The organism is Acidovorax sp. GW821-FHT10E03 (genome assembly GCF_059415205.1).
This window is the reverse complement of the sequence record NZ_JBWKMU010000003.1, coordinates 57,672-170,152: the sequence shown is the minus strand read 5'-3', so window position 1 is coordinate 170,152 and position 112,481 is coordinate 57,672. Positions and strand designations below refer to the sequence as shown.

Genomic DNA, 112,481 nt, shown 5'->3' with positions numbered 1-112,481 from the left:
CAGCACTCCGCGCAGGATCTCCTTGCCCAGCGAGGTGCCCATGGTGCGCACGGCCGACTTGGCCATGGTCTGGGCCAGGCCATCGCGTTTGCCGCCGCGCGGGCCGGTGGTGCCAAACAGCACGTCGTTGAGCCCGCCCATCAGGCCGCCGCCGCTGTCTTCCGTGTTGGCGGGCGTGCCTTTGCTGCCATTGGCTGGCGCCTGGGCACTGGCTTCGGCCGCGCGGCCCTTGAGTTTTTCGTAGGCCGACTCGCGGTCCACCACCTTTTCATACACGCCCGCGACCAGCGAGTTGGCCACCAGCATCTGGCGCTGCTGCGGCGTGATGGGACCGAGCTGGCTGCCGGGCGGCAGCACGAACACCCGTTCGGTGATGCTCGGGCGGCCCTTGGCATCGAGAAAGCTCACCAGCGCCTCGCCCACGGCCAGTTCGGTGATGGCGGTCTCGATGTCGAGGCCCGGCTTTTGCCGCATGGTGGTGGCCGTGGCCTTCACGGCCTTCTGGTCGCGGGGCGTGAAGGCGCGCAGCGCATGCTGCACGCGGTTGCCCAGCTGGGCGAGCACGCTGTCGGGGATGTCCAGCGGGTTTTGCGTCACGAAGTACACGCCCACGCCCTTGGAGCGCACCAGGCGCACCACGAGTTCGATGCGCTCGATGAGCACCTTGGGCGCCTCGTTGAACAGGAGGTGGGCCTCGTCGAAGAAGAACACCAGCTTGGGCTGCTCGGGGTCGCCGATCTCGGGCAGTTGCTCGAACAGTTCCGACAGCATCCACAAGAGGAAGGTGGCATACAGCCGCGGCGAATTCATGAGCTTGTCGGCCGCCAGGATATTGACGACACCGTGGCCATCGACGGTTTGCATGAAGTCCTGGATATTGAGCATGGGCTCGCCGAAGAACTCGCTGCCGCCCTGCTGCTCGATCTGCAGCAGCCCGCGCTGGATGGCGCCCACGCTGGCGGCGCTCACGTTGCCATATTCGGTGGTGAACTCCTTGGCGTTGTCGCCCACGTACTGCAGCATGGCGCGCAGGTCCTTGAGGTCCAGCAGCAGCATGCCGTTGTCGTCGGCGATCTTGAACACCAGGTTGAGCACGCCCAGCTGGGTTTCATTGAGGTTGAGCATGCGGCCCAGCAGCAGCGGGCCCATGTCGGACACGGTGGCGCGCACCGGGTGGCCCTGTTCGCCGAACACGTCCCACAGCGTGGTGGGGCAGGCCAGGGGGGCGGGCAGGGGAAGGCCGCGCTCCTTGAGCACGGCGGCCAGCTTGTCGCCGATCTTGCCGGGCTGGCTGGCGCCCGTGAGGTCGCCCTTCACATCGGCCATGAACACCGGCACGCCGATGCGCGAGAAGTTCTCGGCCAGGGTCTGCAAGGTCACTGTCTTGCCCGTGCCGGTGGCGCCGGTGATGAGCCCGTGGCGGTTGGCCAGCCCTGGAAGCAGGTGGCATTCGATGGTGTCGTGCTTGGCAATCAGCAGGGGTTCGGCCATTTGGGGTTTCCTCGGGGGTACAGGTTCGGCAAAAAGTAAAATCGCGCTCAGTAGATTAAATCAATACAAAAGGATCTCTCGTGGCAGGACACAGCAAATGGGCGAATATCCAGCACCGCAAGGGGCGGCAGGATGAAAAACGCGGCAAGATCTGGACCCGCATCATTCGCGAAATCACCGTGGCTGCCCGCTCGGGCGGCGGCGACCTGTCTGCCAACCCCCGCTTGCGTCTGGCGGTGGACAAGGCCAAGGCGGCCAACATGCCCGCCGACCGCATCAAATACAACATCGACAAGGCCACGGGCAACGCCGAAGGCCTGACCTACGAGGAAATCCGCTACGAAGGCTATGGCATTGGCGGCGCGGCCATCATGATCGACACCATGACCGACAACCGGGTGCGCACCGTGGCCGAAGTGCGACACGCGTTCAGCAAACACGGTGGCAACATGGGGACCGAAGGCTCGGTGGTGTTCCAGTTCAAGCACTGCGGCCAGCTGATCTTTGCCCCTGGCACCAGCGAGGACAAGGTGATGGAAGTGGCGCTGGAGGCGGGCGCCGAAGACGTGGTGACCGACGATGATGGCGCCGTGGAGGTGCTGACCGCTCCGGCCGACTTCGAGGCCGTGAAGAACGCGCTGGAGGCGGCGGGCCTCACTGCCGAGGTGGCGGGCGTGACCATGCGGCCCGAGAACACCATTGAACTGACCGGCGACGACGCCGCCAGGATGCAAAAGCTGCTGGACGTGCTGGAAGACCTGGACGATACGCAAGAGGTCTACCACAACGCCGCGCTCTGACCTCTGCGCCCCTGGATCGCCGATTTTTTCTTGCGCTGACCTGTTTTCCGACTGATATTTCCCCGAACCCCGCCACGCAGCCCGGTGCTGCGGGCCGGGTTCACCAAAGGCTCCTATGAAAGTACTTGTGATTGGTGGCGGCGGCCGTGAACACGCGATGGCGTGGAAACTGAGCCAGTCCCCCAAGGTGACCAAGGTGTATGTGGCGCCCGGCAACGGCGGCACCGCGCTGAACCCCAAGCTCGACAACGTGGCCATCTCCGACGTGCGCGAGCTGCGCGTGTGGGCGCAGGCCGAGAAGATCGCGCTGACGGTGGTAGGCCCCGAGGCGCCGCTGGCCGCCGGCGTGGTCGATGAGTTCCGTGCCAACGGCCTGCGCATCTTCGGCCCCACCAAGGCCGCTGCGCAGCTCGAAAGCTCCAAGGCCTTCTCCAAGGCCTTCATGCGCCGCCATGGCATTCCCACGGCCGACTACGACACCTTCACCGACCCGGCCGCCGCCCACGCCTTCGTGGACCGCCTGGGTGCCCCCATCGTCATCAAGGCCGACGGCCTGGCCGCTGGCAAGGGCGTGGTCGTGGCCATGACGCTGCAGGAGGCCCACGATGCCGTGGACTTCATGCTCGTGGACAACAAATACGGCGTGACGCACAACGAAGGTGGCGCGCGCGTGGTGATCGAGGAATTCCTCGAAGGCGAAGAAGCCAGTTTCATCGTGCTGTGCGATGGCAAGAACGTGCTGGCGCTGGCCACCAGCCAGGACCACAAGCGCCTCAAAGACGGCGACGAAGGCCCCAACACCGGCGGCATGGGGGCTTACTCGCCCGCGCCCGTGGTCACGGCCGACGTGCACGCCCGCGCCATGCGCGAGATCATCCTGCCCACCATCCGGGGCATGGAAAAGGACGGCATTCCCTACACCGGTTTTCTGTATGCCGGGCTGATGATCGACGCCAAGGGCCACCCCAAGACGCTCGAATTCAACTGCCGCATGGGCGATCCCGAGACCCAGCCCATCCTGATGCGCCTCAAGAGCGATTTCAGCGATGTGATGGCCGCCGCGGCCGATGGCAAGCTCGACCAGATGGAGCTGCAATGGGACCGCCGCACCGCGCTGGGCGTGGTCATGGCAGCCCACGGCTACCCGGAGAACCCTCGCAAGGGCGACCCCATCACCGGCCTGCCCGCCGAGGCCGACGATGCCATGGTGTTCCATGCGGGCACGCAGCTGAAAGACGGCGTGGTCAGCGTGACCGGTGGCCGGGTGCTGTGCGTGACGGTGCTGGCCGACAGCGTCAAGCAGGCGCAGCAGCGTGCCTACGACGTGGCGCGTGGCATCCAGTTCGATGGCGCGCAGTACCGCCGCGACATTGGTTTCCGCGCGGTGAAATAGCCCCCTCCTGAGTCGCCTGCGGCGCCTTCCCCGCAGGGGACGACGCCCACGCGGAGGCGGCCCTTGCTGGGCGTCCCTGGCCTGGGCCGCGCCAGTTTTACCGGCAGCGCATGGCGCCGATGGCAATGGACAACTGAAATGCAACAACCTGGATTGAATCCGGCCACGACCGTGGCGACTGTACGCAGCTACTTGCAGGGCCTGCAGGCGCGCATCACCGATGCGCTCGAGGCCGTGGAAGGAGAGGGTGGTGCACGCTTTCTGGCCGATGCCTGGAGCAAGCCGCCCGGCGAGCCGCTGCAGGGTGACGGCATCACCAAGATCCTGGAGGGCGGCCGGGTGTTCGAACGCGCGGGCTGTGGCTTCAGCCATGTGCGCGGCCCGCAGCTGCCACCCTCGGCCACGCAGCACCGGCCCGAGCTGGCCGGTGCGCCGTTCGAGGCCATGGGCGTGTCGCTGGTCTTCCACCCGCGCAACCCCTATGTGCCTACCGTGCACATGAATGTGCGCATGATCGCGGCGGGCCATCCGGGGCAGGCGCCGACCTGCTGGTTTGGCGGTGGCATGGACCTCACGCCGTACTACGGCTTCGAGGAAGACGCGGTGCACTTTCACCGCACTTGCCGCGATGCGCTCAGCGCCTTTGGCGACGACAAGTACCCACGCTTCAAGCAGTGGTGCGACGAATACTTCTACCTCAAGCACCGCGGCGAGCAGCGTGGCGTGGGCGGGGTGTTCTATGACGACTTCTCGGAGCTGGGCTTTGACCAGAGCCTGGCCATGACGCAGTCGGTGGGCGACGCCTTCCTCAAGGCCTACCTGCCCATCGTGGAGAAGCGCCAGAACCTGCCGTTTGGCGAGCGCGAGCGCGACTTCCAGCTCTACCGCCGGGGCCGCTATGTGGAGTTCAACCTGGTGTGGGACCGGGGCACCCACTTTGGCCTGCAGTCGGGGGGGCGCACCGAGTCCATTTTGTTGTCCATGCCGCCGCTGGTGTCGTGGTCGTACCAGCGCTCCGATGCCGCCGATTCGGCCGAGGCGGCGCTGTTGCAGAGGTTCCTGGTGCGCCGCGACTGGCTTGCCGAAGGTGCCGCCCCCACCGCCTGAAAGCCGGTCCCAAGGGTGTGAACACCGCAAAAGCTATAATTTCAATAGCTGCCCGCGCTTTTCACACCAGCGCAAGAGGCCAAAAACACCTCAAACTGCTGCAGCGCCAAAGCACAACACCAGCGCAACACCCAAGGCTCAGCCCGCTGGCTGTGCGCTGCGTTGCACGCTATATTGATTCCATTCCCTCTCTATTCACCGCCTGATGACCACCTCCACCAAATCGGAAACCGCCGCCAAGAAAGACGTCACCAAACTCCAGCGCGCCATCGTCGATGGCCTGGAGGACGTCAAGGCGCAAGACATCCAGGTCTTCAACACCGAGCATCTCTCGCCGCTGTTTGAACGGGTGATCGTGGCATCGGGCACCTCCAACCGCCAGACCAAGGCCCTGGCCGCGAGCGTGCGCGACGCGGTGAAGGAAGCCGGTTTCACCAAGCCGCGCATCGAGGGCGAAGACAACGGCGAATGGATCATCGTGGACTGCGGTGCCGCCGTGGCGCACATCATGCAGCCCGCCATCCGCCAGTATTACCGCCTGGAAGAGCTGTGGGGCGACACGCCCGTGCGCCTGAAGCTCGGCGCGGCCAAGCCGGTCTCCAGCGCGGCCACCGAGCTGGCCGAGAAGAAGTCGGCCCAGAAGGCGGCGAAATCCGACGCCAAGGCCGCTGGCAAGGCGCCTGCAAAAAAGACGGCGGCGCCCACCGTGGCGGCCCGTTCCGGCAAGGCCACGGTGAAGGCCGTGGCCAGGACCGCCGCCAAGACTGCCGCGGCTGCGCCGGCCAAGTCTGCTGCCGCCAAGCCGGCTGCGAAGACCCACGTTGGCAAGCCCGCCGCCAAACCCGCCAGCAAGACCGCGGGCAAGGTTGCCGGCACGGCAGCCGCCAGGAAGCCTGCAGCGCCCAAGGCACCCGTCAAGACCGTGGTCGTGAAGCCAGGCGGCGCGAAAAAGCCCGCAGCCAAGAAATCATCGGCCCCCGTGGGCAAGGCGCCTGCGCGCGCCGCCGCCAAGCCGGCGTCCAGGACCGCTGGCGCCGCCGCAGCGGCCAAGCCCGCGGCCAAGAAGGCTCCAGCCCGCAAGGGCTGATGCGTGGGCGGGGCTGTGTGCTGGCCGCTACGCCTGCGCACGGCGCCCCCTCTGAACCCCAGGTGCACATCACATGAAGCTGCTTATCGTGGCGGTCGGGCAGCGGGTGCCTGACTGGGCGCAAACGGCTTACGACGACTACGCCAAACGCTTTCCGCCCGAACTCAAGGTCGAACTCAAGGCCGTCAAGACCGAACCGCGCGGCTCCAAGACCCTGGAGACGCTGTACGCCGCCGAGCGCGAGCGCATCGAGGCGGCCATCCCGCGCGGCACGCGCGTGGTGGCGCTGGACGAGCGCGGCACCAGCCTCACCACCAAGGCCCTGGCCGAACGGCTCAAGGGCTGGCAGCTGGGTGGCGACGACGTGGCACTGGTCATCGGCGGCCCGGACGGGCTCGATCCGGCGTTTCGCCAGGGCGCGCACGAGCGCATCCGCCTCTCGGACCTGACTTTGCCCCACGCCATGGTGCGCGTGCTGCTCATCGAGCAGCTGTACCGCGCCTGGTCGGTGAACGCCGGGCACCCCTACCACCGCGAGTGAGGGCTGGATCGGCGTGCGGGCGAAATACTATATTTTTTATAGCTGCTAGCGCTTGATGGATAAGCGCTAGAGCCGGTTTTCTTCTCAAAATCCGTTCATGCCCGACTTCATCTACCTTGCCTCCCAGAGCCCCCGCCGGCGCCAGTTGCTCGAACAGCTGGGCGTGCGCCACGAACTGCTGCTGCCCAACGTGGACGGCGACGAGCCCGAAGACGCCGAGGCCATCGAGGCGGTGCTGCCCGGCGAGGCGCCCACGGCCTATGTGGAGCGCGTGACCGGCCTCAAGCTGGATGCCGCCGTGGCCCGGCGCGCGCGCCGGGGTTTGCCGGATGCGCCCATCCTGTGCTCCGACACCACCGTGGCCCTGGGCCGCACGATTTACGGAAAACCCGACGACGCACAACACGCTGCGCGCATGCTGGCCGAACTGGCAGGGCACGAGCACCGCGTGCTCACCGCCGTGGCGCTGCAGGTGGGCCCCAGGCGCCTTTCTGCGCTGTCGGTGTCGCGCGTGACCTTCGCCGCCATGACGCCCGCGCAGATTGATGCCTACGTGGCCACGGGTGAGCCACTGGGCAAGGCCGGGGCTTACGGTATTCAGGGCCGGGCTGCTGCCTATGTGGAGCACCTGGCTGGCAGCTATTCGGGCATCATGGGGTTGCCGATGTACGAGACAGCGCAACTCCTGCGCGCCGCCGGGTTTCAGATATGACCCTCCTGAGTCGCTTGCGGCGCCTTCCCCCCAGGGGGATGCTGCCAGGGGCCTGGCAAAGCCAGTTCCCCGGCGGCCCTGGCGTAGCGCCCCGGTGATTCCAACAGCAGCAAGAACGCGACCGATTTCAGAAAAGAAGAAGCCATGCAACAAGACATCCTGATCAACTGGTCGCCCCAGGAAACCCGCGTGGCCGTGGTGGAGCATGGCGCCGTGCAGGAGCTGCACATCGAGCGCACGCTGGAGCGCGGCCTGGTGGGCAACGTCTACCTGGGCAAGGTCTCGCGCGTGCTGCCGGGCATGCAGTCGGCCTTCATCGACATCGGGCTGGAGCGCGCGGCCTTTTTGCACGTGGCCGATGTGTGGCAACGCCAGCCCGATGGCGAGCCGCCGGCATTCGCCCGCAAGAACGAGCCGCAGGTACCCATTGAAAAGCAGGTGTTCGAAGGCCAGTCGCTGATGGTGCAGGTCATCAAGGACCCGATCGGCACCAAGGGCGCACGCCTGTCCACGCAGATCAGCGTGGCCGGGCGCCTGCTGGTGTTTCTGCCGCAGGACGACCATGTGGGCGTGTCGCAAAAAATCCCCGGCGCGGAGCGCGATGCGCTGCGCGCGCGGCTGCAGGCGCTGGTGGGCGACAAGGCCACGGGCGGTGGCGGCGGCTTCATCCTGCGCACCAACGGAGAGGATTCGACCGACGCCGAGCTGGCGGAGGACATCGCCTACCTGCGCAAGACCTGGGCGCGCATCAAGGAGGCATCGCTCAAGCTGCCCGCGATGTCGCTGCTGCACCAGGACCTGGACCTGCTGCAGCGCGTGCTGCGCGACCTGGTGGGCGACCACACGCAGACCATCCGGCTCGACTCGATGGAGCAGTTCCAGCGGCTGCGGGCGTTTGGTGTGGAGTTCATGCCCGCCGCCGCCGGCAAGCTGCAGCACTACAAGGGCGAGCGCCCGATCTTCGACCTGTACTCCATCGACGAGGAAGTGGCGAAGGCGCTGGGCCGGCGCGTCGATCTGAAATCCGGCGGCTACCTCATCGTGGACCAGACCGAGGCGCTGACCACCATCGACGTGAACACCGGTGGCTACGTGGGCGCGCGCAATTTCGACGACACCATCTTCAAGACCAACCTGGAGGCCGCGCAGGCCATTGCGCGCCAGCTGCGTCTGCGCAATCTGGGCGGCATCATCATCGTGGACTTCATCGACATGGTGCGCGAGGACCACCAGCAGGCCGTGCTGGCGGAGTTCCGAAAGCAGCTTGGCCGCGATCGCGTGAAGACCATGGCGGGCGGCTTCTCGCAGCTGGGCCTGGTGGAGATGACGCGCAAGCGCACCCGCGAATCGCTGGCCCACATGCTGTGCGAACCCTGCGAGGCCTGCCAGGGCAAGGGCAGCGTGAAGACCGCGCGCAGCGTGTGCTACGACATCTTGCGCGAGATCCTGCGCGAAGCCCGCCAGTTCAACCCGCGCGAGTTCCGCGTGGTGGCCTCGCCGCGGGTGGTGGAGCTGTTCCTGGACGAGGAAAGTCAGCACCTGGCCGGTCTCTCGGACTTCATCAAGAAGCCGATCTCGCTGCAGTCCGAAAGCGCGATGGGGCAGGAGCAGTACGACATCGTGCTGCTCTAGCCCTGGCCGCCTTTTTCGCCGCCAGCTCAGCTTTCGATCTGCATCGCCGGACGCGCCTGCACGCGCGCCAGCCAGGCCTGCACGTGGGGGTGTGCGTTGACGGGCGCACCCAGGTACACGCTGTAGCCCAGGACCGAGCCCACCACCAGGTCCACCAGCGAGTAGTCCGCGCCCAGCATCCAGGGCTGCGCGGCCAGCCGTGCATCCAGCAGCGCCAGCAGTTCGTTCAGCCCCCGGGTGGCGGCCTCGGCGTGCGCGGGGCTGCGCAGGGCCTCGTCGCCTTGCGTGGCCACCTGCAGGCGCACCAGGACCGTGCCGTAGGTGACATACGCCCAGACGCACCACGACAGGGCCTGCAGCGCCTCTGGCGTGCCCGCGGCGGGCCACAGCCCCCGCTCGATGCCGTAGCGGTGGCCCAGCCACAGGTGGATGGCCAGCGCCTCGAACATGGGGGCGCCGTCCACGGTCAGGGTGGGCACCTTGCCGTTGGGGTTGAGGGCCAGGTACTCCGGGCGGCGCTGCTCGCCAGTGCGGATGTCGATCTTCACGCGCTCGTGGGGCACGCCCAGTTCGGCAAGGGCGCAGGCAATGGGGCTGGCGCTGGACATGGGGTGCCAGTAGAGGACGATGGACATGGAAAACTCCTTGGTGGTGGTGGAAGAAAAGGTGGTGCCACTGTAGATTCCATTGCGGACAGTTTCGGTCCTCAATAAAAAGTACAGTCGCACCATGCTCACGTCATCGACCCGCCTTTTGCGCCTGCTGTCGCTGCTGCAGACGCGCAACCACTGGATGGGGCCAGAACTGGCCGAGCGCCTGGAGGTGCACCCGCGCACCCTGCGGCGCGACATCGACCGCCTGCGCCAGCTGGGCTACCCTGTGCATGCCAGCAGCGGGGTGGCCGGCGGCTATGCCTTTCGCGCCGGACAGGCGCTGCCGCCCCTGCTGCTGGACGACGACGAGGCCCTGGCCGTGTCGATCGCGCTGCGCACCGCCACGGCCGGCGCGGTGGGCGGCATCGAGGAGCCCGCGCTCCGGGCGCTGGTCAAGCTGGAGCAGGCCATGCCCGCGCGCCTGCGCAAACGCGTGGACGCGCTGCGTTCGGCCATCCTGCCGCTGGACCGCACCGGACCGGTGGTGGAAGCATCGCTGCTGGCCACGCTGGCGTCCGCCTGCCGCGACCAGCTGCGCATCGAGTTCAGCTACGAGGACGGCAAGGGCCGCAGCGCACAGCGCCAGGTGGAGCCGCAAGGCGTGGTGCACACCGGCGAGCGCTGGTACCTGGTCGCCTGGGACCGGGTGCGCACCGACTGGCGCACCTTCCGCATCGACCGCATCGTGGGCGACCCCCAGGTGGGCGCGCATTTCGCGCCCCGGGCCTCGCCTGACGGCGGCGATCTGAAGGGCTACGTTGCGCGCTCCATCTCGGCGCCGCACCACGCCGAGCAGGCGCGCGTCGTGCTGCATGCGCCGTATGCGGTGATGTCGCGCCGCATTCCCAAGTCCGCGGGCGTGGTCTCCACCCTGGGCAAGGGGCTGCGGTGCCAGCTGGAGTGCGCGGCCAATGACTCCCTGGTCTACTGGCTGATGGCGCTCGATGTCGAATTCGAGGTGCTCGCGCCGGCATCGCTGAAGGAGCGGCTGCGGGTGGCGGGCGAGCGGGCGTTGCGCTGCACGGCATGAGCCTTTGGGGGCTGTGGCAGGCATCGATGGCCGATCCCGCTCCGGCCACCAGAGCCGGGCCCTTCCTGGCAACTGCTGCACCCGTTGCAGGAGTCAACTGCATGCCCCCCGATTGCTGGATACGGCACCACAATTTACGCTCTGTGCATGGAATCAACCGACAAGGAAAAACCCATGCACCACCGCGTGCGGATCGATGCAGCCGGAGGGCCCGATGTCCTGCGGCTGGAAGGGGTGGAGCCCCAGGCGCCCGGCCCAGGCCAGGTGTGGCTCGCGCAGGCGGCCATCGGCGTGAACCCGCTGGACGTGAGCCAGCGCAAGGGCGCGGTGCCCATCCCGTTCCCGTCGGGCCTGGGGCTGGAAGGCGCGGGGCAGGTGGCGGCCGTGGGGCCGGGGGTGCTGAATGTGGCGGTGGGAGATCGCGTGGGCTACGCCACCGGGCCGCTGGGGGCCTATGCCAGCGCGCGCCTGTTCCCGGCCGAGCGGCTGGTCAGGCTGCCCGATGCGCTGGGGTTGGACGAGGCGGCGGCGGTGCTCTTCAAGGGCATCACGGCGCAGTACCTGCTCAAGACGACATATTCCGTGGCCCCGGGCTCGAAGGTGCTCATCTATGGCGCGGGCGGCGCGCTGGGCCAGCTGATGTGCGCCTGGGCCCGTCACCTGGGCGCCTTTGTGATGGGCGTGGTCTCCCGGCCCGGGAGCGTGGAGCGCGCCCGGGCGGCGGGCTGCGACGCGGTGTTCGTGTTCGACCCCGCCACGCTGGCGGGCCAGGTGCGCGAGGCCACGCATGGCAGCGGGGCCGACGTGGTGTACGACCCCATCGGGCGGGCCACGCTGGAGGCCTCGCTCGACAGTCTGCGCCCGCGCGGCCTGCTGGTGTCCTTCGGTGCCACCTCGGGCGTGCCGGCGCCCATCGCGGTGGGCACGCTCAATGCCAAGGGCTCGCTGTTCCTCACGCGCCCCTCGCTGGCCGCGCACACGGCCACGGCGGCGGAGTACCAGGAGCGCGCCCAGGACGTGCTGCGGGCCGTGGCGGACGGCGTCATCACGCCGCGCATCTGGCGCCGCTACGCGCTGGCCGATGCGGGCACCGCGCATGCCGACCTGGAGCAGGGGCGCTCGCAAGGTGCGATCATCCTGGCTCCGTAGCCTCTGCGCTCCCATGGCGCTTTTGATACCCGATGGACCTGCTCGACAGCCAGCACGCCGATGAACTGGCCACCCTTATTGCCCTGAGCGACGCGGGTTCGTTCGCGGCGGCGGGCCGCGCGCTGCAGCGCCACCCCTCGGTGCTGTCCAAGCGCCTGAACGCGCTGGAGCGCCGCCTGGGCGTGAGGCTGGTCGAGCGCACCACGCGCCAGCTGCACCTGACGCACGAAGGCCAGCGCCTGGTCGAGAAGGTGCGCGAGGCGACGGACTTGATCGCACAGGCCCAGAAGGAAGCGGCCGATGGCGCGGCGCAGGTGCGCGGGCGGCTGCGCGTGTCGGTGCCCGCCGCCATGGGGCGGCGCCTGCTCAGCCCGATGGTGGCCGAATTTGCGCTGGCCCATCCGCAGGTCACGCTGGAGCTGGAGTACGCCGACCGGCTGGTGGACATCGTGGGCGAGCGCTTCGACGCCGCGATCCGCATCGGCCAGCTGGCCGACAGCCGGCTGGTGGCCACGCGGCTGTGCAGCCACCGCCGCATCATGGCGGCGGCGCCGGGCTACTTGGCGAAGAACGGCACCCCGCAGGTGCCCGCGGACCTGGCGCAGCACAACTGCCTGGGCTTCACCGGCCTGCAGTCCTACCCTGAATGGCAGCTCACGCAGGCGGGGGCGAGCCACAGCGTGGTGGTGCGCGGATCGCTGGTCAGCAACGACAATGAGGCACTGCTCGCGGCCGCCATCCTGGGCGTGGGCATCCTGGCGGGCGGCGACTGGCTGATCGACCCCGGCATCGCATCGGGCCAGCTGGTGCAGGTGCTGCCGCAGTGGCAGCTCAACACCGACGCGGGGATCTATCTGGTGCGGCCCTCGGCACGCTTCAGCACGGCGGCGATGGCGGCCTTTCGCGCCTGGGTGGTGGACTGGTTTGCCGCGCGGGCGGACAACGGTCGTGACCAGGCCACCGTGGATGTGCCCCCGTGAGCTTGGCGTCCTTGTGTTGTCAACTTCGTCTTGTTTCGGCTGCGATGCCGGTCCGCGCTTTTTCCTCTATTGACATTCCATGACCCAGGCAACGCCCCAGCCCCAGCAGCACCCCACCGCCACGCCGGGCACGCTCGACGCGCTCATTCCCCTGCTCTTCGTCGCGCTGTGGAGCACCGGCTTCATCGGCGCCAAGCTGGGGCTGCCGTATGTGGAGCCGCTCACCTTTTTGGCCATTCGTTTCGCGATCGTCGCCGTGCTGATGCTGGCGGTGGTGACGCTGGTGCGTGCTCCGTGGCCGCCATCGGGCAGGGCCTGGCTGCACATCGGCGTGTCAGGCCTGCTGGTGCACGGGGTGTACCTGGGCGGGGTGTTCATCGCCATCGGCCACGGGCTGCCGTCGGGCATCACGGCGCTGGTGGTGGGGCTGCAGCCGCTCTTGACCGCGCTGGTGGCGGGCGCCCTGCTGGGCGAGAAGGTGCGGCCCGCGCAGTGGGCGGGCCTGGCGCTGGGGTTTACCGGCGTGGCGCTGGTGGTGGCCGGCAAGGTGGCCACCGTGCCGGGCGGCGCGCTGGTGGGCATGCTGCTGCCGGCCGTGGTGGCGCTGCTGGGCATCACGGCCGGCACGCTGTACCAAAAGCGCTTTTGCCCCGCGTTCGACCTGCGCACCGGCTCGGTCATCCAGTACCTGCCGTGCGTGGTGGCCATGGCCGTGCTGGCGTACGCGACGGAAACCATGGCCGTGCAGTGGAGCGGCGAGTTCCTGTTCGCGCTGGGCTGGCTGGTGCTGGTGCTGTCCCTGGGCGCCGTCAGTTTGCTGAACCTGCTGATCCGCCGTGGTGGCGCGGTGAACGTGGCCAGCCTGTTCTACCTGACCCCGCCCACCACCGCGCTGATCGCCTGGGCCGTGTTTGGCGAGACGCTCGGCGGCTGGGCGCTGGCGGGCATGGCGCTGGCGGTTCTGGGTGTCTGGCTGGCCCGGCAGACCCGGTAGGGCCGGGGGCCGTGGCCTGGTCAGAGCTTGCGCAGCCGCTCCAGCGCGGCGCGCAGCGTGTCGTCCTTCTTGGCAAAACAGAAACGCACCACGCGCTGGTCAAACCCGTCTCCGTAGAACGCCGACAGCGGAATCGCCGCCACGCCCACCTCGCGGGTGAGCCACTGGCAGAAGTCCGATTCGTTCAGGTCGCTCACGGCCGAGATGTCCACGCACTGGAAGTAGCTGCCGGTGCTGGGCAGCAGCTTCAGGCGCGAGCCCTCCAGGCCCTGGCGGAACAGGTCGCGCTTGGCCTGATAGAACGCGGGCAGCTGCAGGTAGGGCGCCGGGTCCTGCAGGTAGGCGGCCAGGCCGTGCTGCATGGGCGTGTTCACGGTGAACACGTTGAACTGGTGCACCTTGCGGAACTCGGCCGTCAGCGCTGCGGGGGCGGCCACGGTGCCGACCTTCCAGCCGGTGACGTGAAAGGTCTTGCCAAAGCTCGACACGATGAAGGCGCGTGCCGCCAGGCCGGGAAAGCGTGCAGCGCTTTCATGCTCGGCGCCGTCGAACACCATGTGCTCGTACACCTCGTCGCTGATGAGCAGGATGTCGGTGGGCGCGAGCAGGTCTTCCAGCTGGCGCATCTCCTGGGCCGTCCAGATGGTGGCGCTGGGGTTGTGCGGGCTGTTGATGAGGATGGCGCGCGTGCGCGGCGTGATGGCCGCACCGATCTTGCCGAAGTCGGGGCGGAAGGTGCCCGGCGTGAGCGGCACGCGCACCGCCTTGCCGCCCGCCAGTTCGATGTTGGGCACGTAGCTGTCGTAGCAGGGGTCGAGCACGATGACTTCATCGCCCGGGTGCACGATGGCCAGGATGGCGGTGATGATGGCCTGCGTGGCGCCGGCCGTGATGGTGATCTCGGTGCCCGGGCTGTACCGGCGGCCGTGCAGCGCTGCGATCTTGCTGGCGACCGCCTCGCGCAGGGCCGGGATGCCGGGCATGGGCGGGTACTGGTTGTGGCCGGCCTGCATGGCCCGCGTCACGGCATTCACCAGCTCCGGGGCGCATTCGAAGTCGGGAAACCCCTGGCCCAGGTTGACCGCGCCGTGCTCGGCCGCCAGGGCCGACATCACGGTGAAGATGGTGGTACCCACCTGGGGCAGCTTGCTGGGGAAGGCGGGTGTGCGGGCGGTGTCGGTGGTCTCAGTCATGGCGCTGTGGCGGAAGGTCAGGCTGGGAAGCAATGGGGTGGTGCAATGGGCAATCGGGTGGGTGCCGGTGTCAGAGTTCGTAGTCGTTGACGTGGCCGGTCATCGCGCGGGCGATGAGCTCGCGGCTCAGACGGTCGCTGAGCAGTTCGGCGAACTTGTAGACGAAGTTGCGCAGGTACGCACCCCGCTTGAAGGCCACCCGCGCCACGCTCTGGCCGAACAGGTGCCCCACGGGACGCACGGCAAGGTCACCCACGGGGTCGTCGCGCATGGCCATTTCGGCCACGATGCCGATGCCCAGGCCCAGGCGCACGTAGGTCTTGATCACGTCGGAATCGATGGCCTCGAGCACGATGCGGGGCTGAAGCTTGCGTGCGGCAAAGGCATGGTCGATCTTGCCGCGGCCGGTGAAGGAGGGGTGGTAGGTGATCAGCGCCTCGTGGGCCAGGTCGTCCAGCCCGATGCGCTCCTTCTGCGCCAGCGGGTGGTCGTTGGGCACCACCAGCACGTGCTGCCATTCATAGCAGGGCAGGGTGACGAGTTCGGGGTAGTCGGCCAGGGATTCGGTGGCCATGCCGATCTCGGCCACTTCATCGATCACCATGCGCGCCACTTCGTGCGGTGTGGCCTGGTGCAGGCTGATGTTGACCTTGGGATAGGCCTCGCGCAGGCGCGCCACGGGCACGGGCAGCACGTAGCGGGCCTGGGTGTGGGTGGTGGCGATGCTGAGGGTGCCGCTGTCCTGGGCGCTGAACTGCTCGCCGATGCGCTTGAGGTTGCCCACCTCCCGCATGATGACCTCGATGCTCTTGAGCACGTGCTGGCCGGGTTCGGTGATGCGCTTGAGGCGCTTGCCATGGCGCGCGAAGATGTCCACTCCCAGTTCTTCTTCGAGCTCGATGATGGCCTTGGACACGCCCGGCTGGGAGGTGTGCAGGGCCTTGGCCGCTTCGGTCAGGTTGAGATTGCGGCGCGCAGCCTCTTGAACGAAGCGGAATTGGTGCAGATTCATATCTGATATCGCCTAAAGAGTTGCATCATTATGCTGCAGCTATCTAAGGGATTTCAGCGGAAGGCACCTCACAGGCAATTTCTGCCATCAAAGCCGTCATGCGCGGGTCTTCGCCAATGGCGGGCTGCACATGGAACCGCACGGCGGGATGGGCCGCTCGCAACTCCTCCACCAGCAGCGGCAGGTCGTTCCGCGCATGCTTGCCCGTGCCAAGGAACATGGGCACGACAGTGACATGGGCCGCTCCCTGCGCGACGAGCTGGTCCGTGGCCTGTGCCAGCGTGGGGGTGCACAGCTCCAGGTACGCGCAGGCCACAGGGCGGTCCGGGTGCTGCCCGCCGATGCGGGCGGCCACGGCTTCCATGGGGGCGCGCCACAGGGGGTCGCGCGAGCCGTGGGAGAACAGGACGATGGCGCGGTGGTTCATGGGTTGCAGATCGGGGCAGGGTGACAGCCGGGGCTAGCGCCGGAGCACCAGCCATCCAAAGGCCGCGAGCGAAAGCACGGAGTAGATCAGCCCGGGCGCGGCCGCCGTGAGCCACGGCGACCAGTTCTGCAGGTTGCCCGCATAGCCAAACACGTTGTTCAGCAGGAAGAAGCTGATGCCGGCCATGACGCCGCCAAACACATAGCCCGCGATGCCGCCCGAGCGGAAGTGCAGGTAGGCAAAAGGCAGGGCCAGCACCACCATCACCAGGCAGCTGAGGGGATAGAACACCTTGCGCCAGAACTCGATCTCGTAGCGCTGGGCGGACTGGCCGTTGGCGTCGAGGTGGCGGATGTACTGGAACAGGTCGATGGTGGCCATGCGGTCGGGTTTGAGCAGCGAGGCGGCCACCATGTCGGCGCTGATGCGGGTGGGCCATTGCAGGGTGGGGGCATCGAAGTGCTCCACGCGCGCTTCGTCGCCGCCGCGCTGCTCGAAGCGGCTGCGCTGCACCTTCTCCAGATTCCACGCGCCGTCCGGCCCAAACTGGCCCGCCGCCGCTCGTGTCTGCGATGCCAGCCGGCCCTTGGCATCGAACTCGAAGATGCGCACGTCCAGCATGCCGCCGTTGGTCGTGAGCGCGCGGACGTTCACCGCATAGGAGTGGTCGTCCTGGCGCTCCTTGAGCCAGGCGCCGGTGGCGCCCGTGGTCAGGCGCCCGAGGTACCGCACCTTGACCAGCTGGGCGGCGCGGTCGGTCAGCGGCGCGATGTAGTCGCCCACGGCGAAGGTCAGAAGCACGAAGAAGCCGCCCAGCGCCACCAGCGTGCGCAAGGCACGCCAGGGGCCCATGCCGCTCGTGCGCATGATGGTGAACTCGGAGCTTTGGGCGAGCCGCGCCATCACGAAGATGGTGCCGATGAGCACCGTGATGGGCAGCAGCTCGTACAGGTGGCTGGGAATGCTCAGCACCACGAACAGGAACGCGTGCGAGAGCTGGTAACCCTCGGCGCCGGTGCGGCCCACCCAGCGCAGTTCGTCCACCAGGTCAAAGAAGAAGAACAGCGCCAGAAACCCGGCGGTGACGAAAGCGACCGCGAACAGGGCTTCGCGGTGGATCAGGCGGCGGATGGTTTTCATGCGGGGCTCCCTGGCGGCGTGGGCTGCCAAAGCCGCCGCAGCGTCCAGTGGTTGTGGCGCGCGGCCAGTACCAGCAGCGACATGAGCAGCATGCCGCCGTGCAGCAGCACCATGAAGCTCACCAGGCCGAGCCGGCCTGCGCCCACCCAGCTTTGCCCCAGCGTCATGAGGTTGTAGTACACGATGAAGGCAAAGAGCGCGAACACCAGGCTGGTGCTGCGCGCGGCGCGCGGGTTGACGCTGGCCACGGCCAGCCCCAGCACCACGAAGTTGAGCGCCGCCAGCGCCAGCCCCAGGCGCCAGCCCAGCTCGGCCCTGTAGGCGGGCAGGGGCTGCATGAGCAGCTCGTGCGTGGCGCGGGTCTTGACGGAGAGCTCTTCGGCCGAGCCCGCGGGCGCGGAGCCAATGCGGGTGCCGTATTCGACGAACTCGCTGATTTTCACGCCGGGTTTGTCGCGTGAGGTCTCCAGCCGCTGGCCCTCGCTCAGCACGGCCATGCGCTCGCCGCCCCGTGTCTCCAGCCGGGCGCTGCGCGCAGAGGTGACGGATTCGCGGGCACCGTCGGTGGCGGCGATGAAGATGTTGTTGCCGGCCTGGGTGTCCGGGCTGTCCTTGTCGATGAAGAACACCCGGCTGCCATTGGAGGATTCCTGGAACTCGCCGGGTGCGATGCGGTCGATGTCGCTGCGCTGTTCATAGCGCGTCTTGAGTTCCTGGATCTGGGAATTGGCCCAGGGCCAGACCAGCAGCGACAGCACGGCGATGATGACCATCACCGGCCAGGCAAAACGCAGCAAGGGCCGCAGCAGGCTGACCAGCCCGCGGCCGCTGGCGAACCAGATGACCATTTCACTGTCTCGGTACATGCGCGACAGCGTCCCGACCACGGCGATGAAGAGGCTCAGGCTCAGGATGGTGGGCAACTGGCCCAGCACCGTGAACCCCATGACCAGCATGACATCGGAAGGGCTCACGCTGCCCCGCGATGCCTGGCCCAGGGTGCGGATGAGCATCATGGTCATGACCACGGTCACCAGCACCACGAGGGTCGCACCGAAGCTGCGCGCCAGCTCCTTGCGGATGGATGAATCGAATAACATTGGCTAGGAGCGCGCTATGCACTTTTGCGTGCATGTCAAAGTGCATAGCACGCTCAAAAGGAAAACACCGATTATGAACTTTGATCTCAAGACCCTTGACCTTGCTGCGGCAGCTTCGGAAAAATGCGACCTGCTGGTCGTCCTGCTTCCCGAGGGCTTCAAGCCCGGCAAGGATGCGCTGTCTGCCCTGGCGGCGCTGGCGCTCAAGAACGGAGATCTGTCCACCAAGGCAGGCAAGCACCTGCAGCTGTACCAGGTGCCTGCCGTTGCGGCCCGCCGGGTGGTGCTGGTCGGGCAGGGCGACGGCGCGGCCCGCGCCACGCGCCAGGCCCTGCAGGCGGTGGGATCGGCCATCAAGGCGCCGCAGACCAAGCGGGTGGCGCTCTGTTTTGCGGGTGCTGCGCAGCCAGCGGCCGTCAGTGCCGCCGTGCAGGCCGTGGCCGAAGCGAGCTACGTCTATACGACCACCAAGACAAAGGTGGAGGCGCGCAGCCTGAACCGCTGCGTGGTGGGCGTGCACAGCGTCCCCGAGGTGCGCGAGGATTTCGATGCCGGCGTGGCACTGGTCGCCGGGGTCGAGTTCGCGCGGGAATGGGGCAACCGCCCCGCCAACCACGCCACGCCCAGCCTGCTCGCCGATGCGGCCAAGACACTGGCCAAGCTGCCCCGCATTCAGTGCAAGGTCCATGGCCCGGCCGAGGTGGCCCGCCTGGGAATGGGCGCCTTCCTCGCCGTGGCGAGGGGGTCCGAGGAGCCTTTGCGGTTCATCGAGCTGCGCTACAGCGGCGCGGCCAAGGACCAGGCGCCTGTCGTGCTGGTGGGCAAGGGCATCACGTTCGACACGGGGGGCATCTCGATCAAGCCCGCGCCGGAGATGGACGAGATGAAGTTCGACATGTGCGGCGCCGCCAGCGTGCTGGGAACGTTCCGCGCGCTGGGCGAGCTGCAACCCGCCATCAACGTGGTGGGGCTGATCCCCGCCTGCGAGAACATGCCCGACGGCCGTGCTGTCAAGCCCGGCGACGTGGTCACGAGCATGAGCGGCCAGACCATCGAGATCCTCAACACCGACGCCGAAGGCCGGCTGGTGCTCTGTGATGCGCTCACCTATGCGTCCCGCTTCAAGCCCGCCGCCGTGGTGGACATCGCCACGTTGACCGGCGCGTGCGTGATTGCGCTGGGTGGCGTGCGCAGCGGGCTGTTTGCCAACAACGATCCCCTCGCAGCCGCGCTGCAGGAGGCCGGGGAGTCCGCGCAGGACCCCTGCTGGCGCATGCCGCTGGACGACGATTACGCGGATGGCCTCAAAAGCAATTTCGCGGACATGGGGAACGTGGCGGGCCGCGCGGGCGGTTCCATCACCGCGGCCAAGTTCCTGCAGAAATATGTGGGTGACCTGCCCTGGGCCCATCTGGATATCGCGGGGACGGCCTGGAAGGGTGGGGCCGCCAAGGGGGCCACGGGGCGGCCGGTCGGGCTGCTGGTGCATTACCTTCTGAGGCAGGCGGCCAACACCAAGCCCGCCTCCAAGGCATCTTCGGCGGCGCGTGCGGCCTCCCCCAGGCCGGCGACGGTGAAGGCGCCGCGCGCCAAGCTCGGCTGATCTCGCCATGACCGAGGTCGCGTTTCACTTCAATGCGCCGGACAAGCTGGCCTATGCATGCCGCTTTGCGCGCAAGGTGCAGCGCAGCGGTGCACGGCTGGTGATTGCAGCACCGGCCGAGACGCTGGCGGTGCTGGACCGCATGCTCTGGGTGCTGGCGCCGCAGGATTTTGTGGCCCATTGCCTGGGCGGTGCCGACGAAGAACTGGTCCATGCATCGCCCGTGCTGCTGACGGCCGACGCGCGTTCCGCCGCGCACCACGAGGTGCTGTTGAACCTGCACGCCGAAGTGCCGGAAGGGTTTGGCCGGTTTGATCGCCTGGTCGAGGTGGTGAGCGCGCAGGATGAGGCCGATCGCGGCGAGGCGAGGTCGCGCTGGCGCCACTATGCCTCACGCGGGTATGAGATCACCCGCCACGACCTGGTGCTGAAAGCCGGCTGATGGCGCTGCCCCCCAAGACGCCTCCGCGCTTTGTCCCCACCCTCACCGAAGTGGTGCGGGCGCCGGATTCCGCCCCATCGCAGGCCGCGGCCGCTGCACCATCGCGCACCACGGTCATGCATCCCTCCATGCTGCCCGAGGCGCGGCCGGTGGCGAACGCCGTGCACCAGGCGGCGCAGCCGCCGGGTTCCTTCGTGTCCGGTGCCCATCGGCCCGCCGTGGTCCCGCCAAGGCCCGCCGCCCCGCCGGGCATCGTTCCCGCGCCGGCCCGCAATGCTCCGGCAGCGGGCACCGTGGCGCCGCCCGTGTCCGTGGGGGCCGTGAGTCCGGTTGCGCTGACCCGACCATTGCCGGAGGGCATGGAGGAATATATGGTGCACAGGGTCATGCAGCGCGTGGACGTTGTGCTGGATCAACGTTTGCGCGAAGCGATCGCCACGGTGGTGCAGGAGCAGACACGATCGGTGCTGCCACGGCTGCGCGAAGAGATTGAATCGGTGGTCCGGCACGCTGTGTACGAGGCGGTGGCGGATGAGCTGGCCAGCGGGACGCCCTCGGTGCCAAAGGGATGACAGGGTATTCCCCTGTGGTTTCTCTCGCTTTTAATCGTGTTCCCTAATGATCTGGCCCGTAAATTGCGATATGTTCGCCTGCGTTGAGACACAAGAATATTCTCAGCGTTTATCTTTACTGGAGATTGATATGCAATTGAAGTTGAAACTGACCGTGGTTGCTGCTATCGCGGCTGCTGCTGGTGTGGCCTCTGCACAAGAGCAGGTGGTCAAGATCGGCCACGTGGCTCCGGTTTCCGGTGCCCAAGCCCACTACGGCAAGGACAACGAAAATGGCGCCCGCATGGCCATTGAAGAGCTGAACGCTCAAGGCGTCACCATCGGCGGCAAGAAGATCAAGTTCGAGCTGCAGGCCGAAGACGATGCAGCCGATCCAAAGCAGGGCACGGCCGCTGCACAGAAGCTGTGCGACTCCAAGGTCGCAGGCGTTGTCGGTCACCTCAACTCCGGTACCACCATCCCCGCATCCAAGGTCTACAACGACTGCGGCATTCCGATGGTGACGGGCGCTGCGACCAACCCCAACCTGACCAAGCCAGGCTACAAGACCACCTTCCGCATCATCGCCAACGACAACGCCCTGGGCGCTGGCCTGGCTTTCTACGCGGTCGACACGCTCAAGCTCAAGACCGTTGCCATCATCGACGACCGTACCGCTTACGGCCAAGGCGTGGCAGACGTGTTCAAGAAGACGGCCACGGCCAAGGGCATGAAGGTGGTGGACGAGCAGTTCACGACCGACAAGGCCACCGACTTCATGGCCATCCTGACCGCCATCAAGTCCAAGAACCCTGATGCCGTGTTCTACGGCGGCATGGACCCACAAGCCGGCCCCATGCTGCGCCAGATGGAACAGCTGGGCATGGGCAACGTGAAGTACTTTGGTGGTGATGGCGTCTGCACGTCGGAAATCGCCAAGCTGGCCGCCGGTGCCAAGACCCTGGGCAACGTGATCTGCGCCGAAGGCGGTTCTTCGCTGGCCAAGATGCCTGGCGGCACGGCCTGGAAGGCCAAGTACGACGCCAAGTACCCCAACCAGTTCCAGGTGTACAGCCCCTACACCTATGACGCCACGTTCCTGCTGGTGGACGCCATGAAGCGTGCCAACTCCGTGGACCCCAAGGTGTACGTGAACGAACTGGCCAAGGCCAGCTTCAAGGGCGTGACCTCCACCATCGCCTTCGAACCCAACGGCGAAATGAAGAACCCCGCCATCACCCTGTACGTCTACAAGGACGGCAAGAAGACCCCGCTGTAATTAGTCAGCGCGGTACCGCGCTGCAGGGCCCCTGTGCCCTGCAGGGCTCAAAAAAGGCTTCCCTCGGGAAGCCTTTTTTATTGGGCGCCCGCCCCGCCGATGGCGCAAGCGGCCCGGTTGTTGGCCTGCTGGCTAGCGCCTTACCTGAAGCGAGCCTGGATTCACGATATTGGTGGGCGTGCCCTTGATGAAATTCACCACGTTGTCGAATGCCGCGCCAAAGTACAGCTCATAGCTGTCCTGCTCGACATAGCCAATGTGGGGCGTGCAGATGCAATTCTCCAGCCGCAGCAAGGCGTGGCCCTGAAGGATGGGTTCGCTCTCGAACACATCGACCGCCGCCATGCCGGGACGGCCCCGGTTCAACGCTGCGATCAGCGCGTCGGGCTCGATCAATTCGGCCCGCGACGTGTTGACGAGAAGGGAGGTGGGCTTCATGCAAGACAGGTCTTCCAGCGAGACGATGCCGCGCGTTTCATCGTTGAGGCGCAGGTGCAGCGAGATCACGTCACACTGCGAGAAGAACTCCTCGCGCGTGGTCGCGGCCTGGTAGCCGTCCGTCAAGGCCTGGGCGCGGGACGCCTCGCGGCCCCAGATACGCACGTTCATGCCGAAAGCGCGTCCGTAGCCAGCCACGAGCTGTCCGATGCGGCCATATCCCCAAATGCCCAGCGTTTTGCCGCGCAGCACGTTGCCAAGGCCGAAGTTGGCGGGCATGGATGCGGTCTTCAGCCCGGACTGCTGCCAGGCGCCGTGCTTGAGGTTGGCGATGTACTGCGGCAGCCTGCGCATGGCTGCCATCACGAGGGCCCAGGTCAGTTCGGCCGGGGCCACCGGGGACCCTATGCCCTCGGCCACGGCAATGCCCCGCTCCGTGCACGCCGTCACGTCGATGTGACTGCCGATCTTGCCGGTTTGCGCGATCAGTTTGAGGCGGGGAAGCTTTTCCACCAGTTGGCGCGTGATCTGTGTGCGCTCCCGCACCAGAACGATGATGTCGGCATCCTTCAGGCGGACAGAAAGCTGCCCAAGTCCTTTGACGGTGTTGGTGTAGACCTTGGCGGTGTACGCGTCGAGCCGGGATGCGCAGTGCAGCTTGCGGACTGCGTCCTGGTAGTCGTCGAGAATCACAATGTTCATCCCGATATTGTGCCTTGGTGGCGCCACCGGCATTCACCGGGCCGCCGTCCTGGGGCATCAAAGTACGGGGCTTTTGGTGACGGAGTGTTGGCGCATCCCGCAAAACGCTGCTGACCATGGCAGGACGGGGCGGGGCCGTGCCATCGCTCCCCGGCCGTTTTTCTCACGCCCGCAGATCCATCTCTTTCGAGAAGGAACGCCACACGCCAACGAGGACCGTGCCGTTGGCGCCGTTGGCCCGTGATGAAGGAAGTATCTTGGTCTCAAGAGGCCTGCAGGGCTCCCTCGCAGGCCACCATGCGGTCCAGTTCCGCGCACACGTCGGCCATCCTGCCGGCGATCACCAGCCGGCCCGTGCCGGGGGCTGAGATCCTGCGCAAGACCTTGGCGGTCCGGCGGCCCGATCCATCGGTGGGCCGCGGCGCGGCGCAGGCGCTGCGGCTTCCTGCGGGCGGTACCGGCATCGCGGGCGGTGCTCTGCGGGTGCCGGCCTGCCGCCCGGGGCCTTCGGCGGGGGGCGTCTGGGGCGTGTTGACCGTGAAGGGCCAGTTGCCGCGCAGCGGACGTGGGCCAGGGAGACCCTGCGGGCGGTGGATGCTCCTGGAGCCGGCCGTGCCCCGGCCGTCGCTGCGGTCCGTGTCATCATGGTGGGAACGGGGTGGGGGCGAACCTGCCGCAGACGGCACCGCGAGCGCGGCGGTCGAGTGAAACCAGCGCGTCAGCGAGCGCAGCGGCATGGGCAAGGTGGAAAAGGTGATCAAGGCAATTCCCATGTGAAAACTCCGAAGGTCGGGGGTTGGACATAGGCAGGATTGCAAATTGAACCCGCACCGCAGGGCTGGCGTGCCGGTTTGCCCGGCACACCAAACGCCCGCCACCTGCAATGCGGTAGTGAATGGACCAGCAGCCGGAGCCGGCTACATCAGCATGGTGTTGCGAATGAGGCCTACCGCGAGACCTTCGATTTCGAAAGGTTCGCCAGGCTGTACCACGATGACCGGGTAGTCCGGGTTTTCAGGCAGCAACTCGATGGCCGTGGCGGTGCGCCGCAGGCGCTTGACCGTCACGTCGTCTCCCAGGCGGGCCACGATGATCTGGCCGTTGCGCGCCTCGCGGGTGGACTGCACGGCCAGCAGGTCGCCGTCCATGATGCCGGCATCGCGCATGGACATGCCACGCACCTTGAGCAGGTAGTCGGGCTTGTGCTGGAACAGGCTGTTTTCCACGCTGTAGGTCTGGTCGACGTGTTCCTGCGCGAGAATGGGCGAACCCGCCGCCACACGCCCCACCAGGGGCAAGACCAGCTGGGAGAGCCCGGGAATGGGCAGGTGGAACTGGCTGCCGCGCGCTGCATTGATGGAGCGCAGCGTGTCGCTGCGCAACCGGATGCCCCGCGATGTGCCGCTCACCAGTTCGATCACGCCCTTGCGTGCGAGGGCCTGCAGATGCTCTTCTGCCGCATTGGCCGACTTGAAGCCCAGTTCAGCCGCGATTTCGGCGCGGGTGGGAGGCGCCCCTGTGCGTGCAATGGCGGTCTGGATGAGGTCCAGGATCTGTTGCTGGCGGGCCGTGAGTTTGGGGTTGTCGAGCATGGTGGTTTCCGGTGGAGGCGGCTACAGTGAAGGACAACTGTTTTTTAATCCAGTAACTGTATTTTTCACCAGTTTTTCGGAGTATGCAAGTGAGTGGGCAAAAAATTGTGGTTTTGGGCACTGGAGGAACCATTGCCGGCACGTCGGCACAGGCGGGCGACAACATCGGGTACACCGCCGCGCAGGTCGGGGTGGAGCAGCTGCTGGCAGCGGTCCCCGGATTGCAGGAGGCGGCCGGTGGCATGCTCGTGGCGGAGCAGGTGGCTCAGATCGACAGCAAGGACATGGATGGCGGGGTGTGGCAGGCCCTGGCGCTGCGCTGCGCCCACCACCTCCAGGATGCTTCCGTGCGCGGGGTGGTCATCACCCACGGCACCGATACGCTGGAGGAGACGGCCTGGTTCCTGAACCAGGTGCTGGATACCCGGCTGAAACCCGTGGTGCTGACCTGTGCCATGCGCCCGGCCACGGCGCTCACGCCCGACGGGCCGCAAAATCTCCTGGATGCCGTGGCGGTCGCGGTGGCTGCGGGTGCCCGCGGCGTGCTCGCAGTGGCCGCTGGCGAGGTCCACGGCGCACAGCAGGTCCAGAAGGTGCATCCGTACCGTGTCCATGCGCTCAGTTCGGGCGAGGCCGGGCCTTTGGGGTGGGTGGAGGAGGGCGCCATTCGCCTTGCGCAGGATTGGCCGATACCGCCCGCCAAGCATGCGTGTGGTGCTCTGCAAAATATAGCAAATGCAGCGGCCTGGCCCCGCGTGGAGGTGATCATGAGCCACGCGGGCGCCACGGGCGCCATGGTGGATGCGCTGGTGCGTGACGGCGTCCAGGGGCTGGTGGTGGCATGCACCGGCAACGGCACCATCCACCACCTTCTGGAAGCCGCATTGCTGCGCGCGCAGGAGGTGGGCGTGCGGGTGGTCCGGTCCACGCGCTGCACCGAGGGGCGGGTGCTGCCCAAGCCTGGTGACGTGCTGCCTGATTCCGGCGGGCTGCCGCCCCTGAAGGCCCGGATCTCGCTGATGCTGGACCTGATGCGCTGAGCGCGAAGGCTGTCCGGTGTTGTTTGCAGCCCTCAAGACACACGCCTGGGCCTACCCGGCGCTGGAAGTGGTGCACATCGTTGGCATTGCCCTGCTGCTGGGCAACCTGGTGCTGCTGGAGTTGCGCGTGTTTGGCCGGGGGGCGGCGCTGCCCGTCAAGGACATTGCGCGGCTCAGCCTGTCGCTGGCATTGTGCGGCTTTGGCCTGGCGGCGGCATCGGGCCTGCTGATGTTCGCCACCCAGCCTTCCGAGCTGCTCGCCAGCCGCGCATTCACCTTGAAGATGCTGCTGTTAATGCTTGCGGGCTGCAACGCCGCGTGGTTCCATGGGCGTGGATCGCTGGCGCGCCTGGACGCCCTGGCCCGGGTGCAGATGCTGGCGTCCACGCTGATCTGGCTGGCCGTGGTGGTCTGTGGCCGCTGGATCGCCTATCTGTGACCTGACAAGGAGAGAACCGATGAGTCTGCAACGCCGCCGCCTGCTCCTGGCCACTGCGATGGTTCCGCTCTGGGCGCGCGCCCACCATGGCTGGAGCAGTTTTGATGCCGAGCGCCCCATCTATCTGGAAGGCACGGTGCGCAAGGTGCGCTGGCAAAACCCCCATGCCGAGCTGGAGCTGGAGCTTCCCGCGCAGCTACGGCTTCCCGCGGACCTGGCGCAGCGCGCGGTGCCCGCCCAGGCCTCGCCCGTGGACGGCAAGGCCTTGCTGGCCAAGGCGGTGCTGCCCACCCGCAAGGACCGCCGCTGGGAGATCGAGCTGGCGCCCCTGACACGCATGCAGGCCTGGCAGGTGCAGGAGATCAAGCCCGGCACGGACCTGTCGGTGGTGGGCTTCACCCTGCGCGATGAGAAGGGCGATGCGGTGCTGCGCGCGGAATACCTTTTCGTGGACGGCAAGGCCTACGGCCTGCGCTCCAGTCCGGCCTGAACAAAACCAGGATGGGTGGCAAGGCCGGGGCCATGAGGGTCTGGCCCGCTGGTGCCACGGCGCGCCTGACGGGGCCACCGGCACCTCCCAAAAGAAAAGCGACGCCCTGGTGCCCCATGGCGTCGCTGGTCCTGGGGCGTGACCCTCGCGCTCAGCTGGCCAGCGCCTGGAGCGCGCGCGCGGTGATTTCTTCCACGCTGCCCGTGCCGCTGATGGCGCGGTACTTGGGGGCGGCGTCGGGCTCGGCCTGGGCCCAGCTGCTGTAGTAGTCCACCAGGGGGCGCGTCTGGTCGCTGTAGACCTGCAGGCGCTTCTTGACGGTTTCTTCCTTGTCGTCTTCGCGCTGGATCAGTTCCTCGCCCGTCAGGTCATCCTTGCCTTCCACCTTGGGGGGGTTGAACTTGACGTGGTAGGTGCGGCCGCTGGCAGGGTGCGAGCGGCGGCCGCTCATGCGTTCGATGATGGCGTCAAAAGGCACATCGATTTCGAGCACGTAGTCGAGCTTGACGCCCGCCGCCTTCATGGCGTCGGCCTGGGGAATGGTGCGGGGAAAGCCGTCGAACAGGAAGCCGTTGGCGCAGTCCGCCTGCGTGATGCGTTCCTTCACGAGACCGATGATGATGTCGTCGCTGACCAGGGCACCCGAATCCATCACGGCCTTGGCCTGCAGGCCCAAGGGCGTGCCCGCCTTCACCGCCGCCCGCAGCATGTCGCCGGTGGAGATTTGCGGGATGCCGTATTTCTGGCAGATGAACGTGGCTTGCGTGCCCTTTCCGGCGCCAGGCGCGCCCAACAGAATCAGTCTCATGGAAGTCCTCGAAGGTTAGAAATCGGTTGGCGCCGCTGGCGGGGACGTTCGAAGGGCGCCTGAAGCCGTTCTGTGCGCCCGGGATGCGGTGCTCTCGTTGCGGGCGAGGATAGCATGCGACCACCTTGCGCTGACTTACACGCCGTACCGCGCGGCGGCCAGGGTGTCGCGGTGCGGATAGTGCCCTGCACGGTGGCGCGGGCAGGTCCCCGCGCCACGGGGCTGCCGGGGCGTCCGTCAGCGGAAAAGGCTGCGGACCCGCTCCAGATCCTCGGGGGTGTCCACGCCAGGCCCCGGGGCGGTGCTGGCCAGGTGCACCGCGATGCGGTGGCCGTGCCACAGCGCGCGCAACTGCTCCAGCGCTTCCACGGCTTCGGTGGGGGCTGGCGCCAGCGCCGGAAATTCCCGCAGGAAGCCGGCACGATAGCTGTAGATGCCCACATGCCGCAAAGGCGCGAACCCCGCCAGGGCGGCGACGCCGGGTGTGGCCGCCTGGGCGGCGCCTTGCCACCAGGGCGTTGCGGCATGGTCGCGGGCGAAGGGGATGGGCGCCCGGCTGAAGTAGTGCGCCAGGCCCCGCGCGTCCAGCACCACCTTCACCACGTTGGGGTTGGCGTAGTCGGCTTGCGACGCAATGGCGTGAGCGGCCGTGCCCATGCTGGCCTCGGGGCGGGCCGGCAGCAGTTGCGCCACGGCATGGATGAGGCCGGGGTCCATCAGGGGTTCATCCCCCTGCACGTTGACGACGATGTCGGCGCCATCCAGCCCCAGCTGGACGCAGGCCTCTGCCAGCCGGTCGCTGCCGCTGGCATGGTCGGCGCGGGTCAGGATCGCCTCCACGCCGTGGGCCGCGCAGGCCTGCAGGATGCGGTTGTCGTCGGCGGCCACCACGACCCGGGTGGCGGCGCTCTGGGCCGCGCGGCGGGCAACCCGCACCACCATGGGCAGGCCGGCGATATCGGCCAGGGGTTTGTCGGGCAGCCGGCTCGATGCCATGCGGGCCGGGATCAGCACCGTGAAGCGGCAGTCCGGTGCCACGGCGCCGGGGGCGGGCACAGCGCTCACTGCTCCAGTTCCTCGTCGGTGAGCGTGCGGGCTTCGTTTTCGAGCAGCACCGGGATGCCGTCGCGCACCGGGTAGGCCAGCCGCGCGCTGCGGGAGACAAGTTCCTGCGCCTCGCGGTCGTAGGTCAGCGGGCCTTTGGTGACAGGGCAGACCAGCAGTTCAAGCAGTTTGGGATCCATGGTGGCGGTGCTTCCGGGAGGTTCGTTCGGGCAGGCAGCGATGATAGCGGCGGCCAGCCCCGCGGGACCTCCGGTGCGCGCTAAAGATCACCCGGTGCCGGCAGGCGCGCATCCAGGGCCGCGAAAAAGGCTGGATCCATGTGCAGTTGCAGGGGCACGGCCAGTGCGTCCGGGTGGCGGGGCCACAGCTTGACGGCATCTTTTTCAGTGCAGATCAGCGTGTAACGGTTATCTGGTGAGCGGTTCCAGCTATCAAAATCATAGTGATCCGGCAGGGCCTGCGCGTGCGCCAGTTGCAACGCCTGGGCCTGCAGCATCGCAAAGAAGTCCCCGGGGCGTGCGACGGCCGCCACCGCGTGCAAAGGCTGCCCCCGCAGGCTGGACAAGGGCACGCGGGTGCCGTCCGAGCGCACGGCCCAGGGGGCCAGGCGCCGTTGCAGCGCATAGGCCTCGAAGTCTCCGCGGGGCGGTACGCCACCCGCATGGAGCACCAGGTCCACCGGCCGCGGCCAGGGCTCGCGCAGCGGGCCCGCAGGCAGCAGGAAGCCGTTGCCGACGCCCTGGTCGTTGAAGATGCAAACCTCCACATCGCGCGCCAGGGCCAGGTGCTGCAGCCCGTCGTCGCAGACGATCACGTCGGTGTGCGGGTGCGCCGCCAGCAGGGCGCGGGCCGCGGCGATGCGGCGCGGCGCGACGAAAACCGGCACCCCGCAGCTGCGCGCGATCAGCGCGGGCTCATCGCCCACCTCGCGGGCGGGGCTGTCGGGCGCCACCGCCCGGCAATCGGTGGTGCTGCGGCCATAGCCGCGCGAGATCACCCCGGGGCGCAGGCCGCGAGTCTGCAGGTGTTTCACCACGGCGATGACCACGGGCGTCTTTCCGGCGCCTCCGGCGATCACATTGCCCACCACGACGACGGGACGGCCCGGGTGTTCGGCCTTGAGCACGCCAGCGCGGTAAAGCCCCCGGCGCAGGGCCACCAGCGCCTGGTACAGCAGGGAGACGGGCCACAGCGCCCAGGCGGCCGGGCCGCGTGCCTGCCAGATCTTCTGCAGCCCGGAGGCCGGGGAAGGGGCGCCGCCGTGCGCCGCGGACCGGGGGGGCGGGGGCGGCTGCGGCCCGGGGCCAGCCATGCCGTGTCAGCGGCCGGTGCTGCGCGCCGCGGCCGACGACTGCGTGGCAAACGTGATCTGCGTGAGGCCCACGCGGCGCGCCGCCTCCATCACCGAGACCACGGACTGGTGCGGGGACATGGCGTCGGCGCTGATGATCACGACACTGTCGCGCCCGGCGGTGGCGGCGCCGCGCAGGGCCTGCGCGATGGCGTCCACGCTCTTGCCGTCCACGCCGTTCTTGTTGACGGCATAGCGGCCGTCGGCGGCTACCGAGACGATCACTTCCTTGGGATGGTCGCGCTGCTGCTCGGCGTCGGCCACCGGCAGGGTGAGCTGCAGCTCCGTGAACTTGCTGTAGGTGGTGGTCAGCATCAGGAAGATGAGGATCACCAGCAGCACATCGATGAACGGGATCAGGTTGATCTCCGGCTCTTCCTTGGCGCGGGGGCGAAAATTCATGTCGACGATCCAATGGGCGGTACGCGTTGCCCGCGAAGTTTGGAAACCGGCGGCCTCAACGCGGGCGGGCGTGGCGCAAGGGCCGCCCCACCGCACGGGCGGCGTTCCCCTGCCCGCGGTGCATGGCGCTGCGAGAAGCAGGGAAGGGCGCGGCCGCGCCTCAGGGGGGAGTTCACTTCTTCCTCAGGCGCAGGATGTGGCGGACGAACTGCTCGGAAGCCAGCTCCAGCGTGAGCAGATAGGCATCGACGCGGGCGCGGAAGTAGCGCCAGAAGATCAGCGCCGGGATCGCCACGATCAGGCCGAAGGCCGTGTTGTACAGCGCCACCGAGATGCCATGCGCCAGCTGCGCGGGGTTGCCGCCGCCCATGGCCTGGCCCACGCCGCCGCTGCCGGCCTGCGAGCCGAAGATCTCGATCATGCCGATCACGGTCCCCAGCAGGCCCAGCAGGGGCGCGGCCGATGCGATGGTGGCCAGCGCCGCGAGGTACTTCTCCAGCCGGTGGGCCACGGCCCGGCCGGCGCCTTCCATGGCCGAGCGCAGGTCGGTCTCGCTGCACTGGGGGTTGCTGTTGAGGGTGCGCAGGCCGCTGGCGAGCACCTCGCCCAGGGCGGAGTTCTGCGCGAGCTGGTTCACCACGTCGGGGGTGGGCACGGCCTTGGAGGACACCGTGATGGCTTCATCGAGCAATTTCGGAGGAGCGACGCGGGCCGTCTTGAGGGCCACGAACCGTTCGAAAATCAGCGCCATTCCCAGGATGGAACACGCAATCAGGGGCCAGATCGGCCAGCCTGCGGCTTGTATGATGGACAGCAAATCTCTCTCCGCGCAGATGAAAGCAATCGGCGATTATGGCCCAGCTTCCTGCCGCCTCCGCGTCACAAACAGTTACCTTGCCGGGTGGCCACCGCATCGGCGGTGTCACCCACAAAAACTGTGGATAACTTTGTGGGAAACCCGGTTCGCGCGCCGCGCAAAGTGGCGTCCCGCCGTGCTTGCAACAGATTGATGAAAAATTGCGCAGTGAAAAAATCATATAAATCAATAACTTGCACGTGCAACCGTGTTTTGCGGCCAGTTTTGCCGGGCGCGCTGCCGTCCTGGGTCGCTCGGGCGGTTCTGTGGAGTACTCGCCCCTGGAGCGCGCCGCGGAAGCCCGCCGTATCTCATGTTTGAGCGCCCGGGCCTCGCGGCGGCGCCGCGCGTATGGGAAGTTGGCGCGCTATGCCGCGCCATTGCTGATGCGCTGGAGGCGCGGTTCAATCCTGTCGCGGTGCGCGGGGAGATCACGGGCTTCTCGCGCGCTTCCAGCGGTCATTGCTACTTCTCGGTCAAGGACGCGAATGGCCAGTTGCGCTGTGCCATGTTTCGCCGCGCGGCCAGCCTGCTTGACTTTTCTCCACGCGATGGCGAATTGGTGGAAGTGCGCGGCCGCCTTGGCGTGTACGAGGCGCGTGGCGACCTGCAGTTCATCGTGGAAAGCATGCAGCGGGCGGGGCAGGGTGCGCTGTTCGAGCAGTTCCTGCGTCTGAAGGCCCAGCTGGAGGCCGAAGGCCTTTTCAGCGGCGACCGCAAGCGTCCGCTGCCGCTGCAGCCGCGCGGCATCGGCCTGGTCACCTCCACGGGGGCGGCGGCCCTGCACGACGTCGTCACCGCCTTGCGCCGGCGCGTGCCGCACATCCCGGTGGTGCTGGTGCCCGCGCAGGTGCAAGGGGGTGCCGCACCGGCCTCGCTGGTGGCGGCGCTATCAAAACTGTATCTGCTGGCGCAGGCTGGACAAGCGCCAGGGGCTGATCTGACCCGCAACCCGCCGATCGACGTCATCCTGCTGGTGCGGGGCGGGGGTTCCATCGAGGACCTCTGGGCCTTCAACGACGAGCAACTGGCCCGCACCATCGTGCGCAGCCCCGTGCCGCTGGTCAGCGGCGTGGGGCATGAGACGGACTTCACCATCGCCGACTTCTGCGCCGACCTGCGCGCGCCCACGCCCACCGCGGCCGCCGAGCTGGTGGCCCAGCCCCGCGACGTGTGGCTGGGCGCCCTGGGCCTGCTGGGCGGGCGCATCGCCGACGCGGTGCAGCGCCAGCTCGATGCACGCCACCAGCGGCTGGACCAGGCGGCGGCGCGGCTGGGCCGCCCGTCCGGCCTGGTGGCGCGCCAGCAGATGCAACTGGCGCGTCTGGCCCAGCGCATGCGGCATGGAGTGCTCCTGAAATTGCAGCGCCTGGCGCAGACGCAGGAAGCGCTGGAGGCCGATTTGCCCAACAAGCTGCTGCGCTGCGCCGCGCGGCAGTCGGACCGCCTGGACCGCGCGGCCCTGCGGCTGGAGTTGCTGGACCCGCGCCTGGTGCTGCAGCGCGGGTACGCGCTGCTGACCGATACCGGAGGCCAAGCCGTGACCAGCGCGCGGCAGGCGCACCCCGGCGACGCCTTGCGCGCCACGCTGGCCGACGGCGTGGTGGATGTGACGGTGTCCCAGCCGCGCCTGCTCTGACGGGGGTGCCTGTAGGACAGTGGCGGGTTGTGGCGCTTCGGCACCGATCCGTGTGGCCTCACGCTGCACAGGTCACCTGATCTTCCTACAATGCCCCCTTTGTGCTGTGTCCGACTGCATTGCTCAGGAAAGATCGCGGTGCAGATGGCATCCCAGAATTTCAAACCACGAGGAAACCACCATGGAACATACCCTTCCCCCGCTGCCTTACGCCATCGACGCCCTGGCGCCGCACTACAGCCAGGAAACCCTGGAGTACCACCACGGCAAGCACCACAACGCCTATGTGGTGAACCTCAACAACCTGCAAAAGGGCACTGAATTCGAATCCATGACGCTCGAAGAGATCGTCAAGAAGTCCAGCGGCGGCATCTACAACAACGCCGCCCAGATCTGGAACCACACCTTCTTCTGGAACTGCATGGCACCCCAGGGTGGCGGTGAGCCCTCCGGCGCGCTGGCTGCGGCCATCAACGCCAAGTGGGGCAGCTACGCCGCCTTCAAGGAAGCCTTCGTCAAGAGCGCCGTGGGCAACTTCGGCTCGGGCTGGACCTGGCTGGTGAAGAAGGCCGACGGCAGCGTGGACATCGTGAACACCGGCGCCGCCGGCACGCCGCTGACCACGGCCGACAAGGCACTGCTGACGGTGGACGTGTGGGAACACGCGTACTACATCGACTACCGCAACATGCGCCCCAAGTTCGTGGAGACCTTCCTCTCCAGCCTGGTGAACTGGAAGTTCGCGGAAGCCAACTTCGCCTGACGGATTGCTTGCGCGGTGCCGCGGCAGCCACCTGCCGCGGACAAGAAAAAACGGCCCCGCGGGGCCGTTTTTCTTTGCGGTCCCTCTGGCCCAGGGGCGGACCTAAGGGCGGCGAAACAGCGCGCCCGAGAGCTTGGCCCCAGCCTTGATGCCCTTCTGGGCAAACCAGCCCTGGTTCATTTCCAGCACATAGCGCACGGGCTTGGCGGAGCAGTGGGAGTCCAGTGTCTGCGGCTTCATGTCCGCCAGGTTCACGATGGTGCCGTCATCCTCCACGAAAGCCGCGGTGAGGGGCAGCAGGGTGTTTTTCATCCAGAAGCACTGCTGTGCCGGCTGCTCGAACACGAACAGCATGCCTTCGTGCTGCGGCATCTCCTTGCGGTGCATGAGGCCGGTCTGGCGTTCCTGGGGTGCAAGGGCGACCTGGGCGTCGATGCGGTGCATGCCCGCCGTCAGTTCGACGCGCCGCAGATTCAGCTGCGGTCCTTCCTGGGCGGCAACCCCGCCCGCATGCAGCAGGGCGGTGGCGGCCACCAGGGCGGCGCGGCGCGCGAAGGACATCACGCGGGCGATGCGGGCCTGCGGGGCGCGGGCCGGGTGAAGATCGGTCATGGGCAGGGCTTTCATGAAGGCAACACGGACGATGGCAATGAATGGGCAGCGGAAAAATCACGCTGTGGACGATGGCAGATTAGCGCAAACATGCGGGCATGGCGGCACAACGGGGCATTGCACGGCCCCCATCAACAAAAACGCCCGCGGCAGCGGGCGATCTTGAAGCGGTGGGCCCTGGCCCCGCGCGGGCCTGGCGCCCGGCGTTTCAGGCCACCTTCTTGGTGGTTTTCTTCTTGGCGACCTTCTTGGTGCTGTGCGTCTTCTTCTTGGCCGTGGTGGCGGCCTTGTGGGTCTTGGCTACCGGTGCGGGAGCCGCGGCGGGCGCAGCCATGGGGGCTGCGGGGGCAGCAGGGGCGGGAGCGGTTGCTGGCGCTTGCTGTGCGAAAGCACCCGCAGCAAACAGACCAGCCACCAGTACAGCGAGGAGTTTTTTCATATGTGCCGTTTCCAGTGTGAACAAGGGTTGAGGGCCATGCGAAACCCCGCATGGCTCCACCCCCAACGATAGCAGCGGCAGCCGCGTTGACAGGGTCTTGGCCATAAATATTTGTCATTAGAATTGACCGGCTTCAGAGCGCTTTGCCCAATTCGCTGAATCCTGTTTCAGCCACCCCAGGAGACACCCGCCCATGACCAGCTACCAGCACATCAAGGTGCCCGCCGAAGGCGAGAAAATCACCGTCAACGCCGACATGTCGCTGAACGTGCCGGACCAGCCCATCATCCCTTTCATCGAAGGCGACGGCACGGGCCTGGACATCACGCCGGTGATGATCAAAGTGGTGGATGCCGCAGTGGCCAAGGCCTATGGCGGCAAGAAGAAGATCCACTGGATGGAGGTCTATGCCGGCGAGAAATCCACCAAGGTGTATGGCCCCGACGTGTGGCTGCCCGAAGAGACCCTGCAGGTGCTGCGCGAGTATGTGGTTTCCATCAAGGGCCCGCTGACCACGCCCGTGGGCGGCGGCATCCGCTCGCTGAACGTGGCGCTGCGCCAGGAGCTGGACCTGTATGTCTGCTTGCGCCCCGTGCAGTATTTCAAGGGTGTGCCTTCGCCCCTCAAGGAGCCCGAGAAGACCAACATGGTGATCTTCCGCGAGAACTCGGAGGACATCTATGCCGGCATCGAGTTCGAGGCCGAGTCCGACAAGGCCAAGAAACTCATCAAGTTCCTGCAGGATGAGATGGGCGTGAAGAAAATCCGTTTCCCCAACACCTCGGGCATCGGCGTCAAGCCCGTGTCGCGCGAGGGCACCGAGCGCCTGGTGCGCAAGGCCATCCAGTACGCCATCGACAACGACAAGCCCAGCGTGACCATCGTGCACAAGGGCAACATCATGAAGTACACCGAAGGCGGATTCCGTGACTGGGCCTATGCCCTGGCGCAAAAGGAGTTCGGCGCGCAGCTGATCGATGGCGGCCCGTGGTGCAAGTTCAAGAACCCCAAGTCGGGCAAGGACATCACCATCAAGGACAGCATCGCCGATGCCTTCCTGCAGCAGATCCTGCTGCGCCCCGCCGAATACTCGGTGGTGGCCACGCTCAATCTCAACGGCGACTACATCTCGGACGCGCTGGCGGCCCAGGTCGGTGGCATCGGCATCGCGCCCGGGGCCAACATGTCCGATTCGGTGGCCTGCTTCGAGGCCACGCACGGCACGGCGCCCAAGTACGCCGGCAAGGACTACGTGAACCCGGGCTCAGAGATCCTCTCGGCCGAGATGATGCTGCGCCACATGGGCTGGATCGACGCTGCCAACCTGATCATCCGCTCGCTGGAAAAGTCGATCGCCTCCAAGAAGGTGACCTACGATTTCGCGCGCCTGATGGATGGCGCCACGCAGGTGAGCTGTTCCGGTTTTGGCCAGGTGATGATCGACGCGATGGACTGACCGCCGCCGCGCCGCGCGGGGCCGCGCGGCACGGATGGAGCCCCTGATTTCCGTGAGGATTTCAGGGGTTTTTGTTTTTTCGGCCTCCCACGGCGGATGGCGAAGATGGGTCGGGGGGGGGCGCATCGCGGCTTGGGCCGCGCGGTCCCGGGGCGGCCCGCGCCCAGGCGGCCGGGGCGGGTGATCCGCGGGGCAGTTGAGTGTTGGCTATTTGGAGATTTCCCGCCTAAGATGGGATCAACCATTGGCGAGGGCAATGAGGGCGAAGGCCGCTGCCGTCTGTGCGCGTTGGGCGCGCTGCGCAGGGAGATGGCCTCACACAGGGAGGGCTGCATGGCATCTGATTTTTCCGCCGCATACTGGGAGCAAAACCCCGATGCGCTGCTGGTGCTGTCGCCCGAGGGCATGGTGCTCAACTGGAACCCCGCCGCCGAAGCGATCTTTGGCTACGCGCTGGCCGAGGTGCAGGGCCGGTCCCTGATGGATCTGATCGTTCCCGAGGGGCGGGCCCATGAGGAAGACGAGATCCGCGCCGAGGCATTGCGCGGCGTGACGGCGGTGCATGAGTCGGTGCGCCGCCGCAAGGACGGCTCGCTCGTGCACGTGAATGTCTCCACCAAGGCGGTGCGCGATGACGGCGGGCAGCTGCTGTACTTCCTGTCCAGCAAGAAGGATGTCACCCAGCTCAAGGTCCAGCGCGAGGCCAAGTTGCTGGAGGCACGGTTTCGCGACCTGCTCGAATCCACGCCGGATGCCATCGTGATGGTCAATGTGACCGGCCGCATCGTGCTGGTGAATTCGCAGGCCGAGCGCGTGTTCGGCTACGAGCGGGCCGAGCTGCTGGGGCAGGCGGTGGAAGTGCTTCTGCCCCATCGCTACCGGGGCGCGCACCTGGGGCACCGCAGCGGCTTCTTCGGGGCACCGCGCACGCGCACGATGGGAGCGGGCCTGGAGCTGTATGGCCTGCGCAAGGGGGGCACCGAGTTTCCGGTGGAGATCAGCCTGAGCCCGATCCACACCGAGGAAGGCGAGATGGTGATGAGCGCCATCCGCGACATCACCGACCGCAAGCGGGCCGACCAGAAGTTCAAGGACCTGCTCGAAGCCGCGCCCGACGCCATGGTCATCGTCGACCGGGATGGCAGCATCGTGCTGGTCAATTCCCAGGCCGTGAAGCTGTTCGGCTGGAGCCGCACCGAGTTGCTGGGCCAGAAGATCGAATTGCTCGTGCCCGAACGTTTCAATGCCCGGCATCCCGAGCACCGCCACCGCTTCTTCGTCGAGCCACGCACCCGCTCCATGGGGGCGGGCCTTGATCTGTACGGACTGCGCAAGGACGGCTCCGAGTTCCCGGTCGAGATCAGCCTGAGCCCGCTGCAGACGGAGGAAGGCCTTTTCGTCTCGAGCGCGATCCGCGACGTGACCGAGCGCAAGCGGATCGAGCGGGTCTTGCGCGACAAGAACCTGGAGCTTGAAAATGCGGCCTTGGTCAAAGACCGCTTCCTGGCCAGCATGTCCCACGAACTGCGAACCCCGCTCAACGCCATCATCGGTTTCACGGGCACATTGCTGATGAAGCTGCCGGGCCCGCTCAATCCCGAGCAGGACAAGCAATTGCGCATCGTGCAGACGGGGGCGCGGCACCTTCTTTCCCTCATCAATGACCTGCTGGATGTGGCCAAGCTCAGCGCCAACAAGGTGTCGCTCAACATCGAGGCGCTCGACTGCCGGAGCATCGTCGCGGAAGTCGCGGCCACGCTGGAGCAGGAGGCCGGGCGCAAGGGGCTGGCGTTCAGCGTGCGCGCGCCCGCCCAGGCCGTCACCCTGCACACCGACCGCCGGGCGTTCAGCCAGATACTCATCAATCTGGTGGGCAATGCCATCAAGTTCACGCCGGAGGGGTCCGTGGAGGTGGTGCTGGAAGAGACGCTGTCGCCGCAAGGCCGCACCGTGCAGGTCCGGGTGCGGGACACGGGGCCCGGGATCGCGCCGCAGGAGCAGTCCCGGCTGTTCGAGGCGTTCTCGCGCGTGGAGACCGCCGACCGGCGCCACCACGAAGGCACGGGCCTGGGCCTGCACCTGAGCCGCAAGCTGGCCGAGGCGCTGGGCGGCAGCGTCGGCTTTGAAAGCACCGAAGGGCAGGGCAGCACGTTCACCGTGGAATTCCAGGAGACCAGCGCATGAAAGCCACCATCCTCGTCATCGAGGACGATGACGCGAGCCGGGAACTCGTCACCTACCTGCTGGAGGCCGCGGGCCACCGCGTGCTGGCCGCCGAGAATGGCGCGCTGGGCATGGGGCTCGCGCTGGCGGAATCGCCCGACCTGATCCTGTGCGACCTGCAGATGCCCGTCATGAACGGCTACGAGGTGGCGCAGAGCCTGCGCTCCCACCACGCGTGGCGCGTGGTGCCGCTGGTGGCCGTCACGGCGTTCTCCATGCCGGGCGACCGCGAGAAGGCGCTCGACGTGGGTTTCGACGAGCACCTTTCCAAGCCCATCACGCCCGAGACCTTCGTGAAGCAGGTCGAGGCATTTCTGGGCTCCTCGTTCCACGCGCCGCCTGCGGCGGCCTGAAGCAGCTACGGCGGCAGCATGGCCAAGATCCTTGTCGTGGATGACCTTCCGGCCAACCGGGCGCTGGTGGCCACGCTCATAGGACACAGCGGCCACCAGGCGCTGGAGGCGGCGGACGGCGCCCAGGCGCTGGACGTGGTGCGGGCAGAACGCCCGCAGCTGGTGATCTCCGACATCCTGATGCCCACGATGGACGGCTATGAGTTCGTGCGGCAGTTGCGTGCCGATCCCCAGCTCGCCGCCACGCAGGTGGTTTTCTACAGCGCGCATTTCCGCGAGCAGGAGGCGCGCAACCTGGCCCTGGCCTGCGGGGTCGCCCAGGTGCTGGTGAAGCCCTGCGAGCCGCAGGACATCATCGCGGCCATCGAGCAGGCGCTGTCGCAGGTTCCGCCACAGCCCGTGCTCCCGCTGGAGCACAGCTTCCAGACGCGGCACCTGCAGCTCATGGCGGACAAGCTCACCGGCAACGTGGCCGAGCTGGAAGCCATGAACCGCCGGCTGGCGGCGCTGACCGACCTGAACCTGCAGCTGGCGTCCGAGCGCGACCCGCAGGTGCTGCTGGCCAGCGTCTGCCGGGGTGCGCGGGACCTGGTGGGCGCGCAGTACGTGGTGCTGTGCGCCGTGCGCAAGGATGGCCATGCGGCCCTGGTCTGCACCAGTGGCATCGATGCCGCCGCGACGGGGGTGCTGGACCTGCCCGTGGTGTCGCACGGCCTGCTGGGCAGCGTGCGCGCCGAGCGGCGGGCGCGGCGGGTGGCCAACGCCAGCGGCGACCCCCGCGAGGTGGGCTTGCCGGCGGGCTATCCGGCGCTGCACTGCGGCCTGATCGCGCCCATCACATCGCTGTCGTTCTCCTATGGCTGGATCTGCCTGGCCAACAAGCCCGGGTCGCACGAGTTCAGCGCCGAGGACGAGAAGATCCTGTCCATCCTGGGGGCCCAGGTGGGGCGCATCTACGAGAACGGAAGCCTGTACGCGGAGGTGCAGCGCCATGCCGACCAGCTTCAGTTCGAGGTGATCGAGCGCAAGCGGGTCATCGAAGAGCTCCGGGCCAGCGAGGCGGGCCTGCACCGCGCGCAGGTGCTGGCCAAGATCACCCATGTGATCAGCAGCCAGGACGGCGTGTTCGAGAGCTGGCCCGACACTTGCCCCCAGATGCTGGGCGTGGAGCCGTCGGCGATGCCCCGGTCCGCGCGCGAATGGCTGGCCCTCGTGTATCCGGACGACCAGCCCTTGTTCCGTGAGCGCGCGCTGGAGGCTGCCACCGAGGGCGTGCGCCTGGATTTCAACTACCGCCTCGTGCGCGCAGACGGCGCGGTGATCCACCTGCGCCAGGTCATGGAGCCTTTGCTGGCCGACGATGGCGTGGGCAGCGACACCGTCCGCTGGTTCAACACCATCCAGGACATCAGCGTGCAAAAGCGCGCGGAGGAAGAACTGCGCGAGAGCGACCGCCGCTTCAACGACATGCTGGACAAGGTGGAGATGATCTCGCTGATGCTCGACTGCGAGGGGCGCATCACCTATTGCAACGACTACCTGCTGCGCCTGACCGGGTGGCGGCGCGACGAGGTGTCCGGCCAGAACTGGTTCTCGCTGTTCGTGCCGCCCGAGCAGGTGGATGTGCGCGACGTGTTCGCCGACCTGCTGGCCGACCGCCCTTCTGCCTGGCACTACGACAACGAAATCATCACCCGCGGCGGCGAGCGCAGGCTGGTGCACTGGAACAATACCGTGCTGCGGTCGGCGGGCGGCCAGGTGACCGGCGTGGCCGCGCTCGGGGAGGACATCACCGAGCGCAAGGAGGCCGAGCACAAGATCAAGCGGCTCAACCGCGTGTACGCCATGCTCAGCGGCATCAACACGCTGATCGTGCGCGTGCGCAAGCGCGAGGAGCTGTTTCACGAGGCCTGCCGCATCGCCGTGGAGGAAGGGCAGTTCAAGATCGCGTGGCTGGGCAAGGTGGACGCGGCCCGCCAGCAGCTGGTGCCGGTGGCGCTCTCTGGCGCGGGAGAGGACTTCCTCGCGCACATCCGGGACCGGCTGCGGCTGCACGACAAGCCCACCCCGGGCGAGAGCCTGAGCGCGGAGGTGGTTCGCACCGGGCTGCCCGCCGTGTGCGACGACGTGGTGGGCGACCCCCGGATCTTGCTGCCCGGCCTGCTGGCGCAGCGTGGCGTGGCGTCGCTGGCCATGCTGCCGCTGGTCGTGGCCCACGAGGTGGTGGGGGTGCTGGCCCTGTTTTCCGAAGAGGTGGGGTTTTTCGACGAGGCCGAGATGAAGCTGCTGACCGAGCTGGCCGGCGACATCGGCTTCGCGCTCGACCACCTCGACAAGGAAGACCGGCTGAGCTACCTGGCCTACTACGACGAGATCACCGGCCTGCCCAACCGCACGCTTTTCCTGGAGCGCGCCGGCCAGCACCTGCGGCCCCGCGAAGGGCCGCGGCCGCTGCTCGGGATCGCGCTGATGGACATCAGCCGGTTCCGGTTCGTCAATGACACGCTGGGGCGGCAGATGGGGGACGAGCTTCTCAAGCAGGTGGCGCAGCGGCTGCAGCATGCGGCGGCCGATGTGCACGGCGTGGCGCGCATCGGGATCAACAGCTTCGGCATGGCCGTGGCCGGCGCCCGCGATGCCGGGGCCGTGGCGCTGGTGGTGGACCATCTCATGCGCAGCTGCTTTGATGCGCCCTTCCTGCTGGGGCAGACCGAGCTGCGCATGGCCGCCAAGGCAGGGGTGGCCCTGTACCCCATGGACGGCGTGGATGCCGAAGCGCTGCTGCGCAACGCCGAGGCCGCGGTCGGCAAGGCCAAGGCATCGGCCGACAGCCTGCTGTTCTACACCTCTGAAATGAACACCCGCGTGGCCGAGGCGCTGAGCCTGGAAGGCCGCCTGCGCGAAGCGCTGGAGCAGGGCCAGTTTGTTTTGCACTACCAGCCCAAGCAATGCCTGGCCAGCGGCGTCGTGGCGGGCGCCGAGGCGCTGATCCGCTGGAACGATCCGCACCGGGGCCTGGTGCCACCGGGGCTCTTCATTCCCATCCTGGAGGAGACCGGCCTGATCTACGACGTGGGCCGCTGGGCCCTTCGCCAGGCGCTGGCGGACAACCGGCGCTGGCGGCAGGCGGGCCACGCGCCGCTGCGCGTGGCGGTCAATGTGTCGTTCCTGCAGCTGCGGCACCGCAACTTCGTGGCCGAGGTGCGCGAGGCCCTGGCCCTGGACCCGGGGGCGGGCAGCGGGCTGGAGCTGGAGATCACCGAAAGCATGGTGATGGAGGACGTGGAGCACAGCAGGCGCAGCCTGCACGCCCTGCGCGAGATGGACATCACGATCGCCATCGACGATTTCGGCACCGGGTTCTCATCGCTGAGCTACCTGGCCACGCTGCCGGCCGACACGCTCAAGATCGACCGCTCCTTCATCCTGGGCATGGACACCGGAGCCCAGGGGCAGGCGCTGGTGTCCACCATCATCAACATGGGGCACTCGCTGGGGCTCAAGGTGGTGGCCGAGGGGGTCGAGACGGACGACCAGTGCCGCCGGCTCGCACTGCTGGGCTGCGACGAGATCCAGGGCTACCTGCTCAGCCGGCCCCTGCCCGCGGACGTGTTCGAGGCCCAGTTCCTGGCGGGTTCCGCCGGCGTGCCCGCGCATTGAGTCCGGCGGCGGTCCCGTGGCGGGCCCCGCCGCCGCGCCGCCGCGTGGTGTCAGTGTTTTTGCACCAACTTGATGATGCTGGAGAAATCCAGCGCGCCATGGCCCGCCAGGCTGTGCGCGGCATACAGGCTGCGCGCCAGGCCGCCGAGCGGGGTGGAGGCCTTCACGGCCGCGGCGTTCTCCTGCGCCAGCCCCAGGTCCTTGAGCATGAGGTCGGTGCCGAAGCCGCCCGCATAGCCCTTGCTCGCCGGCGCGGTCTCCATCACGCCGGGCATGGGGTTGTACTTCTCCAGCGCCCAGTTGCCGCCCGAGCTGCGGCGCATGATCTCGGAGAGCACCTTCGGGTCCAGGCCATTGGCCACGCCCAGGGCGATCGCCTCGCTGGTGCCGGCCATCAGGATGCCCAGCAGCATGTTGTTGCAGATCTTGGCCGTCTGGCCCGCGCCCACGGCGCCGGCGTGAAAGATGTTGGCGCCCATCTTCTCGAGCACGGGGCGCGCGCGTTCCAGTGCCGGGGTGTCGCCGCCCACCATGAAGGTCAGCGTGCCGGCGATGGCCCCGCCCGTGCCGCCCGAGACGGGCGCGTCGATGAAGTCCATGCCCCGTGCCTTGGCGGCCTCGGCCACCTTGCGCGACGTGGCGGCGGCGATGGTCGAGCAGTCGATCACCAGCGTGCCCTCGGCCAGCAGCGGCAGCAGGCCGGGTTGCCGGTCGCTGCCCAGATAGAGCGTTTCCACGTGCTGGCTGGCGGGCAGCATGCTGATGACGACCTCGGCCCCTTGCACGCAGGCGCCGGCGTCCGTCGCGATGCGCACGCCATCGGCGGCGAGCTTGTCGCAGGCCGGCTTGGAGAGGTCGAAGGCGCCCACGTCGTGGCCCGCCTTGTGCAGGTTCAGGGCCATGGGGCCGCCCATGTTGCCGAGGCCGATGAATGCAATCTTCATGGTGTGTTTCTCCTGGATGTCGTTGTGGTGGTGAATCGGGTTGGTATGAAATTGATAGCTGCCAGCGCTTTTTTTCAAAGGGCTACCGGCCGAAAAGGCTTGAAAATCACTCGGCGAAATCTGCGCCGCGGGCTTTCAGCTCCGCGCGCAGCACCGAGCGGTGACAACGCGATTCGTCCTCGCAGTAGCAGCCCAGCGACATCCCGGCATGGCGCGAGAGCGCGGCCAGCAGGTCCAGCGTGCGGCTGGCCTCGGGCTGGGCCAGTTCCTTGCGGAACTGCTTGACGAACGCTTCCCACTCCTTGTCCGTCTGCGCCTGCTGGCCCTGGGCCATGAGTTCGGCCGTGGGGGACAGCAGGGGGTACCACACGTCGTAGTAGTCGCGGCTGGCGAACTCGGTCTTGGGCACGCCACGCGGCGGGCGGCGCACGGTGCCGATGCGGGTGCCTTCCCCGGCGGCGCGCGGGGTGCCGAGGCGGACGATGCGAAGGGGCATGGTGGTGGGCTCCGGGTAGGGTGGGGCAGATCAGTCGTCGGCTTCGAAGATGCTGTGCTTCTTCGCCGTGGCTTTTGTCTTCGGCTTGGTGCCGGTGCTGGCGGGTGCTTTCTTCGCTGCAGCCGGAGTGTTGGTTGTTTTCTTCTTGCGCGGCGATGCCTTGGCCAGCGGGTTGTAGGCCAGGGCTGCTTCGAGCCAATGGTTCCACTGTGCCCGTGTGGCGTAGCCGTTGGGTTCTACCCAGAAGTAGCCTTTCATGCCGCCGCCGGGCGAGAGCTCGCGGGTGTTCTGCATCTCCTGCACCTCGCCATGGCGCTCCGGCGGCAGGCGCACCAGCAGTTCCTCGCCCTTGACGGCGACACACATCTTGCCGTCCACAAAAAACGCATGGGTGCCGAACAGCGGGCGCTCCTCCACGTCGCTGCGGTGCGCGAGCGCCGTGCGCACGGCGTCGATCAGGTGCAGGGTTTCGTCGGAGAGGGGGCGGGCGGGCATGGTTTCAGGTCAAATAGGCCGCTAGCGCTTGATGGATAAGCGCTGGCAGCTATAAAAATAGGAGTTATTGCCTAGCGGATGGCCTCCGTCGCATCCCCGTCCAGCATGCGCCGCGCAATGATCACGCGCATGATTTCGTTCGTGCCTTCCAGGATCTGGTGCACGCGCGCGTCGCGCAGCAGGCGCTCCAGCGGGTATTCGCGGATGTAGCCATAGCCGCCGTGCAGCTGCAGGGCGTCGTTGATGACGGTGAAGCCCGCGTCGGTGGCGAAGCGCTTGGCCATGGCGCAGTAGGTGGAGGCGTCGCGAGCCCCCGCGTCCAGCTTGCTGGCGGCCAGGCGCACCATCTGGCGCGCGGCCACGAGTTCCGTCGCCATGTCGGCCAGCTTGAACTGCAGGGCCTGGAAGCTGGCGATGGGTTTGCCGAACTGCTTGCGGTCCTGCATGTACTGCTGGGCCGCGTTGAGCGCGCCCTGCGCCGCGCCCACCGAGCAGGTGGCGATGTTGATGCGGCCGCCGTCCAGGCCCTTCATCGCGATCTTGAAGCCTTCGCCCTCGCGGCCCAGCAGGTGGTCGGCCGGGATGCGCACGTTGTCAAAGCTGATGGTGCGCGTGGGCTGGCTGTTCCAGCCCATCTTGTGTTCCTTCTTGCCGTAGCTGATGCCGGGCGTATCGGCGGGCACGGCAAAGGCGCTGATGCCGCCCGCGCCCGAATTCGCGTCGCCCGTGCGCGCCATGAGCACCAGCACGTCGGTGCTGCCTGCGCCGCTGATGAAGGCCTTGCTGCCGTTGATGACATAGTCGTGGCCCACCAGTTCGGCACGCGTCTTGAGCGAGGCGGCGTCGGAGCCTGCGCCGGGCTCGGTGAGGCAGTAGGACGCGAGCTTCTCGCCCGTGGTCAACAGCGGCCCCCAGTGGTCGCGCACGACGGGGGTGGCCCAGGTGCCCAGCATCCAGGTGGCCATGTTGTGGATGGTGATGAAGGCGGTGGTGCTGGGGTCGATGGCGGCCATTTCCTCGAACACCAGGGTGGCGTCCAGGCGGGGCAGGGCGAGGCCACCGGCGTTCTCGGGTGCATACAGGCCACAAAAGCCCAGCTCGCCCGCCTTGGCGATGGCTTCCTTCGGGAAGATGCCCTCGGCGTCCCACAACGCCGCGTGGGGCGCGAACTCGGCTTGCGCAAAGTCGCGGGCCGTCTGGGCAAAGGCGCGTTGTTCTTCGGTGAGTTCAAAGTCCATGGTGTTCTGTCTCGTCGTCGGTTCTTGTTGTTCTGGGCGCCCGGGTCAGGGCCTGGCGGATGGGTGGTCCAGCGTCAGCCAGCGCATCAGGCCCTTGCGGCGGGTTTCGGTCTCCGTCGTCAGACACGCGTGGTAAAGGCGCGGCCACTGGGGCTGCGACTCGGCACTGCGCGTGGCCTGCTTGCAGCGCGTGGTGCGTTCGCGCTGCCAGGCGGTGTGCTCCTGGCGCAACTGGGGCCGCTCGTGGGCCGACAGCGCGCGCATCACATCACCGTAGAGGATCGCGATCTGCGTGTCTGCCGCCTGAAAGGCCTGCACGGCGCAGGCATTGGTTTCGTCCACGCTGCCGCCGGGCTTGCAGGCGGCGCCGGCCTGCGCGTGGGCATTGGTTCCCACCAGCATCACGCAAGCCGCACCGAAGACCATGGCCCATCCCCGCATCATTGTCAGATCAATTTGCATGCCCCGCTTTTACCATCGACCACAGTGGTCACGACTGGCGCGGCCTAAGGCCAGTGCCACCGTGCAAGGGCCGCCCCGCCGCACGGGTGGCGTCCCCCTTCCGCATCGCGCAGCGATGCAAGAGAAGGGGGAAGGCGCGCAGCGCCTCAGGGGGATGTCACTTCAAGCTAATCGTCGTGTTCACACCATGCGACGTGGTGCTGTCATCAAACCAGCGGGCCGTCACCGTCTTGGTCTGCGTGTAGAACATGACGACCTGCTTGCCGTAAGGACCCAGGTCGCCTAGCTTGGACGCGCGCGAACCCGTGAACGAGAACAACGGCACTGGCACGGGGATTGGCACGTTGATGCCGACCTGGCCCACATCGATCTCTTCCTGGAACTTGCGTGCAGCCGCACCCGACTGGGTGAAGATGGCGGTGCCGTTGCCGTTGGGGTTGCTGTTGATGAATTCGATGGCTTCATCGATGTCGGCGGCGGGCACCAGGGCCAGCACGGGGCCAAAGATTTCCTGGTCGTAGATGGCCATGCCGGGCTGCACGTTCGAGAAGATCGTCGGGCCCACGAAGTTGCCCTTTTCATAGCCGGGCACCGTGGGCTTGCGGCCGTCCAGCTCCAGCGTGGCGCCGTCGGCAATGCCGCGTTCGATCAGGCCTTCCACACGCGAGAGCGCCGCACAGGAAACGAGCGGGCCCACGTCCGTGCCCTTTTCGGTGCCGCCGTTGACCTTGAGCGTCTTGGCCTTGGCCACCAGATCGGGAATCCACTTTTGCGCCTCGCCCACCAGCACCACCACGGGCAAGGCCATGCAGCGCTGACCGGCGGCGCCGAACGCGGCACCGGCGATGGCGTTGAGCGACTGTTCCTTGTTTGCGTCGGGCAGGATGATCGCGTGGTTCTTGGCGCCCATCATGCATTGCGCGCGCTTGCCGGCCAGGGTGGCGCGGTTGTACACATGGGTGCCCACCTTGGTGGAGCCCACGAACGATACGGCCTTGATGTCCTTGTGGTCGCAGATCGCGTTCACGGCCATTTCGCCGCCGTGGATCACGTTGAGCACGCCGGGTGGAATGCCGGCTTCGAGCGCCAGCTCCACCAGGCGCATGGTCACCATGGGGTCCTGCTCGGAGGGCTTGAGCACGAAGGTGTTGCCCGTGGCAATCGCCATGGGGAACATCCACAGCGGGATCATGGCCGGGAAGTTGAAGGGCGTGATGCCCGCGCACACACCGAGCGGCTGCAGCAGGGTGTAGGTGTCGACGCCACCGGCCACGTTGTTGGCCAGCTCACCCAGCTGCAGGTTGCCGATGCTGGCGGCGTGTTCCACCACTTCCAGGCCACGGAACACGTCGCCTTCGGCGTCGGGCAAGGTCTTGCCTTGTTCGGCCGTGAGGATGGCGGCCAGCTCGGCCATGTTTTCGCGGATGAGCTGCTGGTACTTGAGGAAGATGCGGGCGCGCGTGCCGATGGGCGTCTTCTTCCAGGTCTTGAACGCTTCCTTGGCCGAGGCCACGGCGGCATCGATTTCTTCGGCCGTGGCAAAGGGCACGCGGGCCAGCACCTCTTGCGTGGCGGGGTTCACCACGTCGCGCCACTCGGTGGTCTTGGACTCGACGAACTGGCCGCCGATCAGCAGCTTGACGGTGGGGGCCAGTGCGGCCACGTGGGTGGGTGCGTTCATGGTTTTGTCTCCGGGGGGTTGCAAACGGCCCGCGGTGCAGGCCAACGCGTGCATGTTATGCGTGCAAATATGTAATTACAAGGCGTTGCTCTGCAATGTGTATGTGCTTATTTGCACATGAAAACAGCAAGCCCGAACCCCAGCGGATCAGGGGATGAGCAGCCGAAGGCTCCTGTCCTCAGGGTGCGGTTTTTTGTTCAGTGAAGCAGAAATGCAAAAAGGGGCAAACGCTGCCGTCGGCCCCTTTTTTCCGCCGCTCCGTGGCGGGTTGGTCCATTCAGTTTCTGGACGGGTATATGCCCTCCACGGCAATGATGTAGTTCATCCCCAAATACGGGGGCATGATGGAAAACGGTTGACTGCCACCTGCAATACCGGTCGTCGCGCTGCTCATGGGCAATTGGGTATCGGCAGTGCCGCTGGCAGCATATTGGGCATTGCGCTGATTGGACGCTGCCGGCATCGCCCCGGGACCGGGTGCCTGCAGGGTGCCCAGGGTGGTGGATGCAGGAATGGTGGGCGCTGCATGGGTGTGTGCCGGCATTTCCGTGCTGATCAGCGTGTGGGTGGGGCTGCCGCCAATTTCACCCATGGTGACTTCGGGAAGTCCCGGCCCTTGGCCTGTGCCGACGGGAGCCCGGCCACGCAGGTCTGGCAAGGCAAAGGTGGTTTGTCCATTGCCGCCGTAGGTGGTGCCCAGCAGGGAAAACAAGGCCGTATTTTGGGCAATGCTCATAATTTGACCCTGGCAGAAAGCCCACCCACGGGGGGCGAAATTGCCAGCGAACATTTTGATTTCGGCAATAAACGGTTCACTCATAGCGATTCCTCATCAAGTCAAAAAGTAGCCAGTGATCCATCCACCCTGGGCGGCAGCGGACGCACCGAGGTGGGAGTAAGCCTGGTGGCGTTGGAGCCAGGTGCCGGTGACGGAGGTCGAGCGCTCCCACAACGGCCCTGCGCTGTCGCTGGCGGAACTGGCCCAGTACCGTTGTCCGCGAGGGCCCGCCAGCGGTTTGCTCGTCAATGCCGCCCAGACGTCCTTGGTGCTGGTTCCCGGGGGAGCGGCCGCCAGGGCGCTGCCCAGGCTGGCGCCGGCCTCTGCACCCAGCAGCGCAGCGGCGGTCCACGCAAGGCCTGCCTGTGCGAATCGAGTCTTCCAACCAGTCTCTGCGATGTCTGCGGTGGGCCAGCTTGCCACGGTCCATGGACGAACGCCCGAGGTGCCATCGGAAAGCCATGGGAACCCGGCCAGTTGGGTGCGCAGCAAGGCCGGCTGGGCTTGCCACCATTGGCTGAAACGGTGCGCCTGGGGGCCGGAGAACAATGCAATCACCGCATCCGGTTGCTGCGAAACAATCGCCTGCTTCAGATCACCAAATTCCGGTGAACGCCCTGGAGCGCCTGCAATGTGGCGGCCCACGATCTGCCCACCCAATGAGCGCCAGCGGTGCTGGAAGGCCTGGACAAAGTCATACCCCGATTCGTGCCAGCCCATCGACAGGAAAGCGCGTGGACCACATTGCGCGTGCACCTTGTCGGCCAGCGCGGATGCCATGGTGCACAGTTCGAGGCTGTGGCGAACCTGCAGGGGGTGCTGTTCCGAGGGAGTGGCGATGTCGGCGCCGCTGTCGCTGATCCAGAGGGGCACACCGGCCTTCTCCGTCAAGGCAGACACCTTTTTCGCTAGCAAAGGGGGTATCCACCCCATCACGGCATCGATCTTGCCGTCCTGCAGCGCGGACCCTATGGCCCTGGCGGGGGCTGCAGGCAAAGGGCCCGCCGACAACCAGGTCAGCCTGACCTGCGAGGCGCCAGCCTGCGCCATACCCAGCTCGACGCCCCGCTGGTAGTCGTGCCCAAGCTGGGGCAGCTTTTCCGACATGGGCGCGATGCCCAGGATGTGCCAATGGGGGCTTGACGGGCCGGCGGACGCGAGAACAGGCGTCGAGAGCTGGACGCCGGTGGCCGCCACCGCACTGCCCGCGGCCAGGAAATGGCGTCGATGCAGGGGGGCGATCATGGCAGTGCCTCCTCGGCGAGATGCGAGGAGGCTGCAGGATGGTGGGACTGGCGCAGGTCCTGAAGCCTCAGGTAGTGAGGGGCGATCCATTGCGCGGTCAGGGATTGAAGATGATCGCTTGCCATGCTGTGTTTGGATTCCGTGTCTGAAACATAGACTTGATGGGGGTGCTTGCCGTGCCGTGTGACACGTTCGCGCATCCGCTCTTGATCGGTCGCCGAGGCATTCCAGCCCATGTGGGAAAGCACCCGGGTTTCAATGGCGCCGGGCAGTTCGGCGTGGTCGAGCAGCAGTGTGCGTGCGGGGTCGAACTCCTGGGTCATGGCCGCATAGATGTTCCCCAGCACGCGCGCGCAGTAAAGCTCAGGGTGCATGACGGCCAGTTCATGGACGCTGAGACCGTCCAGGCATGCGCCCAGCGTGCCCGGCACAAGGAAGAAGGCGCGTTCTCGCATCTGCGAGACCAGCACCGCCAGGGGTTCCCGGGTCAGGAATGCCCAGGGCGTTTCGGGCCAGGCTTCCGCCACGAGCGGGGCCTTGTCTGTGTTCCAGGCGTCCAGCTTGATGCTGAAGGACTCCAGCCCCGGGCTGGCATCGTCGCAGCGCTGCCCCCAGGCACTGGCCCACGCCCGTAACGCACGGACGACCTGGGTCCTGTCCAGCCACCCGCTGGGCAAGGCCTGGCGCAGCAGAAAGTCCACCGGAGCGGGCTCCGACAGTTGCAGATGGTGCGGGCTTTCCGCCAGCGCCTGCGTGATGAGCGTGGAGCCACAGCGCGACACGTGGAAGATGACGAGCGAGGGGTCCAGGCCCGGCGACCGATCATGCCAGGCCAGCAGGTCGTGAAGCGGCGTCTGGCGCCGGAACGCCAGATGGAAGGGGTGCTGCATCTGGCTCTGGATGCCGTGCTGGAAGAAGGGCTCGCGCATCGGCTCGTCGAGCATGCGGATCCAGTCCACCATCACCTGGCCCTTGGCGATGTAAAAACGGATCGGGCGCCAGCCGCTGAAGTTCACAGAATCCATTGTTCCACCCACGCGCGGCGCCCGGCCTTCATGGCCGACTCCACATCCGATGCGTCAAATTGAAAGCCGGCGTCCTGCCCCATGCGCACCGATTCCTGCACGAACTCGGCGGTGTTGGTGATGGCGCTGAGCCTTGCGGAGTGTTCCGCATCCGCTCCCACGAAGTCGCGAAACCGGATGAACTGGCTCCACGGGTCGCTGGGGTCGGGCAGGGGCTCGCCGGCATCGCTGGCGCGGAAAGCCTCGAACAGGCGCATGTCCACCGAGGTGTCCGCCACCAGGTGGACCCGGGTCTGGCTGCCACGGTTGCGAACCCGGTGCGGGCGCGATACGTCGACGTACCAGCACTCGCCAGCCCGCAGCGGGATGCGCTCGCCATCGACATGGAAGAACACCTGCTCGCCCGTCTGCAGCGGCACGTGCAGGCGGGCCTCGCCCCGCGCCGCGCACACGCCGGCATCGGTGTGCTCCTTGATTTCGCAGCCCGGCAGCAATTGCATGAGCCGCACGGACTTCCAGGGCAAGGCCATGGTGTCCAGCATGGCGCGCAGCGTGGGGCACTGTTCCAGCGCGGGCGTGTCGGCATAGCCCGATGCCGGCACATCAACAGGAACGACATCGATGGGGGCCTCGGGCGCGGAACGCAGCGCGAGCGCCTGCCAGCCGCCATCGTGGCGGCCCTCGTTGAAATGGGTGCGCCACAGCGAGGAGGGCAGGGCGTTGACTTCGGCCAGGGCCGCAGCGGCGTCGAACCGCCAGGGCAGCCGGGCTGTTTGCATGCCCTGCACCATCAGGCCCTGGGGCTGTGCTTGCGCAGGTGATTCCAGAGGCGTCATTGCGCGCAGATGGCGTAGGCGATGCAGGCCGACGTCAGGGTGGGAACGCGGTAGGAGTTCAGAAGCCGGATGCTCCAACTTTGCACCGAAGCGCCGCAAGCGCCGCCCGCCGTGGGGTAGTTGGCGGCGATGAACACGCCGCCCGTATCGATCCCGCCAGCCCCGCTGGCACCCTCGTACCCTCCCCCTACAACCTTCTCCCCGGGCAGGCAGCAGGCGGTCGCATTGCAACTGTCCGTGGTGCCGGTGCCGGTTGCGGTCCGCACATTGACACTGAGCGAGCCCGCAGGGCCTGGGAGGCCGGTCGCGCCCGTGGCACCCGTGGCGCCCACAGGGCCTGTAGCGCCCGTGGGGCCGGTGGCTCCCGCCACGCCCGGAGCGCCGTTGCTACCCGCCGCGCCCGTGGCGCCGGCGGGGCCTGCCGTTCCGGTCGCGCCGGTCGCGCCAGTGGGGCCGGCGGCCCCGGTAGCGCCCGTGGTGCCTGCCGGGCCGGTGGCGCCGGTCGCTCCGATGGCTCCCGTCGCGCCGGTCGGGCCGGTCGCTCCCGTGGCTCCCGACGCCACGCCGGGGGCGCATTGCCCCAGCCGCCCGGACGGGCCGTCAAAGCACAGGACGCTGGTGTTCGTATTGGGCGTGCCCGACAGGCTGGGGACCAGCACTTCGCCGGAGCCTTGCACGCGCAGCCTGTCGGTGTTGGAGGGGCCTTTGATCACAAAGCCGCCACCGACAGGCGGCGTGATGCTCACATCCGCCGCATGGGCACCCAGGGTGGCCAACGCCAGGCAGGCCTGGCCGGCCCAAAGCGACTTGTATGAGAGAGTGGTGCGTGTCATAGATGTCTGAGGCTAAGGAAGCGGGGAGGCAAGGAAAGCGGGGCGTGGCCCGGGATGCGCGGAAAGGAAGCCCGCCGCGCGCGGCTTCCCGAAAGATGCAAGGAATGGGCCCGGGGCGCGGAGGCTGGCGCGGAGAAGCCCGGCACGGGCTCGTTTCTGGCGGGCAGCCGCGGGCGGCTGCATGAATGCATTCATCCTGTCCTCCCTGTGTATCGGCGGCCTTGGGGAATCCCTGGGCTCTTGTGGCTGTGCGCGGTCCCGCTGCTCGGGTGCCGGGCGCGGCTGGAGTGTGCAACAAAAAACACAGAGTGTAAATTTTTAACAATCATCGCGTTTACAGCGAAAGGCGCCTGGTGCAGGAAAGGAGGAGGGCGAGCCCGGGGGCGTGCAGGCGTCGCATCCTCTTCTTCCTGGCGACGGGCTCCGAGGGCGCCACAATCGGCCCATGGATTGGGATCATTTCCGCTACTTTCTGGAGCTCGCGCGCGCCGGCACGCTGGTGGGCGCCGCACGCCGCCTGGGCGTGGAGCACACCACCGTGTCGCGCCGCCTGCAGGCGCTGGAGAAACAGGTGGGATCGGCCCTTTTCGCCCGTGAAGCCGGGGGCCACCGGCTCACGGAAGCAGGGCGGCAGCTGATGCCCAAGGTGGAGGCCATGGAGGCCGCGTTCCTCGCGGTGGAGAGTGCGGCGCCTGGTGTGCGGCAAGGGCTGCACGGCCTGGTGCGCATCGGCACCACCGAGGGTTTTGGCAACCTGATCCTCGCGCCGCAGCTGGCCCGCTTCGCACAGAACCACCCGGGCCTGGTGGTGGACCTTCTGGCGCTGCCCCGCCTGGTGCACCTGTCGCGGCGCGAGGCGGACATCGTGATCTCCCTGGAGCGCCCCGTGCGGGGCGCGGTGCTGGTGGTCAAGCTCACCGACTATGTGTTGCAGCTCTACGGCGCGCGCGACTACCTCGCCGGCCATGCGCCCGTCCACACGGCCGACGACCTGCGCGGCCACACCTTCATCAGCTATGTGGACGACCTGCTGTTCAGCAAGGAACTGCAGATCCTCGACGAGCTGCACCGCCCCGCGCATTTCGTGCTGCGCAGCACGAGCATCCTCGCGCAGTACGAGGCGGCGCGCGCCGGTGCCGGGCTGGCGGTGCTGCCCGCGTTCGTGGCGGCCCAAGATCCCTCGCTGGTCCCGGTGCTGCCCGGGGTGGCGCGGTTCCAGCGCACGTTCTGGATGTCGATGCCCGCCGAGAACAAGCACGTGGCGCGCATGCAGGCCACCTGGGCGTTCTTGCGCGAGGCCGTGGCGGCCCGGCAAGGGTTGCTGCTGCCTTCCATTGGTGCTATTGATTCGGGAGCTGCTGGCGCTTGATGGAAAGGCGTTGCAGGCGCTTTTCATGAATTTTTTGCAGTGCCGCGTGTCCCGGCGCCGGTGATTGCGCCGCGGGGCCCTGGCACGGCGGCATCGCCGATGAAGGAGACCTGTGATGGCCAAGTACCGGATATTGAGCCTGGACGGCGGCGGCCTGCGCGGCCTGATCACGGCACGGCTGCTCGCGCGGCTCAACGGCCATCCGCAGATCGCGGGCTGGCCGGACGTGCTGCTGCTGTCGCGGACTACCAGACCGCGCAGTTGCCGCAGGCGGCGGCTGCCATCGTGGACAGGCAGGCGCAGCGCCCTTGTGCAGCCCGTCCACCCCTTGCGTGAGGCTGCCCATGCGGGCCGGCCCGGCCTGAAAGCGGCGCCCCTGCGGCCCGCCGTGGCAAAGTGGCGGCTTGCGGCGGGCCACACTTCCGCCACCGCTTCCCCGTGACCCATTCAGAATGCACGCCGTGACTCCCCTTGACCTCCAAGCCTATCTGCACCAGCACATTCCCCTGTCCCACGCCATGGAGGTGACGGTGGTCGACGCCACGCCGCAGCAGGTGGTGCTGGCCGCTCCGCTGGGGCCCAACATCAACCACCGCGATACGGTGTTTGGCGGCAGCGCATCGGCCGTGGCGATCCTGGCCGCCTGGTCGATGCTGCACCTGCGCCTGTCGGCCGAGCAACTGGGCAGCCGCCTGGTGATCCAGCGCAACACCATGGACTACCTCGCGCCCATGGCCGGCGCCTTCACCGCCGTGGCGCAGGCGCCCACGCCGCAGGCCTGGCGCTCTTTCACCCGGATGCTGCAGCGCAAGGGGCTGGGCCGGATCGTGCAGGCGTCGGCGCTGCACTGCGATGGGCGGCCAGCGGGGCGGCTGGAAGGAGAGTTCGTGGCGTTCGGGCCGGGTTACCCGTAGGGCAGGGCCCTGGGCGCACGCCGACTGCGGCGGGCCGCCGGGGCATCCAGCCCCCGGGTTTGTCCCCGCGCTCCGGGCAGGCGAGACGCCGGCGTGCTCCAACGCTGGGGCATGGAGCGCCGCGTCGCAGCCGGGATGTGCCTGACAGGTGCCGGACAGGTGCCGAAATGGGGTCCAAAGGGTGCTTTCATCCTGCCACTGCGTCGTGGGGCGCGGCGTACCCTTCATGTCCTGGGCGAAGCGGTGATCACGGTGGCGTTGTCCTTTTGTCTTCTCCAAGCAAGGACCAGCAGGAAGTGCCAGGACACCGGGCTTTGCCCCACAGGAGTCCATGGCGATGTCACCTCTTATCTCCGGCCTTGCGTCCGTAGCCTCTCTGATCTTCAACGCAGCCTCCAGCGGGCCGGGCAAGTCCGCCGCATCGCGGCGCGGCGCTGGCGCGACCGAGCCTGAGCCCTCCACGGTCCTCACCCTGAGTCCGCAGGCCGAGGCACTGGCAGGGTTTGCAGAAAAAGGCATTCTGGTCTCGCAGGGCAAACTCGACGGCCCCGCCGTGGGCGCGGTGGGGCGGGGCGGCGGTTCGGTGCCGGCGGGGGCTTCCGGCGCACCGGGCGGCCGGTTGGTCTCCAGGGAGGATTTTCGGGACCTGCTTGCCCGCTTTGGTGCCACCGAGGCCCAAACCGAGCAGCTGACGGCAGGTTTTGACACCAACAAGGACGGATCCATCTCGCAGGATGAATTCCTCAAGGGCCTGGCCAGTACCAAGGGCGCCCAGGCGGGCAGTGGTTTTTCGCAGGCGGTGATGCAGCTCATGGACCAGGGCGGCAACGCGGATGGCACGGTGGCGCAGAACGAGTTCGCGGCGTTCTCGACAGCCTTCGCGGCAGCGGGCCAGCGCCGGGCGTGAAAAGCCAGGCCGCAGGGGCATCGAACCCGGTGCCGCCAACGGGCATAAAAAAACGGCGCTTCCAAGGAAGCGCCGTTCTCTTGCGGGGCCGACAGGTGCCTCCACCCCCTTGCGGGAGCAGGGCCCCCGGCCTCAGCCGGGAGGTGTCGTCGTCATATCCTGCCCATCAGCAGCAGGATCACGAGAATCAGCACCACCAGCCCGATCCCGCCGCTGGGTCCGTAGCCCCATGAGCGGCTGTGGCCCCAGGTTGGCAGTGCGCCAACCAGGATGAGGATGAGGACGATCAGCAGAATCAGCGAGAGCGACATGGCAGTTCCTTGTTGTGTGTTGCGGTGACTGCATTGTTGGGGCGCCCCCGGGGTGCGGCCGAAGGTGCCGCGCCCGCCTGGAGGTCAGGTTTTTCCGACGTGGCCTGTGGGAGGCCGCGCAGTGCCGCAGGGCGCGGCAGGTGGCTTGGGCGCTATAAAAAAAATAGCTGCCAGCGCTTGTTGTTAAAGCGCTGCAGCCATTTTCCGGTGTTATTCAGCTGCTGCCGGCCCGCTGGCCCTCAATGCGCTCCGGCCGCGTCGGCGGCGCCCGGGCCCTGGGCCCTGGGCGGCCGCCTGGTCAGCCAGATCAGCCCGATCAGCAGCAGGAACAGCCCGGCCGATCCGAGGAAGATGTCGTTGGCCGCGCGGGTGAATGCCTGCTGGTCGATCAGCCGGTTCACCTGCGCCAGCGCCTGCAACTGTGTCAGGCCCGATGCCATCAGGTTATCCAGCGTGATGGCGAACACGCCCTGGCCCTGCACCAGGCCCTCGGTCAGGTGCGCATGGTGCATGGCGGCGCGGCTTTCCCACAGCGTGGTGGCGATGGACGTGCCCATGGCCCCGGCGGTGATGCGCACGAAGTTGCTCAGCCCGGCGGCGGCCGGAATGCGCTCGGGGGCCACCCCGGCCAGCGTCAGCGTGGTCAGCGGGATGAAGAAGAACGCCATGGCCGCACCCTGCAGCAGGGTGGGGATCAGGATGTGGATGAAGTCGGTCTGCACGGTGAACTGCGAACGCATCCACAGCACGATGCCGAACACGATGAAGGCGCCCGTCGCCATGCGCCGGGGGTCCCACTGGCCGACCTTGCGGCCCACCAGCGGCGTGAGCAGGATGGCGAAGATGCCCACCGGCGCCAGCGCCATGCCGGCCGAGGTGGCGGTGTAGCCCATCCACTGCTGCAGCCACAGCGGCAGCAGCACCACGTTGCCGAAGAAGAGGGCATAGGCCACCGACAGCGCGAGCGCGCCGAAGGTGAAGTTGCGGCCCTTGAAGAGCTTGAGGTCCACCACCGGGTGCTTGTCGGTGAGCTCCCAGACCAGGAACACGGCGAACGCCACCACGGCGACGACGGCCATCACGATGATCTCGTTGGAGGCGAACCAGTCGAGTTCCTTGCCCTTGTCGAGCATGAGCTGCAGCGCACCCACCCACAGCACCAGCAGGGACAGGCCGACGGTGTCGATCGGCAGCTTGCGGATCGGGGTCTCGCGCTTGCGGTAGATGCCCCAGGTGAGCACGCCGGCCAGCAGCCCCACGGGCACGTTGATGTAGAAGATCCACGGCCAGGAGATGTTGTCCGTGATCCACCCGCCCAGGAGCGGCCCCACCACGGGCGCGACCAGCGTGGTCACGCCCCACAGGGCCAGCGCCGTTCCGGCGAGGGCACGCGGGTAACTGGCCAGGAGCAGCGTCTGCGACAGCGGGATCATCGGCCCGGCGACCAGGCCCTGCAGCACGCGAAAGAAGACCAGCATCTCCAGCGACGAGGCGAAGCCGCACAGCCAGGAGGTGAGCACGAACAGCAGCACGCTCATGGTGAACAGCCGCACCGCGCCGAAACGCTGCGTGAGCCAGCCCGTGAGCGGCACCGAGATGGCGTTGGCCACGCCGAAGCTGGTGATGACCCAGGTGCCCTGGCCCGGGCTCACGCCCAGGTCACCGGCAATGGCGGGGATGGAGACGTTGGCGATGGACGAGTCCAGCACGTTCATGAACGTGGCCAGCGACAGCGACAGCGTGCCCAGCAGCAGGGCCGTGCCCTGCAGCGGGGGGTAGGCCGCAGGCGGCCCGGGCGGGGCGGCTGGCGGCGGCGGCGCGGCGGGCAGCGCCGAGGCGCCGGCCTGGTCCGCGGTGGGGTTGGCGGCAGTCATGGAAAAGACTCCGGCTTACTGCACCACAGGGGTGCGCACGGGGGCGGAGGCGTGGTTCTGTGCCTGCCCGGCGCTGCCGCCCGGCGTCTGGACCACCTTGGGCGAGGCCACGGCCAGGGCCTTGCGGCCCAGGTTGGCGGCGATGATCTGGGCCACCTCGTCGTCGGCGGCCTTGAACTGCGCGTCGAACACGGCGGTGGCGGCCACGGGCGTGGTGCGCTGCGTATCCGACAGGGTCTTGCCGCTCTGGTCGGCCGTGTCCACCTTCACGTCCATCGACAGGCCCACGCGCAAGGCGTGCTCGCTGACTTCCTTGGGGTCGAGGGCAATGCGCACGGGCACGCGCTGCACCACCTTGATCCAGTTGCCCGTGGCGTTTTGCGCGGGCAGCAGCGCGAAGGCGGCGCCCGTGCCGGCACCCAGGCCGGCGACCTTGCCGTGGTAGACGACCTTGGTGCCGTATACGTCGGCCACCAGCTCGGCGGGCTGGCCGATGCGCAGGTTCTGCAGCTGGCTTTCCTTGAAGTTGGCGTCCACCCACAGGTCGTTCAGGGCCACCAGCGTCATCAGCGGGGCACCTGCCTGCACGCGCTGGCCCACCTGCACACCGCGCTTGGCGACGTGGCCGTCGAGCGGCGCCACCAGCTGGGCGCGCTGCACGGCCAGGTAGGCCTCGCGCACGCGGGCCGAGGCGCGCTGCACGTTGGGGTGCTGCTCGATGGAGGTGCCTTCGGTCTGCGTCTGGCTGGCGGCCAGTTGCTCCTGCGCGGCCACCACGGCGGCCTGGGCTGCGGCCACGGTGCTTTTGGCGGCGGTGACCTGGGCCGTGGCGTGCTGGAACTCTTCCTTGCCCACGGCGCCGCTGGCCATCAGCGGGGCGCGGCGAGCCACGTCGTCCTGCAGGCGCGCGGCATCGGCCTGGGCGCGGGCCAGGTCGGCGCTGCGCAGGCTGACCTGGGCCTTCAACGTGGAGTTGTTGGCGAACAGGGTGCGCACCTCGCGCACGGTCTGGGCCAGCTGCGCCTCGGCCTGCTCGAGCGCCACGCGGGCATCGGCGGGGTCGAGCTTGACCAGCAGCTGGCCGGCCTTCACGTAATCGGTGTCGTCCGCGCCGATGGAGACCACGGTGCCGCCGATCTGCGGCGTGATTTGCACCACGTTGCCCGCCACGTAGGCGTTGTCGGTGGTCTCCACATGGCGGCCATTGGCCCAGTGCCAGCCGCCCCAGCCGATGGCGGCCAGGGCCACGGCGGCGGCGATCAGGGTCAGGCCCCGGCGGCGGGCGGTGTTGGCTTCTTGGGAGGTGAGGGGTTCGCTCATGGCTGTGATCTTTCGGTAGGTGTTTGTTGTGTGTGTTTTTCGTGTGCCAGGAATCAGCGCGCGGCGGTGCGCAGCGTGTCGGTGTCGTCCGTCCAGCCGCCGCCCAGGGCCTTCATCAGCATGAGGCGGGTGTCGAGCTGGCGCGCGCGCAGGTCCACGGCCAGGCGGCGCTGGGCGAGCACCTGGCTTTCGGTGGACAGCACCACCAGATAGTTGCCCAGGCCCGCGCGGTAGCGCTCCTGCGCGAAGCGGTAGGCCTTCTCGGCGCTGGCGGCGGCATCGTCCTGCAGCGCCTGCTGGCGCGTGAGCGACTGCACCGAGGCCATGGCGTCGCCGGCTTCCTTGACCGCGTCGAGCACCATGCCGTTGTACTGGGCGATGGCGGCGTCGAGCTCGGCCTGGCGGCCGCCCAGCTGCGCGCGCAGGCGGCCGCCGTCGAAGATCGGCAGGCGCAGGGCAGGCGTCACGCCCATCTGGTGCGAGCCGGCGCTGAACAGGTTGTCCAGCCCCAGCGAGTTCAGGCCGATGAAGGCGCCGATGTTGATGTTGGGATAGAACTCCGTGCGCGCGACCTTCACGCCCTGGGTGGCGGCTTCCACGCGCCAGCGCGCGGCCACCACGTCGGGGCGGCGGCCCAGCAGGTCGGCGCCCAGCGCCTCGGGCACGGGCGCGGGCTGCAGGGCGGCCAGCTGCGGGGTCAGGGTGGTGAGCGCATCGGGTGCCTGGCCGGTGAGCACGGCCACCTGGCGGCGCGCCAGGGTGATCTGCTCGTCCAGCGCCTCGATCTGCGTGCGCGCATCGGGCACGGCGGCCTGGGCCTGGGTCAGCTCGACCTGGCTGTCCAGGCCCGCGGCCACGCGGTCATTGGTCAGGCGGCGCTGCTCTTCGCGCTGCTCCAGCGCGCGCACCGCGACTTCGCGTTGCGACACCAGGCGCGCCAGGGCCACGTAGCTGCGTCCCACCTGGGCAGCCAGGGTGTTGGCTGCCGCGGCAGCATCGGCCTGGGCCGCGCGCGCCTGGCCCAGGGCGGCCTGCAGCTCGGCGGCGTGCTGGCCGAAGAAGTCGGGCGACCAGCTGAACGTCGCCTGCACCGTGCCACTGTTGTAGGTGTTGCCGGCCACCGGGGCGGGCACCAGGCCGTGCGCGGTGTAGCGCTGGCGCGTGGCGTCCACGCCCAGGTTCACCTGCGGGCCGCTGGCGGCTTCGCGCACCTGGCTCAGCGCCACGGCCTGATCCAGGCGGGCGCGGCTCACGGCCAGGCTGGGGCTGCCCTGCAGGGCCTTGTCGACCAGGGCATTGAGCTGTGTGTCGCCCAGGGTGGTCCACCACTGCGACGGGGCGGCCGATTCGCTGGCCGAGGCGTTCAGGCCCGCCCCGGCGGGCGTGGTCTGTGCCAGCGGCGTGTGTGCCGGCCCGGGGCTGGCGCAGCCGACCAGGAACAGGGCGGCCGCCAGCGCGACGGCCGAGACGGCGAAGTGGGCCGCCACGGCGGCGCGGGTTGAAAAGAGGGTGGGTTGGGACACGTCAATCTCCAGGAATTCGAAAAAAGTACGGGGCACCGCGATCAGGGCTGCGCGGGCGGTTGCTGGCGCAGCGCTTCGCCATTGGCCAGCATGCGGCGCAGCATGCGCAGCAGCAGCTGCCATTCGTCGTGGGTGAAGTCGCTCAGGTGGCCGTTGAGCACGTCGGCCAGCACGGCGGGCACCTGGGCGGCCACGGCCTGGCCTTCGGCCGTGAGCGCGAGCTGCACCACGCGGCGGTCCGTGGTGGAACGCTCGCGCAGCACCAGGCCCTTGGCTTCGAGCCGGTCGAGTGCCCGGGTCATCGACGCCGGATCGGTCTCCAGGTCGCGGGCGAGGCTGGCCACCGTGGTCTTGTCGCAGCGCGAGATCTTGTACAGCGGCAGCCACTGGGCGTAGGTCAGGTCGCGCGGAGCCAGCTGCGCATCCGCCTGGGTGCGGATGGAGGACATCACCTTGCGCATGAGGTAGCCCACGCTGTCCTCGGGCTGGAGGTGGTCGGGGCTGTAGAAGCCCTGGATCGAGGGGGTGGGGCGCGCGGAAGTCATGGGCAGGAATTTAATTGACTAGACAATGATTGTCTTTGCAATCAACTGATTCCCGAGTTGTTGCCAGGGGTTATTGCAACTTCCGGCCCTGGGTGAGATGGCCGTGCCACGGCCTTTGGGCTATGGTGCTGGCACATCCCATCGAGAGCAGGGCACACCCTTGAATCCTTCGCCACCCCCGTCTGCGCACGCCGCGCGCCCCACCCCGGCCGAAAGGCGGGCCACCTTTTCCCTTGCACTGCTTGTCTGGTTCGCCGTGCTGCTCCAGCTGGTGCTTTCCCTGCGGCTTGCATTGGCCGGCGGCCAGTCCGCCCTGCAGGGCCTGGTGGCCTATCTGGGGTACTTCACCGTGCTCACGAACATCCTGGTGGCCCTGGTGCTGACCTTGCCGGCGGTGGCCGCAGGCTCCTCCTGGGGGCGGTTCTTCGCGCGCGCGCCGGTGCAGGCGTGTGCCGCCATCAGCATTGTTCTGGTGGGCCTGGCCTACCACTTCCTGCTGCGCAACATCTGGGATCCCCAGGGCTGGCAGTGGCTGGCCGATGTGCTGCTGCACTACGCGGTGCCCGTGCTGTTCGGCCTGTACTGGCTGGGGGCCGCGCCCGGCAAGCGCGGGTTGCGGTGGTGGGTGCCGCTCGCAGCCTGCGCCTACCCGCTGGCGTACTTTGCCTATGCGCTGGTGCGCGGCGTGTGGCTGGGCAGCTACCCGTATCCGTTCATCGATGTGAACGCCCTGGGGTATGCCACGGTGCTGCGCAATGCGGCTGGCCTGCTGGGCGGCTTCGTGCTGGTGGGCTTCCTCTTCCTGGGGGCGGGCAGGTGGGCGGAGCGCGTGCTGCGCGGCGCCTGAGCGTGCGCGCGGGCGGCGGATCGCCCGATATAGTCTCAAGGCCCATCGGCCCAGCCTTCTTTTTGTGTCCCCCGGACTTTCCATGACCACAGCCGTTTCCTCCAGCGCCTTGCCCACCCCCGGCCCCTTGCTGCGCATCGCCGTCATGGGCGCGGGGGCGGTGGGCTGCTACTACGGCGCGCTGCTGGCACGCGCCGGGCACCCGGTGACGCTCATTGGCCGGCCCGCCCATGTGCAGGCCGTGCGCGAACGCGGGCTGCGCCTGCAGACAGCCGTGCTGGATGTGCAGGTGCCGCTGGCGGCCAGCACCGAGGCCAGCGCGGTGCTGGGGGCCGACGTGGTGCTGTTCTGCGTCAAGTCCTCGGACTCGGAGGACGCCGCGCGCGGGATGCGCCCGCACCTGGCGCCCGGCGCGCTGGTGCTGACCCTGCAGAACGGCGTGGACAACGACGAGCGCGTGCGCGCCGTGCTCGGCGCCAGCACCCCCGTGGCCGCCGCCGTGGTGTACGTCGCCACCGCCATGGGCGGCCCGGGGCATGTGGTGCACCATGGCCGGGGCGAGCTGGTGATTGCGCCATCGCCACGCAGCGGCGAGGCCGCCCGCCAGCTCACGGCGGCGGGCATCCCCACCCAGGTGTCAGACAACGTGCGCGGTGCGCTGTGGGCCAAGCTGGTGCTCAACAGCGCGTACAACGCGCTCTCGGCCCTGTCGCAACAGCCTTATGGCCCGCTGGTGCAGGTGCCCGGCGTGACGCAGGTGATCGCCGACATAGTGGCCGAATGTCTGGCGGTGGCGGCTGCTGACGGAGTGACGATTGCGGGCGACGTGCAGGCCGCCGTGCGCGGCATCGCTGCCACCATGCCCGGCCAGTTCTCGTCCACCGCACAGGACCTGGCGCGGGGCAAGCCCACCGAGATCGACCATCTGAACGGCTACGTCGTCAGGCGCGGGGCCGCCCTGGGCGTGCCCACGCCCCTCAACCACGCTTTGCTGGTCCTCGTGAAATTGGCGGAGATGAAGGGCGCTGCGGGCTGAGTGGGCGGCCAGGCGATCTCGCGGCCGGGCCTCCGTCATGCCAGGGCCGCTTCCTCCAGCAGCCGCTCGCGCACTTCCTGCGCCGCCTGCACCATGTGGCGCAGCGCGGCTTCGGTCTCGGGCCAGCCCCGGGTCTTGAGGCCGCAGTCGGGGTTCACCCACAGGTGCTCCACGGGCACCACCTCGGCGGCCTTCTCCAGCAGCGCGGCCATCTCCTGCACGCCGGGCACGCGAGGCGAGTGGATGTCGTACACGCCGGGGCCGATCTCGTTGGGATATTTGAAGTCGCCAAAACCCTGCAGCAGTTCCATGTCCGACCGGCTGGTCTCGATGGTGATCACATCGGCATCCATGGCCGCGATGGCGGGCAGAATGTCGTTGAACTCGCTGTAGCACATGTGGGTGTGGATCTGGGTGTCGTTGCGCACGCCGCTGGCACTGATGCGGAACGCGCGTGTGGCGCGCTCCAGATAGCTCTTCCACCCGGCGCGGCGCAGCGGCAGGCCCTCGCGGATGGCGGGCTCGTCGATCTGGATGATGGCGATGCCTGCGGCCTCGAGGTCGCACACCTCGTCGCGGATGGCCCAGGCGATCTGGTCGGCCGTGGTGGCGCGCGGCTGGTCGTCGCGCACAAAGCTCCACTGCAGGATGGTGATGGGTCCGGTGAGCATGCCCTTCATGGGGCGGTCGGTCAGGCTCTGCGCGTACTGCGTCCAGGCCACGGTCATGGGCGTGGGGCGGGCCACATCGCCGTAGATGATGGGCGGCTTCACGCAGCGTGAGCCATAGCTTTGCACCCAGCCGTTGGCGGTGAAGGCGAAACCGTCGAGCTGCTCGCCAAAGTATTCGACCATGTCGTTGCGCTCGGCTTCGCCGTGCACCAGCACGTCAATGCCCAGGGCTTCCTGCTTGCGCACGGCCAGGGCAATTTCCACTTGCATCTTTTGTTGGTAGTGGGCCGCATCCAGTGCCCCGCGCTTGAAGGCGGCGCGGGCTGCACGGATCTCGGCCGTCTGTGGGAACGAACCAATCGTGGTCGTGGGCAGCAGCGGAAGTTTCAGCCGTGCGCGCTGTGCCTTTTGCCTGGCGGGAAAGGCGTCGTGGCGCTGGTCGGCCCCCGGCGCAGCGGCGGCCAGGCGGGCGGCCACGGTGGCACGGTGAACGCGGGGGCTGGCGCGGCGGGCGGCCAGGGCGATGCGGGCGGCGTGCAATTCATCGTCCACCGCAACCTCGCCTTGCGACAAGGCGGTGGAGAGCACACGCAGCTCGTCGAGCTTTTCGACGGCAAACGCCAGCCAGGATTTCACTTCGGCATCCAGCTGCGTTTCGGCCTCTAAGCTGAACGGCACATGCAGCAGCGAGCACGACGGTGCCACCCACAGCTCGCCCTGGTGCTTGTCGGCCACAGGGCGCAGCTTGGTCAGAGCGGCATCGAGGTCGGTGCGCCAGATGTTGCGGCCGTCCACGATGCCCACCGACAGCACCTTGTGCGAGGGCAGCCAGTCCGCCACGCCCACCAACTCATCCGGCGCGCGCACGGCGTCCACATGCAGGCCCGCCACGGGCAGCTGGCAGGCCAGGCGCAGGTTTTCGGCCAGTGGCGAGAAGTACGTGGCCAGCAGCAACTTGGGCGCGCTGCGCGCCAGTTGCCAGTAGCTGGGTTCGAACGCATGGCGCCAGGTGTCGGGCAGGTCCAGGCACAGGATGGGTTCGTCGATCTGCACCCATTCCACGCCCTGGGCTTTCAGGCGCGCCAGCACGGTTTCGTACACCGGCAGCAATGACTCCAGCAGGCTGAAGCGGTCAAAACCCGCCGTTTTGGATTTGCCCAGCCACAAAAAGCTCAGCGGCCCCAGCAGCACCGCCTTGACGCGGTGGCCCAGGGCCTGGGCCTCGGCCACTTCGGCGAACAGGCGTTCGCTGGCCAGGTGGAACTGGGTGTGGGCGCTGAACTCGGGCACGAGGTAGTGGTAGTTGGTGTCGAACCACTTGGTCATCTCCAGCGCGGGCTGGCCGGTGGTGTGCTTTGCGGTGCAACCGGCGCTGCAGCCTTGGTGGTCTTCGGCGGCGTGGGCCGACACGCCCCGCGCCATCGCAAAGTAGCGCGCCAGCTCGGGCGTGTGGGCGTCAAAGCCAAAGCGCGCAGGCTCGCAGCCCAGCAGCTGGATGTGGTTGGCCACGTGGTCGTACAGCGCAAAGTCGCCCACCGTCACACAACCCAGGCCCGCATCGGCCTGCGCCTGCCAATGCAACTGGCGCAATTGGGCGGCGGTGGCCTGCAGCTCGGCCTCGGTGCTGTCGCCGCGCCAGAAGGACTCGAGCGCGAATTTCAGTTCGCGCTGCGCCCCCATGCGCGGAAAACCCAGTGTGTGCGTGAGCACAGGGCGAGAGGAGGATTGGGCGGCGAGCGACATGGTGATTTCCTTCTTCTGAATGGAGCAGTGCAATGAAGGCACCGATGGTCGCGCGGGCTCGTTTATTATTCAAACGAAAGTTTTATGCGATCAACTTGAAAATTAATAATGAATCAGTCGATTCTGGAAGTGCGCCACCTGCGCACCCTGGTCGCCCTGCGCGACAGCGGCAGCCTGGTGCGGGCCGCGCAGCTGCTCAACCTCACGCAGTCGGCGCTGTCGCACCAGATCAAGCTGCTGGAGGACCGCTATGGCCAGCCGCTGTTTGAGCGCAAGTCCGTCCCGCCGCAGTTCACCGCCGTGGGCGAACGCCTGCTGGCCCTGGCCGATGCCATGCTGCCGCAGGTGGAGGGAGCCGAGCGCGACATTGCCCGCCTGGTGCTGGGGCAGGGCGGGCAGATGCGCATTGCGGTGGAATGCCACACCTGCTTTGACTGGCTCATGCCCGCCATGGACGCGTTTCGCACCCGCTGGCCCGAGGTGGAGCTGGACATCGTGAGCGGCTTTCACGCCGACCCCGTGGGCCTGCTGCACCAGGGCCGGGCCGACGTGGCCATCGTGTCGGAGGTGGATGCCGACGAGGCGGGCGTGGACTACCACGCGCTGTTTGGCTTCGAGATCCGCGCGCTGCTGGCCAACACGCACCCGCTGGTCGCCAGGCCGCACCTGGTGGCGCAGGACTTTGCCGACCAGACCATCATCACCTACCCCGTGCCGGACGAAATGCTGGACCTGATTCGCCAGGTGCTGGAGCCCGCCGGGGTGCGCCCCCCGCGCCGCACCACCGAGCTGACGGTGGCCATGCTGCAGCTGGTGGCCAGCGGGCGCGGCGTGGCGGCGCTGCCGCTGTGGGCGGTGCAGAGTTACCTGGATCGGGGGTATGTGACGGCGCGGCCCATTGCGGCAGGACCTGGCGAAAAAGGCCTGCGCGGCGAGCTGCACGCCGCCTGCCTGCCCAGCCTGTCGGCCAAGCCGTACCTGCAGGACTTTGTGCAGGTCACGCGCGAGACGAGTTTTGTGACGCTCAAGGGCGTGGAGCTGTTGTGACCGGATCAGGCGCGTACTTGTCGCCCACCTCCTCGCGCAGCGGGTGGGTGTCGTAGACGATGTTCATGTCGCGGATGCGGGTGCTGCCCGCGTCGAACGTGAACACATCCACGCAGGTGAAAGTCACCTCCCGGCCATCGTTCAAGGTCCAGTCGTAGCGGAAATAGGCGGCGACCCGCACGGCGCCGCCGCTTTCTGGTTGGGCGGAGGCGAACAGATCCAGCACGGTGATCACGCTGCCGTTGGAGGCCTGGGCGAGCTTCTTGAAAAAGTCGCTCGCGCGCATCGTGCCCAGGAACGGCGAGTGCACCACGCCATCGTCTTCAAAACAGGCGATCAGGCCTTCGGTGTGGCTGGCATGCAGGTGGGCGAGGTAGGTGCGGACGGTGTCGATGGGGGAATGGCTCATACGTGGCGATGCAAAGGGCGTGGAGTGGAGTGCGTAGCTTCGCCAACTCCGCACCGCACGACAAGAGACAATGGTGGCTTGTACATAAAAGGTGTTTATGTATCTGCGCTACCTGCAATACCTCCGTGCGGTCATCGAACAGGGCTCGTTCGCCTTGGCGGCCAAGGCCTGCGGCGTGTCGCAGCCTGCGATCAGCCATGGCATGAAGGCACTGCAAGTCCACTTCGCGAAGCCCTTGCTGGTGCAGGAAGGGCGCCGCCATGTGCCCACCGACCTGGCCCGGGCTGTAGCCGCGCAGGCCCTGCACCTGGCACAAGGGGTTGAGGCGCTGCCCCGCGCGTCAGTGGCTGCGGCAGACCGCTACCTGCTGCGGGTAGGGCTCACGTCTTCAGCGGCGCTGGTCTGTGGCCCGCTGCTGTATGCCAGCTGGTGCCTGCCCAACGCCCGGCGCTCGCTGGAGATGGCGACGGCCGATGAAGGCAGTCTGCTGGAGGGCCTGCTGCAGCGGCGCTTTGATGCGGTCATTGCCCCCAAACCGCGCAAGTTTGCGCATCCCGATGTGACGGAGCGCCCCCTGTACGAGTTGCATCCCCAGGTCTATGCGCGCAAGGGCCACCCATGGGTCCGGGCCCAGTCGCTGGCGCAACTGCAGGGCGCTGCGTGGGCCTGTGTGGGGCCCAGTGTCAGCGGGCCGGTGGATGTGTTGACGGAAGCGCACCGTGTGCGCCGCATGCCCGCGCCCAAGATGTCCGTGCGCTGCCCCGACTTTGCCAGCCTGCTGCACCTGGTGGCGCAGTCCGACCTGCTGGCTGTTGTGCCGCACCCTGCGTTGCTGGGCGGTGCGTCCACGCTGGTGGCGCCCCTGCGGCTGGCGGAATCTCTGCCGCTGTATGGCATGTGGCTGTTTGAACCCCGGGGCCACAAGTCACGGCTGGGCCCCGAGGTGTTTGCGCCTGCGGGCTGAGTCTGGCGCGCAGGCGCTGACCGAAACATTGCAAGGATGATCAGTGTTTGAAATTGGTGTTGCAAGACTCCATAATCGCTTTCCTCATCCCTTCACCGAGCCTTTGCACCATGCACCATCCGCAGCGCCGCCCACACACAGCCCCTTCGTTTGTCCGCCCCCTGATGGCCTCGCTGGCGCTGGCGTTTGCCGCCGCCCTGGCCCACGCTGCGCCGGTGGCTGATGTCCATGCGCTGGCCCAGAAGGAGCAGCAGCCGCTGCTCGACACCCTGCGCGACCTGGTGCACATCGAGTCCGGCAGCAAGGACATCGAAGGCTTGAATCAGATCGCCGAGCGCATTGCCAGCCAGCTCAAGCAACTGGGCGGCACGGTGGACGTGCTGCAGACCAGCGACATCTACCGCCTGGACGACACGCCCGAGAAGGTGGGCCCTGCCGTGCAGGCCGTGTTCAAGGGCACGGGCAGCAAGAAGATCATGCTCATCGCGCACATGGACACGGTGTACCTCAAGGGCATGCTCAAAGGCCAGCCGTTCCGCATCGATGGCGACAAGGCCTATGGCCTGGGCATCTCGGACGACAAGCAGGGCATCGCGCTCATCATCCACACCGTGGCCCTGCTGCAAAAGCTCAGCTTCAAGGACTACGGCACGCTCACCGTGCTGATCAATGGCGACGAGGAAATCAGCTCGCCCGGCTGGCGCAGCACCATCACCCGTGTGGCGTCCGAGCAGGACGTGGTGTTGTCGTTCGAAGGCGGCGGCACCGACGGCACGCTGCGCCTGGCCACCAGCGGCATCGGGGCGGCCTACCTCACGGTGCAGGGCAAGGCATCGCACGCCGGGGCCAAGCCCGAGGATGGCGTGAACGCGCTGTACGAACTGTCGCACCAGCTGCTGCAGATGAAGGACCTGTCGAAGAACGACGAAGGCCTCAAGCTCAACTGGACGGTGTCCAAGTCCGGCACCAACCGCAATGTGATTCCGGCCGAGGCCACCGCCCAGGCCGATGCGCGTGCCCTCAAGGTGGCGGACTTTGACGGGTTGGAGAAGGCGCTGCAGGAGAAGATCAAGACCCGGCTGCTGCCCGCCTCCAAGGTGGACGTGAAGTTCGAGGTGCGCCGGCCGCCGCTCGAAACCAGCGAGGCATCGCGCCGTGTGGCCGGTTACGGCAAGGTCATCTACCAGGAGTTGGGCCTGCCGCTCAACGTGGTCGAGAAAGCCACCGGGGGCGGCACCGATGCGGCCTTTGCGGCGCTCAAGACCAAGGGCGCGGTGGTGGAGGGTATGGGCCTGTCGGGCTACGGCGCCCACTCCAACGATGCGGAGTACGTGCAGATCAATACCATCGTGCCGCGCCTGTACCTGGCCACGCGCATGATCATGGACATCTCGCGCGACAGGCTGAAGTGACTCCCTGAGCCGCTTCGTGCCTCCCCCTGCGGGGGCGTCTCCGGTGCTGCAGGGCGAGGAGCCAGACACGGAAGCGCTGTTTACGGCTTACTCAAGTACCAAGGTGCCAGGCACCGGCGCCAGCACGGCACCGGTGGTGTAGAACGATTCCAGGTTTTCCAGCACCAGGTCGGCCATCGCGCGTCGGGTTTCGTGCGTGGCGCTGGCGGTGTGCGGCGTCAGCACCACGTTGTCCAGCGCCATCAGCGCGGCGGGCACGGTGGGCTCGTTCTCGAACACGTCCAGCCCGGCACCGGCGATGCGGCGTTCGGTCAGCGCTTCGATCAATGCGGCTTCGTCCACCACGCTGCCGCGCGCCACATTGACGAGGTAGCCGTTCGGCCCCAGGGCATCCAGCACATCGCGATTGACGAGGTGGCGCGTGCCAGCGCCGCCCGCCACGGTCAGCACCAGGTAGTCGGCCCACTGCGCCAGCGCGGTCAAGGACTCGAAGTAAGGGAGTGCGCAGCCCTCGGCCTGCCGACGGTTGTGGTAGCCCACCTGCATGCGGAAGCCGCCCGCACGATCGGCCACCGCCTGGCCGATGCGGCCCATGCCCACGATGCCCAGGCGCTTGCCCGACACGCGGCTGCCGAGCGCATACCTGGCCTTCGGCCATTCGCCACGGCGCACAAAACGGTCGCTGGCGGCAAGGTTGCGCGACACATCCAGCATCAGCGCAAACGCCATGTCGGCCACACAGTCGTTGAGCACGCCGGGCGTGTAGCCCACCTGCACGCCACGCGCCTTGGCCGCATCGATGTCCAGCGCGTCAAAGCCCACGCCAAAGCTGCTGATGACCTGGAGGTGGGGCAGCGCGGCGATGACCTCGCCCTTGAGGCCGATGGCGGCGGTGGTCACCACCCCGGTGAACTCCGCACCGTGTGACGCCAGAAAAGCCGCTGGATCGGGCTGTTCGGCCAGGCAGGCGACGCTGTAACGGGCCGCCAGTTCGGCCTCCAGCGCGGGGAGGGGCAGGCGGCCGATTTGCAGGATGCGAGGGGGAGTCGTGGTCATGGTTTCGTGGGGCAACAGTGCCAAAAAATGCAACGGGCGGCATACGGCGGCACACTGCCGCCCCGATGTGTCTACATCATGCCGCGACGCGCACGGCCTGGCGTGCCAGCAGCTTCCACTGGCCGCCTTGCTGCTGCCACACGCCCAGGATCTTGATCTGCACCTTGCCGGGCTTGCCCGAGTCATTGGTATCGGCCGTGAGGGTGTGGCGCACGATGGCGGTGTTGCCCACGACCTTGATGGTCTGGTCGGAGATGGCGATGGTGACGAAGTCGGATTTTCCTGCGATCAGGTCGCCGATGAAACTGTCCTTGGTGTCCACGCGGCCCCCCGAATGGCCGTAGCTCAGGTCGTCGGCGACGAGTTGGGCGAGGGCCGTGGGCGTGGGATCGATCATGGCCACGCGCAGTTTTTCCGCAGCCGCGGCCACCGATTGCTCGGACGATGCCGAAGATGCAGCGGGTGCGCTAGTGGCGCAGCCCGTGAGCGCGGCAATGGCCAAGGCGGCGGCCGTGGCGAGAACGATTTGCTTGAACATCTTGTCTGTCTCCGTTGTGGTGTTTGAGATGTGTGTGCGTGCCACGGCTGCACCACGCGCCCGTGCACGGCCAGGCGCGTGGTGGAATGCAACCAAAGAAAAGGGGCCTGGCTTGCCAGGCCCCTCGGCGCGCTTACTGCGGGCCGAGCTTGTCGATGAGCGCCTTGAGCTCTTCCATCTCGCTGGGCTTCAAGTCCGTCAGCGGCGCGCGCACCGGCCCACCGTCATGGCCCACGATCCTGGCGCCCGCTTTGATGATGGAGACACCGTAGCCTTCCACCCGGTTGCGGATGGCCAGGTAGGGCATGAAGAACTCCTTGAGCAGCCTGTGTTGCGTGGCCGTGTCGTCGGCCGCCACGGCCTTGTAGAAGTCCATCGCCGTCTTGGGAATGAAGTTGAACACTGCCGAGGAGTACACCGGCGTGCCCAGCGCCTTGTAGGCCGCCGCATACACCTCGGCCGTGGGCAGGCCGCCCAGGTAGGAGAAGCGGTCACCCATCTTCATGAAGATGGAAGACATGGTCTCGATATTGCCCACGCCGTCCTTGAAGCCGATCAGGTTGGGGCAGCGGTCGGCCAGGATGGCCAGGGAATCGGCGGTGAGCTTGGTGCGGTCGCGGTTGTAGACGATGACGCCGAACTTCACGCTGTTGCACACGGCGGCCACATGCTCGATCAGGCCCTCCTGGCCGGCTTCGGTCAGGTAGTGGGGCAACAGCAGGATGCCATGGGCGCCCAGGCGCTCGGCCTCCTGGGCATGGGCGATGGCGGTGCGGGTGGGGCCGCCGGCGCCGGCAATGATGGGCACCTTGCCGCGGCAGGTGTCCACGGCGGTCTTGATGACCTGGCCGTACTCGGGGCCCGAGAGCGAGAAATACTCGCCCGTGCCGCCGGCGGCGAACAGGGCGCTGGCGCCATAGGGGGCGAGCCACTCCAGGCGCTCGATGTAGGTCCTGGGGCGGAATTCACCCTGCTCGTCGAAGTCCGTGATGGGGAAGGACAGCAGGCCGGAGCCCATGATGAATTTGAGGTCTTGCGGGGTCATGGTCATTGCAACGAGGGAGAAAGGTGAATGAAACAGGGGGTGTGAAGTGCTCAGTCGAGCTTGATGTTGGCGGCCTTGACCACGCTGGCCCAGCGCGCACGCTCCTTGACGAAGAACTGGTCCTGCTCGGCGGAGGTCATGGTCACCACCTCGGCGCCCTGGCCGGCCAGGCGCGAGCGGATCTCGGGTGCGCGGATGGCGGTGATGAGGGCCTTGTTGAGCTTTTGCACGACGGCATCCGGCGTGCCGCGCGGCAGCAGCACGCCTTGCCAGGTGCCGGACTCGTAGCCGGCCACGCCCTGCTCGGCAATGGTGGGCACGTCGCCGATCAGGGGCATGCGCGTGGACTTGGACACGCCCAGCACCTTGAGCTTGCCGCTCTGCACCTGGGGCAGGGTGGCCAGCATGCCGTTCATCAGCACCTGGGTCTGGCCGGCGACGGTGTCCTGGATGGCGGTGACGCCGCCCTTGTAGGGGATGTACTGCCAGCGCGCGCCGCTGGCGCGCTCCAGCGCCACGCCAGCCAGGTGGGGAGCGCTGCCGGTGGCCGTGACGGCAAAGTTCAGGTCGTTCTTCTTGGAGTAGGCGACCAGCTCCTTGAGGTTGCTCACGGGCACCGAAGGGTGCACCACCAGCAGGTGGGGCGAGTAGGCCAGCATGGTCACGCCACGCAGGTCCTTGGAGGGGTCGAACGACAGCTTGGTGTAGACCGAGGGGCTGATGGCCAGCGCGCCCACGTCGCACAGCAGCATGGTGTAGCCGTCCGGCTCGGCCTTGGCGACGAAGTCCGCCCCCAGGTTGCCGTTGGCCCCGGGCTTGTTCTCGACGATGACGGTCTGCTTGAGCGCCTCGGACAGCGACTGGCTGATGGAGCGCGCAATGATGTCCGAGCTGCCGCCTGGAGGGTAGGGCACCACGATGCGCAGCGTCTTTGCTGGCCATTCCGCCGTCTGGGCGGTGGCGGAGGCTGCGGCCAGGGCGGCGGTACAGGCCAGGAGGATGGCGCGTCGGTTCAAGGTCATGGAATGTCTCCGTTGCATGGGTTGTTGTTAGTCATCGTACAACTAGATGCCATCCAAAACAACCGACCGGCCTGGAAATATCGGGTTTACCCTTAAAAAATCAGGGTAAGTACCAAGGTTTTGGGAGGCTGTTTCCTTATGGTGACAGGGGTTCGGCCCACCAATCGACTGTCAAGAAACTTCGGGTAATCCCTTTAGGGTGCCAGGTGGGAGTGGCTCCACAATCGCCTCTTTGTTGTATGACGACATATGACAAAAGACTCCCACCCCGCGCCGGGCAGGCCGTGAATCGCCCGGCGGGAAACGACCACCATGGCAACGCGAGTGCGCTGTTCCCCAGCCTTCGCCGCCATCTGCCCAAGGAATACGGATGATTGCAGCACTTCGCTCCCGCCGCAGGGCCGCACGGCTGGCGCATGTGGCCGTTGCCGTGGCCGCCGCACTGGCCACGCCGGGCGCCTGGGCCGCTACCTGGGTCTATGTCTCCAACGCGGACAGCCAGGATGTGTCGGTGTTCGAACTGGACCGCAGCGCCGCCGCGCTCAAGCCGGTGGACACCACGCCGCTGGGCGGCATGGCGATGCCCATGGCCGTGAGCCCGGACAAGAAGATGCTGTACGTGGCGCTGCGCTCACAGCCGTTCAGGGTGGTGAGCCTGGCGATCGATCCCGCCAGCGGCAAGCTGCGCAAGCTGGGCGAGGCGCCGCTGGCCGACAGCATGGCCAACATCGACACCGATGCCACCGGGCGCTGGCTGTTCGCGGCCTCGTACCCCGGCCACAAGATCACGGTCAACAGCATTGGCAAGGACGGCGCGGTGGGGGCGGTGCAGCAGCTCATTCCCACGGCGCCGAATGCGCATGCCATCCATGCGGATGCCGCCAACCGCCATGTGTTCGCCACCAGCCTGGGCGGAGACAACCTCTCGGCCTGGCGCTTCGATGCCGAGACGGGCAGGCTCAGCGCGCACGAGCCCGCCCTCACCACCGTCGCCCCTGACAAGTCGGGCCCGCGCCACTTCGTGTGGGACAAGGGCCAGCGCTTCATGTATGTGCTCAACGAACTGGACGCCGCCGTGCACGTGCTGGCCTACGACTCGGCGCGGGGCACGCTGCGCCCAGTGCAGCGCGCCACGGCGCTGCCCGCAGGGTTTGCGGGAAAGCCCTGGGCCGCTGACATTCACCTGTCGCCCGACGGCCGCACGCTGTATGCGTCGGAGCGCACTTCCAGCATCCTCAGCAGCTTCCGCGTCGACGCGGTCACGGGCCAGCTGCAGCCGCTGGGCGAGGTGCCCACGGAAAAGTCCCCGCGCGGCTTTGCGGTGGACTCTTCGGGCCGCTTCCTGGTCGCGGCGGGGCAGGAGTCCCACCAGGTGTCGCTGCACCCCATCGACCCCGCCACCGGCATCCCGGGCACCCCCACGCGTGTGCCAGCCGGCAAGAACCCCAACTGGGTCGAGATCGTTGACCTGCCTTGAGACGGACTGAACCGTGGAAATGCCTGAACGGCTCTTCCATTCGGTCCCGCCATCCACCATCCACAAACCAGGAGACCCTTCATGCAACGCAGAACCCTCATCCACACAGCGGCCCTGGCTGCCGCCGTGGGCCTCATCGGCCTGCCCACCGCCGCCCAGGGCACCTGGCCCACGGGCAAGCCCATCAGCTACGTGGTGCCGTTTGCCGCTGGCGGCACCACCGACACGCTCGGCCGCCTGATCGGCCAGCAACTGGGCACCGCCCTGGGGACCACCGTGGTGGTCGAGAACAAGGGTGGCGCGGCCGGCAGCATCGGCTCGGAAGCCGCGGCGCGCGCCGCGCCCGACGGCTACACGCTGCTGGGCGGCACCGTCAGCTCCCACGCCATCAACGTCAGCCTGTACCCGAAGCTGGGCTACGACCCCATCAAGTCGTTCAGCCCCGTGACGCTGATCGGCACCAATCCGGTGGTGCTGGTGGTGTCGGCCAACAGCCCGCACAAGACGCTCAAGGACGTGCTGGCCGCCGCCAAGGGCAAGGAGGGCGGCCTGTCGTCGGCCTCCGCCGGCACCGGCAGCTCGCAGCACCTGGCCGTGGAACTGCTGGCCTACAAGTCGGGCGTGAAGTTCACGCACATCCCGTACAAGGGCAGCGGCCCCGCCATCCAGGACGTGATCAGCGGCCAGGTCGACATGATGTTCGACACCACCGTGGTCGCCGCCCCGCACATCCAGAGCGGCAAGCTGCGCGCCATCGCGGTGACCTCGCCCAGGCGCCTGGCCTCCATGCCCGACGTGCCCACGGTGGCCGAATCGGGCGTGAATGGCCTGGCGGACTTCCAGGTGCAGTCGTGGCAGGCGATCTTCGTGCCGGCCGGCACGCCCGCGCCCACCGTCACGCGCCTGCACGACGAGATCCGCAAGATCCTGGCCCAGCCCGACATGCAAAACCGCCTGAAGGGCTTTGGCATGGAGCCGGCCGACATGACCACCGCCCAGATCGCCAGCTTCCAGAAGGCCGAGGTGGACAAGTGGGCCCAGGTGATCAAGGCCGCCAACATCAAGGTGGACTGAGCCACCCGCTGTTTCGGCAATCTCCCTGCAAGCAGTTGGCGGAAGGGTCTTCGGACCGTTCCGCTTTTTTCATGGGGCGACGCCGGATGGGGCCGCACCGGAGCGCCGGGCCAGCACGTAGTCGGGATGCTGCCCCGTGAGCAGCAGGAACATCGCGTAGACGGGCCCCTGCATGTTGCGCTCGTCGGTGGTGCTCTCCAGCGCTTGCCAGGTGCGCGACTGCACGCCCCCCCGGCTGCCGGTCTGCAGCGGATAGCCCATCAATTCCGCGGCCTGGGCCTGGCTGAGCTCGGCAGCGGCGCGGCTGGCCTTGAGCTGGTCGCCGGTGGGCGCGGGCATGTCGAGTGGGATGGGGGTGCTGGTGGTCATGGAGCTGCGGCCTGGAATGTATGTTGCTATTAAATTTATAGCTTGATGCGCAATGCAAACCTGCGCGAGGGCCTATTTTTATCCATGTGGGGCCAGGCGGCGCTGCCGGTTGCCTTCCCCGGCCTTGGACTGGCCGGCCACCGCGTGCCACGTGCTGGCCGCCGTGCCGGGGCCGGGCAGAGCGGTGTGCGCGCCTGCTGCCCAAGGCCGTGCGCGAGCGGCGGATCGACGCGCTCTCAGGCCGTTGCCACCTCGTGCGCCAGCATCTGCGCGAAGTAGGACTCGGGCGTGATGTTGGTGTAGTTGGGGATGTCCGCCGTCAGTTGCGCCGCCGTTTGCCTGGCTGCGGCCTGGGCCTGCTTCAGGTCGCTGAAGAACGCGTTGGTCAGCGCCACCACCTGGCCGGGGCGGGGCTCGCCGGGGTAGAGCACGCGGTCGCTCTCGAGCCGCACCAGGCCCAGGGGCTGAAGCGCCGCGCGGGCGATGCGCATGTGTTCGCCGTGGTAGTAGTCGTGGTTGAACGTGGCGCCTTCGCGCCAGCGGTACACCGCCGTGACCTTGATCATCGGATGTCTCCTTCGGTTGGCCAGGCCACCATGGCCCGTGCAGGGCTGCAACGGTAGAACGTGCGCGGGCCGCGCACAGCCGCCTGGGCGACAGGCCGGTGCCGTGCTGTCGCGTGGGTGGCAGGCAGCCCGGCTGGCTGGCTGGGCGGTTGGGCGGCGAGGCAGTGGCTGTCAGTCTTCTTCCGATTCGCCCAGGAATCCGCCGCTCTGGTGCCCCCACAGGCGTGCATACACGCCGCCCTGGCCCAGCAGCTGCGCGTGCGTGCCTTCTTCCACGATGCGGCCCGCGTCCATCACGATGAGGCGGTCCATGGCCGCGATGGTGGACAGGCGGTGCGCAATCGCGATCACGGTCTTGCCCAGCATCAGGCTGTCCAGGCTTTGCTGGATGGCGGCCTCCACCTCGGAGTCGAGCGCGCTGGTGGCTTCGTCGAGCAGCAGGATGGGCGCGTCCTTGAGCATCACCCGCGCGATCGCGACCCGCTGGCGCTGGCCGCCCGACAGCTTCACGCCGCGTTCGCCCACATGCGCCTCGTAGCCCGTGCGGCCTTGCAGGTCGGTCAGCGTGGCGATGAAGTCCGCCGCCTCGGCGCGCTCGGCCGCCTTGTGCAGGTCGGCCTCGCTCGCGTCGGGGCGGCCGTACAGGATGTTGTCGCGCATGGAGCGGTGCAGCAGCGAGGTGTCCTGCGTCACCATGCCGATGGAGCGGCGCAGGCTGTCCTGCGTGACGTGGGCGATGTCCTGGCCATCGATGAGGATGCGGCCCGAGCTGACGTCGTGAAAGCGCAGCAGCAGGTTCACCAGCGTGGACTTGCCGGCGCCCGAACGGCCGATGAGCCCGATCTTCTCGCCCGGCCGGATGACCAGGTTCAGCCCGTCGATCACGGGCCGGCCGTTGCCATAGGCAAAGCTCATGTTGTCAAAGCGCACCTCGCCCTGGGTCACGGCGAGTGGCTGGGCATCGGGTGCATCCACCACCGTGCGCGGCCTGGTCAGCGTGTTGATGCCGTCCTGGATGGTGCCCACGCTCTCGAACAGGGTGGTCATCTCCCACATCACCCAGTGCGCGTGTCCCGACACGCGCAGCGTCATGGCGGTGACGGCGGCCACGGCGCCCGCGCCCACCTCGCCGAGCGACCACAGCCACAGCGCCGTGCCGCACGCACCCAGGATCATGACCACCACCAGGATGTGATTCACGATCTCGAAGAGGCTCACCAGGCGCATCTGCGCGTAGCCGGTGAGCTTGAAGGCGTCCATGGCCGCGCGCGCGAATTCGGATTCGCGGCGCGTGTGCGAGAACAGCTTGACGGTGGCGATGTTGGTGTAGGCATCGGTGATGCGCCCGGTCATCACCGAGCGCGCATCGGCCTGGGCCTTGCCCACCTTGCCCAGGCGCGGCACGAAATACCAGCAAGCCAGCCCGTAGGCCACCATCCAGGCGGCGAACGGGGCCAGCAGCCGCACGTCAAACCCGGCCAGCAGCACGAGGATGGTGACGAGGTAGACGCCCATGCCGATCACCACGTCGGTGGTGGTGAAGATCATGTCGCGCACGGCCAGCGCGGTCTGCATGATCTTGGTGGTGATGCGGCCCGCGAACTCGTCGGCATAGAAGGCCATGCTCTGGCCCAGCATCAGGCGGTGGAAGTTCCAGCGCAGGCGCAGCGGGAAGTTGATGGCCAGCACCTGGTGCTTGATGGCCGTCTGCAGCGCCACCAGGCCCACGGAGCCCAGCAGCAGCGCGGTGATGCCGAGGATGGAGGCCTTGTGCTGCGTCCACAGCGCACCGGGTGCGACGGTGGAGAGCCAGTCGACCACATGGCCGAGCACGGCGAACAGCAGGGCTTCGTACACCGCGATGGCGGCGGACAGCCCCGCCATCGTGGCGACGTAGCCACGCAGGCCACGCGTGCCATCCCAGACGAAGGCCATGAAGTCCTTCGGGGGCAGGTGGGGTTCGGCGGGGGGATAGGGGGGAAGGCGGTTTTCGAAAAACTTGAACACGTAGCGCGGCTCCTCTTCGCCCGATGGTAGAGGACCGGGGCGCGGCGCGCGCGCCGGCGGGCCCTTGTCCGCAACCCGAGTAGGTGAACCGGCGGCCGGGGCCTGCGGCTATGCGCCCGCCCACTGCCGCCACAGCAGCAGCACGCCCGAGCACAGCACCACGCCGTGGACCACGCGCAGAAATTGTTCGCGCGACAGGCGCAGCGTGATGCGCCGCCCGATGGCCGTGCCCAGCAGCATGGCCGGCACCAGCGCGGCCGCCAGCACCAGCACCGGCGCCTGCGCGTACACACCCGCCAGCAGGAACAGCACCGCGCGGGTCAGCGTGCTCAGCCCGATCAGGGTGGACTGCGTGACGCGGATACGGTCCTTGTCGTCCAGCCGCCCCGCCAGGTAGATGGCATAGAGAAAACCGCCGCTTCCAAAGAGGGCCGAGAAGATGCCGCCGATGAAGCCAAAGGGCAGGGCCGCGCGCGGGGGCAGCGCCGACCGGGGCTTGTGGCCGCTCAGCGCATGGAGCGCATAGCCCGTGGCGAATGCGCCCAGGGCCCACTGCAGTGCATCGGGCCTCCCCCAGAGCAGCAGCGCGGCCCCCGCGAGGCTGCCCGCTGCCATGAACGGGACCAGGCGGCCCAGCTCGGCGCGGTCGGCCGCATGGCGGTCGCGTGCGATGTTGGTGGCGGCGGCGAAAAAATCGAGCAGCGCCAGCAGCGGCACGATGGTCGCGACGGGGATGAAGTGGGCCAGCACCGGCCCGGCCACCAGGGCGGTGCCGAAACCGGCCATGCCGAAGATCACGTAGGCGGCGGTCACCCCCGCGCAGATGAGGGCCAGTTGCCACGGCTGGACGGCGGGCAGAAAGTCGGCAAGGGTGGAGAGCGGCATGGGTGGCGGGGGCAACAGGCACGGTGGACGAATGCGATGCACTCTACCGGCGGTCCCCCTGCACATCCAATACCGAATGGGGCGGGTATCTATCTCGAAATCAGCTGGGTTCAGCCCGCAGGCGGGTGGGAGCCGGGGGCCTGTGGCAGCGGGGCGAAGCTGCGCACCATGGCATCCGCGAACTGCTGCACCAGGGGCGCTGCGTCCTCGCGCCACAAGGCCAGCACCGCCGTGCGGTGACCCGTGCTCCCGGCCAGTGGGCGTACGGGCACACCGGGCGGTGCCCATGCCGCCAGCGATTCGGGCATCACCGCCACGCCAAAACCTCCCTGCACCAGGGCCAGCTGCGACCATTTGCGCGAGCGTACCCGCGCGCTGCGCGGCTCGAACCCGGCCGCCCGGCACAGCTGGGCCACGTGGTGGCTGAGGCCGCCCCGGTCCAGGTGGGGCGTGGCCACGAAGGACTCCCCGCGCAAGTCGCCCAGTGCGATCTCGGGCGCTTGCGCCAGTGCATGGCCGGGGGGCAGGGCCACCACCAGCCCCTCGGTGTACAGCGGCTCATAGTGCATGCCGGGGTAGCGGCGCAGCACCGGCGCGCGCGCCAGGCCCATGTCGGCGCGCGCCTGGGCGATGTCGGGGGCCTGGTGCTCGGACGAGGATTGCGATACCTCGACCGACACCCCCGGGTGCTGCGCCAGATGGCGGCGCAGAAAGGACTGCAGCGCGGGCGTGAGCGGCACCGAGCTGGCATGCAGCAGGTGCACCGTGCCCTCGATGCCGCGCTGCGCATCGCGCGCGTTGACGGCGGCCTGCTGCAGGTCGGCGAGGATGCGGCGCGCGTCGGCATACAGCGACCGCCCCGCGGGGGTGGCCTGCAGGTGCCGCGTGCCGCGCTCGAGCAGGGGTACCTGCAGCGCCTGTTCCATGTCCTTGACCTGGCGGCTCAGCGCCGACTGGGCGATGAACAGCCGCTCGGCCGCCAGGCTGAAGCTGCCCGCGTCCACGATGTCCACGAAGTAGCGCAGCTGCTTGTGCGTGAGCATGGGCAGGAAGCGGCGGCGCGCCGTCAGGCCAGCAGGGTGACGACGATCGTGACCACGCCCAGCGCCAGATTGACGCCCACCCAGCTGCGGATGCTGGCGAGGGCCTGGCCGCCGGCAGGCCAGTCCGAGGCGGCCACCGCACGCTGCAGGCGCCTGAACAGCGCGAAGCGGATGTGGCCGAAGATGGCCATCATCACCAGGCCCAGGGTGGCCATGACGGTCCAGTCCAGCGGCATGGAAAACGAGCCGCCGGCCTGCACGGCCTGCCTGGCCACGCGGCCGATCATCCACAGCCCGCTGGCCAGCACGACCACGACGGCCACCGACACCGCCGCGAGAAAGCGCTGGAGCACGTCGTGCATCAGCCGCACGCGCTGCGCGGGCTCCAGCGACTGCGCGGCGGGGCGCAGGAAGAAATGCGCGAACACCATGCCTCCTATCCACACCACGATGGACAGGACATGGGCGAGCTTGAGGGCGTTGTAGAGCATGGGGGCGGGGCCGTAGGCCGTGGGTGAAGGGCGCGGGTGCGAAAGGCGCATTGTGCAGCGACATCGCCGCCAGCCGCCGGGGGGGCGTGGCGCAGCGGCTTGCCGGGCGGTGGCTAGTGCCCCGCCCGGTGGCCCCGGGCCGGGCGCAGGCTTCGCACGGCGCGCAGCAGGGCCGGCCCCGCCAGGGCGAGCGCGAGCAGCCCCCAGGTGGCCAGGTAGCACCAGCTGGCTGGGCCTTCGCGGCCCATGCTTTCGATGCCGGTCGTGCGCTCCAGCCACGACCAGAACGGAAAGGCCGCGAACGTGAGGACCATCGCCACCGGCAAGGCCAGCACGGCAAGGCCCAGCCGCTTCAGGAGCTGCAGGGCCGCCGCGCGGCGGCGGGGCGTGGGCGCGGCGCAGGTGTCGCCGGGGCGTGGGGCGTGCATGGCGGTCCGGTGGTGCGGGCGGCCCAGGCCGCTACGGGCCCCTGTCCGCGCGGGGCTGCGGCGCAAGCCGCACCTGGTTGCCCCCGTTTTTCTTCGAGAGGTACATGGCGGCGTCGGCGTGGCCCAGCAGGTGGTGCACCTCGCTGCCGTGCTCGGGGTGCAGGGCCACCCCGATGCTGGGGTGGATCGCCAGCCTCGTGCCCTCCAGGTCGAAGGCCTGGCCGAATGCCGCCAGGATCTTTTCGGCCACCGCCGTGGTGTGCCCTTGCGCGGGGCCATGCTCGAGCAGCACCACGAACTCGTCGCCGCCCAGGCGGGCCACGGTGTCGGAGCCGCGCACGCATTCCAGCAGCCGCTGCGCCACCCGCTGCAGCAGCAGGTCGCCCATGGCATGGCCCAGGGTGTCGTTCACGTCCTTGAAATGGTCCAGGTCGATGAACAGCAGCGACAGCTGGCCCTGGTCCCGCCGGGCGCGGGCGAGGGCGGTCTTCAGTCGGTCCAGGAACAGCTGGCGGTTGGGCAGGTGCGTGAGCTGGTCGTACTGCGCCATGTGCTCCAGGCGCTCGTGCATCTGCTGGCGTTCGATGGCGGCCGCGACCTGGGTGGAGACGAACTGCAGGAGCTCCTTGTCCTTGTCGGTGTAGCGGTACTGCCCGGTATGGCTTTGCAGCACCAGCGCGCCGATGGCGCCCTGCGGTGTCTGCAGCGGCACGCCCAGCCAGTACAGCGGAAGGTGTTCGTGCGGCACCTCCACGGGCAGCCCGGCCCGCGTGGTGGGCGTGAGCAGCAGGGTACTGCCGTTGCGGATGACCTCGGCGCACAGCGAATCGCGCACCAGCGCCATGGGGGCGGGCATGGGCAGCCCGTCGCTCACGTGGTAGGGAAAGCTCAGAGCGCCGTTCTCGCGGTCGTACAGCGCCACTGAAAAATCGGTGGCGGGCAGCAACTGCTCGACGGTGTGGTGGATGCGCCCGAACAGCGTATCCAGATTGGGCGCTGTCTGCGCCGCTTCGGAGATCGCGTAGATCGCCCCGCGCATGGACTCGGTGAACTTGCGTTCGGTGATGTCGTGGGCCACGGCCAGCCGCAGCTGCCGGTCGGGCAGCCAGCGCGCCGTCCAGCGGATGTGCGCGACGGTGCCGTCCTTGCGCACATAGCGGTTCTCGAACTGAAGCTGCAGATGGCCCTCAGTCACGCTGCGCGCCTGGCGCTCGGTGGCCTCGAGGTCTTCGGGGTGGACCATGTCCAGCATGCGCCGCCCCACCACCTCCTGGGGCGCATAGCCAAAGATGCGCTCGAAGGCAGGGCTCACGAACACGATCCGGCTGTCGGCTTGCACGATGCAGACGGCATCCAGCAGCAGGTCTACGATGTTCGCGGAAGAAATGCTTTGCATTGGCAGGGCGCGCACAAGGTACGGAAAACCCATTGTGCAGCGCGGCCCGCGGCTGTGCCGTGGCGTGTGCGTAAAACGCTACGCCGTCGCGCGCTGGCTTGACGCCCGCGGATTGGCCGCACCGCGTGGCGTCAGGCTGTTTGATTGCTATTGAATATGTAGCTGCTTGCGCTTTTGCAGCAAGCGCCAGGACTGCTTTTTATTGGTATTTGCGCTCCAGCGCATCCCATTCGGGCTTGCGCACCAGGCGCTGGCGTTCTGCAAAGGGCGCGACCAGGGCGGGGTCTTCGTCGATGCGCCGGGTTTCGCGCAGCACCGCCAGCGCCTTCTGCATGCCGGCCACGGCACCTTGCAGCGCGGCATTGGCGTACAGCACGATGCCGTAGCCCAGGCCCGCCAGTTCCTCGGCGCTGACGATGGGGGTCTTGCCGCCGATCACCATGTTCATGAGCTGGGGCCTGTCGGCCAGGCGCCGGGGCAGGGTGCGGATTTGCTCGGCCGTGGTCACGGCCTCCACGAACAGGATGTCGGCGCCGGCCTCGCCGTAGCGCTGCGCGCGCTCCACGGCGGCTTCGAAGCCCTGGGTGGCGCAGGCGTCGGTGCGGGCCAGGATCAGGGTGTCCGGGTCGCGGCGCGCGTCCACCGCCGCCCGGATCTTGCCCAGCATCTCCTCGGTGGAGATGACCTCCTTGCCGTTGAAATGCCCGCAGCGCTTGGGGCTGACCTGGTCTTCGAGCTGGATGCAGTCGGCGCCCGCGCGCTCCAGCGTGCGCACCGCATGGTAGGTATTGAGCGCGTTCCCGAAGCCGGTGTCGGCGTCCACGATGAGCGGCAGCTCCACCGCGTCGCGGATGCGCGCCGTGTGGTCGGCGATGTCCGTGAGGCCCATGAAGCCCTGGTCGGGCAGGCCGAACCACATGTTGGTGACGCCCGCGCCGGTGACGTAGAGGGCCTCGAAGCCCAGGTCGGCCACGACGCGGGCGGAGAGGGCGTTGAACGCGCCGGGCACGAGGATGCCGCGGCGGGCTTCGGCCAGGGACTTGAGTCGCTGCTTGGTGTTCATCATTTTCTTCTTCGCTGTTGGTTCAATGGCGGCACGCAGGCGTGCCGCACTTTTCCTGAAACCGCGCCGCCGCTCAGGGGGCGGGCACCCTGACCCAGCCTTCCATGAGGATGCGGGCGCTGCGGCTCATCACGGCCTTGGTGACCTGCCACCGGCCGTCGACCTGTGCGGCCTCGGCGCCCACGCGCAGCGTGCCGGACGGGTGGCCGAAGCGCACCGCACCGCGCGGGCCGCCGCCCGCCGCGAGGTTGACCAGCGTGCCCGGGATGGCGGCGGCGGTGCCGATGGCCACGGCCGCCGTGCCCATCATGGCGTGGTGCAGCTGGCCCATGGAGAGCGCCCGCACGAGCAGGTCCACGTCCTGCGCCTCGACGCGCCTGCCGCTGGAGGCCGTGTAGCCGGCGGGCGGTGCCACGAAGGCGATCTTGGGCGTGTGCTGGCGCGTGGCGGCCTCGGCCAGCTCCCGGATCAGGCCCATCCTCAGCGCGCCGTGCGCGCGGATGGCCTCGAAGCGCGCGAGCGCCTGCGCGTCGCCGTTGACGGCGGCCTGCAGCTCGGTGCCGGTGCAGCCGATGTCCCGGGCATTGAGGAAGATGGTCGGTATGCCCGCGTTGATCAGCGTGGCGTGGAAGCTGCCGACGCCCGGCACGTCCAGGCGGTCGACCAGGTTGCCCGTGGGGAACATCGCGCCGCCGTCCTCGCCCTCGTCCGCCGGGTCGAGGAATTCAAGCTGTACCTCGGCGGCCGCGAAGGTCACGCCGTCCAGCTCGAATTCGCCCGTCTCCTGCACCTGCCCGGCGGCCATCGGCACGTGCGCCACGATGGTCTTGCCGATGTTGGCCTGCCAGATGCGCACGGCGGCGGTGCCGTCGCGCGGCACGCGCGCCGCATCGACCAGCCCCATGTGGATGGCGCAGGGCCCCACGGCGGCCGAGAGGTTGCCGCAGTTGCCGCTCCAGTCCACGAAGGGCTGGTCGATGGAGACCTGGCCGAACAGGTAGTCCACGTCATGGCCGGGGCGCGTGCTGCGGCTGAGGATCACGGCCTTGCTGGTGCTCGACGAGGCATTGCCCAGGCCGTCGATCTGCTTGCCATAGGGGTCGGGGCTGCCCAGCACGCGCAGCAGCAGCGCGTCGCGCGCGGCGCCGGGCTGCCGGGCCGCCTCGGGCAGGTCCTGCAACTGGAAAAAAACGCCCTTGCTGGTGCCGCCTCGCAGGTAGGTGGCGGGGATCCGGATCTGTGGCGCAAAGAGTGTCGTCATGTCGGATTTTTCAAATTTGATAGCAGTCAGCGCTTGTCATGACTGCGCCAGGGGCTGTTTTTGCTTGACATTCTGGGCCAGGAAGTCCTGGGCGAAGCGCTGCAGCACGCCGCCCGCTTCGTACACGGAGACTTCCTCGGCGGTGTCCAGGCGGCAGGCCATGGGCACGTTCACCACCTCGCCATTCTTGCGCCGGATGACGAGCATGAGCGTGGCGCGTGGCTGCGGCTGGCCTTGCACGTCGTAGGTTTCGGTGCCGTCGAGCCCCAGGGTCCGCCGCGTGGTGCCGTCCTTGAACTCCAGCGGCAGCACGCCCATGCCGATCAGGTTGGTGCGGTGGATGCGCTCGAAGCCCTCGGCCACCACGGTTTCGACGCCCGCCAGGCGCACGCCCTTGGCGGCCCAGTCGCGGCTGGAGCCCTGGCCGTAATCGGCGCCGGCGATGATGATCAGCGGCTGGCGGCGGTGCAGGTAGGTTTCGATGGCCTCCCACATGCGCATGACCTGGCCTTCGGGCTCCACCCGGGCGAGCGAGCCCTTGCGGACCTGGCCATCCACCACGGCCATCTCGTTGACGAGCTGCGGGTTGGCGAACGTGGCGCGCATGGCGGTGAGGTGGTCGCCGCGGTGGGTGGCGTAGGAGTTGAAGTCCTCCTCGGGCAGGCCCATGCTGTGCAGGTACTCTCCGGCCGCGCTGTCGGGCAGGATGGCGTTGGAGGGCGAGAGGTGGTCGGTGGTGATGTTGTCCGGCAGGAGGGCCAGCGCCCGCATGCCCTTCAAGGTGCGCGGGTTCGCGGCCAGCGCGCCCACGCCTTCGGTGTCCCAGTAGGGCGGGCGGCGGATGTAGGTGGACTGCGCCCGCCAGCCGTACTGCGGCGATACGCGCTGGCCGTCGTCGTGCCGGATGGCGAACATCGGTTCGTACACGGCGCGGTACTGTGCGGGCTTCACGGCGGCCTTCACGACGGCGTCGATTTCCTCGTCGGCGGGCCAGATGTCCCTCAGGCGCACGGGCTTGCCGTCCACCACCGTGAGCACGTCGTTCTCGATGTCGAACCGCACCGTGCCCGCGATCGCATAGGCCACGACCAGCGGCGGCGAGGCCAGGAACGCCTGCCGGGCATAGGGGTGGATGCGCCCGTCGAAGTTGCGGTTGCCCGAGAGCACGGCGGCCGTGTAGAGGCCGCGGCCGATGATCTCCTGCTGGATGGCCGGATCGAGCGCGCCGCTCATGCCGTTGCAGGTGGTGCAGGCGAAGGCCACGATGCCGAAGCCCAGCTTTTCGAGGTCCTGCAGCAGGCCTGCTTCCTTCAGGTACAGCTCCACGGCCCTGGAGCCGGGGGCCAGCGAGGTCTTGACCCAGGGCTTGCGCGCCAGGCCCAGCCGGTTCGCATTGCGGGCGAGCAGGGCGGCGGCGATCACGTTGCGCGGGTTGGAGGTGTTGGTGCAGCTCGTGATGGCCGCGATGATCACGGCGCCGTCGGGCATCGTGCCTTCTTCCGGCGTGGGCATGCGCCAGGCGCCCGCGATGCCCTTGGCCGCCAGATCGGCGGTGGCCACGCGCGCATGCGGGTTCGACGGGCCCGCCAGGTTGCGCACCACGCTGGACAGGTCGAACTCCAGATGGCGTTCGTACACGGCCTCCCTGAGCGAGTCCGACCACAGGCCGGCGTGCTTCGCGTAGGTCTCGACCAGCCTGACCTGCTCCGCCGCGCGGCCCGTGAGGGTCAGGTACTCCAGCGTCTGCGCGTCGATGCTGAACATGGCGGCGGTGGCGCCGTATTCGGGGGCCATGTTCGAGATGGTCGCGCGGTCGCCAATGGTCAGCCTGGCCGCGCCTTCGCCATGAAACTCCAGGTAGGCCCCCACCACCCTGGACTTGCGCAGGAACTCGGTCAGGGCCAGCACCACGTCGGTGGCGGTGATGCCGTCCTGGCGCTGGCCGGTGAGCTTGACGCCCACGATTTCGGGCAGGCGCATCCAGCTGGCGCGGCCCAGCATCACGTTCTCGGCCTCCAGGCCGCCCACGCCGATGGCGACCACGCCCAGGGCATCCACGTGCGGCGTGTGGCTGTCGGTGCCCACGCAGGTGTCGGGATAGGCCACGCCGTTGTCCGCATGGACCACGGGCGACATCTTCTCCAGGTTGATCTGGTGCATGATGCCGTTGCCCGCGGGGATGACCTGGACGTTGGAAAACGCTTTTTTCGTCCACTCGATGAAGTGGAACCGGTCCTCGTTGCGGCGGTCCTCGATGGCGCGGTTCTTTTCGAATGCATGGGGGTCGAAGCCGCCGCACTCCACGGCCAGCGAGTGGTCCACGATGAGCTGCACGGGCACCACGGGGTTCACCTGGGCCGGGTCGCCGCCCTGGGCCGCGATGGCGTCGCGCAGGCCCGCCAGGTCCACCAGCGCGGTCTGCCCGAGGATGTCGTGGCAGGCCACGCGTGCCGGAAACCACGGAAAGTCGCGTTCGCGCCTGCGTTCGATGATCTGCACCAGGCACTCGCCGACGATGGCAGGGTCGGCCCGGCGCACGATGTTCTCGGCGTGCACGCGCGCGGTGTAGGGCAGGCGGTTCCAGGCGCCGGGCTGCAGCGCCTCGACGGCTTCGCGGGCGTCGAAATAGTCCAGATCGGTACCGGGCAGGTTCTTGCGGAAGAGGGTGTTCATGGCGTGGGGCGGGCGCGGACGGTGGCACCGTCCGTCGCCGTTGGGGGGCGAATTTACTTGCGGTCCTGAATGGGCACGAACTGCAGGTCGTCCGGGCCGGTGTAGTGCGCGCTCGGGCGGATGATCTTGTTGTCGATGCGCTGCTCGATGATGTGCGCGGCCCAGCCGCTGGTGCGCGCGATGACGAACAGCGGCGTGAACATCGCGGTGGGCACGCCCATCATGTGGTAGCTCACGGCGCTGAACCAGTCGAGGTTGGGAAACATCTTCTTGGCCTCCCACATCACCGACTCCAGCCGCTCGGCGATGTCGAACATCTTGGTGCTGCCGGCCTCCTCGGAGAGCTGGCGCGCCACGCGCTTGATGACCTCGTTGCGCGGGTCGCTCACGGTGTAGACCGGGTGGCCGAAACCGATCACCACCTCCTTGGCCTCCACCCGGCGGCGGATGTCGGACTCGGCCTCGTCGGCGTTGTCGTAGCGCTTCTGGATCTCGAAGGCCACCTCGTTGGCGCCGCCGTGCTTGGGCCCGCGCAGCGCGCCGATGGCGCCGGTGACGCACGAGTACATGTCGCTGCCGGTGCCGGCCACCACGCGCGCGGTGAAGGTGGAAGCGTTGAACTCGTGCTCCGCGTACAGGTTCAGCGAGGTGTGCATGGCGCGCTCCCACGCGGCGGGCGGCTTTTGGCCGTGCAGCAGGTGCAGGAAGTGCGCGCCGATGGAGTCGTCGTCCGTCTCCACCTCGATGCGCTTGCCCTGGGTGGACCAGTGGTACCAGTACAGCAGCATCGAGCCGAGCGATGCCATCAGCCGGTCGGCGATGTCGCGCGCGCCGGGCGTGTGGTGCCCGTCCTTCTCGGGCAGCACGCAGCCCAGGGCCGACACGCCTGTGCGCATCACGTCCATGGGGTGGCTGCTGGCGGGCAGCTGCTCCAGCGCCTCCTTCACATTGGCCGGCAGGCCGCGCAGCGCTTTCAGGCGTGCCTTGTAGCCGCGCAGTTCGGCGGCGGTGGGCAGCTTGCCGTGCACCAGCAGGTGGGCGATCTCCTCGAACTCGCAGACATCGGCGATGTCCAGGATGTCGTAGCCACGGTAGTGCAGGTCGTTGCCCGTGCGGCCCACGGTGCACAGCGCCGTATTGCCGGCGGTCACGCCCGACAGGGCGACGGATTTCTTGGGCCTGAAGCCCGCGGGTGCGCTGGTGCTCGGGGTTGCGGTATCGCTCATGGTGTCTCCATCGGGGAAAAAGGGGTGGGGCGGCCCGTGGCGTCCACGGCCACCATTTCAAACGTGCCGCACAGGGCGGGCAGGTGCCGCCCCGAGGCCAGGTCATGTGCCGCGCCTTCGACCTGCACGGTCATTGAGCTGGCACCGGTGCGCACCACGCGGGCCTGGAGTTCCAGCGCCTGCCCCTGGGGCACGGGCGCCAGAAAGTCCACGCCGCCGCAGCGCGCCATCACCACGGCGCTGCGCGCATGCCGGCTGGCCGTGACGAAAGCGGCCTGGCCCATGAGCAGCAGCGCCTGGCCGCCAAACAGGGTGCCGTAGTGGTTGGTGCGTCCGGGGAACACCATTTCGGTGAACGCCTGGGTGCCGGGGGGCTGGTGCGGGTGGGTCGCTTGGTGCATGATTCGCAATGTACGCACCCGGGATTCGCGGCACCACCCCTGAATCGGCGAATGATTGCGAAGTATTTCTGGATGATTTGCAAATATTGCAAATATTCATCTTCTTGACCCCTGGACCTTGCGATGAGAAAAACCTTCATGGGCGTGCGCCTGCGCCGCCTGCGCGAAGAACGCGGCATGACGCAGGTTGCGCTGGCACGCGCGCTGGACCTGTCGGCCAGCTACCTCAACCAGCTGGAGCAGAACCAGCGGCCCCTCACGGTGCCGGTGCTGCTCAAGATCAACGCGGTGTTCGGCGTGGATGTGCAGCGCTTTTCGGACGACGACGAGGCGCGCCTCATCACGGGCCTGCGCGAGGTGCTGGCCGACCTCCCCGCGGGCCTGGGCGGGGAGGGGGCGGGCGATGCCGTCTCGCTGGCCGAAATCCGGGAGCTGGCCGCCGGGATGCCCGCCGTGGCCCGCACCTTGCTGGCATTGCACCAGCGCCACCGGCAGGCCCTGGAGCGGCTGGAAGCCCTGGGCGCGCTCAATGCGCAGTGGGGCCTGGGCGACGAGCGCGGCATGCCGCCGCTGCAAGGCCACCCCCCCATGGCATACGAAGAGGTGCGCGACTTTTTCTTTGCCCGGCAGAACCATATTGCCGAGCTGGACGACGCGGCGGAGCAGTGCGCCGCCGATTGGTCGCTGCAGCCCGGGCGCTCGGACGAGGGCCTGGCGGAGCGGCTGCTGGCCGCCCATGGCGTGCGGGTGGGCAGCGCGGCGGATGCGCTGCCGGGCAACGCGCAGCGCGTCTTCGAGCCCGGGACGCGGGTGCTGAAGCTCGCCGCGGGGCTGGAGCCGGGCCAGCGCGCCTTCCAGATGGCGACGCAGCTGGCGTTCCTAGAGCAGGGGCCGCTGCTGCGGCGCATCGCCGACGGCGCGGGACTGTCCGGCGACCAGGCCCGGGCGCTGGCGCGCATCGGCCTGGCGAACTACTTTGCGGGGGCCCTGGTGCTGCCGTACACGGCCTTCCTGCGCGCGGCCGAAGCCGTGCGCTACGACCTGGACCGGCTGGGCCACCAGTTCGGCGTGGGGTTCGAGACGGTGTGCCACCGCTTGTCCACCCTGCAGCGACCCAGCGCGCGCGGGGTGCCGTTCTTCTTCGTGCGGGTGGACCGGGCGGGCAACATCTCCAAGCGCCAGTCGGCGACGCACTTTCACTTCAGCAAGATCGGCGGCACCTGCCCGCTGTGGAACGTGTACGAGGCGTTTGCCCAGCCCGGGCGCATCGTGCCCCAGCTGGCGCGCATGCCCGACGGCCGCGCCTACCTGTGGGTGGCGCGCACGGTCTCGCGCGGCGGCGGCGGCTGGGGGGCGCCGGGCAAGGAGTTCTCGGTGGCGCTGGGCTGCGATGTCCGCCACGCGCCGCAGCTGGTGTATTCGCAGGGACTGGATCTCGCGAACCCGCACGGGGGCGTGCCCATCGGCATGGGCTGCAAGGTGTGCGAGCGCGACGCCTGCCCGCAGCGCGCGTTTCCTCCCATTGGCCGGGCGCTGGACGTGAACGAGAACTGGAGCCGGTTCGCGCCGTACCCCGTGGCCGACAGCCGCACGGGGCCGGCGTCCTGACGCAGGTTATGAAATGTGCTCATCAATTCATAGCTGCTGGCGCATGAGGGTGTTGCGCTGACGGCACTTTCCACCAAATAACTCATTGGTAACCAGTTGTTCTGCCGCAGGTTGCTCCAAAGGGCTGCGGATTGCCGCTATCCTGCGCCTTGCGGCCGGGCCCTGGCGCGGCCAACAACCCACCGCAACACCACCCACCACCACGGCCCAGACGCTGTTCTGATTCTGCATGCCCACCCGTTTCCTGCCATGGCTTCCTTGACGCCAGACGGTCGCTATCGGCACTGGCTGGCCGGGCTGGGCGTGGCCGTGCTGGGCGTGGCGGTCAGCCTGTGGCTGGCCTGGCAGCAGGCCGACTCGGTGGCCCAGGCCGGGCAGACCCGGTTCATGCAGGAGGCCCGCGCGTTCGCTGACGCGCTGAGCCAGCGGATCGAGGGGCATACCGAAGTCGTCAACGGCCTGCGCGGCCTGTTCACGGCCAATCCGCACCTGACCCGCGCGGAGTTCGAGCGCGCGGCGAGCGACCTGGAAGTGGGCCAGCGGTATCCCGGCGTGCGCAACCTGTCGTTCACCCGCTGGGTGCCGGGCGCCGAGCGAGCCGCCTATGAAGCCCGGGTGCGCGCCGACACCTCGCTGTCCACCCACGGCTACCCCGACTTCGCCATCCGGCCACCGGGCGAGCGGGCCGAGTATTTCGTGGCCGAGTACCTGTGGCCCATGGCGGGCAATGAAAGCGTGCTGGGCCTGGACATCAGCGCCCAGCCCACCAACCTGGCCGCCATGCAGTACAGCCGGGACAGCGGCCACACGGTGGCCTCGGCCCCGTTCGACCTGCTGCAGGAGGACAAGCACCGCGCGGGCTTCGTGATCCGCGTGCCGGTGTTCGACTACACGGCGGGCACGCCGGAGCCGCGCTTCCTGGGCGCGGTGGCGTCCACCATCCGGGTGTTCGACCTGGTGCAGGCGCTGGGGAGCCAGGGCCTGCTCAACGGCATTGCCGTGTCGATGGAGGACCATGGCTCGGTGCGCGCGGGCTCCACCGACACCACCGTCCGGCCCCTGCTGGCGCAGTCGTCGGCGGCGCTGCCCGATGCGCAGCCGTTTGTGCGCGACCTGCTCGTGCACGACCGGCGCTGGCGCCTGACCTTCCATCCCGCGCGCTCGTTCCTCTCGCCGTCCGAGGCGCGGCTGCCGGTCCTGGCGGGGCTGGGGGGCATCCTGGTGTCCCTCCTGCTGGCTTCCACGGTCGGGCTGCTGGTGCGCCAGCGCACCATGGCGCTGGTGCGCGCGCAGGCGTCGGACGAGGCCCGCCACGAGAGCGAGGAGCGTTTTCGCGCCCTGTTCAACCAGGCCAGCGTGGGGGTCGCGCTGCTGGACACCTCCACCGGCCGGTTCCTGCGCGCCAACCAGCGCTATGGCGACATCGTGGGCTACAGCCCCGAGGAGATGCAGGAGCTCAACATCCGGGCCATCACGCACCCCGACGACCTGGAGACGGACGCGCAGCACCTGGAGCGCCTCAAGTCAGGGGAGGTGCCCGAATACCGGCTGGAAAAGCGCTACATCCACAAGCGCGGCCATTCGGTGTGGGTCGACCTCACCGTGTCGCCGATGTGGGTGCCCGGGGCCACGCCCGACCACCACATCGCCGTGGTGCAGGACATCACCTCGCGCAAGCGCATGGAGGACACCCTGCGCACCAACGAACACCGGCTGCGGGGCATTCTGGAGCGCCTGCCCATGGGCCTGTGCCTGGTGCAGCCCGACGGGCGCATCAGCTTTCGCAACCAGCGCTACGTGCAGATCTGCGGGTACACCGAGGCCGAGGTGCCCGACGTGGACACCTGGTGGGAGCGCGCGTTCCCGGAGCGCGAGGAGCGCGAAACCGTGCGCCAGGGCTGGCGCGAGGCGGCGCAGAGCGCCCAGGCCGGCGACGGCGTGATCCCCGGCGCCGAGTACCTCATCCGCTGCCATGACGGGCAATTGCGCCCCGTCGAAGTCTCGGGGGTGCAGGTGGAAGGCGGGCACCTGGTCACCATGCAGGACCTGAGCCAGCGCAAGGCGGCCGAGGAGGAGATCAACCACCTGGCCTACTACGACCCGCTCACGCGCCTGCCCAACCGCCGCCTGCTCATGGACCGGCTGCAGCAGGCGCTGGCCACCAGTGCCCGCCACGGGCGCAGCGGCGCCTTGCTGCTGCTCGACCTGGACAACTTCAAGACACTCAATGAAACCCGGGGCCATGACAGCGGCGACCACCTGCTGCTGCAGGTGGCGCACCGCCTGCGCGGCTGCGTGCACGAGGACGACACCGTCGCCCGCCAGGGAGGCGACGAATTCGTCGTGGTGCTGGAAGACCTGGGCGACAACCCCGAGGAGGCCGCGGCCCGCAGCGAAGAAGTGGGCCAGCGCATCCTGGCCACCCTGCGCGAGCCCTACATGCTCAACGGCACCGCGCACCACAGCTCGCTGAGCATGGGCGTCACCATCTTCAGCGGCATGCGCGAGACCGTGGACGAACTGCTCAAGCGCGCCGACCTGGCGCTCTACCAGGCCAAGAACGCCGGCCGCGACACGCTGCGCTTCTACGACCCCCAGATGCAGGCCGCCGTGAGCGCACGGGCCGCGCTGGAGCGCGACATGCGCATTGGCCTGGCACAGGGCCAGTTCGAGCTGTACTACCAGCCGCAGATCGACCGGGGCCGCATCACCGGTGCCGAGGCGCTGCTGCGCTGGCGCCATCCACGCGACGGTTTTGTCTCCCCCGCGCATTTCATCCCGCTGGCGGAGGAGACGGGCCTGATCCTCCCGCTGGGCGAATGGGTGCTGCAGGTGGCCTGCGGGTGCCTGGCCCGCTGGGCCGCGCAGCCCGAGCTGGCCGTGCTGAGCCTGGCGGTGAACGTGAGCCCGCGCCAGTTCCACCAGGGCGATTTCGTGGCCCAGGTCCTGGCCGCGCTGGCCAGCTCGGGCGCCCAGGGGCACCAGCTCAAGCTGGAGATGACCGAGGGCCTGCTGCTGGACGACGTGGAAGACACCATCGAGAAGATGGGCCAGCTCAAGGGCTACGGCGTGGGCTTCTCGCTGGACGACTTTGGCACGGGGTACTCGTCGCTGGCCTACCTCAAGCGCCTGCCGCTGGACCAGCTCAAGATCGACCAGAGCTTCGTGCGCGACGTGCTCACCGACCCCAACGACGCCGCCATCGCCCGCACCGTGGTGGCGCTGGGCACCAGCCTGGGCCTGCGCGTGATCGCCGAAGGGGTGGAAACCGAGGCCCAGCGCGAGTTTCTGGAGCGCCACCACTGCCACGCCTGGCAGGGCTACCTGTTCAGCCCGCCCGTGCCGGTGGCCGAGTTCGAGGCGCTGGTGCGCAAAACGAATGGGACGGGCGCGCAGCACGCGTAGCCCTGGCACACCGGCCCGCACCAGCCCGCCCGCCACCCTGCTGGTACAGGATCTGTCAAAATCGATAGCATGAAATCAAGGCGGGATAAGCGCAATGGCTGGTTTTTGCCAAATGTTTGCGCTGCACCCCGGCCGTGTGCCCCTGCCCGTCAGCCGGGGGCCGGGGGGCTGCAGGCGGCGCGGTATCATTCCGCCCTTGCTGCGGCCTGGGTGTTCCGGCCCGGAACGTCCGCCTGGCGCCACTTTTGCATCCCTGCCTTCATCCTCTTTTTGCCCGTTCCCTGACCCGTGCGTCTTACCTCGATCAAGCTTTCCGGTTTCAAGTCGTTCGCTGAACCCACCAATTTCATGCTGCCCGGGCAACTGGTCGGTGTGGTGGGCCCGAACGGCTGCGGCAAGTCCAACATCATGGATGCGGTGCGCTGGGTGCTGGGCGAGAGCAAGGCCAGCGAGTTGCGTGGCGAGTCCATGCAGGACGTGATCTTCAGCGGCACCACCACCCGCAAGCAGGCCAGCCGCGCCAGTGTGGAGCTGGTGTTCGACAACTCCGACCACCGCGCGGGCGGCCAGTGGGGCCAGTACGGCGAGGTCGCGGTGCGGCGCGTGCTCACGCGCGACGGCACCAGCAGCTACTACCTGAACAACCAGCCCGTGCGCCGCCGCGACGTGCAGGACGTGTTCCTGGGCACGGGCCTGGGGCCGCGCGCCTACGCCATCATCGGCCAGGGCACCATCAGCCGCATCATCGAGTCGCGCCCCGAAGAGCTGCGCCTGTTCCTCGAAGAAGCCGCTGGCGTCTCCAAGTACAAGGAGCGCCGCCGCGAGACGGAAAACCGCCTGTCGGACACGCGCGAGAACCTCACGCGGGTGGAGGACATCCTGCGCGAGCTGAACGCCAACCTCGAAAAGCTCGAGAAGCAGGCCGAGGTGGCCGCCAAATACAACACCCTGCAGGCCGACGCCACGCTCAAGCAGCACCAGCAGTGGTTTTTGAAGCGCGCCGAGGCCGAAGAGCAGCAGAACAAGGTGCGCCTGGACGGCCTCCAAGCCGTCAACGACCTCGAATCCCGCATGGCCGACCTGCGCGCCGTCGAGTCCGACCTCGAAACCATCCGCCAGGCCCACTACGCGGCGGGCGACCAGGTGAACCAGGCCCAGGGCCGGCTGTACGAGGCCACGGCCGAGGTCGGCAAGCTCGAAGCCGAGATCCGCTACGTGATCGAAGGGCGCCAGCGCGTGGAGCAGCGCCTGGTCACGCTGGCAGAGCAGATCGCCCAGTGGCAGACCCGCAAGGAAGAGGCCGATATCGAGCTCGAAAACCTGGCCGGTGCCGGTGTGGACGCCGAAGAACGCGCCGAACTCCTGGCCGCCCAGGTCGAAGAGCAGGCCATGCAGTTGCCCGACCTGGAAGAAGCCCTGCGACAGGCGCAAAGCCGCACGGCCGAGCAGCGCAGCAGCGTGGTGCAGGTGCAGCAGCAGATTGGCGTGCTGGCCGCCGAGCAGCGCAGCATCGACGAGCAAAGCCGCCAGCTCGACAGCCGCTTCGAGCGCCTGCGCACCGACCGCAATGCACTGGCCGCGCCCGATGAAGCCCGCCTGACGAACCTGCGCGAGCAGCTCGAAGAGGCGCAGGAGATCGCCGAGACCACGGCAGCCCGCCTGCACGAGCTGCAGGAGTCCGTGCCCCAGCTCGACGACGACCGCCGCGCGCGCCAGCAGGCCGTGAACACCGAAAGCGCGCGCCAGGCCGACCTGTCGGCCCGCATGGAGGCGCTCAAGGCGCTGCAGGAAAAGGTCAAGACCGACGGCAAGCTGCGCCCCTGGCTGGCCAAACACGGCCTCGACGGCCTGCAAGGCCTGTGGAGCCGCATCCACATCGAGCCCGGCTGGGAAAACGCGCTGGAAGCCGCGCTGCGCGAGCGCCTGGCTGCGCTGGAAGTGGGGCGCCTGGACATGGTGCGCGGCTTCCTGGGCTCTGGCGGCACCGACGCGCCGCCCGCGCGCCTGGCCTTCTACAGCGCTCCCGCTGCGGGCCACCCCGAAACATCGTCCCCCCATGCCCGCCTGTCGGACCTGCTGCGCCTGAACGATGCCGGCCTGCGTGCCGTGCTCACCGACTGGCTGCAGGGCTGCTACACCGCGCCCACGCTGGACGAAGCCCTGGGCCGCCGCGGCACGCTGCAACCCGGGGAGGTGGTGTTTGTTCCTACCGGCCATGCGGTCAGCGCCCACAGCGTGAGCTTTTACGCGCAGGACTCCGAGCAGTCCGGCATGCTGGCCCGCGCGCAGGAGATCGAGCACCTCGAAAAAGAATTGCGCGCGCAGGCGCTCATCGCCGAAGAATCGCGCACGGCCCTGGTGCGGGCCGAGGCCGCGTACGCCGATGCCTCGCAGCGCCTCGTGGTCGCGCGCCGCGAAGCCACCGAAACCCAGAGCCGCGCCCACGAGCTGCAGGTCGAGACCCTGCGCCTGACCCAGCTGGCCGAACAGACCCGCGCGCGCAGCCAGCAAATCGACGGCGACCTGGCCGAGGTGGAGGCCCAGCTGGCCGACCTGCAGGAACGCCGCGTGGCCGCCGAGGCGCGCTTTGAAGAACTCGACATGCAGCTGGCCGACAGCCAGGAGCGCGAGGCCCAGCTGGGCGACCGTGTGATCGAGGCCGAGCGCAAGCTCACCGCCTGCCGCGAACAGCAGCGCACGCTGGAGCGCCAGGCGCAAGAGGCCACGTTCTCGCAACGCAGCCTGGAAGCGCGCCGCGCCGAACTCAACCGTTCCATCGAAACCGCCACGCAGCAGGCCAAGGCCCTGGCCGATGAAGAGCAGCGCGCGCGCGACGAGCTGGCCCGCCTGTCCGATGCTGCCGCGCAAGGTGGCCTGCAGGCCGCACTGGAAGTGAAGATGGAGCGCGAAAAAGCGCTCGGCGCCCAGCGCAGCGAATACGACGACCTCACCACCAAGCTGCGCGCCAGCGACGAGCGCCGCATGCAGCTCGAACGCGCGCTCGACCCGCTGCGCGCCCGCATCACCGAATTCCAGCTCAAGGAACAGGCGGCGCGCCTGGGCCTGGAGCAGTACACCACCTTGCTGGCCGACGCCCAGGCCGACCTCGAGGCCGTGGCCCAGTCGATCACCGACGGCAATGTGCGCGTGGGCGGTCTGCAAAGCGAAATCGACCGCCTGCACCGCGAGATCGCCGCCCTGGGCGCGGTGAACCTCGCCGCGCTGGACGAACTCAAGCTCGCCAGCGAGCGCAAGGTCTTCCTCGATGCGCAGACGGCCGACCTGACCGAGGCCATGAACACGCTGGAAGACGCGATCCGCAAGATCGACGGTGAAACACGCCAGCTGCTCTCGGGCACCTTCGACACCGTGAACGCGCACTTTGGCCGCATGTTCCCCGAGCTGTTCGGCGGCGGCCAGGCCAAGCTCATCATCACCGGCGACGAAATCCTCGATTCCGGCGTGCAGGTGATGGCGCAGCCGCCCGGCAAGAAGAACCAGACCATCCACCTGCTGTCGGGCGGCGAGAAGGCTCTCACGGCCATCGCGCTGGTGTTCGCCATCTTCCAGCTCAACCCCGCGCCGTTCTGCCTGCTGGACGAGGTGGACGCGCCGCTGGACGACGCCAACACCGAGCGCTACGCCAAGCTGGTGTCCAGCATGAGCAAGGGCACGCAGTTTTTGTTCATCAGCCACAACAAGATCGCGATGGAAATGGCCGAACAGCTGATCGGCGTGACCATGCAGGAGCAGGGCGTGTCGCGCATCGTGGCCGTCGATATGGAATCGGCCCTCTCCATGGCGGAAATATGAGTACCCCCCTGAGGCGCTTCGCACCTTCCCCCCAGGGGGACGACGCCCTTGCTGCGGGGCGGCCCTTGCTCGGCGTCTCGCGCACAGGCCGCGCGCATTTTCACCGCGGCGGCCCTTGCGCCATGGAGCGGATAGCCGTTAGCCGAGAATTTCTTTTATGAGCACATTGCAACTGAGTCTGGCCATCATCGGCGGCCTGGTGCTGGCCCTCATCGTGGCCTACAACACCTGGACCTCGCGCCGCAACGCGCCCAAGCGCGCCTTGCCGCCAGAGCCGGAACGCGAGCGCGCGGCCGAGCCCGCGCTGCGCCAGGAGCCAGGTTTCGAGGCGGGCGCGGCCGCCGACCTGCCCCCCGGGGACTTCCACGGCCTGGACCGCGGGCCCGAGCCTTCCGAGCACACGGTGGATGCCAGCGAGGCCCTGCAGATGCCCGTGCCGCCGTTCTCGCTGGAGCGCCGCCCCGGGCTGGACCCGCTCATCGACGTGATCGCACCGCTGCAGCCGGAGGTGTCCGTGTCCGGCGATGCCGCGCTGGCGGCGCTGCCTCCCACGCGCCGGGCCGGCAGCAAGCCGTTTGCGATCGAAGGCCTGAACGAAGCCACCCAGCAGTGGGAGACGCCGGCGCCCGGCCAGCGCTACCAGAGCTTCCAGGCGGGCGTGCAGCTTGCCAACCGCATGGGCGCGCTCAACGAGATCGAGTTCTCGGAATTCGTCGTCAAGGCCCAGGCGTTTGCGGACGCCATCAATGCCGCCCCCGATTTTCCCGACATGCTGCAGGAAGTGGCCCGCGCCCGCGAGCTGGACCAGTTCGCCAGCGACCACGACGCGCAACTGGCCTTCATGCTGCGCGCGCGCCAGGCCGCCTGGAGCCCCGGCTACGTGCAGCAGAACGCCGCGCGCGTGGGCTTCGTGCCGGGCGCCATGCCCGGGCGCCTGGTGCTGCCGGCCGGCGCGCAAGGCCTGCCGCCATTGCTCACGCTCGGCTACGACACGCAGGCGGCACTGGCCGAAGACCCGGACCAGTCCGCCATCCGCGACATCACCCTGAGCCTGGACGTGGCGCAGGTCCACCGAACCGAACAACCCTTTGCGCGCCTGCGCGAGGCCGCCGCCGCGCTGTGCGAGTCCATGGACGGCGTGCTCTGTGACCAGAACGGCCAGCCGCTGCCTGCCATGGCCATGGACCCGATCGCCTCGGACCTGGAGCTGCTGTACGACCAGCTCGACGGGCGCGACCTGTCGGCGGGGTCGGTGCTGGCGCGCCGGCTGTTCAGCTAGGCCGCCGCATGAGCGCAACGCTGGTCCGGCTGGCGCACGAGGCCGATCACGGCGCCGTCAGGGCGCTGTACCGCGAACTGCGGCCCCAGGACCCTGTGCTGGGCGACGATGCATCGCTGGACAGCTTTCGCGCCGTGTTGCGGTCCCCCAGCGCGCGGCTGGTGGTGGCGCTGCGGCATGGCGAGGTCGGTGCGACCTGCATGCTGGCGCTCGTGCCCAATTTCGCCAGCGCCGGGATGCCCATCGGCGTCGTCGAGCATGTCATCACGGGCGGGCGCTTCCGGCGCCAGGGGCTGGCCCGGGCAGCGCTGGAGTTCGCCCTGGACGCGGCCTGGGCCCTGAACTGCTGCAAGGTTTTCCTGCTGTCGGGCGCGCAGCGCGCGCAGGCCCACCGGCTCTATGAATCCGTGGGCTTCGCGGGCGGCAGGGAACTGGGGTTTGTCAAAAGGAATCCCAGCTTGGGCCACCATGACTGAACAATCAGAACTTTTTTCGGCCGCAGCGCAGACCAGCCAAGCGCAGGCAGCTATCAAAATCAAAGCGCTGCGCGAGCAGCTCCACCGCTGGGCGCACCAGTACTACGTGCTGGACGAGCCCACCGTGCCCGATGCCGAGTACGACCGCGTGTTCCGGGAGCTGCAGGCCCTGGAGACGGCGCACCTCGACCTCATCACGTCCGACTCGCCCACGCAGCGCGTGATCGGGGCGGTGATGGAAGGCCTCACGCCCGTGCGCCACGCGGTGCCCATGCTCAGCATCCACACCGAAACCGACACCGAGGCCACCGGCGCGCAGGCGTTCGATGCGCGCGTGCGGCGCGAGCTGGGCCTGGCGGAATCGGACCCCGCCATCGAATACGTGGCCGAGCCCAAGTTCGATGGCCTGGCCATGAGCCTGCGCTATGAAAACGGCCGCCTCGCGCAGGCCGCCACGCGGGGCGACGGCGAGGTGGGCGAGGACGTGACGCACAACATCCGGACCATTCGCCAGATACCCCTGACCTTGCCCGAGGGCGTGCCCCCGCTGCTCGAAGTGCGTGGCGAGGTCTACATGCGCCGCGCTGATTTCGATGCGCTCAACGAGCGGCAGCGGGAGCAGGGCGGCAAGACCTTCGTGAACCCGCGCAACGCCGCAGCCGGCGCGGTGCGCCAGCTGGACTCGAACATCACCGCCCAGCGCCCCTTGAGCTTTTTTGCGTATGGCCTGGGCGCCGTCACGCCGCCCGGCGAGGGAGGGCCGGTGTTCCGCACGCACTACGAGATGCTGCAGACCCTGAAGTCATGGGGTTTTCCGGTGGCGGCGCAGGTGCAGATTGCGGCGGGTGCTGCGGAATTGGTAGCATTTCACCAGCAGGTGGGCGGCAGCCGCGATGCGCTGCCCTACGACATCGATGGCGTGGTCTACAAGGTCAACTCGCTGCAGCTGCAGCGCGACCTGGGCTTCAAGACGCGCGAGCCGCGCTGGGCCGTGGCGCACAAGTACCCGGCGCAGGAGATGGCCACCAAGATCGAAGGCATCGACGTGCAGGTGGGCCGCACCGGCAAGATCACGCCCGTCGCGCGCCTCGCGCCCGTGTTCGTGGGAGGCGTCACCGTCACCAACGCCACGCTGCACAACCTGTTCGAGATCCGCAAGAAGGGCGTTCGGGTGGGCGACACCGTCATCGTGCGCCGCGCGGGCGATGTGATTCCCGAAGTCGTGGGCGTGATGCCGGGCAACCGGACCGGCTATGTGCCCAACTTCAAGATGCCCGAGGCCTGCCCCGTCTGCGGCAGCGCCGTGGTGCGCGAAAAGGGCGAGGCCAACCACCGCTGCACGGGCGGCCTGTTCTGTGCCGCGCAGCGCAAGGAGGCCATCCTGCACTTCGCCGCGCGCCGCGCCATGGACATCGAGGGGCTGGGCGACAAGCTGGTGGACCAGCTGGTGGACACCAATGTGATCCGCACGCTGCCCGACCTGTACCGCCTGGGCCTCACCTCCCTCATCGCGCTGGAGCGCATGGCCGAGAAGTCGGCCCAGAACGTGTTGGCCGCGCTCGAAAAATCCAAGCAGACCACCTTGCCGCGTTTTCTGTTCGGCCTGGGCCTGCGCCACGTGGGCGAGGCCACGGCCAAGGACCTGGCGCGGCACTTTGGCACGCTGGACGCCATCATGGACGCCAGCGTGGAGCAGCTGCTGGAGGTGAACGATGTGGGCCCGGTGGTGGCGCAGAGCCTGCACACGTTCTTCCAGCAGCCGCACAACCGCGAGGTGGTTGAGCAGCTGCGCGCCTGCGGCGTGACCTGGCCCGAGGGCCCGGTGGCCGAACGCGCCCCGCAGATCCTTGCCGGCAAGACCGTGGTGCTGACCGGCACCCTGCCGACCTTGAGCCGCGACGCGGCCAAGGACATGCTGGAAGCCGCTGGCGCCAAAGTGGCCGGTTCGGTCAGCAAGAAGACCAGCTATGTGGTGGCGGGCGATGAAGCCGGCAGCAAGCTGGCCAAGGCCCAGGAGCTGGGCGTGCCCGTGCTGGACGAAGCGGGCATGCTGGCGCTGCTGTCGGGCCCGCGCGCCTGAGGCGCTCTCCCCTTACTCCGAGTTCTTGATGCGCACATTGCTGCTTTCCTTCCAGGCCCGCGCCGCGGCCCTGTTCCGCTGGCTGGCCGGCCTGTTTGCCTGGATGCCCCGCCCGCTGCGCCGCGCGCTGCTGTGGGGCGCCCTCGCGCTGCCTGCCGCGGTGCTGGCGTACACCCTGGTCCTGATCCCGTTCACGCCCTCCATCAGCGACATCCGCAAGGCCAAGAGCGAGCTGCCCGCGCAGCTCATGTCGGTGGACGGAAAGCTGCTGGCCGAGTACCGCTGGGCCAATCGCGAATGGGTGGAGCTCGACAAGATTTCTCCGCATGTGGTGAACGCGCTCATCGCCACCGAGGACCACCGCTTCTACGACCACTTCGGCCTGGACTGGAGGCGCACGGTATCGTCGGTGGTGCACACGCTGCGCGGCGCCCCGCAGGGCGGCTCCACCATCACGCAGCAGCTGGCGCGCAACCTGTTTCCGGAGGAGATCGGCCGCTCGCGCGTGTTTCCCCAGGCCCTCACGCGCAAGCTCAAGGAGGCCATCACGGCGGTCAAGATCGAGTTGTCGTATTCCAAGGACGAGATCCTGGAAACCTACCTCAATACCGTGCCCTTCCTGTACAACGCGTTCGGCATCGAGATGGCCGCGCGCACGTACTTCGACAAGTCGGCCGACAAGCTCAATGTGCTGGAGAGCGCCACGCTGATCGGCATGCTCAAGGGCACGGCCTACTACAACCCCGTGCTCAACCCCGAGCGTGCGCAGGCCCGGCGCAACACCGTGCTGTCGCAGATGGTCAAGCGCGGCAAGCTGGAGCAGGCACAGTTCGACACGCTGCAAAAGCGCCCGCTGCGCGTCAACTTCGAGCGCCAGACCGAGGTCATGGGTCCCGCGCCGCACTTTGCGATCCAGCTGCGCAAGCAGCTCATCGACTGGGCCGACAGCAAGGGCTACAGCCTGTATTCGGATGGCCTGGTGATCCGCACCACCATCGACTCGCGCCTGCAGGCCTATGCCAATCAGGCCGTGGCGCGCCAGGGCCGCCAGCTGCAGGGCGTGGCCGATGCCGCCTGGAGCAAGCGCGATGGCTGGGGGCCCCAGAACGAACTGGTGCAGACCCTGGTGCGCGAAAGCAGCGAATACCGCGCCGCGCTGGACAAGGGGGAAGAGCCCGCCGAGGCGCTCAAGGCGCTCCTGGCCGACGACGCCTTCCTGCAGAAGCTGCGCTTCGAGAAAACGCGCGTGCAGGCGGGGTTTCTCGCGCAGGATCCCGTCACGGGCCATGTGCTGGCCTGGGTGGGCAGCCGCGACTTCGCCCAGGACCCCTTCGACCACGTGCAGGCGGCCCGGCGCCAGCCCGGCTCCACGTTCAAGCCCTTCGTGTACGGCGCGGCCTTTGCCAAGGGGGCATCGCCCGGCGACACGCTGATGGATGCCGCGGTGGAGATACCGCTGGGCGGTGGCCGCGTGTGGCGCCCCACCGACGGGCGTCCGCCGAGCGACGAGCCCATGACGCTGGCGGATGGACTGGCGCTCTCCAAGAACACCATCACCGCCCAGGTGATGCAGCAGGTCGGCCCCGCCCGCGTGGCGGAAGTGGCGCGGGCGCTGGGGGTGCGGCAGTCGCCACTCGAGGAAGTGCCATCGCTGGCGCTGGGCACGAGCCCGGTCACGCTCAAGGAAATGATCTCGGCCTACAGCAGCATCGTGAACCTGGGGCGCTATGTGGAGCCGGTGCTCATCACCAGCATCGAGGACCGCCACGGCAAGGTGCTCGAGACCTTCGCGAAGCCGGTGCCCGAGGCGGTCTTCGAAGGCCGCGCGGCCCAGACGCTGCGCAACACCATGCGCGGCGCGGTGGACAGGGGCACCGCCACCGCGATCCGCTCACGCTATGGCATCCAGGCCGATGTGGCGGGCAAGACCGGCACGACCCAGGACAACACGGATGGCTGGTTCATCCTCATGCATGCCCGCGTGGTGGCGGGGGCCTGGGCGGGCTTCAACGATGGCCGCATCACGCTGCGCAGCGACTACTGGGGGCAGGGCGCCCGCAGCGCGCTGCCCATGGTGGGCGAGTTCATGCAGCAGGCGATCCGGGCCAAGGTGATCGACGGCCAGGAGCGGTTCTTCGATGAGTTCGACACCACCCCACCGCCCCCGCCGGCGGATAGCTCGCTCGGCGTCATGCGCGACTGGATACGCGGGCTGTTTGGCAGCGACACGGCACCGCCAGCACCGGTGCCCTCCGCGCCAGCAGCGTGGCCCCTGGGTCCTGCTGCGCCCCGGCCGCCTGGAGGCCAGGGCCTGCCTCCCGTCACGACCGATCCGGGCTATCCCCCGGCACCCGCCGAAGAGCGCGTGGGCGGCTGAGCACGGCTGCGGGCGGCTCGCGGTCCCGGCCGGGCCGGTCACTTTTTGCTGGCGCCAGCCCATGACCGCCGCTAGGATGCGCGGCGATGAAATTGTTACGTGTGCCGTCCCCGGGGGGGCATTTTCCGCAAATGTGCTTTGCCTGGGGCCGGGCGCTCCCGCCGGGACCGCCGTGACCCATTTCATTCATCCCTTCACCGCGGTGTGCCTGCAACCGGTCCTGTCGCCCTTGGCAGGGACCGAAGCTCGCCGCGTCCCGCCCATCGTGCATCCACGACCCACAGAAAATGACTCCAAGACGCTTTCGTTTCTCGCTGCCGAGCTATGCCCTTGCTTGCGGTTTTGCACTGACCCCCTGCCTCGGCGGGGCCGCAGATATCCGGTTGACGCCTCCACCTGGCGGCGCCCTCGTGGTGACCGATTCGGCAACCCAGACCGTGCGTTTTCGCGTGGACGATGCGGGCAGGATCCGGATGCCCGGACTGGCTGGCGCGCCCGCACAAGGCAGCCTGCTCTGTTTTGAAAGCGCAAGCGGCGCGGTGGGAGGCTGCACGGCGGGCGTCGCCACGGGGCCGATGGGGCCCGCAGGGCCTGCCGGAGCGGCAGGCGCCCCGGGAACCCCGGGAGCCCCGGGAGCCCCGGGAGCGGCGGGCCCTGCAGGCGCGGCCGGTCCTGCGGGTGCCACCGGCCCCGTGGGCCCAGCGGGCGCCACGGGGCTGCAAGGGCCTGCAGGTGCGCAGGGGCCCGCGGGGCCCCAAGGGCCCGCAGGCTCCGTCGCGGCGTATGGTGATGGCTCCGCGGGGGCCTATACGGTGTCGATCGCCTCGACCATCGACCTGTCCACGACAGCAGGGTTCAACAGCCTTGGCGGACGGCACCACATGCAGTTTTCCACGATCGACATCGCGGGAGCGCTGACGCTTCCCAGCGGGACCGTGCTGCGCGCGACCGGCGACGTGACCATTTCCGGCTCCATCACCGTCCTTGAAGGGTCGCAAGGGGCCAGCAATGTCACGCCACACCCCGGTATTGCGCTGTCGTCACCCGGGACACCCCAAGGCGGTACCGGACTGCCAGCACTCTCTGCCGCGCGGCTCTTGAAACCGCCAGCCGCCGCGGGTGGGGCGGGTAGCCGGCCGAACGCGCAGGACACGGGTGGAGGCGGGGGCGGATCACTTGTGATCCTTGCCGGGGGCAATGTGACCGTCACCGCATCGGGCGTGATCAAGGCCAATGGCGGCAACGGGCAGAACGCCATGACCCCGGGCGCGGACGCCGCCGGGGCCGGTGGCGGGGCTGGGGGCGTGATCGTCATCGCGGCCGGCGGCGACATCACGGTGGCGGGCGCACTGTTGGCCAATGGCGGGCATGGCGGAAATGGCTTCAACGGCAACCTTGGCAACGCGGTGGGCGCGGGCGCGGGAGGTGGTGGTGGGGGCGGCATCATCCACCTGGTGGCGTCCTCCACGCCCGTGGTCACGGGATCGCTGCTGGTCAATGGCGGCGCGATGGGTCTGGACGATTTCTCGGGGGAATCATCCCTTGCTGGAGGGGGCGGCGGGGCCAGCGGCGGAAACGGCGGCAACGCGGGCGTGGTGAATGCGTCGGTGGTTCAGCCGGCGCAGGCGGGCTTCAGCGGCCGCTCCATCCTCACCACCGTTCCTGCACCCTGGAACCTGTTTCTCCACTGAGGCAGGGCCGGCACGTCCGGCGGACCGGGGGCACGTACCCCCCGGGCTGGGCCGTCCAGGGGCCGGGCGCTATTCGATATCGATGCAGTGCAGCCCGAAGCTGCCCGCCTTGCGGTCGGCAAAAAACGCTTCCAGCGTTTCCTTGACGGTACGGAAGGCGATCTCGTCCCAGGGCACCTCGTCTTCGGTGAAGAGCCGCGCCTCAATGGTTTCATACCCGGGGTTGAACTGGTCGCTGAGCAGGTGGGCCCTGTAGAACAGGTGCACCTGCCCCACACGGCGCACATTGAGCAGGCTGAACAGCGGGCCCATCTCGATCTGTGCGCCGGCTTCCTCGTCCGTCTCGCGCGCAGCGCCCTGGGCCGTGGTTTCGTCCAGTTCCATGAAGCCCGCCGGCAGCGTCCACTTGCCCCAGCGCGGTTCGATGTTGCGTTTGCACAGCAGCACGCGTCCATCGGGCAGGGTCGGCACGGTGCCCACCACGTTGAGCGGGTTCTCGTAGTGCACCGTGCTGCAGGTGGGGCACACCGCGCGCTGCTTGGTGTCGCCGTCGTCCGGCAGGCGGTAGACCACGGCGGTGCCACAGGCGCGGCAGTGTTTGATGGGGCTGCGGAAGGTCATCGGGGGTTTTGATTCAAATAGGCTGCTGGCGCTTGTTCCATCAGCGCTGGCAGCTATGAAAAAGATAGCTTTTGGCTGCGCGCCGGGGCCTGTGCGCCAGGTGGCCCAGGCCGCGGGGCGTCACACCACGCTCAGCCGCAGCGTGCCCAGGCCGTCCACGCCGCCCTCGAGCACGTCGCCGCGCACCACGGCGCCCACGCCTTCGGGCGTGCCGGTGTAGATCAGATCGCCGGGCTGCAGCTCCCATGCGGCCGACAGGTGCTCGATGGTCTCGGCGATGTTCCAGATGAGCTGGGCCAAGGTGCTGCGCTGGCGGTCCGCGCCGTTGACCTGCAGCCAGATGCCGGCCTTCTCCACGTCACCGGCCTGCGCGGCGGGCGTGATGGGGCCGATGGGCGCGCTCGCGTCGAAGCCCTTGCCGATGCACCAGGGGCGGCCCTGTTTCTTCATGTCGTTCTGCAGGTCGCGGCGCGTCATGTCCAGGCCCACGGCGTAGCCGTAGATGTGGGTGAGCGCATCGGCGGCCTGGATGTTCTTCCCGCCCTTGCCAATGGCCACGACCAGTTCGATCTCATGGTGCAGGTTGGCCGTGAGGCTGGGGTAGGGCAACTGGCCCGTCTCGCCCGCATTCACCACCACGATGGCATCGGCCGGCTTCATGAAGAAAAACGGCGGCTCGCGGCCGGTGAAGCCCATTTCCTTGGCGTGTTCTTCGTAGTTGCGGCCCACGCAGTAGATGCGGTGCACGGGGAACCGGTCGGCGCTGCCGGCCACGGGTACGCTGGCCACCGGTGCGGGAGAAAACACGTAGCTCATGTCTGCCTTTCTTCTTGTCTCTGGGTGCGATGGAACGGGTGCGGGCCTGGCGTGCGGGCGGGTTGCCCTGCGGGCCGGGCCGAAGTCTGGCAGTGTGCCATGGGTGCGGGCGTCTTGCTGTGGGACGCTACACTCGCGCCCATGGCAAAGAGCTTCGATTTCCACAACACGCCAGGCCACCTGGTGCGCCGTGCCCACCAGCGTACCGTGGCGCTTTTCATGGAGGAGACAGCGGGGTTTGACGTGACGCCCGTGCAGTTCGCCATCCTGCATGAACTGCTGGCCCGGCCCGGGGAAGACCAGGTCACCTTGGCATCCCGCGTGGCGTTCGACGCGGCCACCTCGGGGTCGGTGATCGGGCGCCTGGAAAAGCGCGGCTGGATCCGCCGCGAACCCGACACCCGCGACCGCCGCCGCAAGCTGCTGTGGATCACGCCGGAAGGCGAAGTGGCGGCCCTGCAGATGCGCGATGCCGCCCAGCGCGTGCAGGAGCGTCTGATGGCGCCCCTCAACGCGCAGGAGCGCGGCGACCTGATGGTGCTGCTCACCAAGGTCGTCTACAACCACCAGGACCCGGCCGGCGCCTCGGGCGCATGACGCCGGCCCCGCCGGGCCGTGGCAGGGCTTGCGGGACGCACCGTACAACCGCCGCTCTCCACGGCACGCACGCCCACCTATCCATCGAAGCAATCCCCATCCCCATCCCCATGCAGCTGTACAACTACTTCCGCTCCTCGGCCTCGTTTCGCGTGCGCATCGCGCTGCAGATCAAGGGCCTGGCCTACGACTACATTCCCGTGCACCTCGTGAAGGGCGAGCACCAGCAGCCTGCCTACGCGGCCCTCGCCGCCGATGCCCTGGTGCCCACGCTGGTGACCGATGGCGGGGAGGCATTGTCGCAATCGATGGCCATCATCGAATACCTGGACGAGACCCATCCCACACCCGCCCTGATGCCCGCCACGGCCCTGGACCGGGCGCGCGTGCGGGCGCTGGCGCAGATGGTGGCGTGCGAGATCCACCCGATCAACAACCTGCGCGTGCTCAAGTACCTGGTGCGGGAGCTGAAGGTGGATGAAGCCGCCAAGAACGCGTGGTACCACCACTGGCTGCGCAACGGGCTCGAGGCCTTCGAGCGGCAGCTGGTGCTGCTCTCGCAGGAGCGCGCGGCCCAGGGGCTGGCGCCCTCGGTGCTGTGCTGGGGCGGCACCCCCACGCTGGCCGACTGCTGCCTGGTGCCGCAGATCTTCAACGCCCAGCGTTTCAAGGTCGACCTGGGCGGCCTGCCGCTCACGATGGGCGCGTTCGACGCCTGCATGGCGCTGCCCGCATTCCAGAAGGCCCAGCCTTCCGCCTGTCCGGACAACGAAGCTTGACCCTTCGCACGCACTCCCTGCAGGCCACCGACTGGCTGGTGCCGGACTGGCCCTTGCCGCCTGGCGTGCATGCGCTGTGCACCACCCGCACGGGTGGCGTGAGCCTGCCCCCGTATGACAGCCTGAACCTGGGCACGCATGTGGGGGACGACCCCGCCGCTGTCCGCGCTAACCGCCTTCGGCTTCAGTCCGCCCTCGAAGGAGTGACAGCGGGCACGCGGCCCGTGTTTCTGAGCCAGGTGCATGGCGATGGCGTGGTGCAGCTCGACGGCGGCACGCCCGACGGCATCGAGGCCGACGCCTGCGTGGCGGCGGTTCCCGCGGTCGCCTGCACCATCATGGTGGCCGACTGCCTGCCGGTGCTGTTCGCCCACCGCTCAGGCCGGGCCGTGGCGGCGGCCCATGCGGGATGGCGCGGGCTCGCGGGGGTGGACGGGCAGGGGGTGCTGGAATCGGTTTTCAAGCGTTTTGTCGCGCTGGTCCAGGCGGATCAAGCGCACGGTGCTATAAAAATTGAAGCAATCCTGCCCTTGCAAGGGGTGGCGCAGGACACGCTGGCCTGGCTGGGGCCCTGCATCGGCCCGCAGGCGTTCGAGGTGGGTCCCGAGGTGCGGGCGGCTTTTTGCGACACCGCCCCAGCCTTGCAGGATTGCTTCGCGCCCAGCGGCCACGCCAGCGGCAAGTACCTGTGCGATCTGGCGGGCCTCGCGCGGCGGCGGTTGCAGGCGCTCGGAATCACCCATGTCCACGGCAATGACGGAACACCGCCATGGTGCACCGTCACGAACGCATCAAGGTTCTTTTCCCACCGGCGCGACAGCGCCGCCCTGGGCGGCAGCGGGCGCTTCGCTGCCTGCATCTGGCGCGGCTGAGGAATCGGGGCCGCCAGCCTCGCGGGCCCCCGCGGCCTGCTCGGCATCGTGGGCGGCCTGCTCCGCGGCTTCACGCGCCTTGATCGCGCGCTTGCGCGAAGGCGTGCCCAGGATGTACACCAGAATGCCCATGGGCAGCAGCCCATACAGCGCGAACGTGATCACGGCGCCCAGCAGCGTCCCGGTGGGGCTGGTGGCTTCGGCCACCGCCATCATGAGGGTGACGTAGGTCCAGGCGATGACGATGAGGTACATTGGTTTATGTTCGCTGCAAGCGTTGAATCCGTTGCCATGCTGAAGTGGGTCGGCAACAATGAACCCGAGACACAAAAAACAAGAAGCCCTGCCGCTGCGAGCGACCAATCACTGAGGAAAGAGCATGAATTCTGAATCACCATGGGCCGAGAGCGCCCAGCAGTTCCAGCAGATTTTCGGGCAAAGCTGGTCACAGGCACTGCAGTCGTTCCAGAAGCTGGACCTTGGTACGCAGGTACCCGCCCCCCCCCAGCTGAAGTTTTCACCCAGCAAGCTGCAGGCGCTGCAGCAGCAGTACCTGAAGGAAGCGCAGGAACTGTGGGCGCAGGGCCTGCAGGGCGCGCCCGAGGTCAAGGACCGCCGCTTCGCCGGCGAGGGCTGGGCCAGTAACCCCGTCGCGGCCTTCTCGGCCGCCGCCTACCTGCTCAATGCGCGCACCCTGATGGGCCTGGTCGAGGCGGTGGAGTCCGACGAAAAAACCAAGGCCCGCATCCGTTTCGGCGTGGACCAATGGATGGCCGCCATGGCGCCGAGCAACTTCCTGGCCTTCAACGCCGAGGCACAGAAGAAGGCCATCGAAACCAAGGGCGAGAGCATTGCCAAGGGCATGCAGAACCTGCTGCACGACATCACACAGGGCCATGTGTCGATGACCGACGAAAGCCTGTTCGAGGTGGGCCGCAACGTGGCCACCACCGAGGGCGCCGTGGTGTATGAGAACGAGCTGTTCCAGCTGCTCGAATACAAGCCGCTCACCGCCAAGGTCTATGAGCGCCCCTTCCTGCTGGTGCCGCCGTGCATCAACAAGTTCTACATCCTCGACCTGCAGCCGGAGAACTCGCTGATCCGCTACGCCGTCGAACAAGGCCATCGCACCTTTGTCGTGAGCTGGCGCAACCCAGGCGATGCCCTGGCCCACAAGACCTGGGACGACTATGTGGAAGACGGCGCGATGGCGGCCATCGACGTGGTACGGAACATCACCGGCGCCGAACAGATCAACGCGCTGGGCTTCTGCGTGGGCGGCACCATCCTGAGCAATGCGCTGGCCGTGCTGGCGGCGCGGGGCGACGAGCCCGTGGCCAGCGCCACGTTCCTCACCACCCTGATCGACTTCACGGACACCGGCATTCTGGATGTGTTCATCGACGAGGCGTTCGTGAAGTTCCGCGAGATGCAGATGGGGCAGGGCGGGCTGATGAAGGGGCAGGACCTGGCATCGACCTTCAGCTTCCTGCGTCCCAACGACCTGGTGTGGAACTACGTGGTGGGCAACTACCTCAAGGGCGAGACGCCGCCGCCGTTCGATCTCCTGTACTGGAACAGCGACAGCACCAACCTGCCCGGGCCGTTCTACGCGTGGTACCTGCGCAATTTCTATCTGGAGAACAACCTGGTCAAGCCCGGCAGGCTCACCGTGTGCGGCGAGAAGATGGACCTTGGAAACCTCACGCTGCCGGTGTACATCTACGGCTCGCGCGAAGACCACATCGTGCCCATCAACGCCGCCTATGCATCCACCCAGGTGCTGCCTGGCAAGAAGCGCTTCGTGATGGGGGCCTCGGGCCACATCGCCGGCGTCATCAACCCCCCCGCCAAAGGCAAGCGCAGCCACTGGATCCGCGCGGACGGCAAGCTGCCCGCCACGCTGGACTCGTGGCTGGAGGGCGCGACCGAACACCCCGGCAGCTGGTGGACCGATTGGTCCGGATGGCTCAAGGGCCATGCCGGCAAGCAGATCGCGGCCCCCAAGGCCTACGGCAAGGGCACGAAATTCAGGGCCACCGAGCCGGCACCGGGCAGCTACGTCAAGCAGAAGGCGTGACATGCGCAAGCCCCTGGGTCGCCTCTGGCGTGCATTGCCGATCAGGGACGGCGGCGCCGCCCCCCATTGCGGCCCCTGTCTGGCGCCCCGCGCCGGGGCAGCGCCGGCACCGGCGGATACGCAAAAGCACTGATCCGCAGCGCTGCGAGAATTACCAAGCAACAACCCCCAACCACAAGGACATTCCATGGAAGACATCGTCATCGTTTCGGCCGCCCGCACCGCCGTGGGCAAGTTTGGTGGCGCACTGGCCAAGACGCCCGCGACCGAGTTGGGCGCCATCGTGATACGCGAAGCCATCGCGCGCGCGGGCCTCTCGTCCGACCAGATTGGTGAAGTCATCATGGGCCAGGTGCTGACCGCGGGCGTGGGCCAGAACCCGGCGCGCCAGGCCTCC

At 68.1% G+C, this 112,481-nt stretch carries 105 protein-coding genes (2 of these 105 cut by a window edge); 48 read left to right on the top strand and 57 right to left on the bottom strand.

Annotated elements, in window-relative coordinates:
• Positions 1–1,491 carry the 5' portion of a helicase HerA-like C-terminal domain-containing protein gene (locus AC07OD_RS06600; protein WP_218294863.1) on the bottom strand. The gene continues 33 nt to the left of window position 1, outside the view, so only the first 1,491 of its 1,524 coding nucleotides appear in the window; the start codon lies at positions 1,489–1,491; the stop codon falls past the left edge of the window.
• An 80-nt stretch (positions 1,492–1,571) separates the two neighbouring features.
• Between AC07OD_RS06600 and AC07OD_RS06595 the strand changes: the two genes are divergently transcribed.
• The 7 genes from AC07OD_RS06595 (at position 1,572) to rng (ending at position 8,763) form a co-directional block, all read left to right on the top strand.
• Positions 1,572–2,291, top strand: a complete 720-nt coding sequence (locus AC07OD_RS06595; protein ID WP_218294864.1) for a YebC/PmpR family DNA-binding transcriptional regulator — start codon at positions 1,572–1,574, stop codon at positions 2,289–2,291.
• A gap of 115 nt (positions 2,292–2,406) precedes the next feature.
• Positions 2,407–3,684: a phosphoribosylamine--glycine ligase gene (gene purD, locus AC07OD_RS06590; RefSeq protein ID WP_369642546.1), complete on the top strand. Its 1,278-nt coding sequence runs from the start codon at positions 2,407–2,409 to the stop codon at positions 3,682–3,684.
• A 138-nt stretch (positions 3,685–3,822) separates the two neighbouring features.
• Positions 3,823–4,791: an oxygen-dependent coproporphyrinogen oxidase gene (gene hemF / locus AC07OD_RS06585; RefSeq protein WP_218338490.1), complete on the top strand. Its 969-nt coding sequence runs from the start codon at positions 3,823–3,825 to the stop codon at positions 4,789–4,791.
• Between the two features lie 205 nt (positions 4,792–4,996).
• On the top strand, positions 4,997–5,878 hold the full coding sequence (gene rsfS / locus AC07OD_RS06580; protein WP_218338491.1) for a ribosome silencing factor: 882 nt from the start codon (positions 4,997–4,999) through the stop codon (positions 5,876–5,878).
• Positions 5,879–5,951: 73 nt separating this feature from the next.
• Positions 5,952–6,419: a 23S rRNA (pseudouridine(1915)-N(3))-methyltransferase RlmH gene (gene rlmH, locus AC07OD_RS06575; protein WP_005798500.1), complete on the top strand. Its 468-nt coding sequence runs from the start codon at positions 5,952–5,954 to the stop codon at positions 6,417–6,419.
• 97 nt (positions 6,420–6,516) lie between these two features.
• Complete coding sequence (locus AC07OD_RS06570) at positions 6,517–7,131, top strand: Maf family protein (RefSeq protein ID WP_218294868.1); 615 nt, start codon at positions 6,517–6,519, stop codon at positions 7,129–7,131.
• A 144-nt stretch (positions 7,132–7,275) separates the two neighbouring features.
• Positions 7,276–8,763, top strand: a complete 1,488-nt coding sequence (rng, locus tag AC07OD_RS06565) for a ribonuclease G (RefSeq protein WP_218294869.1) — start codon at positions 7,276–7,278, stop codon at positions 8,761–8,763.
• A 26-nt stretch (positions 8,764–8,789) separates the two neighbouring features.
• Here the strand turns inward: rng and AC07OD_RS06560 are convergent, their stop codons facing one another.
• Positions 8,790–9,398: a glutathione S-transferase family protein gene (locus AC07OD_RS06560; RefSeq protein ID WP_218294870.1), complete on the bottom strand. Its 609-nt coding sequence runs from the start codon at positions 9,396–9,398 to the stop codon at positions 8,790–8,792.
• 94 nt (positions 9,399–9,492) lie between these two features.
• Between AC07OD_RS06560 and AC07OD_RS06555 the strand changes: the two genes are divergently transcribed.
• The 4 genes from AC07OD_RS06555 (at position 9,493) to AC07OD_RS06540 (ending at position 13,569) form a co-directional block, all read left to right on the top strand.
• Positions 9,493–10,446: a helix-turn-helix transcriptional regulator gene (locus AC07OD_RS06555; RefSeq protein ID WP_218294871.1), complete on the top strand. Its 954-nt coding sequence runs from the start codon at positions 9,493–9,495 to the stop codon at positions 10,444–10,446.
• Between the two features lie 174 nt (positions 10,447–10,620).
• Positions 10,621–11,595, top strand: a complete 975-nt coding sequence (locus tag AC07OD_RS06550; protein ID WP_494595747.1) for a quinone oxidoreductase family protein — start codon at positions 10,621–10,623, stop codon at positions 11,593–11,595.
• A gap of 32 nt (positions 11,596–11,627) precedes the next feature.
• On the top strand, positions 11,628–12,575 hold the full coding sequence (locus AC07OD_RS06545; protein ID WP_494595745.1) for a LysR family transcriptional regulator: 948 nt from the start codon (positions 11,628–11,630) through the stop codon (positions 12,573–12,575).
• 79 nt (positions 12,576–12,654) lie between these two features.
• Entirely contained in the window at positions 12,655–13,569 is a 915-nt protein-coding gene (locus AC07OD_RS06540; RefSeq protein WP_492245281.1) for a DMT family transporter, read from the top strand.
• A gap of 20 nt (positions 13,570–13,589) precedes the next feature.
• Here the strand turns inward: AC07OD_RS06540 and AC07OD_RS06535 are convergent, their stop codons facing one another.
• The 5 genes from AC07OD_RS06535 to lptF form a co-directional block, all read right to left on the bottom strand.
• Positions 13,590–14,762 carry a pyridoxal phosphate-dependent aminotransferase gene (locus AC07OD_RS06535; protein ID WP_494595743.1) on the bottom strand — a complete coding sequence of 391 codons (1,173 nt, stop codon included), beginning with the start codon at positions 14,760–14,762 and terminating at the stop codon, positions 13,590–13,592.
• Positions 14,763–14,832: 70 nt separating this feature from the next.
• Entirely contained in the window at positions 14,833–15,774 is a 942-nt protein-coding gene (locus AC07OD_RS06530; protein ID WP_218338495.1) for a CysB family HTH-type transcriptional regulator, read from the bottom strand.
• A 43-nt stretch (positions 15,775–15,817) separates the two neighbouring features.
• Complete coding sequence (locus AC07OD_RS06525; protein ID WP_369642537.1) at positions 15,818–16,201, bottom strand: sirohydrochlorin chelatase; 384 nt, start codon at positions 16,199–16,201, stop codon at positions 15,818–15,820.
• 33 nt (positions 16,202–16,234) lie between these two features.
• Positions 16,235–17,341, bottom strand: coding sequence for an LPS export ABC transporter permease LptG (gene lptG, locus AC07OD_RS06520; RefSeq protein ID WP_494595740.1), 1,107 nt, complete (start codon positions 17,339–17,341; stop codon positions 16,235–16,237).
• The gene (lptF, locus tag AC07OD_RS06515) at positions 17,338–18,441 is read right to left on the bottom strand and encodes an LPS export ABC transporter permease LptF (RefSeq protein ID WP_218294878.1); all 1,104 of its coding nucleotides are present in this window, start codon (positions 18,439–18,441) and stop codon (positions 17,338–17,340) included. Before lptF ends, lptG begins: the two co-directional genes overlap by 4 nt.
• A gap of 73 nt (positions 18,442–18,514) precedes the next feature.
• Here lptF and AC07OD_RS06510 point away from each other — a divergent pair, with 73 nt between their 5' ends.
• The 4 genes from AC07OD_RS06510 to AC07OD_RS06495 all read left to right on the top strand — a co-directional run bounded on the left by AC07OD_RS06510 (position 18,515) and on the right by AC07OD_RS06495 (position 22,316).
• Entirely contained in the window at positions 18,515–20,044 is a 1,530-nt protein-coding gene (locus AC07OD_RS06510; protein WP_218338497.1) for a leucyl aminopeptidase, read from the top strand.
• Positions 20,045–20,051: 7 nt separating this feature from the next.
• Positions 20,052–20,486: a DNA polymerase III subunit chi gene (locus AC07OD_RS06505; protein WP_218294880.1), complete on the top strand. Its 435-nt coding sequence runs from the start codon at positions 20,052–20,054 to the stop codon at positions 20,484–20,486.
• Positions 20,486–21,058, top strand: a complete 573-nt coding sequence (locus tag AC07OD_RS06500; RefSeq protein WP_492253271.1) for a hypothetical protein — start codon at positions 20,486–20,488, stop codon at positions 21,056–21,058. Before AC07OD_RS06505 ends, AC07OD_RS06500 begins: the two co-directional genes overlap by 1 nt.
• Before the next feature lie 130 nt (positions 21,059–21,188).
• Entirely contained in the window at positions 21,189–22,316 is a 1,128-nt protein-coding gene (locus AC07OD_RS06495) for a branched-chain amino acid ABC transporter substrate-binding protein (protein ID WP_218294882.1), read from the top strand.
• A gap of 132 nt (positions 22,317–22,448) precedes the next feature.
• On the opposite strand, the gene AC07OD_RS06490 is transcribed toward AC07OD_RS06495, so the two are convergent.
• The 3 genes from AC07OD_RS06490 to lexA form a co-directional block, all read right to left on the bottom strand.
• A complete protein-coding gene (locus tag AC07OD_RS06490) occupies positions 22,449–23,456 on the bottom strand; it encodes a D-2-hydroxyacid dehydrogenase family protein (protein WP_218294883.1) in 1,008 nt (335 codons plus the stop codon).
• Positions 23,457–23,719: 263 nt separating this feature from the next.
• A complete protein-coding gene (locus AC07OD_RS06485; RefSeq protein WP_494595736.1) occupies positions 23,720–24,229 on the bottom strand; it encodes a hypothetical protein in 510 nt (169 codons plus the stop codon).
• 144 nt (positions 24,230–24,373) lie between these two features.
• Positions 24,374–25,048 carry a transcriptional repressor LexA gene (gene lexA, locus AC07OD_RS06480; protein WP_218294885.1) on the bottom strand — a complete coding sequence of 225 codons (675 nt, stop codon included), beginning with the start codon at positions 25,046–25,048 and terminating at the stop codon, positions 24,374–24,376.
• Positions 25,049–25,131: 83 nt separating this feature from the next.
• Here lexA and AC07OD_RS06475 point away from each other — a divergent pair, with 83 nt between their 5' ends.
• Genes AC07OD_RS06475 through AC07OD_RS06465 form a run of 3 tightly spaced genes read left to right on the top strand, consistent with a single transcriptional unit; the run spans position 25,132 to position 27,017 of the window.
• Positions 25,132–26,088: an asparaginase gene (locus tag AC07OD_RS06475; protein ID WP_494595734.1), complete on the top strand. Its 957-nt coding sequence runs from the start codon at positions 25,132–25,134 to the stop codon at positions 26,086–26,088.
• Between the two features lie 19 nt (positions 26,089–26,107).
• A complete protein-coding gene (locus AC07OD_RS06470) occupies positions 26,108–26,527 on the top strand; it encodes a hypothetical protein (RefSeq protein WP_494595732.1) in 420 nt (139 codons plus the stop codon).
• Between the two features lie 19 nt (positions 26,528–26,546).
• Entirely contained in the window at positions 26,547–27,017 is a 471-nt protein-coding gene (locus AC07OD_RS06465) for a DUF6152 family protein (RefSeq protein WP_218294887.1), read from the top strand.
• A 151-nt stretch (positions 27,018–27,168) separates the two neighbouring features.
• Here AC07OD_RS06465 and adk read toward each other — a convergent pair whose 3' ends face one another.
• From adk to AC07OD_RS06435, 6 genes are all read right to left on the bottom strand, one after another.
• Positions 27,169–27,825: an adenylate kinase gene (adk, locus tag AC07OD_RS06460; RefSeq protein ID WP_218338501.1), complete on the bottom strand. Its 657-nt coding sequence runs from the start codon at positions 27,823–27,825 to the stop codon at positions 27,169–27,171.
• A 237-nt stretch (positions 27,826–28,062) separates the two neighbouring features.
• Positions 28,063–28,890 carry a 3-deoxy-manno-octulosonate cytidylyltransferase gene (gene kdsB, locus AC07OD_RS06455; protein ID WP_494595729.1) on the bottom strand — a complete coding sequence of 276 codons (828 nt, stop codon included), beginning with the start codon at positions 28,888–28,890 and terminating at the stop codon, positions 28,063–28,065.
• A complete protein-coding gene (locus tag AC07OD_RS06450) occupies positions 28,887–29,069 on the bottom strand; it encodes a Trm112 family protein (RefSeq protein WP_056062396.1) in 183 nt (60 codons plus the stop codon). The genes kdsB and AC07OD_RS06450 overlap by 4 nt, the downstream gene beginning before the upstream one ends.
• A gap of 80 nt (positions 29,070–29,149) precedes the next feature.
• Positions 29,150–30,202: a tetraacyldisaccharide 4'-kinase gene (gene lpxK / locus AC07OD_RS06445; protein WP_494595727.1), complete on the bottom strand. Its 1,053-nt coding sequence runs from the start codon at positions 30,200–30,202 to the stop codon at positions 29,150–29,152.
• A 6-nt stretch (positions 30,203–30,208) separates the two neighbouring features.
• Complete coding sequence (locus AC07OD_RS06440; protein WP_218294890.1) at positions 30,209–30,643, bottom strand: ExbD/TolR family protein; 435 nt, start codon at positions 30,641–30,643, stop codon at positions 30,209–30,211.
• A gap of 172 nt (positions 30,644–30,815) precedes the next feature.
• The gene (locus AC07OD_RS06435) at positions 30,816–31,460 is read right to left on the bottom strand and encodes a MotA/TolQ/ExbB proton channel family protein (RefSeq protein ID WP_218294891.1); all 645 of its coding nucleotides are present in this window, start codon (positions 31,458–31,460) and stop codon (positions 30,816–30,818) included.
• A 352-nt stretch (positions 31,461–31,812) separates the two neighbouring features.
• On the opposite strand from AC07OD_RS06435, the gene xseA reads away from it, so the two are divergent.
• Complete coding sequence (xseA, locus tag AC07OD_RS06430) at positions 31,813–33,138, top strand: exodeoxyribonuclease VII large subunit (RefSeq protein WP_369642531.1); 1,326 nt, start codon at positions 31,813–31,815, stop codon at positions 33,136–33,138.
• Positions 33,139–33,319: 181 nt separating this feature from the next.
• The gene (locus tag AC07OD_RS06425) at positions 33,320–33,901 is read left to right on the top strand and encodes a superoxide dismutase (protein WP_218338504.1); all 582 of its coding nucleotides are present in this window, start codon (positions 33,320–33,322) and stop codon (positions 33,899–33,901) included.
• Positions 33,902–34,003: 102 nt separating this feature from the next.
• Here the strand turns inward: AC07OD_RS06425 and AC07OD_RS06420 are convergent, their stop codons facing one another.
• A complete protein-coding gene (locus tag AC07OD_RS06420) occupies positions 34,004–34,513 on the bottom strand; it encodes a DUF192 domain-containing protein (protein ID WP_494595725.1) in 510 nt (169 codons plus the stop codon).
• A gap of 208 nt (positions 34,514–34,721) precedes the next feature.
• Positions 34,722–34,952 carry a hypothetical protein gene (locus AC07OD_RS06415; RefSeq protein ID WP_218294896.1) on the bottom strand — a complete coding sequence of 77 codons (231 nt, stop codon included), beginning with the start codon at positions 34,950–34,952 and terminating at the stop codon, positions 34,722–34,724.
• 193 nt (positions 34,953–35,145) lie between these two features.
• On the opposite strand from AC07OD_RS06415, the gene icd reads away from it, so the two are divergent.
• The 4 genes from icd (at position 35,146) to AC07OD_RS06395 (ending at position 42,644) form a co-directional block, all read left to right on the top strand.
• Positions 35,146–36,408, top strand: coding sequence for an NADP-dependent isocitrate dehydrogenase (gene icd / locus AC07OD_RS06410; RefSeq protein ID WP_494595723.1), 1,263 nt, complete (start codon positions 35,146–35,148; stop codon positions 36,406–36,408).
• A 333-nt stretch (positions 36,409–36,741) separates the two neighbouring features.
• Positions 36,742–38,592 carry a PAS domain S-box protein gene (locus AC07OD_RS06405; protein WP_218338506.1) on the top strand — a complete coding sequence of 617 codons (1,851 nt, stop codon included), beginning with the start codon at positions 36,742–36,744 and terminating at the stop codon, positions 38,590–38,592.
• Positions 38,589–38,984, top strand: a complete 396-nt coding sequence (locus AC07OD_RS06400) for a response regulator (protein WP_218294899.1) — start codon at positions 38,589–38,591, stop codon at positions 38,982–38,984. Before AC07OD_RS06405 ends, AC07OD_RS06400 begins: the two co-directional genes overlap by 4 nt.
• Positions 38,985–39,002: 18 nt before the next feature.
• The gene (locus tag AC07OD_RS06395; protein WP_494595720.1) at positions 39,003–42,644 is read left to right on the top strand and encodes an EAL domain-containing protein; all 3,642 of its coding nucleotides are present in this window, start codon (positions 39,003–39,005) and stop codon (positions 42,642–42,644) included.
• Positions 42,645–42,694: 50 nt separating this feature from the next.
• On the opposite strand, the gene mmsB is transcribed toward AC07OD_RS06395, so the two are convergent.
• The 11 genes from mmsB to AC07OD_RS06340 all read right to left on the bottom strand — a co-directional run bounded on the left by mmsB (position 42,695) and on the right by AC07OD_RS06340 (position 52,677).
• Positions 42,695–43,588, bottom strand: coding sequence for a 3-hydroxyisobutyrate dehydrogenase (gene mmsB / locus AC07OD_RS06390; RefSeq protein ID WP_218294901.1), 894 nt, complete (start codon positions 43,586–43,588; stop codon positions 42,695–42,697).
• 106 nt (positions 43,589–43,694) lie between these two features.
• The gene (locus AC07OD_RS06385) at positions 43,695–44,084 is read right to left on the bottom strand and encodes a DUF488 domain-containing protein (protein ID WP_494595718.1); all 390 of its coding nucleotides are present in this window, start codon (positions 44,082–44,084) and stop codon (positions 43,695–43,697) included.
• Between the two features lie 30 nt (positions 44,085–44,114).
• Entirely contained in the window at positions 44,115–44,579 is a 465-nt protein-coding gene (locus AC07OD_RS06380; protein ID WP_494595716.1) for a TfoX/Sxy family protein, read from the bottom strand.
• Positions 44,580–44,650: 71 nt separating this feature from the next.
• Positions 44,651–45,817, bottom strand: coding sequence for an acyl-CoA dehydrogenase family protein (locus AC07OD_RS06375; protein WP_218294904.1), 1,167 nt, complete (start codon positions 45,815–45,817; stop codon positions 44,651–44,653).
• A gap of 45 nt (positions 45,818–45,862) precedes the next feature.
• Positions 45,863–46,243, bottom strand: coding sequence for a lysozyme inhibitor LprI family protein (locus AC07OD_RS06370; RefSeq protein ID WP_494596044.1), 381 nt, complete (start codon positions 46,241–46,243; stop codon positions 45,863–45,865).
• 193 nt (positions 46,244–46,436) lie between these two features.
• Positions 46,437–47,960, bottom strand: coding sequence for a CoA-acylating methylmalonate-semialdehyde dehydrogenase (locus AC07OD_RS06365; RefSeq protein WP_494595713.1), 1,524 nt, complete (start codon positions 47,958–47,960; stop codon positions 46,437–46,439).
• A 277-nt stretch (positions 47,961–48,237) separates the two neighbouring features.
• Positions 48,238–48,780 (bottom strand): phage tail protein, encoded by a 543-nt coding sequence (locus tag AC07OD_RS06360; RefSeq protein ID WP_218294906.1) that lies wholly within the window; start codon positions 48,778–48,780, stop codon positions 48,238–48,240.
• Positions 48,781–48,792: 12 nt separating this feature from the next.
• A complete protein-coding gene (locus AC07OD_RS06355) occupies positions 48,793–49,983 on the bottom strand; it encodes a type 1 periplasmic-binding domain-containing protein (protein ID WP_218294907.1) in 1,191 nt (396 codons plus the stop codon).
• Positions 49,980–50,927: a sulfotransferase family protein gene (locus AC07OD_RS06350; protein WP_494595711.1), complete on the bottom strand. Its 948-nt coding sequence runs from the start codon at positions 50,925–50,927 to the stop codon at positions 49,980–49,982. The genes AC07OD_RS06355 and AC07OD_RS06350 overlap by 4 nt, the downstream gene beginning before the upstream one ends.
• Before the next feature lie 68 nt (positions 50,928–50,995).
• Positions 50,996–51,844: an aspartyl/asparaginyl beta-hydroxylase domain-containing protein gene (locus AC07OD_RS06345; RefSeq protein WP_492245982.1), complete on the bottom strand. Its 849-nt coding sequence runs from the start codon at positions 51,842–51,844 to the stop codon at positions 50,996–50,998.
• A complete protein-coding gene (locus tag AC07OD_RS06340) occupies positions 51,841–52,677 on the bottom strand; it encodes a hypothetical protein (RefSeq protein WP_494595708.1) in 837 nt (278 codons plus the stop codon). Before AC07OD_RS06340 ends, AC07OD_RS06345 begins: the two co-directional genes overlap by 4 nt.
• A 445-nt stretch (positions 52,678–53,122) precedes the next feature.
• On the opposite strand from AC07OD_RS06340, the gene AC07OD_RS06335 reads away from it, so the two are divergent.
• The 4 genes from AC07OD_RS06335 to AC07OD_RS06320 all read left to right on the top strand — a co-directional run bounded on the left by AC07OD_RS06335 (position 53,123) and on the right by AC07OD_RS06320 (position 55,867).
• Positions 53,123–54,046: a LysR family transcriptional regulator gene (locus tag AC07OD_RS06335; RefSeq protein WP_369642521.1), complete on the top strand. Its 924-nt coding sequence runs from the start codon at positions 53,123–53,125 to the stop codon at positions 54,044–54,046.
• Between the two features lie 115 nt (positions 54,047–54,161).
• Complete coding sequence (locus tag AC07OD_RS06330; protein WP_369642520.1) at positions 54,162–54,488, top strand: hypothetical protein; 327 nt, start codon at positions 54,162–54,164, stop codon at positions 54,486–54,488.
• Positions 54,489–54,507: 19 nt separating this feature from the next.
• Positions 54,508–54,960: a YiiD C-terminal domain-containing protein gene (locus tag AC07OD_RS06325; RefSeq protein ID WP_369642519.1), complete on the top strand. Its 453-nt coding sequence runs from the start codon at positions 54,508–54,510 to the stop codon at positions 54,958–54,960.
• Positions 54,961–55,297: 337 nt separating this feature from the next.
• Positions 55,298–55,867, top strand: coding sequence for an EF-hand domain-containing protein (locus AC07OD_RS06320; RefSeq protein ID WP_218294914.1), 570 nt, complete (start codon positions 55,298–55,300; stop codon positions 55,865–55,867).
• Positions 55,868–56,019: 152 nt separating this feature from the next.
• Here AC07OD_RS06320 and AC07OD_RS06315 read toward each other — a convergent pair whose 3' ends face one another.
• From AC07OD_RS06315 to AC07OD_RS06295, 5 genes are all read right to left on the bottom strand, one after another.
• Positions 56,020–56,178: a DUF3309 family protein gene (locus AC07OD_RS06315; RefSeq protein WP_007856361.1), complete on the bottom strand. Its 159-nt coding sequence runs from the start codon at positions 56,176–56,178 to the stop codon at positions 56,020–56,022.
• A 239-nt stretch (positions 56,179–56,417) separates the two neighbouring features.
• Positions 56,418–58,052: a DHA2 family efflux MFS transporter permease subunit gene (locus AC07OD_RS06310; RefSeq protein WP_255594650.1), complete on the bottom strand. Its 1,635-nt coding sequence runs from the start codon at positions 58,050–58,052 to the stop codon at positions 56,418–56,420.
• Between the two features lie 15 nt (positions 58,053–58,067).
• On the bottom strand, positions 58,068–59,372 hold the full coding sequence (locus AC07OD_RS06305) for an HlyD family secretion protein (RefSeq protein WP_494595704.1): 1,305 nt from the start codon (positions 59,370–59,372) through the stop codon (positions 58,068–58,070).
• Between the two features lie 53 nt (positions 59,373–59,425).
• The gene (locus AC07OD_RS06300; protein WP_494595702.1) at positions 59,426–60,895 is read right to left on the bottom strand and encodes an efflux transporter outer membrane subunit; all 1,470 of its coding nucleotides are present in this window, start codon (positions 60,893–60,895) and stop codon (positions 59,426–59,428) included.
• Positions 60,896–60,936: 41 nt separating this feature from the next.
• A complete protein-coding gene (locus AC07OD_RS06295; RefSeq protein ID WP_218338520.1) occupies positions 60,937–61,440 on the bottom strand; it encodes a MarR family winged helix-turn-helix transcriptional regulator in 504 nt (167 codons plus the stop codon).
• 160 nt (positions 61,441–61,600) lie between these two features.
• Here AC07OD_RS06295 and AC07OD_RS06290 point away from each other — a divergent pair, with 160 nt between their 5' ends.
• Both AC07OD_RS06290 and AC07OD_RS06285 read left to right on the top strand, forming a co-directional pair.
• On the top strand, positions 61,601–62,287 hold the full coding sequence (locus AC07OD_RS06290; RefSeq protein WP_492246482.1) for a Pr6Pr family membrane protein: 687 nt from the start codon (positions 61,601–61,603) through the stop codon (positions 62,285–62,287).
• 82 nt (positions 62,288–62,369) lie between these two features.
• The gene (locus AC07OD_RS06285) at positions 62,370–63,323 is read left to right on the top strand and encodes a ketopantoate reductase family protein (protein WP_494595699.1); all 954 of its coding nucleotides are present in this window, start codon (positions 62,370–62,372) and stop codon (positions 63,321–63,323) included.
• A gap of 35 nt (positions 63,324–63,358) precedes the next feature.
• Here AC07OD_RS06285 and metE read toward each other — a convergent pair whose 3' ends face one another.
• Positions 63,359–65,737, bottom strand: coding sequence for a 5-methyltetrahydropteroyltriglutamate--homocysteine S-methyltransferase (gene metE, locus AC07OD_RS06280; protein ID WP_494595697.1), 2,379 nt, complete (start codon positions 65,735–65,737; stop codon positions 63,359–63,361).
• 108 nt (positions 65,738–65,845) lie between these two features.
• Between metE and AC07OD_RS06275 the strand changes: the two genes are divergently transcribed.
• Positions 65,846–66,784, top strand: coding sequence for a LysR family transcriptional regulator (locus AC07OD_RS06275; RefSeq protein WP_494595695.1), 939 nt, complete (start codon positions 65,846–65,848; stop codon positions 66,782–66,784).
• On the opposite strand, the gene AC07OD_RS06270 is transcribed toward AC07OD_RS06275, so the two are convergent.
• Positions 66,762–67,193 carry a nuclear transport factor 2 family protein gene (locus AC07OD_RS06270; protein ID WP_494595693.1) on the bottom strand — a complete coding sequence of 144 codons (432 nt, stop codon included), beginning with the start codon at positions 67,191–67,193 and terminating at the stop codon, positions 66,762–66,764. The genes AC07OD_RS06275 and AC07OD_RS06270 overlap by 23 nt on opposite strands.
• 97 nt (positions 67,194–67,290) lie before the next feature.
• Here AC07OD_RS06270 and AC07OD_RS06265 point away from each other — a divergent pair, with 97 nt between their 5' ends.
• Together AC07OD_RS06265 and AC07OD_RS06260 are read left to right on the top strand one after the other, a co-directional pair.
• A complete protein-coding gene (locus AC07OD_RS06265) occupies positions 67,291–68,157 on the top strand; it encodes a LysR family transcriptional regulator (RefSeq protein ID WP_494595691.1) in 867 nt (288 codons plus the stop codon).
• Positions 68,158–68,267: 110 nt separating this feature from the next.
• The gene (locus AC07OD_RS06260) at positions 68,268–69,569 is read left to right on the top strand and encodes a M20/M25/M40 family metallo-hydrolase (RefSeq protein WP_494595689.1); all 1,302 of its coding nucleotides are present in this window, start codon (positions 68,268–68,270) and stop codon (positions 69,567–69,569) included.
• Between the two features lie 87 nt (positions 69,570–69,656).
• Here AC07OD_RS06260 and AC07OD_RS06255 read toward each other — a convergent pair whose 3' ends face one another.
• From AC07OD_RS06255 to AC07OD_RS06240, 4 genes are all read right to left on the bottom strand, one after another.
• On the bottom strand, positions 69,657–70,625 hold the full coding sequence (locus tag AC07OD_RS06255; RefSeq protein ID WP_494595688.1) for a 2-hydroxyacid dehydrogenase: 969 nt from the start codon (positions 70,623–70,625) through the stop codon (positions 69,657–69,659).
• Positions 70,626–70,701: 76 nt separating this feature from the next.
• Positions 70,702–71,163 (bottom strand): nuclear transport factor 2 family protein, encoded by a 462-nt coding sequence (locus AC07OD_RS06250; RefSeq protein WP_218294925.1) that lies wholly within the window; start codon positions 71,161–71,163, stop codon positions 70,702–70,704.
• Positions 71,164–71,296: 133 nt separating this feature from the next.
• Positions 71,297–72,208, bottom strand: coding sequence for a 5-dehydro-4-deoxyglucarate dehydratase (gene kdgD / locus AC07OD_RS06245; protein ID WP_494595686.1), 912 nt, complete (start codon positions 72,206–72,208; stop codon positions 71,297–71,299).
• A gap of 50 nt (positions 72,209–72,258) precedes the next feature.
• Positions 72,259–73,230, bottom strand: coding sequence for a Bug family tripartite tricarboxylate transporter substrate binding protein (locus AC07OD_RS06240; protein WP_218294926.1), 972 nt, complete (start codon positions 73,228–73,230; stop codon positions 72,259–72,261).
• A gap of 370 nt (positions 73,231–73,600) precedes the next feature.
• Between AC07OD_RS06240 and AC07OD_RS06235 the strand changes: the two genes are divergently transcribed.
• Both AC07OD_RS06235 and AC07OD_RS06230 read left to right on the top strand, forming a co-directional pair.
• Positions 73,601–74,707, top strand: coding sequence for a lactonase family protein (locus AC07OD_RS06235; protein ID WP_494595684.1), 1,107 nt, complete (start codon positions 73,601–73,603; stop codon positions 74,705–74,707).
• A gap of 81 nt (positions 74,708–74,788) precedes the next feature.
• Complete coding sequence (locus AC07OD_RS06230) at positions 74,789–75,781, top strand: Bug family tripartite tricarboxylate transporter substrate binding protein (RefSeq protein ID WP_369642505.1); 993 nt, start codon at positions 74,789–74,791, stop codon at positions 75,779–75,781.
• A gap of 69 nt (positions 75,782–75,850) precedes the next feature.
• On the opposite strand, the gene AC07OD_RS06225 is transcribed toward AC07OD_RS06230, so the two are convergent.
• The 13 genes from AC07OD_RS06225 to AC07OD_RS06165 all read right to left on the bottom strand — a co-directional run bounded on the left by AC07OD_RS06225 (position 75,851) and on the right by AC07OD_RS06165 (position 89,590).
• On the bottom strand, positions 75,851–76,150 hold the full coding sequence (locus AC07OD_RS06225; RefSeq protein WP_494595682.1) for a helix-turn-helix domain-containing protein: 300 nt from the start codon (positions 76,148–76,150) through the stop codon (positions 75,851–75,853).
• Between the two features lie 236 nt (positions 76,151–76,386).
• Positions 76,387–76,716, bottom strand: coding sequence for an EthD family reductase (locus AC07OD_RS06220; RefSeq protein ID WP_218294930.1), 330 nt, complete (start codon positions 76,714–76,716; stop codon positions 76,387–76,389).
• A 171-nt stretch (positions 76,717–76,887) separates the two neighbouring features.
• Entirely contained in the window at positions 76,888–78,723 is a 1,836-nt protein-coding gene (locus AC07OD_RS06215; protein WP_494595680.1) for an ABC transporter ATP-binding protein, read from the bottom strand.
• Between the two features lie 108 nt (positions 78,724–78,831).
• On the bottom strand, positions 78,832–79,608 hold the full coding sequence (locus AC07OD_RS06210; RefSeq protein ID WP_218294932.1) for a sulfite exporter TauE/SafE family protein: 777 nt from the start codon (positions 79,606–79,608) through the stop codon (positions 78,832–78,834).
• Between the two features lie 110 nt (positions 79,609–79,718).
• Positions 79,719–80,651, bottom strand: a complete 933-nt coding sequence (locus AC07OD_RS06205) for a LysR family transcriptional regulator (RefSeq protein WP_218294933.1) — start codon at positions 80,649–80,651, stop codon at positions 79,719–79,721.
• 23 nt (positions 80,652–80,674) lie between these two features.
• The gene (locus AC07OD_RS06200; RefSeq protein WP_218294934.1) at positions 80,675–81,142 is read right to left on the bottom strand and encodes a CopD family protein; all 468 of its coding nucleotides are present in this window, start codon (positions 81,140–81,142) and stop codon (positions 80,675–80,677) included.
• Positions 81,143–81,255: 113 nt separating this feature from the next.
• Positions 81,256–81,570: a hypothetical protein gene (locus tag AC07OD_RS06195; RefSeq protein WP_218338535.1), complete on the bottom strand. Its 315-nt coding sequence runs from the start codon at positions 81,568–81,570 to the stop codon at positions 81,256–81,258.
• Between the two features lie 31 nt (positions 81,571–81,601).
• Positions 81,602–82,966: a sensor domain-containing protein gene (locus AC07OD_RS06190; RefSeq protein ID WP_494595678.1), complete on the bottom strand. Its 1,365-nt coding sequence runs from the start codon at positions 82,964–82,966 to the stop codon at positions 81,602–81,604.
• 199 nt (positions 82,967–83,165) lie between these two features.
• On the bottom strand, positions 83,166–84,029 hold the full coding sequence (locus AC07OD_RS06185; protein WP_218294937.1) for an isocitrate lyase/PEP mutase family protein: 864 nt from the start codon (positions 84,027–84,029) through the stop codon (positions 83,166–83,168).
• A gap of 73 nt (positions 84,030–84,102) precedes the next feature.
• A complete protein-coding gene (gene prpF, locus AC07OD_RS06180) occupies positions 84,103–85,290 on the bottom strand; it encodes a 2-methylaconitate cis-trans isomerase PrpF (protein WP_494595675.1) in 1,188 nt (395 codons plus the stop codon).
• A 36-nt stretch (positions 85,291–85,326) separates the two neighbouring features.
• A complete protein-coding gene (gene acnD / locus AC07OD_RS06175) occupies positions 85,327–87,963 on the bottom strand; it encodes a Fe/S-dependent 2-methylisocitrate dehydratase AcnD (protein WP_494595673.1) in 2,637 nt (878 codons plus the stop codon).
• A gap of 53 nt (positions 87,964–88,016) precedes the next feature.
• Positions 88,017–89,189 carry a bifunctional 2-methylcitrate synthase/citrate synthase gene (prpC, locus tag AC07OD_RS06170; RefSeq protein ID WP_494595671.1) on the bottom strand — a complete coding sequence of 391 codons (1,173 nt, stop codon included), beginning with the start codon at positions 89,187–89,189 and terminating at the stop codon, positions 88,017–88,019.
• Positions 89,186–89,590, bottom strand: a complete 405-nt coding sequence (locus tag AC07OD_RS06165; protein WP_218338539.1) for an acyl-CoA thioesterase — start codon at positions 89,588–89,590, stop codon at positions 89,186–89,188. The genes prpC and AC07OD_RS06165 overlap by 4 nt, the downstream gene beginning before the upstream one ends.
• Positions 89,591–89,713: 123 nt before the next feature.
• Here AC07OD_RS06165 and AC07OD_RS06160 point away from each other — a divergent pair, with 123 nt between their 5' ends.
• Entirely contained in the window at positions 89,714–91,198 is a 1,485-nt protein-coding gene (locus AC07OD_RS06160) for a short-chain fatty acyl-CoA regulator family protein (RefSeq protein ID WP_492245301.1), read from the top strand.
• 27 nt (positions 91,199–91,225) lie between these two features.
• On the opposite strand, the gene AC07OD_RS06155 is transcribed toward AC07OD_RS06160, so the two are convergent.
• Entirely contained in the window at positions 91,226–91,429 is a 204-nt protein-coding gene (locus AC07OD_RS06155; RefSeq protein WP_218366889.1) for a hypothetical protein, read from the bottom strand.
• An 18-nt stretch (positions 91,430–91,447) separates the two neighbouring features.
• Between AC07OD_RS06155 and AC07OD_RS06150 the strand changes: the two genes are divergently transcribed.
• The 7 genes from AC07OD_RS06150 (at position 91,448) to AC07OD_RS06120 (ending at position 106,319) form a co-directional block, all read left to right on the top strand.
• Positions 91,448–94,603 carry a bifunctional diguanylate cyclase/phosphodiesterase gene (locus tag AC07OD_RS06150; RefSeq protein ID WP_218294944.1) on the top strand — a complete coding sequence of 1,052 codons (3,156 nt, stop codon included), beginning with the start codon at positions 91,448–91,450 and terminating at the stop codon, positions 94,601–94,603.
• Between the two features lie 288 nt (positions 94,604–94,891).
• On the top strand, positions 94,892–98,416 hold the full coding sequence (gene smc, locus AC07OD_RS06145) for a chromosome segregation protein SMC (protein WP_494595668.1): 3,525 nt from the start codon (positions 94,892–94,894) through the stop codon (positions 98,414–98,416).
• A 157-nt stretch (positions 98,417–98,573) separates the two neighbouring features.
• Positions 98,574–99,695, top strand: a complete 1,122-nt coding sequence (locus AC07OD_RS06140) for a cell division protein FtsZ (protein ID WP_494595666.1) — start codon at positions 98,574–98,576, stop codon at positions 99,693–99,695.
• Between the two features lie 8 nt (positions 99,696–99,703).
• A complete protein-coding gene (locus tag AC07OD_RS06135) occupies positions 99,704–100,171 on the top strand; it encodes a GNAT family N-acetyltransferase (protein WP_218294947.1) in 468 nt (155 codons plus the stop codon).
• Positions 100,164–102,251, top strand: a complete 2,088-nt coding sequence (gene ligA / locus AC07OD_RS06130) for an NAD-dependent DNA ligase LigA (RefSeq protein ID WP_494595664.1) — start codon at positions 100,164–100,166, stop codon at positions 102,249–102,251. Before AC07OD_RS06135 ends, ligA begins: the two co-directional genes overlap by 8 nt.
• 28 nt (positions 102,252–102,279) lie before the next feature.
• A complete protein-coding gene (locus tag AC07OD_RS06125) occupies positions 102,280–104,628 on the top strand; it encodes a penicillin-binding protein 1A (protein ID WP_494595662.1) in 2,349 nt (782 codons plus the stop codon).
• Positions 104,629–105,509: 881 nt separating this feature from the next.
• Positions 105,510–106,319, top strand: coding sequence for a hypothetical protein (locus tag AC07OD_RS06120; RefSeq protein WP_494595660.1), 810 nt, complete (start codon positions 105,510–105,512; stop codon positions 106,317–106,319).
• A 69-nt stretch (positions 106,320–106,388) separates the two neighbouring features.
• Here AC07OD_RS06120 and AC07OD_RS06115 read toward each other — a convergent pair whose 3' ends face one another.
• Positions 106,389–106,940, bottom strand: coding sequence for an NUDIX hydrolase (locus AC07OD_RS06115; RefSeq protein ID WP_218294951.1), 552 nt, complete (start codon positions 106,938–106,940; stop codon positions 106,389–106,391).
• A 120-nt stretch (positions 106,941–107,060) separates the two neighbouring features.
• Positions 107,061–107,756 (bottom strand): fumarylacetoacetate hydrolase family protein, encoded by a 696-nt coding sequence (locus AC07OD_RS06110; protein WP_494595658.1) that lies wholly within the window; start codon positions 107,754–107,756, stop codon positions 107,061–107,063.
• Positions 107,757–107,897: 141 nt separating this feature from the next.
• On the opposite strand from AC07OD_RS06110, the gene AC07OD_RS06105 reads away from it, so the two are divergent.
• The 3 genes from AC07OD_RS06105 to AC07OD_RS06095 all read left to right on the top strand — a co-directional run bounded on the left by AC07OD_RS06105 (position 107,898) and on the right by AC07OD_RS06095 (position 110,004).
• Positions 107,898–108,353, top strand: a complete 456-nt coding sequence (locus tag AC07OD_RS06105) for a MarR family winged helix-turn-helix transcriptional regulator (protein ID WP_218294953.1) — start codon at positions 107,898–107,900, stop codon at positions 108,351–108,353.
• A gap of 110 nt (positions 108,354–108,463) precedes the next feature.
• Positions 108,464–109,132, top strand: a complete 669-nt coding sequence (gene maiA / locus AC07OD_RS06100) for a maleylacetoacetate isomerase (protein WP_494595656.1) — start codon at positions 108,464–108,466, stop codon at positions 109,130–109,132.
• Positions 109,129–110,004: a purine nucleoside phosphorylase YfiH/LACC1 family protein gene (locus AC07OD_RS06095; protein WP_494595654.1), complete on the top strand. Its 876-nt coding sequence runs from the start codon at positions 109,129–109,131 to the stop codon at positions 110,002–110,004. Before maiA ends, AC07OD_RS06095 begins: the two co-directional genes overlap by 4 nt.
• On the opposite strand, the gene AC07OD_RS06090 is transcribed toward AC07OD_RS06095, so the two are convergent.
• Entirely contained in the window at positions 109,924–110,259 is a 336-nt protein-coding gene (locus AC07OD_RS06090) for a hypothetical protein (RefSeq protein WP_492805102.1), read from the bottom strand. The two genes, AC07OD_RS06095 and AC07OD_RS06090, sit on opposite strands and share 81 nt — an antisense overlap.
• Positions 110,260–110,383: 124 nt before the next feature.
• Between AC07OD_RS06090 and AC07OD_RS06085 the strand changes: the two genes are divergently transcribed.
• A complete protein-coding gene (locus tag AC07OD_RS06085; RefSeq protein WP_494595652.1) occupies positions 110,384–112,084 on the top strand; it encodes a PHA/PHB synthase family protein in 1,701 nt (566 codons plus the stop codon).
• Positions 112,085–112,271: 187 nt separating this feature from the next.
• Positions 112,272–112,481: the 5' portion of an acetyl-CoA C-acetyltransferase gene (locus tag AC07OD_RS06080; protein WP_218294958.1), read on the top strand. 969 nt of this gene lie beyond the right edge of the window; 210 of the gene's 1,179 nt are visible here — the first part of the coding sequence; it begins with the start codon at positions 112,272–112,274; its stop codon lies off the right edge, out of view.

Coding starts and splice junctions, on each gene's coding strand:
- AC07OD_RS06550 (WP_494595747.1), top strand. CDS start 10,621: ATGCACCACCGCGTGCGGATCGATGCAGCCGGAGGGCCCGATGTCCTG.
- AC07OD_RS06125 (WP_494595662.1), top strand. CDS start 102,280: ATGCGCACATTGCTGCTTTCCTTCCAGGCCCGCGCCGCGGCCCTGTTC.
- AC07OD_RS06155 (WP_218366889.1), bottom strand. CDS start 91,429: ATGCAGAATCAGAACAGCGTCTGGGCCGTGGTGGTGGGTGGTGTTGCG.
- AC07OD_RS06185 (WP_218294937.1), bottom strand. CDS start 84,029: ATGAACACCAAGCAGCGACTCAAGTCCCTGGCCGAAGCCCGCCGCGGC.
- AC07OD_RS06475 (WP_494595734.1), top strand. CDS start 25,132: ATGCAAGTGAGTGGGCAAAAAATTGTGGTTTTGGGCACTGGAGGAACC.
- adk (WP_218338501.1), bottom strand. CDS start 27,825: ATGAGACTGATTCTGTTGGGCGCGCCTGGCGCCGGAAAGGGCACGCAA.
- AC07OD_RS06310 (WP_255594650.1), bottom strand. CDS start 58,052: ATGACTGCCGCCAACCCCACCGCGGACCAGGCCGGCGCCTCGGCGCTG.
- rlmH (WP_005798500.1), top strand. CDS start 5,952: ATGAAGCTGCTTATCGTGGCGGTCGGGCAGCGGGTGCCTGACTGGGCG.
- AC07OD_RS06355 (WP_218294907.1), bottom strand. CDS start 49,983: ATGATCGCCCCCCTGCATCGACGCCATTTCCTGGCCGCGGGCAGTGCG.
- AC07OD_RS06465 (WP_218294887.1), top strand. CDS start 26,547: ATGAGTCTGCAACGCCGCCGCCTGCTCCTGGCCACTGCGATGGTTCCG.
- AC07OD_RS06505 (WP_218294880.1), top strand. CDS start 20,052: ATGACCGAGGTCGCGTTTCACTTCAATGCGCCGGACAAGCTGGCCTAT.
- lptG (WP_494595740.1), bottom strand. CDS start 17,341: ATGAAAACCATCCGCCGCCTGATCCACCGCGAAGCCCTGTTCGCGGTC.
- AC07OD_RS06195 (WP_218338535.1), bottom strand. CDS start 81,570: ATGCACGCCCCACGCCCCGGCGACACCTGCGCCGCGCCCACGCCCCGC.
- AC07OD_RS06340 (WP_494595708.1), bottom strand. CDS start 52,677: ATGACACGCACCACTCTCTCATACAAGTCGCTTTGGGCCGGCCAGGCC.
- AC07OD_RS06120 (WP_494595660.1), top strand. CDS start 105,510: ATGCAGTTTTCCACGATCGACATCGCGGGAGCGCTGACGCTTCCCAGC.
- lpxK (WP_494595727.1), bottom strand. CDS start 30,202: ATGGCTGGCCCCGGGCCGCAGCCGCCCCCGCCCCCCCGGTCCGCGGCG.
- AC07OD_RS06110 (WP_494595658.1), bottom strand. CDS start 107,756: ATGAGCTACGTGTTTTCTCCCGCACCGGTGGCCAGCGTACCCGTGGCC.
- AC07OD_RS06365 (WP_494595713.1), bottom strand. CDS start 47,960: ATGAACGCACCCACCCACGTGGCCGCACTGGCCCCCACCGTCAAGCTG.
- purD (WP_369642546.1), top strand. CDS start 2,407: ATGAAAGTACTTGTGATTGGTGGCGGCGGCCGTGAACACGCGATGGCG.
- AC07OD_RS06090 (WP_492805102.1), bottom strand. CDS start 110,259: ATGTACCTCATCGTCATCGCCTGGACCTACGTCACCCTCATGATGGCG.
- acnD (WP_494595673.1), bottom strand. CDS start 87,963: ATGAACACCCTCTTCCGCAAGAACCTGCCCGGTACCGATCTGGACTAT.
- lexA (WP_218294885.1), bottom strand. CDS start 25,048: ATGCTCGACAACCCCAAACTCACGGCCCGCCAGCAACAGATCCTGGAC.
- AC07OD_RS06345 (WP_492245982.1), bottom strand. CDS start 51,844: ATGACGCCTCTGGAATCACCTGCGCAAGCACAGCCCCAGGGCCTGATG.
- icd (WP_494595723.1), top strand. CDS start 35,146: ATGACCAGCTACCAGCACATCAAGGTGCCCGCCGAAGGCGAGAAAATC.
- rng (WP_218294869.1), top strand. CDS start 7,276: ATGCAACAAGACATCCTGATCAACTGGTCGCCCCAGGAAACCCGCGTG.
- AC07OD_RS06085 (WP_494595652.1), top strand. CDS start 110,384: ATGAATTCTGAATCACCATGGGCCGAGAGCGCCCAGCAGTTCCAGCAG.
- AC07OD_RS06525 (WP_369642537.1), bottom strand. CDS start 16,201: ATGAACCACCGCGCCATCGTCCTGTTCTCCCACGGCTCGCGCGACCCC.
- AC07OD_RS06220 (WP_218294930.1), bottom strand. CDS start 76,716: ATGATCAAGGTCACGGCGGTGTACCGCTGGCGCGAAGGCGCCACGTTC.
- mmsB (WP_218294901.1), bottom strand. CDS start 43,588: ATGAAGATTGCATTCATCGGCCTCGGCAACATGGGCGGCCCCATGGCC.
- AC07OD_RS06350 (WP_494595711.1), bottom strand. CDS start 50,927: ATGCTCGACGAGCCGATGCGCGAGCCCTTCTTCCAGCACGGCATCCAG.
- metE (WP_494595697.1), bottom strand. CDS start 65,737: ATGTCGCTCGCCGCCCAATCCTCCTCTCGCCCTGTGCTCACGCACACA.
- AC07OD_RS06270 (WP_494595693.1), bottom strand. CDS start 67,193: ATGAGCCATTCCCCCATCGACACCGTCCGCACCTACCTCGCCCACCTG.
- AC07OD_RS06135 (WP_218294947.1), top strand. CDS start 99,704: ATGAGCGCAACGCTGGTCCGGCTGGCGCACGAGGCCGATCACGGCGCC.
- AC07OD_RS06190 (WP_494595678.1), bottom strand. CDS start 82,966: ATGCAAAGCATTTCTTCCGCGAACATCGTAGACCTGCTGCTGGATGCC.
- prpC (WP_494595671.1), bottom strand. CDS start 89,189: ATGAGCGATACCGCAACCCCGAGCACCAGCGCACCCGCGGGCTTCAGG.
- AC07OD_RS06420 (WP_494595725.1), bottom strand. CDS start 34,513: ATGACCGATCTTCACCCGGCCCGCGCCCCGCAGGCCCGCATCGCCCGC.
- AC07OD_RS06295 (WP_218338520.1), bottom strand. CDS start 61,440: ATGACTTCCGCGCGCCCCACCCCCTCGATCCAGGGCTTCTACAGCCCC.
- AC07OD_RS06105 (WP_218294953.1), top strand. CDS start 107,898: ATGGCAAAGAGCTTCGATTTCCACAACACGCCAGGCCACCTGGTGCGC.
- AC07OD_RS06285 (WP_494595699.1), top strand. CDS start 62,370: ATGACCACAGCCGTTTCCTCCAGCGCCTTGCCCACCCCCGGCCCCTTG.
- AC07OD_RS06225 (WP_494595682.1), bottom strand. CDS start 76,150: ATGACCACCAGCACCCCCATCCCACTCGACATGCCCGCGCCCACCGGC.
- AC07OD_RS06205 (WP_218294933.1), bottom strand. CDS start 80,651: ATGCTCACGCACAAGCAGCTGCGCTACTTCGTGGACATCGTGGACGCG.
- AC07OD_RS06140 (WP_494595666.1), top strand. CDS start 98,574: ATGAGCACATTGCAACTGAGTCTGGCCATCATCGGCGGCCTGGTGCTG.
- AC07OD_RS06250 (WP_218294925.1), bottom strand. CDS start 71,163: ATGTTCAAGCAAATCGTTCTCGCCACGGCCGCCGCCTTGGCCATTGCC.
- AC07OD_RS06440 (WP_218294890.1), bottom strand. CDS start 30,643: ATGAATTTTCGCCCCCGCGCCAAGGAAGAGCCGGAGATCAACCTGATC.
- AC07OD_RS06385 (WP_494595718.1), bottom strand. CDS start 44,084: ATGCCCCTTCGCATCGTCCGCCTCGGCACCCCGCGCGCCGCCGGGGAA.
- AC07OD_RS06210 (WP_218294932.1), bottom strand. CDS start 79,608: ATGCCGCTCTCCACCCTTGCCGACTTTCTGCCCGCCGTCCAGCCGTGG.
- maiA (WP_494595656.1), top strand. CDS start 108,464: ATGCAGCTGTACAACTACTTCCGCTCCTCGGCCTCGTTTCGCGTGCGC.
- AC07OD_RS06240 (WP_218294926.1), bottom strand. CDS start 73,230: ATGACCTTGAACCGACGCGCCATCCTCCTGGCCTGTACCGCCGCCCTG.
- hemF (WP_218338490.1), top strand. CDS start 3,823: ATGCAACAACCTGGATTGAATCCGGCCACGACCGTGGCGACTGTACGC.
- AC07OD_RS06330 (WP_369642520.1), top strand. CDS start 54,162: ATGGCCAAGTACCGGATATTGAGCCTGGACGGCGGCGGCCTGCGCGGC.
- AC07OD_RS06115 (WP_218294951.1), bottom strand. CDS start 106,940: ATGACCTTCCGCAGCCCCATCAAACACTGCCGCGCCTGTGGCACCGCC.
- AC07OD_RS06335 (WP_369642521.1), top strand. CDS start 53,123: ATGGATTGGGATCATTTCCGCTACTTTCTGGAGCTCGCGCGCGCCGGC.
- AC07OD_RS06560 (WP_218294870.1), bottom strand. CDS start 9,398: ATGTCCATCGTCCTCTACTGGCACCCCATGTCCAGCGCCAGCCCCATT.
- AC07OD_RS06235 (WP_494595684.1), top strand. CDS start 73,601: ATGATTGCAGCACTTCGCTCCCGCCGCAGGGCCGCACGGCTGGCGCAT.
- AC07OD_RS06230 (WP_369642505.1), top strand. CDS start 74,789: ATGCAACGCAGAACCCTCATCCACACAGCGGCCCTGGCTGCCGCCGTG.
- AC07OD_RS06555 (WP_218294871.1), top strand. CDS start 9,493: ATGCTCACGTCATCGACCCGCCTTTTGCGCCTGCTGTCGCTGCTGCAG.
- AC07OD_RS06260 (WP_494595689.1), top strand. CDS start 68,268: ATGCACCATCCGCAGCGCCGCCCACACACAGCCCCTTCGTTTGTCCGC.
- kdgD (WP_494595686.1), bottom strand. CDS start 72,208: ATGACCCCGCAAGACCTCAAATTCATCATGGGCTCCGGCCTGCTGTCC.
- AC07OD_RS06255 (WP_494595688.1), bottom strand. CDS start 70,625: ATGACCACGACTCCCCCTCGCATCCTGCAAATCGGCCGCCTGCCCCTC.
- AC07OD_RS06165 (WP_218338539.1), bottom strand. CDS start 89,590: ATGCACCAAGCGACCCACCCGCACCAGCCCCCCGGCACCCAGGCGTTC.
- AC07OD_RS06405 (WP_218338506.1), top strand. CDS start 36,742: ATGGCATCTGATTTTTCCGCCGCATACTGGGAGCAAAACCCCGATGCG.
- AC07OD_RS06540 (WP_492245281.1), top strand. CDS start 12,655: ATGACCCAGGCAACGCCCCAGCCCCAGCAGCACCCCACCGCCACGCCG.
- AC07OD_RS06415 (WP_218294896.1), bottom strand. CDS start 34,952: ATGAAAAAACTCCTCGCTGTACTGGTGGCTGGTCTGTTTGCTGCGGGT.
- AC07OD_RS06495 (WP_218294882.1), top strand. CDS start 21,189: ATGCAATTGAAGTTGAAACTGACCGTGGTTGCTGCTATCGCGGCTGCT.
- AC07OD_RS06570 (WP_218294868.1), top strand. CDS start 6,517: ATGCCCGACTTCATCTACCTTGCCTCCCAGAGCCCCCGCCGGCGCCAG.
- AC07OD_RS06265 (WP_494595691.1), top strand. CDS start 67,291: ATGTATCTGCGCTACCTGCAATACCTCCGTGCGGTCATCGAACAGGGC.
- AC07OD_RS06275 (WP_494595695.1), top strand. CDS start 65,846: ATGAATCAGTCGATTCTGGAAGTGCGCCACCTGCGCACCCTGGTCGCC.
- AC07OD_RS06370 (WP_494596044.1), bottom strand. CDS start 46,243: ATGGTCTTCGGTGCGGCTTGCGTGATGCTGGTGGGAACCAATGCCCAC.
- AC07OD_RS06500 (WP_492253271.1), top strand. CDS start 20,486: ATGGCGCTGCCCCCCAAGACGCCTCCGCGCTTTGTCCCCACCCTCACC.
- ligA (WP_494595664.1), top strand. CDS start 100,164: ATGACTGAACAATCAGAACTTTTTTCGGCCGCAGCGCAGACCAGCCAA.
- prpF (WP_494595675.1), bottom strand. CDS start 85,290: ATGACGACACTCTTTGCGCCACAGATCCGGATCCCCGCCACCTACCTG.
- AC07OD_RS06535 (WP_494595743.1), bottom strand. CDS start 14,762: ATGACTGAGACCACCGACACCGCCCGCACACCCGCCTTCCCCAGCAAG.
- rsfS (WP_218338491.1), top strand. CDS start 4,997: ATGACCACCTCCACCAAATCGGAAACCGCCGCCAAGAAAGACGTCACC.
- AC07OD_RS06450 (WP_056062396.1), bottom strand. CDS start 29,069: ATGGATCCCAAACTGCTTGAACTGCTGGTCTGCCCTGTCACCAAAGGC.
- AC07OD_RS06375 (WP_218294904.1), bottom strand. CDS start 45,817: ATGGACTTTGAACTCACCGAAGAACAACGCGCCTTTGCCCAGACGGCC.
- lptF (WP_218294878.1), bottom strand. CDS start 18,441: ATGTTATTCGATTCATCCATCCGCAAGGAGCTGGCGCGCAGCTTCGGT.
- xseA (WP_369642531.1), top strand. CDS start 31,813: ATGTTTGAGCGCCCGGGCCTCGCGGCGGCGCCGCGCGTATGGGAAGTT.
- AC07OD_RS06545 (WP_494595745.1), top strand. CDS start 11,628: ATGGACCTGCTCGACAGCCAGCACGCCGATGAACTGGCCACCCTTATT.
- AC07OD_RS06150 (WP_218294944.1), top strand. CDS start 91,448: ATGGCTTCCTTGACGCCAGACGGTCGCTATCGGCACTGGCTGGCCGGG.
- AC07OD_RS06320 (WP_218294914.1), top strand. CDS start 55,298: ATGTCACCTCTTATCTCCGGCCTTGCGTCCGTAGCCTCTCTGATCTTC.
- AC07OD_RS06400 (WP_218294899.1), top strand. CDS start 38,589: ATGAAAGCCACCATCCTCGTCATCGAGGACGATGACGCGAGCCGGGAA.
- AC07OD_RS06305 (WP_494595704.1), bottom strand. CDS start 59,372: ATGAGCGAACCCCTCACCTCCCAAGAAGCCAACACCGCCCGCCGCCGG.
- AC07OD_RS06485 (WP_494595736.1), bottom strand. CDS start 24,229: ATGGGAATTGCCTTGATCACCTTTTCCACCTTGCCCATGCCGCTGCGC.
- AC07OD_RS06380 (WP_494595716.1), bottom strand. CDS start 44,579: ATGCCCGCCCGCCCCCTCTCCGACGAAACCCTGCACCTGATCGACGCC.
- AC07OD_RS06530 (WP_218338495.1), bottom strand. CDS start 15,774: ATGAATCTGCACCAATTCCGCTTCGTTCAAGAGGCTGCGCGCCGCAAT.
- AC07OD_RS06490 (WP_218294883.1), bottom strand. CDS start 23,456: ATGAACATTGTGATTCTCGACGACTACCAGGACGCAGTCCGCAAGCTG.
- AC07OD_RS06360 (WP_218294906.1), bottom strand. CDS start 48,780: ATGAGTGAACCGTTTATTGCCGAAATCAAAATGTTCGCTGGCAATTTC.
- AC07OD_RS06200 (WP_218294934.1), bottom strand. CDS start 81,142: ATGCTCTACAACGCCCTCAAGCTCGCCCATGTCCTGTCCATCGTGGTG.
- AC07OD_RS06395 (WP_494595720.1), top strand. CDS start 39,003: ATGGCCAAGATCCTTGTCGTGGATGACCTTCCGGCCAACCGGGCGCTG.
- AC07OD_RS06160 (WP_492245301.1), top strand. CDS start 89,714: ATGAGAAAAACCTTCATGGGCGTGCGCCTGCGCCGCCTGCGCGAAGAA.
- AC07OD_RS06315 (WP_007856361.1), bottom strand. CDS start 56,178: ATGTCGCTCTCGCTGATTCTGCTGATCGTCCTCATCCTCATCCTGGTT.
- AC07OD_RS06425 (WP_218338504.1), top strand. CDS start 33,320: ATGGAACATACCCTTCCCCCGCTGCCTTACGCCATCGACGCCCTGGCG.
- AC07OD_RS06510 (WP_218338497.1), top strand. CDS start 18,515: ATGAACTTTGATCTCAAGACCCTTGACCTTGCTGCGGCAGCTTCGGAA.